Below are 115,343 nucleotides of genomic sequence, written 5' to 3'. Positions count from 1 at the left end.
AGTACAAGTGGTTCATCACTTATCACATCATGGAATATTTCGTTACTTACGAGAATTAACGTATCGACCTTACTCGCAAGCTCTTTTATTCCTTGGACAAGATTTGCATAAATTTGTTGTTGAAATTCGTAATCAGACCAGCGATTCTCATAAAAAAACTCATTATTAAGCAGAGTTGTTAGGCAATCTAGAAGAATAATATCGTTTGAAGAGAAGTGGGTAGCTAGTTGGTGAACCTTTCTTGGTTGTTCCCATGTCATCCACTTCTTACCACTCTCTTGCCTCTGCTTTTGATGATGCTGAATGCGCAACATCATTTCCTTATCGCTTGGTTGAGCTGTCGCGATGTAATGTAATTGCTTCCCATGGTAGTAAACCCTATCAATGGCCAATTTCTCAGCAAGCCGACTCTTACCACTTCTCACTCCACCGCTTATAAAGATGATTCGCGCCATCGCTTTAATGCCTCCATCAATCGACTGTTTTCATCCGGTGATTTCATTGCTAGTCTAAGCCAATTTCCTTCCAATCCGGGGAAGTTGTATGTATGCCTTGGAATCAGTCCCTTTTCTAATAAAAAAAGAAAAAGTCTCTCGCTTTCTTTGGAAAATGGATCTTTTAATAAGTAAAAATTGGTAGATGAATCTGAATGTAGGTAATCATTATGTGTTAAAAAAGAAAAGATTCTCTTCCGTTCTACCTTCATCAACTCACGTGTTTCCTTCTGAAAGTTATTATCCTCTATACACAGTAACCCTATTTCCTGCGCTACACTATTGACACTCCAATGCGGTTGTATTGCCCTTAAGTCAGTTATAAATTGTTCATTCGCGAGCACATATCCTAAGCGAATCCCAGGAATGGCAAACATTTTAGTCATAGAGCGAATAATAACTAACTGATCGTACTGCAGTAATAACGGTGAGATCGGTTCATATTCATCCACAAAATCATAAAAAGCTTCATCGACAATGAGGTAAACACCTAGACATTCTGCAGCTTCAATCAAACGTTTGATTGAATCTTTCGAGAAGTATTTACCAGTCGGATTATTCGGGTTCGTCAAAAAAACTACATCAATCTCCTTAAAAGTAGCTATCAAACCTTCAATATCTAAATGCCAGTTCTTATTTAAGAAAAAATAGTCAATTTCACACACATTCGCTCGGCAAGCTGTCTCATATTCGGAAAAAGCAGGTTGGACAATCATTACACGCTTTCTTGCAAATAACTGCCCAATCATTGAGATGATTTCGGCTCCACCGTTGGCAATGAGAACATTTTCTTTTGGAAGTAATGTGGTTTTACTGATACGCTCTGTTAATCGTGTGGCAAACGGATCGGGGTATTCGTATAATGATGAAAGTAAGCTTGACCATTGCCTTTTTACAGCTTGTGGAGGCCCTAATGGGTTAATATTCGCGCTAAAGTCAATTGTCTTTGCGGGCATATCTAACTTTAATACTTCGTATAAATATTGTGGATTCGCACCATGCTTAGGCCATTGCAATCAAAACACCCCCTAGCCATAAGATAAAGAGATACAGTGGAATGGTCTTAGTAATAATAGTATTCGCCTCTACAATATGATTCCTTGATAATGGCATATTAGCTTCCCCCATCGTGGCACGATAAGAAACATGCCCTTCATATGTATTTTTACCACCTAATTGAACTCCTAATAAATAAGCCACAGCTGCTTCTCCCCAGCCACTATTGGGGCTTGGATGTTTTTTCGCATCGCTCATCACTAATCGGAAGCTCTCTTTCTTTCGAATAAATCTCGGCTTATTCACGAGAAGCATACAAAATGCTGTCAGTCTACTCGGTACCCAGTTCACCACATCATCAAGCTTTGCAGACGCCCAGCCAAAATCAATGTATTTCTCATTTTGATAACCGACCATTGAGTCACAAGTGTTAATAGCGCGATAAACTAATGCAAATGGTGCACCACCAATTAATGCAAAGAACAACGGGGCAGTAATCCCATCACTTGTATTTTCTGCTACTGTTTCAACTGTTCCCCTAACAATCTCCGCTTCATCTAGCTCTTCTGTATCCCTACCAACAATATATGAAAGCTTTTGCCTTGCTTCACTTATTTGTTCCTTCTTTAAAGGCTCGTACACTTCTATTGCCGCTTCCTTTAAACTCTTTTGGGCGATGGTAGTTGCGATTAACACCGCCTCAAATAATATTCCAACGATAGGGTGGACAGCATAAGCAATCACCACAATACTTATCGATATAACTAATACAATCAATAAGACTGTTGTTATCATAGCTACACCTTTCCATTTTCTATGCGCCCCTATATTCCATTTATTCCTTAAAAATCCTATTAAAGAACCCATCCACTTTACAGGATGCGGCCATTGCGGTGGGTCACCTATGAATCGGTCAATGACCACTGCTATTGTTAATGCGATTAAATGTTCAATCATCATCTGTTTCCTTTTTTCTTTTACGACTCTTGTGAATCGCTTTTTGTGTACATTCGTAAATACCTTTTCCAATTATTTTTCCTAGGGGTGTAACTGTTCCAGCGAAATCTATTTTCTCTCCACTTTGTGTTGCAGCAACTAATATACTATCCGTAGATGTGCCCGTGGCAACTGTCCCCGTTTCTTTGTCTCTTACTTCTAAATCCATTAATACTTTTGCTTTCGCTTCAGTTGCCGTCATCATTGCTTGAATAAATGCCTCTTCAGAAAGATGACCATTGACAAATATCCAACTATTTATAGTGCCTGGGGTTACTACCTCTTTATGTTTGCTCGCCATCGAAGCATCGACAGCGTTTCCTACACCTGCTGTGACCACGATCAACACAGAGAACAGATCCATTTCGTAAAATTCGTAGATCACATCATACGTATATACCGCTGTCATCATACCAACCGTTTCCGAAGGCTCAAACCCTTTTTCTATAAGAAAATCTACCATCTCCTCATAAAAATCATCACAGTTATAACTTTTATCAACATGGCGATTAACAAATGTTTGATACCAGCCAATACCAGAACCAACAACACCTGATGACATTACCCTTAGAGGTTGGGCAGACTGAAGTGTAATATATTCTTCATTCACCATTAATATAGCAGGTGTAATAATCTCTTCATTATGCCATTTCTCCTCAGGTATTAGGACTACTTGAGGTGCTGGTACTTTCGGGTGGCCGTGCTTCTTCACTTCAGTCTCATAAACTTCTATAATACGTGCTTCTTGCAATACTTCATTAGGTTTATCATTGCAGACTATTTTTCCATCATTTAATAAAACGATTTGATCACAATATAAACCGGCTAAATTTAAATCATGAAAAATGGATATGACCGTTAAACCCTTTTTCTCAGTCCATTCTTTTAACATATCTAGCAATTCTTTTTGATAGGATAAGTCTAAATGATTGGTTGGCTCATCAAGTAATAATATTTCTGGTTCTTGTGCGAGACTTTGTGCCAAAAACACACGTTGTCTCTCTCCACCTGATAGCTCAGTAATATTTTTATGTGCAAAATGCTGTACGCCTGTTTGTTTCATCGATCGTTGAACCACTTCTTCATCATCTTCAGACCATGTTTGGAACCAGCCACTTTGATGAGCATAGCGGCCAAGTGATACAATTTCCTTTACTGTATAAGAAAAACTATGTTCGGCATGTTGAGGTAGGACAGCAACGATTTTCGCTATTTCCTTCGTGTTATAATTTTGTACTGGTTGATCTTTTAAATAAACTTCACCAGATGTGACCGGTATAAGACCACTTAGCATCTTTAAAACTGTCGACTTGCCGCTCCCATTCGGTCCAAGTATGCCGAATAACTGTCCTTTCTCTACTTCAAAGGAAACATCATGAATGACCTGCTTGCCTCCATAACCACCGTTAATTTTTCGTAAGCTATACATCATCACATTATCCTCTGCCTTCCGCTCTTCTTTTAATTAGAATGATAGCAAAAACTGGTGCACCAATTAACGCAGTAATGACACCAATAGGTAACTCAGTAGGTGAAATGACTGTTCTTGCAAATAAATCAGCAAGTATTAAAAACCCCGCACCTGTCATCATCGATAAAGGAAGCAAGTGTCTATGGTCTGGTCCCCATAGCAATCTGGTCAGATGCGGAATGACTAAGCCGACAAATCCGATTGTACCTGACACTGCTACAGCGGCACCAGTTAAAATCGATCCGGCAATTAAGACCATCATCTTACGTTTCTGTACATTCACCCCGATATGACGAGCTCTTTCTTCGCCGAATGACATCGCATTTAATTCCTTGCTATTGGCAATGAGCATCGCAGAACCAATGATAAAGAAAGGAAGGATGATTTGAACATAGTCCCAACCTCTCATCGATACGCTTCCTAACAACCACCCAATAATCTGTCTCAGTTCATCCCCGGTTAAAGCAATCATTAAGGAAATAAATGCACCTAGAAAAGAACTGAAGATAATACCGGTTAAAATGATTGTCTCTACTCTCATGCCACGATCAATTTGTCGCGCAAAGAAAAGGACAACAATTATCGTTAGAAAAGCTGTTGTAATACTAAATAACGGTAAAGTAAAGGTGCCAACAAACGGAATGGATAAACCGAGAAAGATCGTTAATACAGCACCAACAGAAGCTCCTGAAGACACCCCCAATGTATAAGGGTCTGCTAAAGGGTTCCTTAATAAACCTTGAAAGGCAGCACCTGCTATTGCAAGTGATGCCCCGACGAAGCCCGCCAATACTACTCTAGGCAAGCGAATATTCATAACAATATTACTATGCATTGGATTAACATCATTACTTATCGGTAAACGTAAGATTTCCGCTCCAATGATATTGAATATATCTAACGGTAGCACTGAAACAGTCCCTATAGAAATCCCCATCATCATTGCTACACATAAGAAAACGAACGCACAGAGATAAGCAACACCTCTATTATTTAAATACTTCTGGGTAAATCGCTTTTGCAAGCTCCTCTACTCCTTCTACAAGTCTAGGACCTGTACGAGTTACCTTATCAGAGTGCACATCATAGACTTGCTTCTCTTTAACGGCTGTTACATCTTGCCAACCTTCTCGACTTAAAAGGGTTTCTACCGCATTTTCCGTATAATACCCGTATGTAGTGATAATCACATCAGGATTTTTTTCGATGACAGCTTCCTCGTCAATTTGTGGCCACCCTTCTTCTTCAATTACATTTTCCGCTTGGATTAAATTGAGCATATCATCAATAAATGTTTTTTGACCGGCAGTATATAAAGAAGGAGCTGCAGAGATTTCTACAAAGACAGATTTTTTCTCTTCAACAGACTTTGCTTTTTCTTCAATTTCTGCCAAACGGGTTTTCATTTCCTCAACTGTTTGATTTGCTTCTTCTGTTGCTCCTGTTGCTTTACCAATCATTTCTATGGAATCATATACTTCTTCAAAATTCTGTGCATCATTGACAATAAGAACAGGAATACCAGCATCTCTTAATTGATCTAAGCCTTCAGTACTATTATGCGCTCCTGAATTATGTGCTAATACAACATCTGGATTTAAAGCAATAATTGCTTCTACATTAAATTCTTGTCCACCGATTTTTTCAATATCAGCTACTTCTTCTGGATAATTATCAAAATCAGATACACCGACTACCTTCTCACCTAACCCTAATTCGAAAGCGATTTCAGTATTACTCGGGATTAATGAAACAATCGCTTCTGGTTCCTCTTCAATCACCACTTCTTGATCCGCAGCATCCGTTAATGTTACAGGAAAAGCGCTAGTTTCAGTACTCTCTTCAACCTTCTCTTCTCCATCTTTTTTCGGTTCAGCTGTGTCATTCCCACATCCAGCAAGAATACCTGCTGATAGTAGAATCGAGACTAAAAATAAATACCATTTCTTCATGATTGACCCTCCTTAAAATATAAAACATCCCCATTAGTAGGAGATGTTTGGAAGGAATAATCACGACAAAGAAGCCTTACCAAACACCCCCTATCCTCGTAGGTTACAGTGTTTATGGAAGATAGGCAGGTTTCCTGGCTTATGGTTTATAATCAAAGGCTCCTCCTATACAACATATATAGGAGTTTTCTTTGTTTATTAACCAGTTACAGTGGCGGGACCGCATTGGTTTTACACCAATTTCCCCTATTAAGTCAAAAATTGACACCTATTTCCTTAAATCTACAATTTTCTGTCGATTTTATTATACCTTATCATATTTTGTGGTGCATTATTATTTTTATGAATCAGTTACTTGCCATTCTTTCAGTTTTTTATCAAAAACCAATCTCGCGTCTGGAGTGGCTTCCTTCCTCATTGCTTCGAACTCATCATACATATCATCCATATTAGCGAAATCTCCAACTGTCCAGAGCGGTATATTAATTTTTGTACGTGTCTGCTCACTCTGTTCAAAAGAAATTACCAGGCCTTCCTTCATTAAATTTCTTAATGCCATTAACGCGCCTTCTGGAACTTGCGGATATGTTTTTTTCTTTTTTAGGCCTAATAAAGATTTTTCTACTTTTAAATGCTCCATCTTCATAGCAGCAACGTCGCCAAGCATTTTGTAAAAGTCCTGCCAGTCTCGGTAATAGACCTTATTTAACCAACCGTCATCATGCGCTAAATAACAATAACGATTGCTTAAATGGTTATAGAAAGGTTTCTTTAAATGCTCCTTTACATGACTAAGATATAGGAGCTCAGCAATTGCTTGAGCAGGCAATTCATTTAACGATTCTTCCTCCTCGAAATCTATCCAGCAAAAATCACCATAACTATAAACATCTTCGTTTATTAGTGCTGGCAGGTCTTCATGAGCCACCCAATCAAACATGGTATGTACATTCAGTTCCCCATTATCATACTGATGCTTCACTAATAGAAGATGCCCTGTCCTGTTCTGTAATGATTGCATAAACTCAGAAAATTCAATTCCATAAGAAATAACGGACTGGTCCTTTTCGTTTAATAAGATATAGATGAGATCTCGAACACTATGATTTTTCTTTCGCAATTTAGAAACCTCCGAACTGAAAATAGAAAGACGAAGAGCAAATTCAATAGTACCACCTTAGTTATTACCCTCATACCACACACAATTTCGTTTTACTGCAATAATTTATACTAACTACATGTAAATCATAAACAACCGATACAATGCGTCATTTCATCCATTTCATTTTAGCAAAGATAAGGAAATACGATTATTAAAAAAACATTACAAAATAACTATTTCAATTCCTGAGTTTTGTTCATACCCTAAAAAAACCTTTTTATATCAAACCAATGATAACAATCCACTTCTAACACATACTATGAAAATAACTAATGGATTAGCATACAATCTTAACTTTTAAATCATACATTACTTTAAGAAATCATGATTTTCCCAGTAAAAGAATGGTAAGATAAGCATATAATCTCCGTTTACAATTTAAGGTATATCCTCGGTTGAAAGGACTTGAGCTTTATGATTCAGACGATGACAGAAAACCAAATCGCTTTATTGATCATCAAAGCATTAAAAGATAATAAACAAAAAGAATTTAACAGGATTTTAGATGAACTGCAACCGTATGATATTGCTCAAGCTTATGATCATCTGCCTGAAAAGCATAAGAAGCGCTTCTTATTATTTATGACTGCTGACCGCCTTGCCCAGTTGCTAGAGGAATTGAATAAAGACATGCAGCTTGAGGTTTTAAATAAATTAGAAAATGAGAAAACAGGAAAAGTCTTGGATCTAATGGACAATGACGACCTCGCCCTTTTACTTCATGATATGTCAGCTGAGAAAATAGAAGGTCTCCTTGCCGGTATGAAACAAAGTGAATCTCGCATCATTCAGAATATGATGACCTATCCACCAGAAACTGCCGGGCGCTTAATGACTAACCGTTTTGTATGGATTCGTGATTATTACACAGTCCGAGAAGCAGTAGAGAAGTTAAAATCCTTTGCAGAATATGCTGAAACGATTAATTATTTATACGTGATAGATCAAGACAGAAAATTAGTTGGGGTTGTCTCTCACCGTGACTTACTAATCGCAGAGCCCCTCGAGGTTATCCAAGACATTATGTATGAACGGGTCATCTCAGCTGCAGTGACGACAGACCAAGAAGAAGTTGCAAACATGGTCTTAAAATATGATTTTCTTGCTATTCCAATTGTGAATGAAGAAAATGTGCTAATGGGTATTGCCACTGTTGATGACTTGATGGATGTTGTTGTCCAAGAAGCGAATGAAGATATTGAAAAACTATCCGCTTCCGGTAAGGCAATTGACTTTGATACGAAAGCTTTCGTCGCCGCTTATCGAAGGTTACCGTGGCTCATCCTTTTATTATTCATCGGCATTATTTCAGGCAGTATCATAAGCGGGTATGAGGCTACTTTATCGCAAGTCGTAGCCCTCGCCTTTTTCATGCCCATGATTTCTGGTATGACAGGTAACACAGGTACGCAATCATTAGCTGTAGTTGTCCGAGGGCTTGTATCCAATGATTTAAATAAAAAAGTGGTTACGAAACTGATTCTTAGGGAATTAGGGGTAGGCGTGATTATTGGTGTCACTTGTGGTATTTTAATCGCACTGATTGCATTTTTTTGGCAAGGAAATATTTATTTAGGCTTAGTTGTCGGAGTTTCCCTACTTCTTACTTTAATTATCGGGACACTTTCGGGAGCAACTATTCCTTTACTATTATACAAATTCGGGATAGACCCAGCCATAGCTTCCGGGCCTCTTATTACAACATTAAATGACATTTTCTCACTTGTTACGTATTTTGGTATTGCCACAATGTTTATTTCCTACTTAACTTAACATTACTTTTTTATTTTATATTGTAAATAAGGAAACTCTTTCTCAATTCGGTACGTCTATATATACGTTTAAACATATTCCTTTGCAGAAGATCCCTAATGGTTTTTTTCTGTTCGTAGCATTACCTGAATGTATAAAATAAAGATAGGTGTTTATATATGGATCGTATACAAAAAAAGAATGATCGCTTTGATTGGACATTAGCCCTGATATTATTTTTGTTCTGCATCATTAGTTGCACTGCTATTTATAGCGGGCAAACAACAGCACAGTATCCAGATAACTTCGTGCTACAACAAATAATCTTTTATAGTGTAGGTATGATTGTGATTGCCGCCATTATGTACTTTGATTCTGATCAGATAAAGCGAATGACCTGGATCTTATTCGGTATCGGCACAATACTTCAAGCAGGACTTTTTATCGCACCAGAGTCCCTTGCATATGAAGTAAAAGGAGCTAAGCTCTGGTACAACGGTCTACCAGGACCTTCTTTGCAGCCATCCGAGTTCTTTAAAATATTTCTTATCCTCGCACTAAGTAAAGTAATTGTAGATCATTATGCAAAATACACCATGAAAACGGTAAAAAATGACCTTATACTGTTTATTAAGCTTGGGCTCGTTACTTGTGTTCCGCTAGGACTAATCATTTTAGAAGATTTGGGTACGGCGCTCGTTATTATCGCTATTTTCACGGGGATTCTACTTGTATCTGGTATTACTTGGAAAATTATCCTCCCTGTTTACGGAACAGTTGCAGCTGTAGGTGGAACCATCATCTATTACATTATTTGGGCTCCTGAAACATTATTAAAGTATCTATCAGTGGATAACTACCAATTGATGCGAATTTATGCTTGGTTAGATCCGTATACACATAAACAAGGAGCTGGCTTACAACTGTACAATTCTCTTCATGCTATCGGCTCGGGAGAATTGGGTGGTAAAGGTTTTTATGAGAGACAAGTTTATATCCCCGATGTTCACACAGACTTTATTTTCAGTGTCATTGGCGAAGAATACGGCTTTATTGGTGCAAGTGTCGTGATATGCTTATATTTTATACTTATTTTCCACTTAACGAAAATTGCCTTATCAGTCAATGACCCATTTAATACTTATGTCTGCGTTGGCGTTATTAGTTATATAACGTTCCATGTATTTCAAAATATCGGGATGACCATTCAAGTATTACCGATTACAGGTATTCCTCTTCCTTTCATTAGTTATGGGGGTAGCTCCTTAATCGGAAATATGATGGCTATGGGGCTTATTTTTAGCATTAGATTTCACCAGAAGAGTTATATGTTCCAAGACAGCTCTAAATATTATCGTGCATCTTAAGGTTGCTTTTTTAAAAATCTAGCGTATAATAATGGAAAATCAAACGGAAATTCAGTGACGAAGAGAGTAGATGTAGGTGAATTCTAAAGCGAAGCAGGGATGGTGAGAGCCTGCAAGAAAAGCCACATTGAAGCGCACTTCGATAGAAGCATGGCAGAATCCAAGTAGGTCATGTCGGTTGTTCGCCCCGTTACAGGCAAGTAGTAAAGGGGTTCGTCACGAACAATTAGAGTGGTACCGCGGGTTTAAGGCTCGTCTCTCAAATTATGAGAGACGGGCTTTTTTATGTTTTCCTATATTTTTTGGAGGTGAAAAAGGTGATAGATATGAAAAAGACAATCAGTTCATGTATTCAAGTTGCAATAGATAACGCCTTAAGTGAAGGTGAGATTCGTCGCTTGTTAGAAACGCCTAAAACATCCGAACATGGCGATCTCTCTTTCCCATGTTTTGCACTAGCAAAGATTTATAAAGAAAACCCAAATCTATTAGCAAAAGACTTAACAGGAAAGCTGACTCATGAATGGATAGATCATGTTGAAGCAGTTGGGCCATATGTAAATATATTTTTTAATAAAAAAGCAATCAGTCAACTCATTATTCAAGCCGTACTACATCAAGGAGAGAATTACGGACAATCAGGAAGCGGTAAAGGTAAGACAATCGTATTAGACTACTCTAGCCCCAATATCGCCAAACCATTCTCAATGGGGCATCTACGTTCGACAGTCATTGGTCATTCCCTTGCACTTATAGCAGAAAAGCATGGATATGATACAGTTAAGATTAATCATTTAGGCGACTGGGGCACACAATTTGGCAAACTCATTACCGCCTATAAGCATTGGGGAAGTGAAGCTTTAATTAAAAAGGAGCCAATTAAGGAATTACTCCAATTATACGTAAAATTTCACGAGAAAGCTGAGGAACATCCCCACTTGCATGAAGAAGCAAGAGCTTGGTTCAGAAAACTTGAACTTGATGATGCGGAGGCAAAGCAACTTTGGTCTTGGTTTAGAGACGAATCTTTAAAAGAATTCGAGAAAACCTATCAACTGCTCGGTGTCTCTTTTGACTCTAATTATGGGGAGGCCTTTTATAACAATCAAATGAACGCGGTTGTCGATACACTGCAACAATCTGACTTGCTATCTACCTCTGATGGAGCAGAAATCGTACCCTTATCAGATGAAAATCTACCTCCTTGCTTAATTAAGAAATCAGATGGAGCGACTCTTTATGCTACACGCGATATTACGGCAGCCATTTATCGTAAACAAACATACCAATTTGATGAGGCTCTCTATATCGTTGGTCCAGAGCAGTCCATCCACTTCCAACAAGTCAAAGCCGTATTATCTAAAATGGGGCATTCCTGGGCGACACATATCCATCACATCCCATTTGGGTTGTATTTACAAGAAGGTAAGAAGATGTCGACAAGAAAAGGTCGTGTCATATTATTAGAGGAAGTATTACAAGATGCCATACAATTAGCTTCAGAGAATATTGAACAAAAAAATCCTCATCTAAAGAACAAAGATGAGGTAGCTAAAGCTGTTGGTGTAGGAGCAATCATTTTCCATGATTTAAAGAACGAACGAATGAAACAAATAGAATTTTCTTTAGAAGACATGTTAACATTCGAAGGGGAAACCGGTCCGTATGTACAGTATACCCAAGCTAGAGCGCAATCTATTTTAAACAAAAGTCAGCAACAGACTTATAAAATAGAAGGTCTATCAAGTGAATACGCTTGGCAAGTAGCTAAACTTTTATCCCTTTATCCAGATAAGCTCGTCCTTGCCCATGAAAAATCAGCACCGTCCATCATTGCCAAATATTTAATTAGTCTAGCGCAAAGCTTTAACAAATACTATGCTAACGAAAAAATACTTCATAAAGATGAACATTTATCTTCGAGACTCGGTCTTGTCAAAGCAGTAACAATCATCTTAACTGACGGCCTGCATTTACTTGGTATGAAGGCACCTCAGGAGATGTAATTTCACCTTGTACATCAGCTCCCTCTTTAGCCAATTGGGAGCTATATGATTGAATGAAACAAAAGTCTACAGTTAGTTACCACTATATATCCGGCGGCTACAATATGTAGCCTTTTTAAAAAATGCAATCTACCAGGAAAGAGCTAGAAACAGGCTTACTTCGTCATATTTCTAATCCACACTAAACCCAAAGCCTACCCTGTATGTCCCTGTTTAAGAGTACCCTTTTTCTTCTCGCCAATGAGCAATATGTCTTTTCCCTAGAACAGTGAAAAAGTAGAGAAGATAAAGAACAACGATGATTAATCCAAAAACATTTTGTTCAAATGCCTTAAGTGCCACACTCAAAATCGTCGTTAAGTATAGAAATGATAGTAATGTAGTAATTTCTTTGTTTTCAAAAACATCGGTTGATCTAGCTCCGAATTGAGAACCTAGTAGCCCACCAGCAAGTAAGAATATCCCCATAAAATAATTAATTTCTACAGTGAATGCGTAGGATAAGAAACCTGCTGAAACAATAAATAGGACTGCAAATAAGCTCGTTCCTACCGCCTTCTTAGGTAACATACCTAGAAAGGCAATCGACATTGGTACAATAATAAACCCTCCACCTACACCTAAAGAAGTGGAAACAAACCCTGCAAACAAGCCGATTAAAACCATTTTTAATATGGAAGGTTGAACTAACCCGCTCACTCCTTGCTGCGCACTTTTCTTCTTAAACATTTGGACAGAAAAGAAAGAAAGCAACACAATATACATAACAGGAATCGCCCATTCATCTAACTGATGAGCATCTAAAAAGACAACAAAAGGATGGGCAATTTGGGTAGCAATAATCCCACTCACCCCTAAAATAATCCCTGCTTTCCAATTAATATTTTTTAATTTTATATGACCGATAATCCCAGAAGATGAACTCCCAATTGTAAATAACAAACTTGTCGCAATTGCCTCAATAGGGGCAAGTCCAATGAGCATTAATAATGGTGTTAATATAAACCCTCCACCGATGCCAAAAAAACCTGACAACACACTAATTAAGGCACCTAGTAGAAAAAACAATATCAATTCCACAATTCCATCACCTTTCTATCAAACAACCATCCCCATCATACCCCATAGTAATGAAAAGAAAAAGTGCACATATAATTTCTAAAGGACAAACCACGTAATCTTAAAAAGGGGTTTTCATATATGCAAGAAATTTTACATTTACTTAAAGAATGGTTATTGGAATATGGTGTGTTTGGACTTTTTTTCGTTTCGTTCGCTGACTCTTCTTTCTTCCCCATTCCTCCTGATTTACTTTTGATTCCAATGGGACTAGCAGACAGTGATCATGTGTATTGGTACGCTTTTCTCACTACTTTCGCTTCTGTTATCGGTGCAATCTTTGGCTGGTATATCGGATTACGAGTTGGCAGGCCTGTCCTACGAGCACTTTTTAAAGAGCAACAAATCATGAAAGTAGAACTGTACTTTCAAAAGCTTGGTCCATTGGCCATTCTGATATCTGCCTTTACACCCTTACCGTTTAAGATATTTACGATTTTATCTGGCATCTCAAAAATGAAAATACAGACCGTTGTATTATGGGCAACGATTGGAAGAGGCGCAAGGTTTTATTTTGAAGCTTTTCTCATCCATCAATTAGGCAATAAAGCTGTACCTTTCATAAAAGACCACTTTACGGCATTGACCATTTATATGGCTATATTCATTATTATTATCTTCATCACAACACACTATATCAAAAACAGATTAAATTAATTCCTTAATTATAATTATTATAATTAAGTATTGATTTTAATTTTAAATCAGTTATAATATAGTTAAGACAAAACATTCTTGAGGAGATGACTAAATAATGATTACATTAGATACGAAATTAAACGCTGCCCTAAATACACAAGTTGCTAACTGGAGCCTACTTTATACGAAGTTGCATCGCTATCACTGGTATGTAACAGGTCCACACTTTTTTACACTACATGAAAAATTTGAAGAGTTATATAATGAGGCAGCTGAGGTAGTCGATGAAATGGCTGAACGCATTCTTACAATCGGTGGCAAACCAGTTGCGTCAATGAAAGAATATCTTGAGGTAGCTACACTAAAAGAAAATCTTGATGAAAAATCAGCAGAAAAAATGGTTGAGAACTTAATCAGTGATTATCAACATTTACGTGCTGAATTAAAAGAGATTACAAAGCTAGCAGATGAAGAAGAGGAACCAGCAGTTGAAGATTATGCAGTTGGCTTAATTAATTCTTTAGATAAACATATTTGGATGCTTAATGCCTATCTAGGCTAAGTACAATAGAAATAAAAAAGAAGCGAGCGAAATAGACTAATAGTTTTTCAGTCTATTCACAATCGCTTCTTTTTTATTTAGCTGTTCCCCCTTATAATAAACATAAGACAATCAACGACTGTTTAAAGGAGGCAACAAATGTTCAACAATGTCATTCAATCAGAAGAAGAATTAGAAGCTCTATTCACTCCCCCAAGTAAAGGAGCTGCTAATAAGGTCATATCTATAATCGATGAACATTGCAAAGACTTTCTTGCTCGTTCACCGTTTCTTTTTTTAGCAACAACCAATAAAGACGGGCAATGTGATAACTCACCACGTGGAGATTATCCTGGGTTCGTACAAGTGTTAGATGAGAAGCATCTAGTTATACCTGATAGACCAGGTAACAGGAGATTAGACAGTATGCACAACATCTTAAGCAACCCACAAGTTGGTCTATTATTTATCATTCCTGGTCTAAATGAAACATTAAGAATTAACGGAAAAGCTTCGATTATTCAAGATGAAGACATCCTAGCTAAAATGGCCGATAAAGGAAAGGCACCTCTCTTAGGGATCGCTGTTGAAGTTGAAGAATGTTTCCTCCATTGCGCTAACTCATTTAACCGAGCGGGAATTTGGAAGCCTGAAACTTGGCTCGAAAAAGAGTCCCTTCCTTCACCCGCGAAAATGTTCGCTGCACATATTGCTACAAATGTCATAGAAAAAGTATAGATCCCTATGACTCACGATTGTTTTAATAGGCTTATAGGTTCCTTCTGAAAGATCTTTTAGGAGGAATCTCAAACCTTTTCAACTTCATCCCAAGTGTATATTTACAATTTCAACTTCATCCCCTCATGCGTTGCTTTAAACCCTATTTTCTCATAAAAATGTTTCGCCTGAGATCGTTGCTTATCTGTTGTTAACTGTACAAGTCGCACCCCTTTTGCTTTCGCTCTCACTATCGCTTCTTTTATTAGGGCTTCACCAAAACCTTCTCCCCTACATTCACTTGCTATCCGCACACCTTCAATGATTGCTCTCCAAGCACCACGATGAGTTAAATAAGGGATATAAGTCAGTTGACAAACACCTACAACATTCTCATCCCATTCTGCTACAATTAATTCATTATGGCTATCTCCACTAATAGCTTCAAACGCTTCTTCATAATCCTGATGTAGGGGGCTGGACACATCTTCTCGACTTGTTCCTAACACATCATCTGCTAATAATTGAACAATCCTTTCTAAATCCTCTCTTTTTGCCTCTCTAAAGATCATCATAACCATCACCTCCTCTCTTATCTTACTTTCCTCACCTTCGCTTTAAAATGACAAATAATCTAAGACTTACCATTCAATTTGATTATCAATTGACATAAAACCTTTTGGTGTTATATTATCAAAATTATAGAACCATAAGGTGTCATATAACTAAGGGGGATATGAAATGAATACAATAAAGGATATTCAACAATCTATCATTTTAAATGCACCAATAAATAAAGTATGGCAACATGTTGCAACTAGTGAGGGAATCGCAGAATGGTTTATGCCTAATAACTTTCAAGCAACAGAGGGATTCACATTTGAAATACAGTCTCCGTTTGGCCCTTCTCCTTGCCAAGTACTAGAAATCGATGAGCCAAATAAATTATCTTTCTCTTGGGATACTGACGGATGGGTTGTCACCTTTTTATTAGAAGAAGTAGACAATAGAACAAAATTCACACTCATTCATAGTGGTTGGAAAGAAGCGAATACAATTCTTACTAAACCAAATGAAAAAAGCGAAATTATTCGTGAACGTATGAATAATGGATGGGAAGCCATCGTGCAAAAACGTTTAATGATGGCAATAGAGCAATCATGACAGCAATTAAGCACGACGTTTTTCAGGCAATTGCTGACCCTACTAGAAGACATGTTCTCCAGCTACTTTCAAAAGAAGAACTATCTATCGCTGCAATCAGTGCTTATTTTCCAATCAGTCGCACGGCGGTAGTCAAACATCTGCATATTCTCTCTGATGCCAACTTAGTGAAGAGCCACAGGAAAGGCAGAGAAAACATCTATCATATTAATCCAGAACCTTTAACAGAAGTAAGCCAGTGGCTGCATTATTATGAACAATTCTGGAATAACAAACTCACTAAATTAAAGTTTATTGTCGAGAATGATAAAGAAGAGTAGTCGTGTTAACGAAGCGAAAATAGGTATAATCAACTAAATTTCATGATATAATGAACCAAACACATTGGAAAGGTTGGTTTTTAAAATGAACAACCAACAAATCGCTTCTATTCCGCGTCCTCTCGTTAAAACGAATCAATGGGTTATCGTCCTAAGTGTAATTGCGACACTGATAACTGGGCAATTCTTCATTTTACTTATTCCCTTACTTGCTGGATTGATTGGCTTACTAACAGGGAATAATCCAGTGATGGTGATAGCTAAAAAGTTTCTCAAAAAACCTTTATCCTCTTATATACCTGAAGATAAAGCGCAACAACAATTTAATCAGTTAATTGCTGTAGTATGTTTAAGTATTGCATTCATTAGCTCTATCATTGGGTGGACAATACTATCTTACTCTTTCGCCATTATTGTCGGATTAGCAGCAACCATTGCTCTTTGTGGCTTTTGTATTGGCTGTTTTATTCACTTTCAGTACAATCAGTATAAATATAGACGCTCTTTGCGTTCGTAAAATAAAAAGCGAGGTCAATATGAGACCCCGCTTTTTTTCTATATTGATTACATTGCAGTTAATCCACCATCAACGATGAATTCAGAACCTGTTGAATAGCTTGATTCATCTGATGCTAAATATAATACTAGGTTAGAAACCTCTTCAGGTTTTGCCATGCGTTTAAGTGGAATATGTTTAGAGAATTCTTCTACTTGTGCTTTCGTATCCTCTTGAATAATCATTGGTGTTTCAATTACTCCAGGATGTACAGAGTTTACACGAATGCCATAGTGAGAGCATTCCATTGCTGCGGCTTTTGTAATCCCACGAACAGCGAATTTCGTATCTGTATAACCGACTGCCCCGGCAACAATACCATTCATAGATGAAATGTTAACGATCGAGCCACCTTCTGCTTTTTGCATGGAAGGAATAACCGCTTTCATCCCTAAGAAAACAGATACTTGGTTAATATCTACAATACGACGATATTCTTCTTCCGTTGTTTCAAGTAATGATTTAGACATTGTAATACCCGCATTATTTACTAACACATTAACAGGACCGAATACTTCCTCAGCTTTAGCTACAACTGTTGCCCAGTCTTTTTCGGTTGTTACGTTTTGTTTAACGAATAAAGCATTTTCACCTAATTCCTTTGCAACAGCCTCACCTTTTTCTGTGTTTAAATCAGTAATCACTACTTTTGCCCCTTCTTCAATAAATAGACGCGCATGAGCCGCACCCATCCCTTGAGCCGCACCAGTAATAATTGCTACTTTTCCTTCTAATCTTGCCATGTATAATTCCTCCTCTAATCTATCAAAAGTTATTCATGAAACCAGGATAATTGTCACTATTTTTATACTACATATGTAAATTAACAGAATTCTAATCAGTTGTCAAAATAAATGTTTCGAGTATGAAAATAATATTTGCTTAACGCTCTATTTTTCATGTTATACTCTTTATTAAGACACAGTATGAAAGGTGGTAGTCATGGTGGTAAAAGAAGACCGTCGAGTCGTGCGAACACGTACGAATTTAAAAAGTGCCATGTTAAAGCTGTTATCCGAAAAAGACTTTAAAGAGATCTCAATAACAGAAATATCTAAAGTGGCCAATTGTAATCGTGTGACATTTTACTCGCATTATAAAGATAGCTCTCATTTATTAGAAGATATATTTCAAGACTACCTAGAACAACTCGCTCAATATTTCCGTGATAGCTTTAAAGGAAAAAAAAGCTTCTTATTATCTGACCCAACACGTAATGTCCCCATCTTCGAATACGTACAAAAAAATCAATTCGTCTTCTCCCTAATGTTGATTGGCGAAGTGATACCAGGTTCACAAAACCATTTTTGTGAAACCATTACTAGCATTAGTCGCAGTGAGTTACAATTAAAAGAAGAAGTATGGTTTGATATAGAAGCGATTAATTTCTATGAAACCTACGCCCTTTTAGGACTATTTATCTTTTGGATAAAAGAAGACTTTCAAACAACTCCCGAGGAAATGGCTCAAAGACTTTCTTTCCTTCACTCAACCAGCTTGGGAGAGGCCATTGTTAAATAAAATGAACACTTAAGCTATACATAGATTTGTCTATTAAATTGAAATCATTCTACATTGATATGTTCATACCAACTATATTTCTCGTTAATTAAGCTTTGGGTGATGCAACAATTGTTGCCCACCCTATCTTTCTTTAGTTGTGACTGTTTAACAAACTGTGAAAATAGGGATTTTTTAATACAAGACCTTTTAGAGTCTTTCTACTCTTAATGTACGAACAAAACCTTTTTGCTCTGCTATCCTTGGTATTTCCGCTATCGTTGTAACAGCAAATCCCATCAAAAAGGATATACTTAAAACAAAAAAGAAGCATCTTTTTAAGAATGCTTCTTTTTCTATAGGATAATCGCTTACTCTAACAGCAGATTATTTTAATTCAGCTAATACTTCTTCGATTTTAGCAAGCTCAGATTGTAAGCCGCCACCACTTAAGTACCAAAGAGCACCATCAAGGTAGATCACACGATCATTTTGGTACGCTTGTGTTTTCTTAATAATATCGTTTTCAAGATCTTTTTCGATATTAGAATTGCCATCTACAGCCGCTGTACGGTCGATAACAAATAATACTTCTGGATCAAATTCTAGAATCGCTTCAAAACCGAAGTTTGAACCGTGAGATGAAGATTCGATATCTTGTGTAACTGGTTTGAAGCCGTAAACATCATAGATATAACCAAAACGAGAGTTTTCAGCAAATCCAGAAAGTTTTCCTTCATTATACATAGTCACTAATGAAGTTTCATAGTTGCCAGCTAACTCGTTAATTTCTTCAAGTGCTGTATCGTATTTTGCAAGATATTCTTCTGCTTCTTTTTCTTTATCAAACATTTTTGCAGCTACGTCAACAGAATTTTGGAATGTATCCCAATAAGCATCTTCGCTAGTACCTACAAATACAACTGGTGCAATTTCTTTTAATTCTTCATAAAATGCTGATTGACGACCAGAAATAAAGATAACGTCTGGATCAAGTTCAGCAATATCTTCTAAAAGAGGACCTTTTAAAGAACCAACATTTGTATACTCATCAGATGCATATGCCTCTAAGTGAGATGGCAAAGTAGACTCTTGAGGTAAACCAACTACCCCTTCAACTCCAAGTGCATCTAGTGTATCTAAGAAACCGTAGTCAAAAACAACAATTTTTTCAGGCATGCTTTCAAATTCTACATCTTCAAAGTTAACTGTTGTTCCGGCATCACGACTTTCAGTTGAAGCAACAGTCGGAGACACAGTCATTGGATAAGCAGAACCTTCCGCTGCATTATTTTCTGTTTGTTTATCTTCTGAGTTGCCTGCATCTTCAGCAGTATCGTCATTGGAACCACATGCAGCAAGCATTAAAACAAGCGCTAGAAAAAGACTAGCTAACTTCCATTTCTTCATATGTATGACCTCTCCCTATTGTATAATCTCTTATTAGCAATGATAATCATTATCACTGATAACAATAATCATTATAGATTGATTTAGACAAATCGTCAATACCATTTGCATAATTATTTTGAATTTTTTTAGAAAAATATTCTATAATTGGAAATTAATTATTTTACTGACTGTTTATTTCACCTATCGAAACACTTGCCAAATTTAGATTTTTAACGTTTGCTAAAAAAGAAGCATAAATTAAGATGTTTTAATAAAAGAAGCATAAAAATGAATAAATATGCATTTAAAGTTATGATAATTCCTTATAAAAAGGCGTGATAGTAACCCTTCCTATAAGGAATCTCTTTAAGAAATTTGCGAATTAAAATATACACATATACGGCAACCATCTTGCTCTTGAATAGGAATATCCATATCATAAATTTCTCGCAATGCGACCGAATTAATAATCTCTTCAGTCGGTCCATTCTTTACTACTTTGCCGTCTTTTAATGCGACAATCCGATCGGAATAAACAGAAGCAAAATTAATATCATGCAATACAATGACGACGGTTTTTCCAAGATCGTCAACTAATTTACGGAGAATCTTCATAATTTGGACGGAGTGCTTCATATCCAAGTTATTTAACGGCTCATCAAGCAAGACATAATCAGTATCTTGTGCAATAACCATAGCAATAAAAGCTCGCTGCTTTTGTCCCCCTGATAACTCGTCTAAAAACTTATCTTCCATATCTGAAAGGTTCATATATTCAATTGCCTGATCAACAAATTTCTTATCAGCGTCATTTAATCTACCCTTAGAGTATGGATACCTTCCAAACTCTACAAGATCTCTCACTGTTAACCTGACATTAATGTGATTCGCTTGTTTTAAAATCGATACGCGTTTCGCAAATTCATTGGACTTCCATTTCGTCACATCATTTTGATCAAGCAATACCTCTCCTGTATCTGCTTCTAACAATCTACTAACCATCGATAGAAGTGTAGATTTCCCTGCACCATTTGGTCCGATAAAAGAAGTAATGGTCCCTGGCTCAATTGCGACTGTAACGTCTTCAACAACAGGCTTTTTATTAAAACGCTTCGTTAATCCTTTTATTTCAATCATCCGGCTGACCTACTTTCTTTTAATAATAGATAGATGAAGTAAATACCACCAATAAAGTTAATGATAACACTTAATGTTGTTTTTAATTCAAATACATGCTCAACTAGGAATTGTCCACCGACTAAAGCTATGATACTAATTAAACTAGCACCAAGAATGAGCGTAGAGTGCTTATATGACGAGAGAAATTGATAGGACAGGTTAGCAACAATCAGCCCAAAGAATGTAATTGGCCCAACTAACGCAGTAGAAGTGGCAATCAAGACTGATGATAGAATTAGTACATTCATAACCATACGATCATAGTTAATCCCCAGGTTAATCGCATTTTCACGCCCAAGCGACATAACATCCAATTTATCCATGATGAAATATCCGTATATAAAAGCAAGTAACAATATGCCAAAAGCAATCATTAGTAAATCAGCTTTTACATTTGTAAAACTTGCAAATAACTTGCTTTGTAAACTTAAATATTCAACGGGATCGATCATTACTTGTAAGAATGTCACCAAGCTACCAAGCAGCGTACCAATAATCATCCCAATTAATAAAAGTAAGTAAATCGGGTGTTTGTCTGCTCTGAATAAGAAGCGGTATAACAACAATGCAAAAATGACCATGGCACATATAGCTGCACCAAAATTTAAATATTTGTTTAATACCCATATCGACATCGAACCCGCGAAGAAGTAAATCATCGTCTGAACTACTTCATACATAGAATCGATCCCCATCACAGAAGGTGTTAAGATTCTATTGTTAGTGATTGTTTGGAATACAACTGTAGAATAAGCAATCGCAACTCCGGTAACAACCATAGCTGCCACACGAATCATACGCCTTGGGAAAGCATAATCAAACCCACCTTTTATATCGTAAAAACCATACAGTACTATACAAACGACAGATATGACCGCCAAAACGATTAATTTGGTACTATTTTTTCGCATATGCTCTCCCCCTAAATAACATAATTAAGAAGATGACACTACCGATTACCGCAACTGTTACGTTCACCGGTATCTCATAAGGGTGGATCACAATGCGCCCAATAATATCACAAATTAATAAGAACACAACGCCTAAAAGAGCCGTATGTGGAATCGTTTTTCGGAGATTATCTCCCATATACAGAGACACGATATTAGGTACAATTAAGCCTAAGAACGGAATGACACCGACAGTTAGTACAACAGTCGTAGCAATGATAGCAACAAGGATGAGACCAATATTTAAAACCCACTTATAGCTCAATCCTAAATTTTTCGCAAATTCTTCTCCCATACCTGCAACGGTAAATTTATTAGCATATAAATAAGCCAAAATGAAAACTGGGATACTTACATATAAAAGTTCATATCGGCCCGAGATTACTAAAGTAAAACTCCCCATTAACCATGAAGATATATTTTGCAGGATATCAGCTTCATACGCAAAGAAAGTGGTAATAGAAGACAAAATATTCCCGTACATTATTCCAATAAGAGGAACAAATATAACATCTTTAAATTTGATACGATCAAGTATTTGCATAAATACCATCGTACCGACAAGCGCAAAGGCAAAACTAAAAAGAACTTGCTGGGTATACGTTACGTTTGTAAAAAATAGCATGGAAATCATAATACCTAGTTTAGCAGCATCTAACGTTCCCGCGGTTGTCGGAGAAACAAATTTATTCCTGCTCAAACTTTGCATAATCAATCCAGCAATACTCATTCCTGCACCAGCTAAAATAATCGCTATTAATCTAGGTACACGACTAATCAGGAAAATTTGTGTTTCATCAGACTCCCAATCTAGCAAATCCATTGGTTTAATATCAATCGCACCGATAAATAGTGATATAAATGACAGGACTATAGCTGCACAGATTAACATCCATATTCTCATATGTAAACCTCATTATCTGTTTATTCTCATCATGACAACTGAAAATGATTATCAATCTAAGTCCATTTATCATTATATAGTATAAAAAAACCTAAAACAACAGCGAATTCCTCTAGTTAGAAAGAAAAGTTAGACAATTTCAATCTAAAAAGGAGAATATATTTTGTGCCATCAAAGTTACTTGTTGGCATCTTTAGTACCATTATGTTTTACAAAAGATGGATTGATTGCGGTAAAGGCTCCGGTCTTATGGGGCATGGGGAAGTGTGCACTTTGACTCAGGGGATTCTTATACTTTAGAGGTAGACTTTCGATTTTCTCTTCATGCTTGACCTGATTCCTCACTTTCATTTCGGAGCTAATTCAACCGCTTTTGCAAATCCGAATTGGCTATTTCTCAGCAAAGACGGTTTTACCGTATCCTTGTCATCGACTCACATTTCTTCACGTTTCTATATGCGAAGAATGCAGTAATTCCCTGCTCCCATCCTCAAATCGTACAGCAATACTGATATCGCCGACTTAAACAAAAAAAAGCTCTGAACACAATGGTTATTCAGAGCCTAATTTGCTATAACAACTATATTATATACCTCTTAATCGCCATTCCTATTTCACTAATAAGTTGTTTACCAATCATTTGATTAGGTAAATTAGCTGTTAAAACAGCGGCAAGAACATACTTATTTTCATGACAGAAGTAAGCACAATCATGTTGAACACCTTGTAGCGAGCCACTTTTACTTCCGTAACTAATATTTGGATGGCTCTCTTCCTCTAATTCTGCCGTTAATAATGTGAATTGTTGTTTCGCCATTATACTCTCCATGAGCATGTAGCTATCTTTTATCCATCGCCCTTTGTCTTTCATTACTCTTAGCAATTGCACCATATCGTAAGCACTTGTTAGATTATTCACTCCTCTTTCAATCGCTTGAAAGTCCATCATTTTTCTGTTTAAACATGTTTGTTCTAAATTTAAGCTTTTAATCAAACGATTGATTGTCTCCATCTCCAAGCGATCAATGATCCAATTTGTTGCACTATTATCAGAGACAATCATCATTAATGTAAGGATATCTTTCCATGTAAAGGAAGGATTGGGAGATAGAGCTGATAAAACCCCTGCCCCTCCAACAGAAAGACCACCCTTTACTTCTTCTTCTAAGTGTAAACGACCTTTTTCCACTTCACGTAATGCTGTTAATAAAATGGGCACTTTTATTAGGCTTGCTGACGAAAACACTTGATGGGAATTGACTGATAAAATACCTTCGTCGGTTTCTATATGTACAGCTGCATCTAGACAATGTTGCTGCAACAACTCATTAACAGCTTGTTTCATTACCTCCAATTTACTCATGATTCCCTCGATGCAGCTGCTTGCTTACCATTCTTACCGTCTTGCAGGTCTTCATTATATAAGTGGCAAGCAACAAAATGTTTATCATCAACCTCTTGCCAAACAGGAGCTTGTGTCGCGCACACTTCCATAGCATGTGGACACCTCGTCCGAAACACACAGCCACTTGGTGGATTGACTGGACTTGGCAACTCTCCTTTTAAAATAATTCGTTCCCGTCTATCTTCTACATCAGGATCAGGTATGGGGATTGCTGATAGTAGTGCTTGTGTATATGGGTGTAAGGGTTTCTGATAAAGGTTTTCACTTGAAGTTAACTCTACTAAATGTCCTAAATACATAACGCCTATTCGGTCACTAATATGCTTAACCATGGACAAATCATGGGCGATAAAAAGGTAGGTTAAGCCTTTTTTCTTTTGTAAATCTTTTAATAGATTCACAACTTGCGCTTGAACAGATACATCTAATGCAGAGATAGGTTCATCAGCAATAATAAATTCTGGATCCAACGAGAGTGCTCTAGCAATACCAATCCTTTGTCTTTGCCCCCCGCTAAATTCATGAGGGTAGCGGTTTGCATGATCCCGATTTAACCCGACATCCTCCAGTAATTGATATACCCGTTCTAGACGTTCTTTTTTATTTTGATAAAGTCCTTGGACTTCCATCGGTTCAGAAATAATCTCTTGTACAGTTGAGCGAGGATTTAATGAAGCATATGGATCTTGGAAAATCATTTGCATTTTGCGATGGAATTGAAATTTTTCTTTTTCATTCATTTCATGAATATTTTTACCATCATATAAAACATCTCCAGCCGTACGATCATATAAGCCAATGATTGTTCTGCCTGCAGTCGATTTACCGCAACCTGACTCGCCTACAATCCCAAAAGTTTCTCCTTTTTTAATGTCAAAAGAAACCCCATCAACAGCTTTTAAAACGCGGTCTTTCCCTAAATGAAAATGCTTCTTTAATTGTTGGACTGATAAAATCGTTTCAGCTTGCATGTGAATCTTCCCCTTTTTTCCAGAAACGCCTTGCTGCCATTAGTTCTTTCTCGTATACCGTCCCAGCGAGTGGGATTATCTCAACATTCTTTCCCGTCTTTGGTGAATGCAGTAATTTACCATCCCCATAATAAATACCGACATGATGCAGCGCTCCTTTACCTTCTTCATAAGCGAAGAATAAAAGATCCCCTCGTTGTAGGGAATCAAGTGAAACTTCTTCTCCTTCAACAGACTGATCATGTGCATCTCTTGGTATGATGACACCATTCGCTTTACACGCAGTATAACTTAATCCAGAGCAATCATAACCGTAGCTACTCATCCCACCCCAAAAATATGGTAAATCAAGAAATTGTTCAGCTGATTCAACCACTTTCTCACCATCTTTCACCGACCAATCGGATCTAGATGAAAAAATCTCAACGTCACTCCGCTGTAAAGCACCTTCTCCGTCAGGTGTTTGTACAGTAACCAACTCACCTTTTTCTGAAATTAATGGTAAGACCGTTAAGTAACTTAGAGTGAGGATTTCATTTGTTTTAGTTAAATTGGCTTTTTTCGCAGTGACCACAGCAATCGGTCCTTGCATGACATCCCAGCTTTCACAAGCCGTCATTTGACATTTCGGTACCCAACCAGGGTAACCAACACTATTTTTGGAAGAAGGTTGAGTAGGTACAACCACATGAAACCATTCATTTGTCTCTTCTATCACGACGACTTCTTCACCATATAAAAGTTGTGATTGTACGAGATTGGCATTACATAGTTCTAAAGCTGTCTCGTAATCTAGTGATGCAATCCAAGCATTAAGGTCAGGATTTTGCTTGATACCTTGCTCATCTATTGCTCTAGGAGATTGGGCAGACGTCCATAACGTAGCAACAGGGACATTCGTAATCCATTTATTTACCAAGAGAAACCCCTCCTTTAATATCTACATCTATTATGCCTAACCCCGATTCGTTCGGAAATGTGATCTTTTTGCTTCTATATTGAATACCACCATCAACGATATCTTTCGCCATCATTAAAGGAGCATCAAAGTCAAATCGCGTAATATTTCTTTTACTTGCAGCAAAATGAGCGGCAGCAGTAATACCTACTTTCGTTTCGATCATGCTACCAACCATACATTCTATCCCGCTTGCTTCTGCCAATTGATTGATCATCTGGGCCTGATAAATCCCACCAGCCTTCATCAGCTTAATATTAATGAGATCTGCGCTACGGTTTTTAACGACTTCCAACGCCTGCTTCGGTGTAAAAATACTTTCATCGGCCATGATTAATGTATCAACATGATCCGTTACTTGTTTTAAGCCGTCGATATCCCAAGCTTTCACTGGCTGCTCAACTAACTCAATGCCTAAATCTAAATCTTCCAATTTTCGTATCGCAAAAATGGCTTCCTTCTTGCCCCATCCTTGATTAGCATCTAGTCTTAACTTAATTTTATTACCAATTCTACGGCGTACCTCTTTAATACGCTCGATATCAGTTGCAATACTATCTTTCCCTACCTTGATTTTTAATACATCAAACCCTTGTTGCACATAGTTTACCGCATCTTCCCCCATTTCTTCGGGGCCATTTACACTTACTGTATAATCGGTTTCTATTTCATGCGTATATCCACCTAAAAATTGATAGAGTGGTAGCTTACATAATTGTGATAAGCAATCATAAATAGCCATATCGATTGCTGCCTTCGCACTTGCATTACCAACTATTGCCGTTTGAACTATTGAAAGCATTTGTTCATATTGGGAAAAATCCGTATGCATTAGATTCGGAGCCATCACTTCGTTAATAGCCGCTTCAATACTCCCCATCGTATCACCTGTAATGACAGCTGTAGGCGGCGCTTCTCCCCAACCAACAATTCCGTTATCACAAATTATTTTGATAATGACACTATCCGCTGTATTTACTGTGCGCAGCGCGGTTTTAAATGGCTTTATGAGTGGTATAGCTACGCGATGTGTCTCAATTCTTTTGATTTTCATATTTGACATCCACCTTTATAAGACTCCATGTTCAATCGTTAAATCTTGTGTCTCGGCATTAAGCTTTGCAGGTACACCAAGTGGTAAAGAAAAATGCGGTGTACAATGACCAATCATGAAGCCTTTCACAGCTGGCTTTCCGATAAGTTTAAAATAGTAATCTAACACTTCATCTAGTGATAATGATTGTTCTCTTTCAGGCTTACAATTCTTAAAATTCCCAATGACGAACCCTGCTGCTTGTTGGAGCTTCCCAGCCATATATAGTTGATTCAACATGCGGTCAATCGATCTCGGCTCCTCATGAACATCTTCGATTAAGATAATTTTATCCTTCGTATCAATCTCAAATGCAGTTCCTATTGTGCTAGTGAGCAAACACAGATTACCTCCGACAATGTCACCTTCTGCTACTCCTGAAACAATTGTCTCAAGATTCCCTAATGTTTTAGGATATACCCTACCTTCTGGTTCCATTATTTGCTTCATAAAAGTCTTCGATAACGTTTGATCCTCTTGCACTGAGCCGATATCTGAAGCTAGCATCGGTCCATGAAAAGTAACTAACCCCGTCTGTTGTCGAATAGCTGTATGTAGAAAAGTAATATCACTATAGCCCCAAAAAACCTTTGGATTTTCAGCAATCATTTTATAATCAATATCATCAGCAATTCTAGCTGTTCCATAGCCACCTCCTGCACAGATAATGGCTTTGACTTCCTTATCAGCAAACATCATATGTAAATCTTTTAATCTATTCTCATTCGGCCCAGCTAAATAACCGTATTGTTCAAAGAGAGACTGGCCGAGCTTTATTTTCAATCCTAATTCTTTCTCCAAAAAAGTAAATGAACGTTTTAAGTTTTCTTGATTTGGTGGGCTTGCAGGTGCGATTACCCCGACTGTATCCCCCATGCGTAATCTAGCCGGTTTGATGATCATTTCCCCACATCCTTTTCATTGTCATTACTTCAATATATGCGTATGTGTATTCTGTTATTTCATCACTACCTAACATCACAAGCAATCTTTTAAGCGCGATTAGGCAAATCTAGACATCAATCTATTTATTTCTCAGGAAATATTGTCGAAATATAAGAGCTGTTCAGCTATCATTTCTTACTATATGTGAAGAGTGAACCCCCGAAAGGGCTCACCTCACCATTCAAACCTCATATCTTAATAAAATTATTTTTTATCTGCCCACTTCAATTCGATATAGCCAACTGGATGGCGAACAATACCAGTTATATCTTCATTCTGTAAATACACTTGATTGTAGAAGTGAATCGGCATGATCGGCATTTCTTCAAAAAGGATTTTCTCGGCTTCATACATCATTTCAAAACGTTTTTCTTCGTTTGCTTCGTTCTTAGCATCTTTAATCAATTTGTCATATTCTTCATTAGACCAACCTGTACGGTTCATTGAATGTCCTGTTTGGAAATTTTCTAGGAAGTTAATTGGATCAGCATAGTCAGCTAAGAAAGAACTTCTAGAGAATTGGAACTTAAGAGCTGTTTGTTCTTCTGAAAAGACATTCCATTCCATATTCGCCAATTTCACACTAACATCTAAGTTTTCTTTAAGCATTTGTTGGATCGCTTCTGCCATTTTTTTGTGATTCTCACTTGTGCTATAAGTTAACGTGACTTCAGGAAGTGTATCATATCCTTCTTCTTCCATTCCTTTTGCTAAAAGAGCCTTCGCTTCCTCAAGATTAGTTTCTACCAGATTACCACTAGCTTCACGGAAATCCTTACCTGATGGATCTTTAAACCCTGGGGAAACAAATCCATATGCTGGCTCTTCACCATTTTTTGTAACGTAATCAACAATCTCTTGTTGATTGATTGCCATGACAAACGCCTTACGAATATTCACATTTTGGAATGGTTCCATCGTTACATTAAAACGGTAGAAATAATCTCCCGCTTGTTCGACCATTTGTGCAGAACCATCAGCAAATAATTCTTCGCTCAACTCCGCTGGAACAGCTGATGTATCAAGTTCACCAGTTTTATACATTTGATATTCTGTTGTTTCATCATCCACCATCGCCCAGTGAACCTTATCTAACTTCACATTAGTTGCATCCCAATAGTTCTCATTTTTCTCCATTACAAAGTGGCTATCATGCTGCCATTCTGTTAATTTGAAAGGTCCATTTGAAACATATGAATCAGCTTCTGCGAACCATTCTGGGTTTTCTTCAGCCACTTTTTCATTAATCGGGAAGAACGCCGGATTCGTGATAACGCTTAAGAAGTAAGCTTGTGGACTTGTTAATGTTACTTCAAATGTTTTTTCATCGACAGCCTTTACTTGAACATCATCTGCAGAACCATCGCCGTTATTAAAAGCTTCTCCACCTTCAATGAAATAACCTAAAAACGCGGCAGCCGAACCAGTATCTGGGTTTAGTAGCCTTTTCCACGCATAAACGAAATCGCCCGCTGTTACATCATCGCCATTAGACCATTTCGCATCGTCTCTTAAATGGAATGTATAAACTTTACCATCCTCAGAAACATCCCATTTCTCAGCAATTGCTGGAGCTGGTTGGTGATCTTCTCCTAATCTTGTTAAGCCTTCCATCAAGTTATTCAATGCCGACCAAGAGACACTATCAAAACCGATTGGCGGGTCAAAAGAGGTCGGTTCTTGGGCATTATTCATATACAATACTTTTTCTGCCGCCTCTTCTCCTCCTCCAGTTTCACCATCTGTTTCCTTCCCTGCCTCCTCATTCGCTGTACAAGCAGATAGAACAAGAGCGAAAACTAGTAATAATACAAGTGAGAATAGCTTCTTCATCATATTTCCCCCTTCATCTTTATAAAATTTTATATTTTCAGCTATTTCAGCTGATAAATATTAAGACTGCTTACTTGACCATCATTTTTAATTTTTGCGCCCTTTCATCTTGCAACCAACAATCCACTTTATGTGTATTGGAAAGTTTCTTTTCACGAGGAATGATCTTATCACATACTTCCATAGCAAAATCACATCTTGCTGTAAATGGACAACCAATTGGTGGTGAAAATAAATCAGGGGGTGAACCTAAAATAGGAACCAGTTCCCCGCCAATTAGATCGAGTCTCGGTACAGATTGCAACAACCCTTTCGTATAAGGATGCTGGGGCTGATAAAAAATTTCTCTCCTCGTGCCTTCCTCAACGATTTTACCAGCGTACATAACGGCAATGCGGTCAGCTACTTGGGCGACCACACCTAAATCATGTGTGATCAAAATAATGGATACATCAGTCTTCTTTTGTATTTCTTTAAATAAATCAAGTATTTGCGCTTGGATTGTTACATCCAAAGCTGTTGTTGGTTCATCAGCAATAAGAATTTCCGGCTCACACACCAGGGCGATGGCAATCATCAGCCTTTGTCTCATCCCCCCACTAAATTCATGAGGGTAGTTTTTCATACGCATATCTGCATCAGGAATACCGACAAGATTTAACATATCAAGTGCCCGTTTTCTTGCCTTTTCTTTTGTTGAACCATCATGTTGTATAATGCCTTCTATGAGCTGCTTTCCTACAGTCAATGTCGGGTTTAATGCCGTCATTGGATCTTGGAAAATCATTGAAATATCCTTCCCGCGTACAGTTCTCATTTCTTTTTCAGAAATATTCACGAGGTCTTTATTTTTAAATCGAATCGCACCAGACGCAATCTTTCCTGGTGGTGAGGGGATGAGCCTCATAATACTTTGTGAGGTCACACTTTTCCCACAACCCGACTCGCCAACAATGGCTAATGTTTCTCCCTTATTTAAGTCGAAGGTAACACCTCTTACTGCTTTTACTTCTCCGCCATACGTCTTAAACGTTACATGCAGATCTTCCACTTCAAGTATTTTCTCCATGATTGTTACCTCCTTAACTTAGGATCCAATGCGTCTTGTAAACCGTCACCTAACACATTAAATGAGAACATCGTTAAACTAATAAATAACGCTGGGAAGAATAGTCTCCACCAATCTCCAGTTAATATGGAAGTGAGTGCATCATTAGCCATCGATCCCCAACTAGCTAGTGGGGGTTGAATCCCTAACCCTAAGAAACTAAGAAAGGCTTCAGCGAAAATGGCTGATGGTACTGTTAAAGTCATCTGAACGATTATCGGTCCCATCGTATTCGGAAGTAAGTTTTTACGAATGATTCTCCCCGTTTTCGTACCAAAGGTTTTCGATGCCATTACAAATTCATAGTTTTTCACCTGAAGAACTTGCCCACGGACAATCCTGGCCATTCCTACCCAGCCTGTGATCGACAGGGCAAAAATAATGGTGAATAATCCTGGTCCCATGACCACACTTATTAAAATCACAACTAAAAGATAAGGAAGACCGTATAATACCTCTACAATCCGCATCATTACATTATCTGTGCGTCCACCCTTATAACCGGCAATGCCTCCATAAGCAACACCAATGGCAAAGTCAATAAGTGCTGCAGCAAGACCAACAAATAAGGAAACTTGGGCCCCTTCCCACACTCGAGTAAAGACATCTCTACCTAGTTCATCTGTGCCAAACCAAAATTCTGAAGATGGCGCTAAGTTTTGATTCGCCAGCATTTGTTCCGATCCATTATGAGGGGAAATCAACGGTCCTACAAAAGACATAATGGTTAAAAGAACAAGAAAAACGAGCCCTGACATAGCCAATTTATTCTTCAATAGCCTTTTCCATGCATCTTGCCAATAAGAAAGACTTGGTCTAACTACCGCTTCCGCTTTTCTTTCATCTTTTTCTTTCGGGGAAAACCAATCATCTGGAATATCTGTATATGTATCGTTCGTTTGCTTTTGTATCTCCATCAGTTCCCCTCCTTTTTATGAAGCTTAATTCTAGGGTCTAATATGCCGTAAGCAATGTCGACAAGGAATAACATGACGATTAATATCGAGCTGTAAAACACCGTAGTCCCCATAATGACTGGATAGTCACGCGTATTGATACTCTCAACGAAATACTTCCCCATGCCCGGGATAGCAAATATTTTCTCAATCACAAATGTACCTGTAAGAATACTGGCAGCTAATGTACCTAGCACGGTTACTACCGGTAAAAGCGCATTGCGCAGTGCATGTCTAAAAACGATTGTTACAGGCTTCAAACCTTTCGCTTTCGCTGTGCGAATATAGTCCTGAGTTAACACTTCTAGCATGCTGGATCTTGTAAGCCTAGCAATAATTGCCATCGGTCCAGTCGCAAGCGCTAGAGTCGGTAGCACCATATGCATTGGACTCGACCATGTTGCTACAGGAAAAATTGGAAGGTTAACTGCAAGTTGCTGAATTAGCATGGTTGCCATGACAAAATTCGGAATGGAAATACCTAAAACAGCTACAGTCATAGCTAAATAATCTATAAAGCCATTATGTCTAAGGGCGGCGATCACGCCGAGGGTAATCCCGGATATAACGGCCACTATGAGGGTTACCATCCCTAATTCAAAAGAAACAGGAAAGCCCCGACCGAGCATATCATTAACCGACTGCGCCGGCTTTTTAATCGAAGGTCCAAAATCAAAGGTAACGACAGATTGGATATAAGAAAAATACTGGACATATAGTGGTTCATCTAAATGATAGAATGCTTCTAAGTTCCTTTGAACAGCTTCACTTGTTGCACGTTCATTATTAAATGGCGAACCTGGTATAGCATGCATAAGAAAGAATGTAAGTGTGATGATTACCCATAAGGTGATGACCATCGCCCCGAGTCGTTTTCCAATGTACTTAAGCATAGACACACCTCCTTAGCAATATGATGTTCTCGAAGCTAATTCAGTCATGACAAGCATGGCACGATAAGCCTCTAAGATGTCTTTCGCTTGAAATTGCACCGTTGTTGTTCCCTCTTCCAAATGAGTTCCGGGCATTAATGCTGCCCACTCTGCTTGACCATAATTAGCAAACTCAATTTTAAGGAGCGGCTTATCTGGAGGCACAAGCGGCTTAACTCTTTCTTTATTCTCTATTGCTTGCACTGTCTTTTCTTTCAATAAAATCTCTGCTTTTGCTGGCGTAAGTGACTTCACTGCTGAACGGGTAATCGTTTCTTTCACTACCGCTGTCGTTATATGAGGAATTAAGCTTTCTGCTTCTTTCGCTGCTTGGTCATCACCAGCCACCATGATGACAGGGACACCATAGTATCCAGCTACATATGCATTGAACCCCAACTCACCAACAACAACATCGTTAATAAACATATTTCTCACATTAAAAAACATAGAATGCGACATTACGCCCTTCATGGAAGCGCGGGCATGATATCCGACAAAAATTGCTCCAGCATAAGATTCATCTAAGCCTTCTACCATTGAAAAGGGCTTTACATCCCCAGTAATCAAACTTGTATCTGGATGGAGATATTCAATCATTAAATTATTCATTTTCGAATGACTATCATTCACAAGCACCTCTTCACAACCTTGATTGAAGGCCTCTGTGATTACATAGTTCGCTTCATCAGTCATAATTCTCCGACCACGTTCATAGTTGTTTTTAGCTGAATCTACTTGAGTATAATCAGCAAGCCCTGTAATTCCTTCCATATCGACTGACACATATAATTTCATTTTGTCCCCTCCAGCTTATGATTCTCAGAAAATTGAAAATATTTTACAAATAAATATCATACCTTCATCATTAGAAATCAAAAAAATCCAACGACCAAGGCAGAGTGAAATAAACCTTTAGTCGCTGGATTTTATCTGCGATAAACAGAAAAAGCAGCTATTTCATTTTAATTTGGTTATATTTAATAAGTGCATTGCGATACGCTACCATTATGGCTTTCTGCGATGATCCAAAATATCTCGTTTCGATTTCATTTAATAAGAAATCCGACTCCAACAAACTTTGCCCAACGAAAATAGATTGGATGAAAGCTGATGTTAAACCTATGGTTGAAGAGCATTCAGCATCGATAATCTTCCCAGAATCTTTCTCAACCACAAAGGCAATGAAAAAACCATTGTATTGTTGCATGATCGCATTGTTAGAAGAGGTTTTACTCTCTCCAATAATATAGAGGGTATTTGGCGGAAACATTTTTCTTCCTCCTAGCCAGTATGGATATTACAAGAGGTGCTTATGTAAAAACATAAACATTCATTGTAATGCATAAGACCCTTACTTAGAATTGTAAACCATTCGTCCTAGCTTTGACAATCAATTTTCAATATTTTTCGTAATATTTTTTTAATTTTGTCTTATTTATGTTAGATTATATAACATATGAAAGCGCCTTGTCTAGCAGGACTTTTCCCTCTACACTGCGCTCTCCGCCACCTTGAGCGAAAGTTTGGTTGCCTCCACCCTTACCTTTTATCTCAAAGAGTAACTTGCTACAAATTTCCTTCATGCTAAAGTCTACTTGTGTTCCACTTGCACAAATACATTGAAGCTTGTCTTCCGTTTCATTAATAAACACAATAAGATTATTCTCTTTCTCTGCTGTCATCCATTTGGCCATCCATTGCAATTCACTGATTGAACGATTAAGAAAAACCTTACCGACAACCAAGCAGTTATCGTTTGTCTTTGCTGTAGTCATTAATTGACGTGCTTCAAATTGCAAAAGTTGTTCTCCATTTACCTCTAATTGCTTTTGCAAGCTTTTCATATCCACTAAAAGCTTTTTAATTGTTTGTGCTACATCTTCCTCAGGTGCACTTAATAACTTGGTTGCTTCATTCAAAACTTTATTTTTTTGATGCAATTGCTGCAATACCCTTGCACCACAAACAAAGTAAATTCGCGTTTTCTTTTTATGTCTCTCTGTTCCGAGAATTTTAATCACACTTACTTCCCCAGTTGAAGAAGGGTGTGTACCACCACATCCATTATAGTCAAATGATCGAATAATCACTAAACGAATATGATGAGAGACCGTTGTTTCTTTTCGAAGTGGATACTTGTAAAGATCCTCTTTCTCTACCCATACTGTCTCTATTTCTCTATTTTCAAGAATGATTTGATTCGCTACATTTTCCACCCTTTCGAGTTCTCCATCCGTTACGTCTTCAATGTCTAAATCTATTGAAACAATTTCTTTGCCTAAATGAAAGCTAATCGTTTGATATTGAAACGTTTCAGCAAAGGCAGCTGAAAGAATATGCTGACCAGCATGCTGCTGCATATGATCAAAGCGACGGTCCCAGTTAATTTTACCATCGACTTTCTCCCCTTCGTCTAACAACTGCGCCAAATAATGCCTAATCTCACCCTCCTTTTCTTCAACATTCATTACCTCTACACCATTTAGCCATCCCTTATCAGCAGGTTGTCCACCACCGGTCGGGTAAAACGCAGTTTCTTCTAATACGACGTAGCTGCCTTCTGTATCTTTACCTACCTTAGAGATATTTGTTGTAAATGTTTGTGTATAAGCATCATTATAAAATAGCTTTTTTGTGAAATTCATCTCTTTATTCCCCCGCCTTTTTTGCCAAATGTAAATATTGTTGCTGTATTTCATCAGGGACCATACTGCCACCTGTTCCCCATACGAGATGAGTTGCCTTACTCATATTAGTAATACCAACTTGCTCAGAATACATTGATTGAAGGATTTTTTTCGGACCTAAGAACCCTGCTAAAGCTGAAGGCTCCAAGAAAATACCCTCCTCGTTTTTCAAAAAATGCATCATTTCATACAACTCACGGTCCGAAACAGTATATACACCACTTATCGCTTTTTCTAGCATATGACCAACTAATTGAGAGGGGCGTCCAACAGCGAGTCCATCCGCCTCTGTCTTCAGCTCTATTCCAATATCCTGTACCGAAATCTTCTCATGCAGGCCTGTTCGCAAACCTAATAACATGGCCGGTGCGTGTGTCGGTTCAGCAAAGAAACAATGTACATGCTCACCAAAAACTTGTTTTAAACCAAAGGTAATGCCCCCTGGCCCCCCTCCTACCCCACAAGGTAAGTAGACAAATAATGGATACTCTTGAGAGATGCTAATTTGCTGTTCTTCTAGCTGTTTCTTTAGACGAAAGGCAGCAACTGCATATCCAAGAAAAAGGTGTTCAGAATGCTCATCATCTATAAAATACATAGTCGGATCGCTCTCTGCTTGTCTTCTACCTTCAGCTACCGCCGCGCTAAAATCTGAAGTATGCTCGATGACCTGTACACCTTTTTGCTTCAATAATTCCTTCTTCCACTTCTTTGCCTCACTCGACATATGTACATATACGCGAAATCCAAGTTTTGCACCCATTATACCGATACTTAAACCAAGATTACCTGTAGAACCAACAGCTATACTATACTGTGAAAAAAATGCCTGCTGATTAAATAATTTGCTATAATCATCAGTAAGGTTAAGAATCCCTTCAGATAAAGCAAGGTGTTCTGCATGCTTTAATACTTCATATATCCCACCTCTAGCTTTAATAGATCCCGATATAGGAAGTTCATTATCTGCCTTTAGCAGTAAGTCTCCTTTGACATTTACATGTTTTTCCTTCATATTGAACAATGTGAGTAGAGGAGATTCAATGATACCCTTCTGCTTGCTTGTTTCAGGAAAAGCTTTAGCAATATATGGAGCAAATCTTTCTAAACGTCTTATAGCGTCTTCAACATGTACACTAGATAAAGGACCACGAATCGTAGAATCATATTGTTGATTCAACCATAGTACTGGTTCATATTTAACTAGCTTTTTAATAAGTGAATCATCTGCTAATAACTGTTGTATTTGATTATTTATCATATCCTATACACCTTCTTATCATTACGCTTTATCCTTATTTTGGCCGAACTACATTGGTTTTGTCGAGTGTAATTGTAAAATTGAGAAAGGAAGAACCCCCATGACTACATTTAAAAAAATGAATCTGCTGAGCCTATTTTATGCACTCATCGCTTATTTCCCCGTACAACTTTCAAGCAATGTTAATAGAATCAGTCGCTGGACAGGCATAAATGTCAGTATGGTTATCATTATTAGTAATACACTTATTCTGATCATCCTTCTCTTAGGTACTGCCTATATTTTTCATTTAACTACAAAATGGCTACACCATAAAAGAATAAGATATTTTACTAGCATTACTTGGATTCCTTTCTTTTCCATCATGATGCTTATCACTGCAATATTCTTACCGTTTTCAATGACAATCGAATCACCTAACCCAGTCACCAGTATCATTATTCTTATTTGTGTCATTCTCTATCCTATTTACATATTAATTGTTAATGGGTTCATAGCCATGACTCAATCATCTGAACAACCTTTAGTAGATAAAATGAAGTAAAGCTAATTCACTACAATTTAAGTAAATTTATTCACAAAGAGTTGTACACATCTTGTGTTACAGCCTTTTGTGATTAATTTTACTCCACTTAAAACTAGCCTCTCCATGGGGAGCTGGCGGCTGTTCCAAACAGTGAATATCTTTTTCAATTACTCAAAACTCTCCCTCCACTTTTTCAACAAACATATCACTTCTTAGCCAATTTTAAAAAAATCGAGAGTCTATCGGAAATGAGTCATGATATTTTAACGATATGGAGCACTTCTATCAACCTTTTGGAAGTGTATACATCAAGCAATAATTGTATTTCGTATTTCATTTCATTAGATTCCTTCACTTTTACTATTTCCACGAGATGCTAAAAAACTGACTCTATATTGTCGTACGTATACGACAATCTGAGTCAGTTTTTTTATTGGTCGATATTTCTTAAATACACTTGCCAGTCTTTTATTCTTTCCCAATCACAAGCCTCTTGATTATATGATTGATCCTTTAAAAAACATGTGACCTTTGTCTCTTTTAGTGTGTGCAATATTTGTGGTTTATCATCAACATAATAATCTAGCTGAAGATCTTTAATGATATTCACTTTTTCGTGATCCTTCATTCCACAGAAAAAGTGACCTTCTTCAATTGGAAAACCGAATTGCATCATCCAAGCTTTCGTTTGCTGGCAATAGTCCGCATCTCTTGCGGTAATATAAAAGATCTCATGCCCCATTGCCGCCAGCTTCTGTAAAAGCTCAAGTGCGCCAGGAAAAGCTTTGCAGTTCGTAAAGAAGATTTCCTCTTGATGTTGATTCCACATTTTGAAACCTTCATCATCAGTCAAATCATATAAAGAATGGATTTCAAGTGTGTTTAATTGTTGAAGTGCAGATGCTTCAATCTCCTTCTTTAATTTCCGATTATAAATACTTAATGCATGTCCTCTTAAATCGATTAAAGTATCATCAATATCAAAACCAAACCTCATCATTTCAGTCCTTTATTTGTTAGTAGGATATCCAACAAACTTAAAGTCTTTGCCAATCGGAGTCACCGTTACATGCTCTAATTCTACCGCTTCACTCATAAGAGCAACCCCTGTACCTTCTAAAAAGGTTGGTGCTTCTTTTCCACCAACTAACTTAGGCGCTAAATAAATTACTACTTTATCAATATAACCGTCCTCTAAAAAGGACGCACTGACATTGCCGCCGCCTTCAATCAGAACAGAAGAAATTTGCTCTTCTTTTAACATAGTCATTACTTCAGCGATAGTTACTTTTTCTGTTGATGTATGAAAGAGACGAATGCCCTTCTCTTCTAGCTGGGCTTTCTTCTCTTGATCATAGTAGGAACCAGTAAAAACCCATGTTGGTGCTAATCCATCATTAACAAGCTGACTTTCCATAGGGATACGTAAAGTTGAATCTAACACAAGTCTAATGGGATTTCTACCATTTTGTATTCTAGACGTTAGAGCTGGGTCATCATGAAGCACTGTTCCAATTCCAACTAAAATCGCTTGATGGTTACTTCTTAACTGGTGTACATCTAATCTTGCTTCTTCTGAAGTAATCCACTTACTGCTAGCTGTATGTGTAGCAATTTTACCATCCAGTGAAATACCAGATTTCAGTGTAATGAAAGGACGATCAGCAGTTATATAATGATTAAATACCTCATTCATCTCTATTGCTTCTTGTTCACAAATACCAATAATTACTTCGATACCTGCTTTTTCTAATATCCTTACTCCATTCCCACTAACAATAGGATTGGGGTCTAATGAAGCGATAACGCATTTTTTTATCCCCGCTTGAACAAGGGCCTCCGCACAGGGACCCGTTCGTCCATGATGGGAACAAGGTTCCAAGGTAACATAAATCGTTGCCCCTTTCGCTTGATCCCCTGCCATATTGAGAGCATGAATTTCTGCATGTGGTTCACCTGCTTTCATATGCGCGCCGATACCCACAATCCGCTGGTTATTTACAATTACGGCACCTACAAGCGGATTGGGATCTGTTTGTCCCTTCATCGCTTTGGCATTTTGCAATGCTAACTCCATGTAAAATTGATCATTACTCATCTCTCGACACCCCTTCTGCCTGAAGATGTCCGGATTTTAACACCTTTGTTTGCAGATACTTTTCATTAAAATCAGAGATATCCCCCCATAGTGGTGTCCGACCTACTAATAAGGCTCCTGCATCTGTTAAAGCAACTAATTTCTTGGGATTATTCGTGATTAATGTAATAGGCTTTTTCCTCAATTGTTGTAATACAGTGATTGCTTCATCATATTTTCGAGAGTCATCCACAAAGCCAAGCTCTTCATTTGCCTCGACGGTATCATAACCATTTTCCTGCAGTACATAAGCCATCGCTTTACTAAATAACCCAATGCCTCTTCCCTCATGATTAGCTAAGTAAAACAATGCGCCCGAACCATTTGCCACCATCATTTTCATAGATTGCTTAAGTTGGTATCCGCAATCACAACGCTTGCTGCCAAAAATATCCCCGGTATGACAAATCGAGTGGAAACGCACCAATGCATCTTCACTATCCTCAAAATCACCGTAAACAAGGACACTTGATTGCTGTGAATCAGCAAGATTAGCAGAAGATAAATGAGCGACAATCTTGCTCGTATCTTCCATCACTTCAGCACTATCTAACCAGCAATACCATTTAAAATGCACAGTTTCTCCATCTAGGTTTACAGGTAAGCGAATCGGCCCTACTAAATAAACAGAACGATCACCTCGATCAATTCTCTGAATCTTTTTTTCTAATATTTCAATTGCTTTTGTTTCTATGTTTATTTGATTCATTTATTTCTCCCCCTAAGACTCAGGCAGAGACAAACTGCTCTCTGTATGAAGCCTCCATCTTTTGTTGCTCTAATTGTAAAGATTCAATATCTGTTCTTCTATATCTTTCAAACTCATTTAAGCATGCAGCACTTGTATCGTTTGCAGCTAAAGCTTTAACTATCGTTGGATATAAAGTTTCTGCATCAATCAAGGCACTATTTAAGCCAAATGCGCCTGTTGGACTCATCGTATGAGCTGCGTCTCCCATTAGTACTAAGCCATCCTTAACCCAAGTTTGGCAACGACAACTTTGTACATTTAGTAAAATAAAATCCTGCCACGATTGAATATACTTTAACACAGATTGTTGTAAATCTGGAAATGCCTGAATTAACTTTTCTATATATGTTTCCACTGGTTGTTTCCTAATCTCTGCAAAAGCACCTTTATCTATATTCCATCCCACTTGAATATAAGAATTCGTTTGTGTAAAAAGCGCTAGTTGATGATCGTTTACTAAGCCTTGTCGTATAACAGGTTGCCAATTTTGTGGTGCAGGGAATTTTGCCCAAAGTAAATCGTAATCGTGTTCAATTTTTTCAAATGGAATTTTAGCTAGCTTTCTAATCGTTGAATGCCTACCATCTGAACCAATAACAATGGAGGAGTGAATCATTATTTCTTCTCCATTTTTCCTTTTCGCTTTTACCCCTTTTACTTTCCCATCTGAGAGCATCAATTCAGTAGCCCTTGTACCTGTTAATAGGCGATAGGCGGAGAACTGTAAAGATTCTTTTAATAGAACTGATAATAAATGCTTTTGCGGTACATGGATGCCAACATGTCTTTCATCTGGAGCAGGTGAGACAGTTCTAAGAATTCTCCCGTTCTGCCAGTACTCTATTCCTTCCATCGGCAATACACCTAATTGTTTGACCTGATCAAACAAATGATATTTTTTAAGTACATTTTCACCTAAGTGATTTAAATGTTCTCCTCTGAATTCTTTATCCATATTTTCATTACGTTCTAGCACGATGACATTGATGCCATTTTTCGCTAATAAATATCCCAATAATGCGCCGCCAGGTCCGGCACCAACAATACATACATCGTAGTTAACATCCATAAGGCTCACCTTTCTATTCAACGACTAACTTAATATTGTTTCCAGCGGGGTCACTCACCATATAACTGTCCGCTTGCCTTTCGACCTCTATATTCATCGCTTGAAGTCTTTCAACAGCCTGTTCAAGCTTGTTTTTCGGGAAAACGAGCGTATAGAAAGCCATCCCAACACTATTAGCTGAAGGCGCTACAGCCATGGTTCCGTTCCAAATATTTAAGCCAATATGATGATGGTACTTCCCAGTAGAAATAAACAATGCTTGATTACCATAATGAGTAACTACTTCAAAGCCTAGACCCTCACAATAAAAAGTTTTTGCTTCTTCTATATTATTTACATGTAAATGAATATGTCCCATAATTGTTTCATTCGGCATACCATTCCACTCATTACCGTCCCATTCACTCATAATACTTTGAACATCTAAGGCATTGGTGCCCATGACAACTTCTTCACCCTTCCAATCCCAAGACGTTTTTGGGCGATCAGCATAAATTTCAATCCCATTTCCGTCTGGGTCTGCTAAATAAAGGGCTTCACTCACATCATGATCAGACGCTCCTTGTAAAGGATAATTCACTTTAATAAAGTGGCGAATGATCTTAGCTAAGTCATTTCTCGTTGGAAGCAGGATGGCAAAATGATATAGCCCTGTTCTTCTCAGCTCTTTTTTCTGCAAACCTTCTGGCGCATGTAATTGCACTAAAGTTTGATTCCCATCAGCTGATAATGACACTTCATGCTTGCTTTGATGCAATACTTGGAAACCTAATATATCTTGATAGAATCTTAGTGATGTTTGTAAATTTGTTACTTTAAGATCTATTTTCTGTGCGTAGATATTTGGCTCTGCATGAAACGTATTCATTTGCATTAACCCCTTTAATTGTCTTTTAGTTATGTTAGTTACTTTATGTAAGTAATTATATTTTTGTTAACTACTTGTGTCAAGTACAATAATCATGTATTGTTAAGATATAAGGAAATCATCGAATAGGGGTGACCATTTTGAATCAAGCACTGATATGTCCTCGATTCGAAAAAGCCATGAGTATCATGAGCCAACGTTGGACTGGTCTAGTAATCTATCAACTATTAGCAGGACCTAAACGCTTTTGTACATTAGAATCTTCAATGAGCATTAGCGGTAGAGTCTTGTCCGAAAGATTAAAGGACCTTGAACAACAAGGTATTGTTAAACGCGAGGTGTATCCGGAAACGCCCGTAAGAATAGAGTATTCGCTTACAGACAAAGGAATGGCCCTAGAGCCCGTTTTACGCGAAATAGAGAAGTGGTCTCAAGAATGGTTGCAAGCCGAATAAAGAACGACAATAAATCCCCATATACGTACTATGGGGACCTTTTTTATGAGTGAGGTCTTTTGCCCACACTTCTCGCTACTTCCATAGCCGCTTATATGCGCATTTTATTCTTATCAGAGGCACCTCCCTCTTTTCTCCCCTCCCCAAAAAAAATTTCCGGCACATTGGCCGGAAATTCATTCTTTTTTTCTCTTTAAAAATAACGGGATAGACATAACTGCTGCTCCGCCTATAAAAAAGAGCCAATTCTTATTAAACTTTCTGGTGCCCAAATTTTGTTTTACTATCTCTTCCTTTTCCTTACCCTCACTTGATCCAAGTCCTTTCACAAAAGCAAGTAGAATACTCATTCCTTCCCTTACCTCTGAATCCCTTAGCATAGATAGCATGGTCACTTCCTTTTTTTCCTTATCTGATTGTTGAACCTCTACCATGCGGGTAAGTGCAGTATTTATTTTATCAATCATCGGTTCCCATTCCTTTAAATCTATTTTTCCTAAGACTTCAAGGAGAAGGAACGAATTTTTAATTGATCCTGTAACTTCAGGATGCTCCATTGATAACAGGACACGATCAAGAATTTTGTCACTTTGTCCCAGCATACTTTCTACGATATGAAGGATGCCTTTTTCGTGGATTCTTTGTATTAAGTGTATAGAATCAATAATTGCTCGGCGGTTATTCACAATACTATCTTCCAGTTCCTTTAATTCCCTATTTCTCTGCTCTTCAGGCGACACTTCGATTTTTCGTATAACTGTTGTTGCTTTAGCCATGTCTCCTCCTCCTCCTCTCTCTTACAAGATCTCCAGGGAAAATATAGTCGCTCCTCTGCCATTTCCCTTCCACATTCACACCTACTTGCGGTTGAGGTGTACCGAAGCGATGATTCTTCCGTGGTAATGGAGACTCTCCATCTTCTTCTATTACCTCAAGCTTTGCTGAAATCTCTTTATATGCAGGCGTATCTGTATCCTTATCTGTATGCGAACTAGTTAAATAGTTAATAGCGCCCTCTCCAGATGTATTCATTGGTAAATAGACCTGCTTACCTTTTACTCGATCAGTGACGAGGCAGCTTACCCTTACACTGCCATAGGGAGATGTTAACTTAACTTTCGTACCATCTCTAATCCCTCTTTCCGCTGCCAATTCGCCTGAAACCTCCAGAAAGACATTAGGTGTTTTACCGGAAATCGCTTTAGATTTGTAAGTCATATTCCCTTCATGAAAATGCTCTAGCAGTCGACCATTGTTGACATGGATATCATATTCTTCATTGAAAGTAAGCGGTTGTGTCCATTTCACTGGATGGAGAATAGCTTTTCCACCCGGTAGTGAAAATCCATCTGTGAATAAGAGTGGAGTATCCTTGCCATCTGCTGCTACTGGCCATTGTAGACTTTTATAGCCTTCTAACCGATCATAATTGACTCCAGCCATTAACGGGGTAAGAGATGCGGCTTCATCCATAATCTCACTTGGATGTTGATAGTTCCAATCTCCACCTAGTTGATTAGCAATAGCCATAATAATTTCCCAATCAGGCTTAGAATCACCCAGCGGTCCCATTACTCTATATAAACGTTGAATTCTTCTTTCAGTATTGGTAAACGTTCCTTCTTTCTCCAAACTAGGGCTGGCTGGTAATACTACATCCGCATATTGGCATGTTTTCGAGAAAAAGATATCTTGCACAATAAACAGTTCTAGTTTTTCAAAAGCTGCTTGTACATGATTGATATTCGTATCAACAATCCCCATATCTTCGCCCTTTATATATAAAGCCTTTAATTTCCCTTCATGAATGGCTTCTACCATTTCTTGATTATTTAAACCAGGCTCACTAGGGAGGTCCACACCCCACTGCTCCTCAAAACGTTGTCTGACACTTTCATCGGTTACATATTGATAACCAGGGAAACGATCTGGCATACTGCCAAAATCACTTGTTCCTTGCACATTATTATGACCTCTAAGTGGATAAGCACCTGCACCTGGTTTCATATAGTTTCCTGTTACAAGAAGCAAATTAGAGATAGCTGTACTTGTGTCACTGCCTCCACCATGCTGTGTCACACCCATCGCCCAAAGGATAGATGTTGTTTTTGCTTCATGAATTCTTTCAGCGATTGAGATCAGCTCTTCTTCTGATAAGTGCGTCACTTCAGAAGCGTATGATAATGTATAGGGCGTTAAACTTTCGAAGAAAACTTCTACATCATTGACATGCGCAGCTAAGAACGCTTCATCATGCCAGCCTTGATCGACAATATATTTTGTCACTGCTGAAAGCCAAACAAGATCGCTGCCCGGTGCAGGTTGAACGAAAAGGTCTGCTCGTTCAGCTAATTCATGCTTCCGTAAATCTGCCACAATCACTTTTTGACCGTTTAGTTTCTGCGCTCGTTTTACTCTTGTCGCCAAAACAGGGTGGGATTCTGCTGTATTGGAGCCGATAGAAATGATTAACTCTGCTTGAGCAATATCACTAATGCTGCCAGAATCGCCTCCGTAACCTACTGTTCTCCATAGTCCCTTTGTTGCTGGAGATTGGCAATAACGGGAACAATTATCAACATTATTTGTCCCGATGACAGCTCTCGCTAATTTTTGCATTAAATAGGACTCCTCATTTGTACATTTAGAAGATGCAACAAAAGCTAATGAATCAGGTCCATGATTCGTTTTTATCTCAGTCATTTTTGAACTAATAAAAGTAAGCGCTTCCTCCCACTCCACTTCTTTGAAACCTTCTTCATCTCTTATCAATGGCTTGGTCAAGCGCTCTTCACTATTAACAAAATCCCAGCCGAATTTACCTTTCACACAAGTTGATACACCATTTGCTGGTGCTTCCTCCTGCGGTTCTACTTTTAATATTTGCCTTCCTTTTGTCCACACATCAAACGAACAGCCTACGCCACAATATGTACAAACTGTTTTCGTCTTATTAATTCTTTCTTCTCGCATAGTTGCTTCTATATCCGAAATGGTTAAAAGAGACTCATAACCTGTTTCAATATTCTTCGTTAGTTCAATCATCGGACGAAGAGATTGTTGTTTAACACCGGTTAAGAATCCGGCTTCTCCTTCCATCCCAACTTCCATCATGGCATTACAAGGGCAAACAGTTGAACAATGACCACAGTTTACACATGACGATTCTTCAATCGGAGAATCCTTGTCCCAAATTACTCGTGGTCGCTTTAAATCCCAATCAATTGTTAACGTTTCATTAACTTGTAAGTTCTGACATGCCTCGACACATCTACCACAAAGGATACATTGATCAGGATCATATCGATAAAACTCATTTCTTTGTACTTCTGCATCTTTTGATGTATGATCAGTCTCTTGATGGGAAATCTTCATTTTCTTGACGGTATTATGTATTTCGCAATTGCCGTTATTAAAGTCACAAACTGTACAATATAATTCATGATTACCTAATATGCGATCCATAGCGATCATCTGTGCTTCATGGATATCTTCACCTACTGTTTCAACCTTATCATTTGGCTGTAAGGTCGTTGAGCACGAACGGACATATTCCCCATTTACTTTCACAATACAAGTGTCACAAGTTTCAATAGCTCCTAAACTAGGATGATAACAAAGTGATGGTACCTCAATATTCATTGTATTTAATAGCTGCATAACCGACTTTTGATTACTCATACTTGTTGTTTCTCCATTAATTGTGACCTCAAACTTCTCTGTCACTATGAGCCCCCCCTTAATCCCTTTATTTACCTATCTACTATTTCCCCTTTACCCATTCATTCCCTGCATAAACAGCATTGTATTTTTATAATTTTCCGTTAATTTTAATGGTTATAATCAAATGTCCTTCTCTTAACCAATAATTAAATACGATATGAATCGCAATACTCTACATATGAAAATTTAATAATTCTCATTTAAGTAGGATTGTTATTCACTAAAAATCTATTTTTTTATTTCTAAAACGAAAAAACTCATCCCCCCAAACAGTCAAGTTTGGGAAAGGATGAGTAACAAACTGAATTAGTGAATATTCGTTTTCCTAAAGCTTCCACCTTTCACTTCTGCTACATCATAAACGGTGACAAATGCGCCGTCATCAATTTCAGAAATGATTTCTTTCATTTTGCTTTCTTCTAAACGGTTAATGACACAAGTGATTTCGATGAACTTTTCATGCGAATAACCGCCATAAGCTTCTTTATACGTAGCACTACGCCCAAGACGGTCGCGAATGGTTTCAACCATAGCCACTGGTTCAGTTGTAATGATTTTAAATGTTTTCGATCCACTTAACCCTTCCTCAACGATATGTATCACTTTACTTGCAATAAAATAAGCAATCGCAGATAAGAACGCCCCCTGGAGGCCGAACACAGTAGAAACAATTATAAAGACAAATAAATTTAAGAATAGAATTAAATCACTTGTTCCGAATGGGAGCTTTCGTGAAAGTAGCACAGCAAGCATGTCGATTCCATCAAGTGCCCCACCATTACGTAATGCTAACCCCATACCAAAACCAAGAATAATTCCACCTACAACTGTGACAAGGAGTGTATCACCTTGAATAATGACTGGTATGTGATGCATGAGGCTTGTACCTGCAGCTAATGAAGCAATACCAATAATTGAATAGATGGCAAATGTTTTACCAATTTGTTTATAACCTAACCAAACAAAAGGTATATTAAGAATTGCGATTAAAACACCTAATGGGACATCAAATAGTTGCGAACCTACAATGCTGATGCCCGTAACGCCTCCATCTGATACATTATTAGGAATCAAGACTGCCTCTAGTCCATAAGCAGCGATAAAACCACCTATAATAACAATCAGACATCTAATCACCATTCTTAGTATACTTTGTTTACTTTTCTTTTTACTTTTTGTTTCCATAATAATCTCCTCTTTACTTTTTCAAATTGATACATGGCTAGAATAAATTCCTTATCATCCCTTTCTAACGAAAATTTACCCCTAAAAAACAGTTACTTCTATTATAACTCAATTATTCTCATCCTTTGTAACAAGTTTCTGTCTGATTCTTAATAATATCCCATATTATGGGCAAACTTAGTTTGAAATAAAGGAGGAGACAAAATGTATAAAAAACAGGAGAAAAAGCTCATTCTCTTAGCCTTTTCAATCGCTTTTATTCTCGGCTTATCCATCCTCGGACGCTTGTTCCACTAATTATAAAAGATAATAACGAAAGAAGGGATTCTATTGGCTAGCGAACAAGGCGTTTTATATAGCCGTGCTTTGACAGAGTTAACATTAACTTTCCATATCATTTATGCAACCATTGGTGTAGGAATCCCACTAATGATTATGATTGCCCAATGGATCGGAATTAAAAAGCAAGATGACCATTACATATTACTTGCTCGTCGTTGGGCAAGAGGATTCGTCATTACCGTAGCTGTTGGAGTTGTGACAGGAACGGCAATCGGCTTGCAGCTTTCTCTTCTTTGGCCACATTTTATGGAACTAGTAGGACATATTATTGCTCTGCCATTATTTATGGAAGTATTTGCTTTCTTCTTTGAGGCAATTTTTCTTGGAATTTACTTATATACATGGGATCGATTTGAAAATCAAAAAAAACATTTACTATTGTTAATCCCTGTTGCTTTAGGTGCTTCATTTTCGGCTGTTTTTATTACTGTGGTCAATGCTTTCATGAATTCACCCCAAGGATTTGATATTGTCGATGGACAGATTGTTAATATTTCTCCATTGCTTGCTATGTTTAGTCCAGCTATGCCGACAAAGGTAGCACATGTTTTAAGCACGGCCTATATGACTTCAGCGTTTATACTTGCTAGTATTGCTGCTTATCGCATGCTTAGAGGTTCAACACATCTCTATCATAAAAAAGCGCTTTATTTAACTTTAAAACTTGCACTCGTCTTCTCCATCTCCACCGCCCTGTTAGGTGACTTCGCTGGAAAATATTTAGCCGAATATCAACCAGAGAAGCTTGCGGCTGCCGAGTGGCATTTTGAAACAGAAGAAAATGCGCCTCTTATTCTCTATGGTGTATTAGATGATGAAGAGATTAAATATGCCATTCGGATACCTTACGCTTTAAGTATACTTGCCCACAGCAATCCATTTGCCGAAGTCATCGGTTTGGACCAGTTTGATGAAGATGTTACGCCACCTTTATATATTCATTATTTATTCGATATTATGGTGACTTTAGGTATGCTCCTTATTTTAATTGCTTTACTTTATATTATTGGGCTTATTAGAAAGTGGTCATTTATTCATTCAAAATGGTTTTTATGGATTATGGTGCTTTCCGGTCCACTTTCAATGATCGCCATTGAGGTAGGGTGGTGGTTCACCGAAGTAGGTAGACAGCCTTGGATTCTACATGGGTTGATGCGGACAGCTGAAGCGGCAACTAGTAATGAATATGTAGGCTGGATGCTTGTTCTATTTGCCTGTTTATACCTCTTGCTCGGTGCAGGGAGTATTTACGTACTCACTAGTATGTTCAATAGAAACACGGTTGAACAAGAATTAGCTGATCGAAAAATAGAAAAAGGCGGTGACACTTTTGAGTCTTGAGATAATTGGTATTTTTGTACTTTGGCTGTTTTTGTTTGGTTACGTTATCGTTGCATCTATTGATTTTGGCGCAGGATTTTTTAATGCCTACAGCTTATATAGAGGCAATCAACATATTTTAAATAAAATCATTCAACGTTACTTATCCCCAGTCTGGGAAGTCACCAATGTATTTCTCGTCTTTTTCTTTGTCGGTATCGTTGGGTTTTTTCCACAATCCGCTTATTATTATGGGACCACTCTGTTAGTGCCGATTAGCTTAGCCATTATTTTATTAGCCATTCGTGGATCTTATTATGCTTTTTCAACATACGGAAATCGTATGCCCAAGAGGTATACATATGTTTATGGATTATCTGGCTTATTTATCCCAGCTTCCCTTTCAATTGTTTTTACAATCTCAGAAGGCGGATTTATTTCAATCGAACAAAATGGACCTGTGCTTGATATAGTCTCCCTTTTCACAAGCCCACTCACATGGAGTATTGTTGTACTGAGTATAACTGCAGTTCTTTATATCTCAGCTGTTTTCTTAACATGGTATGCCCATTATGCCAAGGACGAAGAGGCAACTATTTTATTAAGGAAATATGCACTAATATGGGCTATCCCTTCACTCATTACAGCAATTGGGATTATCGTTGAATTAAAGTTCCACAACCCAGAGCATTTTGAACGACTTGTTGATTTATGGTGGATGTTTGCATTGTCTGTACTATTTTTCATCGGGACGTTTATCCTTATATATAAGAGGATGAACTATGGGCTCGCATTCACTTTGTTATGCGGACAATATTACCTTGCCTTCTTTGCTTATGGCATTTCACATTATCCGTATTTACTGTATCCCCATTTATCAATATTTGATAGTTTCACAAATGAAGCAATGGCCATCGCTTTGATTATAGCCTTTATAGCCGGTTTAGGTTTGCTCCTACCATCGCTCTATCTTTTATTGCGGCTTTTCTTATTTAATAAGGAGTATGTACAAGGGCGAAATGATAGTCATGTATAAGAAGGGAGACATTTTAGATGAGTACATTTATTATTTTTTATGCGCCGTTTATTGTCATCTTACTATCCATTATCATCGGCTTTCGAGTTGCTTTATATGATCGATCAGCGGTTAACCGTAAAAAATAACGGGTTTATAAAGGTACAACGAAAGCAAATATTTTAGTCTAATTCTTTCACTCTGCCTGCACTATACATTGAATAAATAAAAGAGGAATAATGTTGTTTAGTATAATAGAGAAAAAATGGAGTAAGTACGAAATGAATATCACAATGTAAAAAGGGGGAAACGTTGATTACAGAGTTTTCCCAGCACAGAAAAAGGCAATCACTCCCTTTTATTAACTTTGGTGCGCATTTTTATTTGCGCACCCAAATTATTCATTTTTTCACTTCAGAATGGTGCTTCCTCCTCCTTGCAAAGGATATTATGAAGTCGCCTTCAAACCAATTACGCCGACAATGATAAACAACACGCTGATGATACGTTTTTTACTTTTTGGCTCTCCGAAAAGGAACATACTAAGTAAAACAGCCCCTGCTGTACCAATACCAATCCATACCGTATAAGCAATACTCACTTGTAAATATTGAAAGGAGGCATACAGGAGCGCAAAGGATATCCCAAAACCACCCATATAAATGACACCATTCTGAATGTTTTTTTGTTCACTATATTTTTTTAACCCAATAACACCAGTAATTTCACTTATTGCTGCTAAAATCACAAGAATCCAGCCCATCATGCTACTTGATCCTCCCTACTATGTTCTTCTATTTGATTATCAGCTAGCTTCAAACCGATAACACCGACTAAAATGAATATAATAAATACTACTTTCGCTAACCCCATTTCTCCATTGAAGAGAAAGACATCCATTAAAGACGTCCCTACAGTACCTACTCCGGCGAAGATAGCATAAACGGTGCCAGTTGGTAGATTCTCACATGCTTTGGATAAACAGTGAAAATCTAATAAAATCACTGCAACTACAAGTAGCCAATGCCACCAAAGATACGCTGTATTAAAGCCAAAAACCCAAACAAGTTCAAATAAACACGTTAATATAACATAAAACCAAGATCGATTCATCTTTTTCCCTCCAAATGACTGAATTTCAGTCATTTTTATCAAAAACCCACCACTGGTGAGATTTATTTAACCTACAAAAATCATAAGCTAAATAGCAGAAGATTGATAACCTAAACCGTATTTTAGAAAGGTTAGCACTTCTTCTTTTTGTTGCTTTGCTTTGTCTTCATCTGTGTGATCATACAAGTAAATTTGCTCCGCTGTCGATTCCACTAATCCAATCAAAATCTTTGCTGTACTTTCTATATTAAGGTTGGAACGTACGACTCCTTCTTCTTTAGCCGCCTGCAAAAAATGACTAATCCATTCGTAAAATGGTTGGTAAACAGTTTCCCATTGACGAATATGTTCGCTAGAAGCAAGACCAGCATATACTAAGGCAAGCACTTCTCGATACTCACTCGTATATAAAAAGATACTGTCGACCAGTTGCTTTAATCGATCAACAAATATCGCTTCACTATTTACTTCATGATGTACTCTGGCAATTAATTTTTCTACCATCACTTCTGCAATAGCCGGCATAACAGAAAGTTTCGATGGGAAATACAAATAATAAGTCCCTTGAGCAATACCTGCTAGTTTCACGATATCGGCAATTTTTGTTTTTTCAATGCCCTTTTCTTGAAAAACTTCAATTGCGGCATGCACAATACGCTCTTTTTTGTCCATTTATCAAACTCCTTAAACATGAATGAATATCATTCATTTTAAAATGGATTTAAGAAAATGTCAATGTCAACACAACTTCTACCCGAAGACAAAGGATATTTAACCACCTCCAATTGCCCTCGGAGTTTTTAATGTGCTTTATATAGCATTGTTACAACTGTTCCATATCTTTCTTTACTTTTCACAAACATTTTCCCTTTATTTTCGTTCATTAATTTAAAACAAATCGTTAAGCCAATGCCATTTCCTTTTTCTTTACTTGTGAAATACGGTTCGCCAATCCTAGCTAATCTTTCTTTAGAAATTCCCTCTCCATTATCCATGACGCGGATACGGATATACTCTTCATGCTCATCTAAAACAATTTTAACCTTCCCACCTTCATGAATGGCTTCCAAACTGTTTTTAATAATATTAATCATAACTTGCTTGAAATGGGACTTATCCATATTTATATAATGTTTTTGCTTTAATTTGTTAGTAAGTTGAATCTTCTTCCCTTGTTCTGTCGCCATAGCATTGAAGAGGAGGTTAATATTATTCACTTCATCAACTGCATCAAATGGCTCAACAGAAGGCAGTTCATCAGATTTAGCCTCAGGCTTCCCGAGAATTAATAATTCTTTTAATACTTGATTAATCCGATCAATTTCTTCAATAAGAATTCTCTCGTAAGCCGAGTCAGGGTTTCTTTCTCTTAACAATTGTATGAAACCACGAATCGTCGTTAATGGATTTCTTATTTCATGCGCTACACTCGCAGCCATTTCACCAATTACTTTCATTTTCTCTGATGAAAGAAGCAATTGCTCATTCTTTTTCTGCTCTGTTACATCATTACCAAAATAGATGGTGAACGATTGACCGGAATTTTGATATAGTTGCTTCATGCCCCACTGAATATAATAATTTTTTCCTTTATAATCTGTATAGCGGTAAGGTTGTTCAAACCCGTATGCAACCATTGGCAAAAAGTGAATAAGTGTAGATGTTTTTTTACCTAATAAAGTACGTTCTTTCTCATCAAATAATTGACAAAAGGAGCGATTCACCTTCACAATTCGCTGATCACTACCTGTAACAAGCAGATAATTAGGATTAATATCCATAATTTCTTCTAATAGTTCACTCTGTTTAATTAACTCAATATTGATATTGCGAATTCTTTGCGATTGCATTTGAAAAAAACCTAGAAATAAGATTAAGGCTGCAATGATAGAGTTAAAACTAGAAAAATAAAGCGGCGCAAAAGAAAAACCACTTATAACACCATTAATAAAAATAATCATTGCTGCTATTACTAATTGTAAGTAAAAGCTTCGATAATAAACACCTTTTAACTGTAAGGTGACGATAAACAAGAAAAACCAATTAATAAAAACAAGTAAAACATTAATGATAAACGTAAAATTCAATGGACCATAGATAGGAATCCAATGAGAAGGTGAAACGTTTACCGCTTCAACAAATCTGTAAGACTCGACTCCAAGTGAAGTAAAGTTTATCAAATACGTTATGATACTAATGATCGTAAATAACCACATTCCCGGTTTATTAAACAATATCCCAAAGCGATGTAAAAAAGGATTTTCTTTTACTAAATAGTATGAGAAATAATACATCGTTGGCATTATAAAAATCGGACCCATCCGTAAAATGCGGAACAACAAATCAATCGCTTGTAAAGAAAGCATCTGGTCAGCATAAAGAAAGGCAATATCCATTTGCCAAAATGACAACATTAAGAGGAAAATGGACAAAGCTTTTGTTAAGGAGGTTTTAGAATAGAATAATATGGATACAGAGATAAACAAGGGGATGAAAGAAACAGTTAATAATAAAACAAACTCCATCTTATGTCATCCTTTCCTTAGAGAAAAGGGCAGCATTATTGTTCCCACCATAGCCTTGTGAAGTAACAAGTACTTGTTCCACTGGGCTATGAATCACTTCGTCAACAACCAGAAGCTGCTCATACTTACCGACATCTACTCTGATGGTTGGCGGAATGAACTGTTCCTGTATACTAATTAAACCGGCCATTACTTGAAACATGCCCGATGCTCCCATCGCGTGACCAACATTCCCTTTAATAGAAGTAATGGGCACACCCTTATCTAGAAAAAACTCTCCATAAACCATTGCCTCAATATCATCGTTTGCTTCGGAACCTAAAGCCTGACTATTAATATAAGTCGGCATCCCTTTCTTAATTGTTCTTTCAACAGCCTTAACCATTGCCCGACCTCCTGGATCAGCAATGTAAGATGAATAAGCGGATTGGAACATGCTAGATTCCGCTAAATACCCTATTATCTCTTTTTTTCGTTTAACCGCTCCTTGCTCTGATTCCAATACTAATACGCCTGCACCTTCAGACATAGCAAAACCCTCACCTGTTGAAAAGGGACCCATGAATGTCTCTCCCGTTTGCAAGATTCTCAGTGGCAGAAATCCCGCCAATACCAAATCATTAATGGTAGAGTCTACCCCACCGACAATACACACATCTACCTCGTTTGCTTGCAGAAGAATTTTAGCCATATGAATGGCGTCTAAACTTGAAGTACAACTATTTGCTAAAGAAAAGGCTGGTCCTTCAATTTGCAATGAAGTACTTAAACAATTCGCCAAAGTATGCCCATTCATATTCCCTATGGCATAGGGACTCATCCTTTTTCCTTTGTTTAACTTAGTTGAATGGTTAAAAACCTCCGTTATTACACCACCAGAAGAGCCAACAATGATAGCAGTTGCATAATCTCTCGGTTGAATCTGTGCCATTTCTATTGCCCGATCTGTTGCATGAAGGAGCATTTGCGCTGACTTCGGTAATTTACTCGCCTTTAAATAAGAGTGGCTAATATCATTCTCATTTACTCTTCCAGTAAAAATGTGCTCACCGTTAAATTCTTCTCTATTTAATGTTGTCTTTTTATCTTTTAATATATTTGAAAAATCTTTGATTGATGTAATGTTAGGGCCAATCAATCCCATTCCAGTGACGACAACTCCCATAAATGCAACCCCTTTTGCATATATACACCTTTATCTTACTATTAATCTAGAAAATAAGATACGTTTCATTCATGACTAAACCCTTTCACACAACATGAATAGTACTATAGTAACATAAGAACACCACGCAGATTCAGGTCTTTTTCTCTAATAAAAAAAGAATTAAGCTATCTCCTCTTAATATTAGTGTGTGTTATTAAGATTCCCAAGTGAGGAAGCACCACGTATTTCAAATTCTTCTCCACATAAAAAGGTACCAACCTTTGTTAGGCAAGTACCTCTCCTTCTTTCATTACATCAAATACAATCAATTTTCCGTTGTAGCCGCAGTTTGTTCCCTAGCCTCGCCATTCCAATCTTTAGTTACATCCACCCATTGTTTTGCCCCTGCATATTGATATAATTCCTCACAAGTTAGTTCAATTGCTGAGTTTTTGCTACCACATGCTGGATATACCATTTCAAAACGCTGTAGGGAAGTATCAAGAAAAATATTCATTTCTTTTGATAAACCAAATGGACAGACACCACCAACCACATGCCCTGTATGATCAAGCACTTCTTCAGCAGAGAGCATTCTCGCTTTCATTCCAAATGTATGACGAAATTTTTTATTATCTATTCTGGCATCACCTGCAGCAACAACTAGTAGTGCTTTTTCTCCCTCACCTCGAAAAGAGAGTGTTTTGGCAATTTTAGCTGGAATAACACCAATTGCTTCGGCAGCTTGATCAACAGTTGCACTTGTCGTATCAAACTCCAATATATCTTTATCTCGACCATATTTCCCCAAGTGAGCTTTAACACTTTCAAGTGACATAATTCTTTCGCGGCCTCCTGTCAATATAATGTAAAAGGATATCATTCTTTAATAAGTAAAAGCAAATGTATTTGTTAAAAATTCAAAAAACATACAAATCTTTAAATCAAATTACTTTAAATAAAATTTGTAACCATCCTTCTCCTCTCCGCTTACCATAGATTTATCCCGATTCTTTCTATTTTTCATTCTCCTCTTTAAATATGATACAGTAAAGCTATACATAAAATGTTGGAGGAATACTTATGACATCAACTACTTACACAGGCTATGTTGGTACCTATACAAAAAAGGATAGCCAAGGAATTTACTCATTTCATTTAGAGGATGATCAAATTAAAAATATAGAACTTGCTGCTAAACTTGAAAACCCAACTTATTTAACGATCAGCTCGAATCAATCACATCTATACGCTGTGATGAAAGAAGGAGATTTAGGCGGTGTCGCCGCTTATGAGTTAGACAGCAGACATAGTGGGCTCACTTTATTAAACAAACACCTTTCTCCAGGTGCCTCGCCTTGTCATGTAAGTCTAGATCCAAAGAGTCAATACTTATTAAGTGCGAATTACCATAAAGGAACGGTTGACTATTATTCACTACTACAAAATGGCGAGATTAAAAACCTGCTAACTTCAAAAGAGATTCATGGTTCGGGACCACATGAGCGCCAAGAAAAACCACATACCCATTTCGCTGGACTCACACCGGATGAGAAGTATGTTGTTGCTGTCGATTTAGGGGCAGATGAAATCATTCTATTTCGTAGGGATGGGGATAAACTCACCAAACATTTTACTTTGGCAACACAGCCAGGCTCTGGACCAAGACATATCACCTTTCACCCCAATGGGAAATGGGCCTACTGCATGACTGAACTAAGCTCAGAAATTATTGCACTTCAATATGACACTGAGAAAGGAGAATTGAAGGAAATTTCTTATTATAAGACGATACCTGAGGATTTTTTAGAAAACAATCAAGGTAGCGCCATCCATCTTTCTCAAGACGGCAAATTTTTATACGCTGGCAATAGAGGTCATAATTCAATTGCGATATTTGCAGTCGCCGAAGATCGATTGCATATAACCTTTGTTGCTCATACATCGACATATGGAGATTGGCCACGTGACTTTGTATTAGATCCAACTGAAGAATACTTAATCGCAGCCAATGAACGGTCAAATAATTTAACTTTATTTAAACGAGAGGCTGAATCAGGGTTACTTCAACTATTGCAACAAAATGTTCCTGTACCTGAACCAGTTTGTGTGAAGTTTTTACCTCAACAACTATAAGTACAAAAATAAATTTAATTTCATAACTAATAATAAAAAAGGGGTGTTCTGCTAATGAATAGCCCTTTTTTGTATCCCCTCTATTGATAGGCGATGACTTTATTAACGTTCTATCACTAATAGGACATGCATAAACTAAAATAGGAGACTATTTAAGGAGGAGAAATGATGAATAAAGTTGTTTATCTAGTTGGAGTAGCCATCATTATTTGCTTTGTTTCATTAGCTGAATCCCCTAATTCAATCCTCCACCATGAGAACGAAAGAGAAAGTAAATATCCCTATTTTCCAGTAATTAATGAGAATAATGACAGCGAAGAAGTAAGTCAAACCGTTGATGAAACTGACCTTGAAGGTTTAGCTCCTACTTTAGAGCTTCAACTAGTGGACACAGTTTACAAAGATGATGTCATTGTTGAAAAATATCAACAATTCGAGGTTTATAGAAATGACGAGCAGGAAGTCATTAAAGCTATTCCATTGGATGAATATGAATACTTATCGTATCAACAATAGTTAGTCAATCAAAACATGGACAAGAAGTTCTATATTATCTGGCAAATTATAAGTAAGAATATACCCTTTTGTATACCCTGATATAAAACTATGACCATCCAATATTGTCGGGGAGGTAATATCTACTTCCATTCCCTTCCCTTCGATGGCTGATACTGAACCACCAGCAATCATATTCCCTAGTTCCCCACTAAAAGATGTTAACATTTCACCTTCTAAGTCCATCCCGAACATAGATTTCCCCAGCAATGAAAAAAGTGAACGATCACCACCAATGAACAATTTACCAGCTATGTCCCCTGAGAAACCGATGAATACCCCATATCGAACAAGGAATGAACCTTCTAGCTCAGTCCTACCCACTAATTCATGATTCATGGGAATTAGCTGTCCAATTGAAGTTTGGACACCTTTTAATAAAAGGTTCATTTTTTCTTTATCCTGTAAGACCTTTTCCATTGCCGGTCACCCCACATCAAAATAGTTGATAGTATCATAGTATATTATACCTGGTTCTTTTGCTATATTTTTCATTAAAAAAATACATGATAAAACTGAAAATAAATGAGCAAAAATAACTATTTTAAAATTCAGACACGAATGGTTTTATAGAGCGCTAACTTCTCTTATTCCCTTTTCAACAAACATTAAAACACATAACTTTGACAATTTCTATCCATTTAAGTATGATAATATTATTAAATGCGAAAGGGTGACTCTAAGTCAATGAAGTAAGAATCCTATTTATCGAAAACAAACAATTGAAGGTAATGAGTAAAGGAACGCTTTATTTTGCTATGCTTTCAAACAATGTTTTCAGAATAGGATTGCACTTCATAAGGTTACCCGTTGGAATTCTCCCAACTTTTTTAGTGTACCTTTATGCCTCCTATTCTGAAGAAATAGGAGGCATTTTTTTCGAGAATTTGTCTCCCAAAACGAGAGGAGATGATTAATATGCTATTATTAGAAGCCACTGATTTGAAAATTACTATAGGTGACCGACTATTAGCTACTGCAGAAAGAATAACTGTACAACAAAACGATCGTATTGGTTTAGTTGGCCGGAACGGGACAGGAAAGACGACAATTTTAGATACACTTGTAGGAAAAATAACTGCCGAAGAGGGACAAATCATCCGCAATGGCACAATGGAGTTATTACCACAATTAAAACATGATGATCAATACAAAAGTGGTGGAGAAACAACGCAACAATATATTAAAGAAGCACTAGCTAAAAACCCGGAAATATTACTTGCAGATGAACCAACGACCCATCTGGACACCTCCCATATTGAATGGTTAGAAAAGATTCTTAAGCATTGGCAAGGTGCCCTCATTCTTGTCTCGCATGACAGAACTTTTCTTGACCGTGTGTGTACAAAAATTTGGGAAATTGATGAGGAGAAAGTAAAGATATATTCTGGTAATTACTCGCAATATAAACAGCAGAAAGAATTAGCATTAGCAGAGAAGCAGCAAGCTTACGAACAGTATGAACAGAAAAAAGCACAATTAGAAAATGCCCTCACCTTGAAGGCTAAGAAGGCAGAGAGAGCAACTAAAAAGCCAAAAAATCTAAGTTCTTCTGAAGCACGGATCACAGGATCAAAGCCTTACTTTGCTAAAAAACAAAAAAAGCTGCAACAAACGGCTAAATCAATTGAAACAAGATTGGAAAAGCTTGAAAAGGTTGAAAAAATTAAGGACCTCCCGTCCTTACAAATGACCTTACCTAATGAAAAAAATACGAAGAACCGAATTATTATTAGAGCGGAAAACCTTAAAGGAAAAATAGCTGATCACCTGCTTTTTGAACCCGCCTCCTTTCAAATTCGCGGAGGAGAAAAATGGGCGATTATTGGTCCCAATGGCTCTGGAAAGACAACCTTGATTAAAAAAATTTTACAGAGGCAAGAATTGACTGTCTCTCCATCTTTAAAAATTGGCTATTTTAGTCAAAATTTAGATATTCTACACAAGGATAAAACGATTATTGAAAATGTTAAAGAAACCTCTATTCAGGAAGAAACGATTATTCGTACAATACTAGCCAGACTACGCTTTTTTCGAGAAGATGTATATAAAAAAGTCTCACTTCTTAGCGGCGGAGAACGAGTGAAAGTCGCATTAGCCAAAATACTTGTGAGTGAAGTGAATACATTAGTGCTAGATGAGCCGACAAATTTTCTCGATATTGAAGCTGTAGAAGCATTAGAAGAACTATTAATGCAATATAAGGGAACTATTCTCTTCGTCTCTCATGATCGCCGTCTTACTAATAAGGTAGCAAACAGGTTATTGATTATTAAAAATAAACAGATTGAAGTATTCAGAGGCAATCACGAAGCTTACGAATCCTATGAGCCCGAGGTGAAGAGGAATGATCATGAGGAAGAACGTTTACTCATCGAAACAAAAATAACAGAAGTCCTTTCACGATTGAGTATCGAGCCAACAGAGGAGCTGGAAAAGGAATTCCAGAAACTACTACAACAGAAAAAGAAATGGCAATAAGTTCTACAAAGGGACCCTACTTGTATGACATTCGGGTCCCTCTTTTTTCTTCATATAAAGCCTCAACATTTTAATTATTTCCACTTTTAATCAGCTTTAAAATCCTGTAAAATCCAATTAAGGTATATTTAACTACATAGAATTACGACATTCGTCCTCTTCCTCTTCAATCATTTATCCTTTGTTTAAACGAAAATCTTATAGTCAATGTAAACCATATTAATCTACCCTGAGGTGTCGACATGAAGCTATTGCAGATGAATCAACTTGAAAAAACAATCGGAAATACAATTATCTTCCCTAAATTCGATTTAACTTTATATAGAAATGAAATTGTTGCACTCCAATGCAATAACGAAGTTGGCAAACATCTCATCATGATGATGATTGGAAAGAACAGTATTTCAAATGGAAATGTATTATTTGAAGATACAGAGTTAAATAAGCATTTTAAAAGTCTATCTAATAGAATTGGGCTATCTCTACTAGACGACGCTCTCTACGACCGGTTAACTCCCAGAGAATTTTTAACTTTTTATAAGAACCTGCATGAAGTCAATATAGAAATAGAAGCTTTAATACAAAAAATAAATTTAATAGACAAAGTAAATACAAAGATTAGCAGACTTACGTTTTCTGAAAAGAAAAGGCTACACTTAGGAAGGGCAATCCTCCATCAACCAGATTTGCTTATATTAGAAGAACCCGACCAAAACATCGATATCGAAAGTAAAATTACACTACAGAAAGTATTAGAAGACCATAAACAACAAGGAAGAGTCGCCCTTATCATTACTAATAATTACGAAAGTGCACTATCAATGACGGATACAGTGTATCGTTTAAATGAGCACGGTCTAAAAAAAATCGAGATCATGGATGAAGAGAGTAGTCACCAGGATATCGAAGATGAAGAAGCACAGCCGCAACAAGATATGTTGCCTAGCGAAGAAATCGGTCCAGCTTCTTCAGAAAAGATTCAGAACATGAACAATCCATTGCGTCTTGAAAAAATCCCTGCAAAAGTGGAGGACAAAATCATCCTTTTTGATCCGACTGAAATTGTATATGTTGAGAGTAATGATGGCATTTCTCATTTACATGTAAATGGTGAAAGTTTCCCTTGTGCTCTTACGCTAAATACATTATTTGAGAGACTGCATCCATTTGGATTCTTTCGCTGTCATCGTTCATATATTGTTAATTTGCAGAAGGTGAGAGAAGTCATTACTTGGACAAGAAATAGTTATAGCCTTATTCTCGATGATGCGAAAAAGAGTTCAATCCCATTATCAAAAGGAAAATTAAATGAGTTGAAAGAGATTATGGGCATATAAGTTGTTTCATCTTGACTTTAACAACGAATGACACCCTATTTTCACCTACTTTCCTTGCTCCATTCACCGCTTAATTGCTTCCATTCATCTAAATATAGACGCTTTTCACCTTGATATTACTGTATTCATCCCATTTCACAGTTAATATTGAAGACAAGAAATGCAAAACGTGAAAAGGGGCCAATTAAATGGAAAATGTCATTGAAGTAAGAGACCTTGAAAAGTCTTTTCAAAACCAACTAGCTTTAAAGAAAGTAAGTTTTCAAGTAAGAAAAGGGGAAACAATTGGTTTCTTAGGACCGAGTGGTTCAGGTAAAACAACAACAATCAAAATCCTAACCGCTCAACTTCATGCAACTGCCGGAGAAGTGAAAGTGTTTGGTGAACCAATTGCGAAACTAAAAGATCCCATTTATATGAAGAGAATTGGTATATTAACTGATAATAGTGGCTTATACGAAAGGCTTAGTATATACGATAATCTCGCATTATATTGTGATTTATATGAAGTAGATAAAAAAAGAATCAATGAAGTGCTCACAACGGTAAATTTAATAGAAGAAAGTAAGAAAATCGTGCAAAAACTGTCCAAAGGAATGAAGCAACGAGTGACATTAGCTAGAGCCATGCTTCATAAACCGGATTTACTCTTTTTAGATGAGCCGACTTCTGCCTTGGATCCTGTAAACACGATGCATATCCACCAAGGGCTTAAAAAGCTAAACGAAGAAGGAACAACAATATTTTTAACTACTCATGATATGCAAGAAGCTGAGACAATTTGTGATCGAGTGGCATTCTTACATAATGGTGAAATCAGCTTAATTGATACACCAGAGAATATTAAAACACAACAAAGTTCTTCATCCATCTCCCTATTATTGCGAAACAATCGTAAAGTGGTTGTGCAAAAAGACGAAGCAGGTGCAAAAGAAATATATAACTATATAAAAGACGGAGAAATCGTAACCATTCATTCAGATGAGCCGACACTTGGAGATGTATTTGTAAAATTAACGGGGAGGAAATTATCATGATCTTTTCATTAAAACGTGTCAACGCTATATTTATTAAAGATTGGAAAGATTTGCAGAGAAATTCATATATTCTTTTTACTTTAGCCATCCCATTAGTTTTTGCAGCGATGTTAGGTCGCATGAATGCAGCAACAGACGTCCTTTCTACTTATCCAATTAATCTCGCACTAATTATTGCGGGTGCTTTTATCCAAGCTGCGATGGTTGCAGAAGAAAAAGAGAAAAATACTTTGAGGGGCTTGTTATTATCACCTGCCAGTACACTAGAAATATTGATTGGAAAAAGCGCATTGTCTGGACTGATGACCATCCTTGTTATTATCGGATCAATTATTTTCTCAGGATACACAGTCCCATCCCTTCCACTATTTTCTCTTAGCACTTTACTAGGCTTAGTCTTTTACCTTGCAACAGGAACGATTCTTGGACTGCTTTCACGGACAGTAATGGAGACAAGTATTATCGGTATGCCTGTATTAATTATATTCGGCATGAGCTCCATGTTTAAACCAATGGTTGAAAATGCAACCTTGATCAATATAATTGAGTTGTTGCCTAATGAACAATTAAATCAGATTTGGTTTGGTTTAAGTGACGGTAAGGGGGCAGCTGAAATCCTCATGAATTTGTTCATTTTATTCTTGTGGGTAGCCGTTTCATTCATACTCACCATCGTAATATATAAGAAACGTAGATTTGATTAAGGTATCGAGGTCGGATAGGTTCCCTCTCTCCGACCTCACCAATCATATACAACAAGATTGGGCCATTTCGCTTTCCATTTCCTTGCCTTATACTCATATATCTCCTTCGTGACGATTACTTTATTCGGTACTATCCTCATGTTAAACAGATCATCTAAATGATAAGGCGCATACATAGTCATCTTGTCATTTTTCTCCATTTTCACCCCTACCGCAGTAGCTGTTGTTGGCCAGCTCGCGATTGCCTCATTGATGCTTGTATAAGCAGGAATCGCAAAACCAAATTTTTCTTCATACCAGAAATGGACATTCGCTTGATTCTTTATATCTAATTGATATGGAAACGACTTGAGCATACTACTTAATATTTGCTGAAACTCCCTTTCGCTCAATTGGTTTCCCTTGTCATAGTAGACAAGGTCAATATCTGATATACCATAGTCGATTGCGTTGCCAGATAATTGATTCCACACGGTATTTGCCACACATCCCGCAGCTACATAATAATCAAAGGGTAAGTCCAAATCCGATAAACAACTTAATAAATGAATGATTTCCTCATTTTGTTCTAACATTTCCTTTAACTGTTTTTCATAATTAATCATCGTAGTATCTACCACCTTTATTGATTAAAAAGCAACTAACATCATATCTTATATAAGAGTACATTTACATTATTTGGTTTCACACTTGATTATAATTTTTAGGGAGAAGTCAAAATTCTCTTTTATTTTCCTTAGTTTAAGAACACTAGTATAATGACCTAAACAGTTTAAGCCTTCTTACTTATGATTGGAAGAAACAATAACAATGTCATAAATGAACCAACTACTTAATGGTACAATAAAGTTCAAAAAATCGAAATTGACGGAACCACTTTTGGAGGAGGACCTTTAATGGAAAAGATGAAGAAACGAATTGAAGTAGCTTCAGGTAAATCACCTGCAGACCTTGTCATCAAAAATGCGCAAATTGTTGATGTGTTTTCAAGTGAAATTATTTCTGGAGACGTAGCCATCACAGATGGATATATTGTTGGAATTGGTGACTATAAAGGAATAGAAACAGTTGACGCTCATAACCGTTTTTTAGCTCCTTCTTTTATTGATGGACATGTACATATTGAATCCTCCATGGTAACCCCTGTCGAGTTTTCAAAAATCCTCCTGCAGCATGGGATAACTGCTGTCATTTGTGATCCTCATGAGATTGCTAATGTCGTTGGTGAAAGAGGTATTGAGTTTATGCTTCACGCATCTGATGATATTCCATTTGATGCTTATTTCATGCTACCATCTTGTGTGCCAGCCACACCTTTTGAAAATGCCGGTGCTACATTAACAGCAAACGACTTATCTCCTTTTTATGAATATGAGATGGTGATTGGTTTAGCCGAAGTCATGAATTATCCCGGTGTGATGAAAGGCGATCACGACTTATTGAGTAAAATTCACGAAGCGCATGAAAGAGGAAAAAAAGTGGATGGCCATGCGGCGGGGCTAAAAGGAAAACAACTAGATGTGTATATGACAGCTGGTATCCGAACTGATCATGAAGCAACTACTGCAAAAGAAGCAAAAGAACGATTGCAAAAAGGGATGTACGTCATGATTCGCGAAGGTACAGCAGCAAAAGAATTATGTCGAATCCTACCAATTGTTAATGAGAAAAATGCACGTAGATTTCTATTTGTTACAGATGACCGCCATCTTGATGATATTATTAGCGAAGGTAGTATCGACTATATGATTCGGAAAGCGATTAAGAAGGGGATTGATCCGATTACAGCGATTCAAATGGGGTCTCTCAATACAGCTGAGTGCTTCGGGCTTAAGGAACAAGGTGCCATCGCTCCAGGATATAAAGCTGATTTCGTTTTATTAGACGATCTTGAGCAAATTGAGATTCAATCTGTTTATAAAAATGGACAATGTGTTTTTAGTGAAGGAGAATTAACTGATTTCCCTAAAGAATTAGAGCAAAAGGAATTTTCCCATCTCACTAATACCGTCCATCTTCCTGTCATTAATGAACAATCGTTTCACTTAGACATCGTCGGAGAAAAAGCCCATATTATTGAAGTGATACCGAACAGCATAGTAACCGACCATGTTATTGAAACCGTTCAGAAAGACGAACGCGATCGTTTCATCGCTTCTATCGAGAAAGATCATTTGAAAATTGCTGTCATGGAGCGTCATCATCATACTGGCAACATTGGACTCGGTGTCTTAAAAGGGCTCGGACTACAATCTGGCGCCATCGCAACAACGGTAGCCCATGATTCTCATAATTTAATTCTTGCGGGTACAACTGATAAAGATATGGCTGTCGCTGCCAATGCAATCCGCGACATGCAAGGTGGACTTGTAGTTGTCGATAAAGGAAAGGTGCTTGCTCAATTAAACTTGCCAATCGCGGGTCTCATGTCACATGAACCATATGAGAAAGTGAATAAGAGGCTAGTGGAAATCAATCAGGCATTGGATAAAATCGGAGCTAACCATACATTTAATCCATTCTTAACATTAAGCTTCCTTGCGCTACCTGTTATTCCATCACTAAAACTAACAGACCTTGGGCTCTTTGATGTCAATACCTTTAACCATATCTCTGTATCTGTAGAGAAATAACCTAATAAATGAGAATGACCCGAACTCGTTTCGGGTTACTTTTTATATTATGTTTCTCTCTTGAGAACTCCTTCTTGTGTTTTATCCAATTTTTCTATCTATGCCAAACTGACAATTTTTTTGTATATTACAGTAAACAGCTTACCCTCTCTTAGAGAGTCCTCCATTAGTTTTAAATAAAGCAACAGCAAGGTACTTCCCCACCTATGTCCCTAGCTGTTTCAACTTCACTCTCATATGAACTCGTAACTAATACATGTCCCTATTTAACCCAAAACATCAGCTTCTGGTTTAAGAATGCCATAACATACGAGGTCTATATATTTTCCATCTTTTCTTACATGTTTTTTCAACAGGCCTTCTTTCTTCATACCGGTCTTTTCAATTACCCTCATTGAAGCTGGGTTCGAATCGAATGAGCGTGCAAACACTTTATTGTAATTTTTTGCGCTAAAGGCAAATTCAATTAACGCTTTAGCAGCCTCTGTAGCATAGCCATTCCCCCAATATTTCTCACCAATCCAATAAGCAAGCTCTCCATGATTGAACGTTTGATGATGCGAGAGCGCAATTGCACCGTATAACTTGCCAGTGATTTTATCAGTTATTGCCAACTCAAACCGCTTATTATGATTGAAATCACTAAGATGATTTTCCATCCAAATAAGAGCATGTTCAGTTAAATAAGGATAGGGAAGATTTAAAGTACTTTTATAAAGATTATAATTGTTACATAGTTTAACAACTTCTGGTACATCGGCCTCATTAAACAAGCGAAGCATTAATTGGTTCGTTTCGATTTTATTTTCGTTATGATGATATATCACTAGGTACCCCTCTTTTAAAATAAATTTTGATACTACTCTCATTCAATTTTTTTCGCTATTCTCCTTCTCTTCACAAGAAAAACGCATGTAAGGATCTCTAAATTTAAGTTATTCGATACCAATATGAATAAAATAAAAAGACCTCATCCATCCTACAAGATTTGGTCCTTACAAAATTCAGTATTTACTTTTTTCATAATAGCTGCAAATACTTCCGATAAATCAGAAACATGCTCATCCCCTTTTGTTGTAAATGCAGGGCGAGGCTGTTTCCATATTGTATATATCCCCACTCCACCCGCACCGACTATATCATTTTTGAGATGGTCACCTACATATACTGTCTCATCTGGAGATACGCCAAGTCTTGAAAGAGTATGTTCAAAGATATAAGGATGGGGTTTCTTTACACCAACCTCTTCTGAAATAACAATTTCATCAAACAATGCTTCTATCTGCAATGACTTAATTACTTCTCGCTGAAATTTACTGTACCCGTTCGAGATGATCGCCGTCCTTAAGCCCTTCTTTTTCAACCTTTTAAGCAATGTGATTGCCTGAGGATACAGTTCGGCATGTAAAGGAAAATGAGATAAATAATCCTGCAGTAATTCTTGCCAAGAAAAGTTTATTAAAGAAAACTCTCCTACCATCTGTTGGTACACTTTATCTTTCCAAACATAGCCGCCTTGATCTAAATTAATGAACCTTTCTGCATATATTTTCTTATCTAAATGTGGAAAGAGTCTCTCTTGCTGATTCTCAATAAACGACAAAATAGCTGCCTTTCGATTATGAAGGGTTCCGTCTAAATCAAACATCACTGCTCTTACCATTACTTGATTACACCTCCAATTATTTCACTCGTAACTTTTGCCCAACTGTAATCACATTGATATCTTTCAAATGGTTCCATTCTTGTAACTTTTGCGCCGTTAGTTTAAATCTCTTTATGATAGTTGTGACTGTATCACCTTGGTGAACGGTGTAATAGTAATGTTTTTCCCCTGTCTTGATTATTTGTCCGACAGTAATCAAGTGAGGATTATGAATATGATTGATTTTTTGCAAGCTACTGACACTTGTATCGTGCACAGCTGCTATTTTTGAAAGCGTATCGCCAGATTTGACTGTATAGCTAAACTCTACCTCCTCTAATTGATTTAGGTTCACCCAAGATCCTGGCATACCTTCCACTTTTGATAGATTAAATATTTCTCCTACCTTTTTAAAAATATAATAACTCCCTGCCTTGTACAGGGACTTTTCTCGTATCTCTTTCTTTGCATCTTCAACCGTTACATAACCTTTTTTGTCCCTTGATAAATGATATTTAGGATTAGTATCATATTGTAGTAATTGATAAGTCTCAATGATACGAATGATTTTTTTGCTATAATCAGGATCTGTCGCATAACCTGATAACTGCACCTGCTCAGCAGCTTTTTTGTAATCTTTTTCTTCTAAAATAGCAAGGTATTTTTTTCGATCCCAAGATACACCATTCTTATAAAGCTTTGCTAAGTCCTCAATTGACTCCTCCCATGAAGGGTACTTTCTAAATGCCGCTACCGTTGTAACCATTTGCCCATCTATAAATTCTTTAGTCAACATCTTTACCGACTGTCCGTTATACTCACCCTTTATACCGAACAAATTATTACCTTCTATTGCCAATTTACTCTTCCCATGATTAGATTCATGCATAGCTTGTGCAATCACTAGTGAAGGCAGTATGTGATATTGTTTAGCTATTTTCTTTGCTAACGGAACGATCGCTTCAATAAAGTTCAAAATAAACACCTCTTTTTCACACTCTATTCCTAACAAGATGCTTTGCTAGGGCTTTATTTCTGTTTCTTGTATTTTAAAATATAATACAAAGAAAATAAGAAAATACTAGAAATAACAAACCCAGTCCCACCTAATAATCCAAGCAAGCGATTAGGCATCCATACAGTGGCAAGCCCAGCTAAAAACATAGAGATACCTATCATTGTATTAGAAATCGTTGTAAATAGACCAAATATAAGTCCACTCTTATCTTTAGGTGTCTCTCTCATTAGCATCGTATCAAAGCAGGTGTTACATAATCCAGAGAAAAACGCGGCCGTTATTAAAAAAACAATGGCCATCCAAACTTGTTGTGACTGGCTTAATAAGATAATACAAAATCCTTCGAACATCAGTGCAATTAAGGCGATTCTCATTAGATGATTTTGCAATTTCTCTGCTACAGGAAAGCTTAGCATTAAACCAATTCCTAATGAACCATAGAATATGCCGACACCAACATCTCCTAAATGAAATTCTTGAACTGCATACACACTTAATAACACATTATCAATGCCATTAAATAGAGGAATTAACAGTTCTGATAGAAAAATGATTAATAATAAACTCGAATGAAAAATAACATCTTTAACGATGAAGAATGAACCTTTCTTCTTATTTTTGGACATTGATTCCTCAGTTCTTTCTCTATCAAGAACGCGCAATTTAGCTAACAAAACAGCAGCAATTAAAAAGGAAGCACCATTTACGAAAAAGGTAAAATTAGCACCGAATAAAGAAGTGACCACTCCACCTGAAAACGACCCTCCAATAAGAACAACTCCTACCATTACTTGTTCAAGGCTATTAACTTTTATCATATTTTTTTCCTTCACCATCAACGGAATGGCAGATTTTCTTGTTGGTGCATAAATGGCTTCACCTGCTGCTAAGAAAAAACTCGACAAATAAACGATCCAGACAGATGAAACATCATTTACAAACACAAACGACAAAGCAAACAGGATACGTCCTAAATCTGTGCAGACTAATATTTTCCTCCGTGAAAAACGGTCTGCCATCAATCCTCCTAGTGGGCCAAATAACAGAAACGGAATGACTCTTATCGCTAAAGCAAGACCAACAGCAAGGCCAGATCCTGTTACTTGCAATAACAGTGCTAACAACGCAACTTGACTAAATCGATCACCTATTCCATTGAGAACACCCGCAAAGAATAAGCGCGCATAGTCTTTCTCTTCTTTTAATATGGAGATCATTCTCGTCCCCTCCTCATATAATTAGATAATCATCTAATTTGATGTTAATCTAATATATGAATAATCGCAATCTTTATTTCAAAAAAAAAAGGAAAGTGCTTCATTACGAAACAAACTTTCCAATCAATTTTTATTCTCTCAAATTATTTACACTCATTCTTGGGGGCTCCTCTAACCATCCATTATCGATCATAATTCTTATATTTTCTCTAATAAACAACATGATATCTTTTACAAATAAACCTAATTTGATGTTGATGTCATCTCTTAAGCTAAAGCCTGCACCAAATCCTTGACTACCGAGACCGAAATTACTTAACAAAAAGGTTAGATACATCATTAATTTATCAGAAAATGGTGGAATGTTAGACTTAGTAAGCGATAACCCATGAATTGTCGGCACCCTAATATCATCCTTAATTAGGATGTCATATGTTCCCTCCAAAATATCCTTGCTGAGCTCTTTCCCTTTAATAAAATAGTCCTTCACTTCTGTATGAACTGCCGTTTGAGCAAATCCTGTCATAAGCATCATGCCAACTGTATTCGTTTGAATAGACTGGTTTAAATAACTAAACTCAATCGTATTAATATCTCTTTTGTCACCAAACAGGCGATAACCTTTTGTATAATTTATATCTGAGACGAAGTCGACCGTTGTAGGGACATTAATCAAATTAGGTAATGGGTAATACCCCTCGTCAACCGCATAATTTAAGAACTTTTGATAATATTTCTGCGTTACATTTGTCATCTCACGATATAAATCAATAATATCATTTCGGTAGGACGTTGCTATATGAAGGGTGTATAGTCCCATGCTAATTTCCTTTAACACCATACACAAAAGAATATCAAATCCCTCTCCAAAAATTTTAGGAGCTTTCAAGTTCACATCGGCATTAGTGAAGCCTTGAGGTATAACAGCACCCTCATCATTAAATATCTGTTCAATACGGTGGACATTTGGCTCTAACTCAGACCATAAACCTTGCATAAGCTTTTTCGCTTTTTTATCCTCGGACACTTCTATAAAATGTTCTAAAACCCTTAATATCATTGTTTTCTTCTGATAAGTAATCCACAGTGCACCAATTTCTGTAGATGTCATTTTACTTCGATTGACCATTCTGTCACCTACTTTTATAAAATAACCATTCTTGTGACTAAGTTTTGCTATTCTCCTACTAAATATTCCCTTTATATCAAAAAAGCTAGAGGACAGGGATAGTCGTTCCCTTACCTCCAGCTTTCTAAATTATCCCCAAAGCATACGAAAACGCATAGCTGCATCAATTACTCTAGCTGTCGCTCCTTCATGCCTGGATGCATACTTCTTTCGATTGACACAATCAATTAACATTTGATCACATTGATAACAATGGCCATATCGATCAATGCAGGCATCATGTTTCTGACAACAAGAATCCACATAATTGATGGGCTTGCCTGGACCGCTACAACCCGGGCCACAATACCGATAACCTCCAGGCAAACAAAAACCTTTTTTATTAAACCTGTTCACTATTTTCACCTTCTTATCCTTTTATATATATTACAAACAGTAAGTCCATTTCGCCTGTGACCTTACCTAATAGGGGAATATTTTTTTATCAATTTATTTCAGTGCTTATTGGTCAAATAACATAAAAAAGCCAACCTATCCAAAAAGGATAAGTTGGCAACTATTGAATTCGACTAAACTTAATCAAAGTAAATATAATTGGAACTATCGTGGCAAGTAAAAACACTGGCAGAAACCAAATGCTTAAAGAGTCCGCCCATCCTAATGCTACTCTAATGGATTGTATAAGTATAAAGCCGAATAATGCGAGGCAAATATTCTTTATGACATTTAGCATTTTTCTACTCGTTAAGTAAAATGCGGCTGCATTTGATTCATTGATGCGTGCAGGGTAATTATGAATATGAGGAAACCGTTCAAATATCCCCATCATGAACCATAGAAACACGCCGATAATTGGTAAGATAAATAATTCATATTTAGAACCCCACCGATCAACTTCCCCTGAAGCATTGTAATGACCCGGTACTTGTTCAGGTATAGCTGACCAAGAAACAACTAAGAATACAATCGACCCAATGAATACAATAAGACCAAGTATGTCGCATCCCCATTCCCATTTAGTACGAGGCAATTTAAGTACTGGTCTATCCATACCCCATTCCTCCTCTTTCCGTTCGTCTTTTTAATACATACGAAGGAAAGATAAAAAGGTTTCATCCATTAGATAATCAAAGGCAACTAGTTCATACAGGGAATTACGCGATGGCTCTATCCCCCTTTTCATGAAAGGAAACAGGCGCGTCGTAATGGTAAGATATCAGTGTTGATGGCTCTGTTTGAGAAAAATATTGTCATTCATACTGTATGAGGTGAATCGCCTGAGACATGCGATCAACAAAGTATATGGTAAAGGAATAAAGAATGGTTCTTTGATAAGCAGTTTAACTTCACACTTTTCACCCTTTATAATGCAAATCGTAATAAACCTACGTACATTGTTTTAACGCTTGCGTGATATCAGCCATCACATCTACAGGATCCTCTAAGCCAACAGAAAGGCGGATCATTTCGGGACTCACACCCGCCTCCGCTTGTTGTCCAGGTGAAAGACGAGCATGTGTTGTACTCGCTGGATGAATAATGAGCGTTTTCGCGTCACCAACATTTGCTAAATGTGATACCAGCTTTAGTGAGTTGATAAACCTTTTAGCTGTACTGATTCCCCCTTTGATGCCAAATGTAAAGATTGCACCTGCCCCACTCGGAAAATACTTTTTCCCGAGATGATATTGTGGATGGCTTTCTAACCCAGGGTAGTTCACCCAAGAAATATGAGGTAACTCTCCTAACCGTTTAGCCAAAACTTGTGCATTAGCGACTTGCTTTTCTACTCTGACACTTAATGACTCCAGACCTTGAATAAATAACCAGCTATTGAAGGCAGACAGCGTTGCCCCTAAGTCATGGCCAAGTTCAAATCTTGCTTTAAGAATAAAAGCTTTTTCCCTAGAAATTTCAACATAGCTGCGATTACCAATAGCAGGCTTTTTCTCATTAAAGGAAGGAAATCTTTCGTTACTCCATTCGAATCTTCCTCCATCTACAATCACCCCACCGATTGCCGTACCATGTCCACCAATAAATTTAGTTGCTGAATGAACGACTATATCCGCGCCAAATGCAAGTGGTTTTAGTAAAAATGGCGTAGTAAATGTATTATCTACTACTAATGGTAGGCCGTGACGTTTCGCTATCTCACTTAACTTTTCTAAATGGGCTACCTCCATATTCGGGTTGCCAATTGTCTCTGTGAAAATCGCCTTTGTCCTTTTATTAATTTTTCCTTCTAAAGATGTAAAGTCCGTCCCATCAACAAAATGAACATTGATACCGAATTTACTAAACGTTTCTGCAAATAAATGGTAGGTACCACCATAAAGAGCCTGTGTAGAAACTATCTCATCGCCTGCTCTTGCAAGTGTTAAAAGGGCAATGGAAATCGCTGCTTGCCCAGATGAAACAGCAAATGAGGCTACGCCACCTTCTAACTGTGCCATTCTCTCCTCAAACACTGCATTGGTTGGATTTGCATTCCTTGAATAAATAAAGCCAGGCTCTTGCATCTGAAATAAGCTTGCTGCATGATCGGTATCTTCAAACACATAGGATGAAGTCATGTATATTGGTACGGCTCTCGACTTTGTAACAGGATCTGGCACTTGCCCCCCATGAAGCGCTATTGTATCAAACTGGTGATGATTCATTTTTCATTCTCCTCTCACATTTCACTTATAATAAACAAACTCGACTCGGAACCATCTATCAGTGATGAGCTTTTGAATATGCCAGCACAATGGTTGTTTTTTCATAAATTGAATTTGAAACATCAATTTTTTATGTCCAACACCTTTTTTCAAGAGCAGAAAAAAGACCACTTTCAATAAAAAGAGATTGTACTCTTCCATCGAAAGCCGCCTTTAGTCGTCTAATCGGCATAGATAAAGCCCCTCTTGCTAAAGAAGAGGGGCTCACGATATATCGCCATATCCTCAACTTATCTATCTTGGAATTAGCACCGTTACCTAGTTTTGGTCGGTTGCTGAGGCTTCAAAGGGCCAGTCCCTCCACCTCTCTTGATAAATTGAATTTTTTAAATTTTAAGAGTCATTAATTATTAATCAGAATAACCTTATCATCCGGCGCTGTCAACAGCTTTTTATAATAAATCTTTTATGCAGCACAAAGTCTTTCTTTTGCCTTTATTACTGACACCCAATATTCAACTGGAGATACAAAGGATTGCAAATAATTCAGCTCTTTATTATACATAAGAGCCTCCACTAAAAGATAAACAGACGTATCATTTAAATCGTTAACAATCATATCAAGCAAAGTTGCTTTCATATTCATAATATCTTCATAATCATCGATGATAGCTAACTTATCATCTAAATATGAAAGAAAAGCTTGTAAATGAACAACCTCTTCTTGTAATTCCTTCCACCCTTTATCCTCAGCTAATACGTTTACATAATTAACAAATTGATTGTACTCTTCATGACTATCTCTTTTAATTTTCTCTGCTAATATATCAAAAAATACATGATTGGACATATCCTTGCTGTTCACTATTAGAGCACCACCTTTACTATTTATATAAAATTATAGACCTTCTCTTTTAAATATTCAATAAAATCACATGAAACTATTTTCAATTAAGGAGTCGGGTGGTGTGTAGTTTTAGTCTAAATTAAACCAAGTAGCTGGGATATAAGGGGGATACAATAATTTCTAATTTTTCTTACGCATTTGAATGAAAGGTGAAATCACCCTTCCACTACTAGATGCATATCCAGCTATTTATGTAAGCTTTGTTTTGCCCTTTTACCCGGCTCATACTTCAATTTGATTCTTTGTTAGCCTTGTTCCTCTCTTTTACATGGCTCATACTTCAATTTGATTCTTTGTTAGCTTCGTTTCTCTCTTTTACATGGCTCATACTTCGATTTGCTTCTTTTTAGCTTCGTTTTGCTCTTTTACATGGACCATAACTAAATCTCTTTTAGCTATGGCAAATAACTTTCCCTTCGATGCAACCGCCTCATATAGAGTAGGATTCAATCATTCAGCCCCTCGCTCGATAGCCAAATTGTGCAGAGATTTCTTTTCCTACTTTTATAATAGATTGACTTTTATCTGCAGAGGGGTCTTTTGGAATCGACTCTGAGAAACCAACTACTGTTATCGCACTTAATAATTCTTGATTGTAATTAAAGATTGGTATAGACACAGAAGATACAGTAGGAATCAAAGGCTCCTTAGCAAAGGCAATCCGTTCCTGCCTTACGCGGTTGATTTCTTCTACCGCATTCCCTTTTCCTTCTTTCCCCATAACCTTAATCCAATCTTTAGTTGTTGCTGAATCAAGGAAGCTCTCGAATATTTTCCCAGTCGATGAAAGCGGTGGTAAAAGTGAACCGAGCTGTGCACCAATATTATAGGCATGTCCCGGGTTCCATATTTTCGAGATAATTGGACCATTATATGTCCACGTAGTTAATAGGCACGTATTGTCTAGTTGATGACTTAAATCCTTCAAATAGGGTAGAACACGTGAAATCACATCTTCCTGCCCTATAGCTGCCACCCCATATTCAATTAATTTACTTCCAAGTTGATATTGTCCATTATGTTTGTCCTTGTATAGAATGTCTAATTCCGTAAAAGTGTTCAAGTATTTATAAAGATTACTTTTTGTAATTCCTGTTTTTTCCTGTATATCAGATAACCTCAATGGTTCTCCGCTAGCAACTAATAGGTCAATAATTCTCATACCAACTTGGATCGATTGGATCGTAGCTTGTTTTTGATTTTTCATGTAAAAACCCCTATTTTATATTTTTTTTAGTATATCAGAAAAACACTATATTTTCTGATTTCAGCCATGTTTTGCATCCTTTTGAAAGGAGTTATTTTTCAAAAAGTTTAAAAAACCACAACAAATTCTCTTGAGTTTATCTGAAAATTAGGATACTATAAATTTATCATTAATAGATAACATCGTTCACTATTAATGGAATATTAAACAACCAATGAAGAAAGAGTCTAATAAACGCTCATTAATAAAGGTTTTATGCCTAACACTTCCACACAAAGCGTTTTACTCTTTGATCACGCAATTCCTAGACAAAAAAAACTTTTCATAAAGGAGTTTGAATATGAAATTAGTTACTTTCACTCACAATAACAACACACGTATCGGAGCAGTTACAGAAGGAAATGAAGTAGTAGACTTAAACTTTGCTTACCAAGCTTTCCTTGAAGCAGAAGGTAAACTACGTTCTGAATTAATTGCTGAAGCGTACATTCCAGCACAAATGGAAGGTTTCCTACAAGGGGGAAATGAAAGCCTTTCCATCGCAAAGGAAATGGTTGATTATGCATTAAATAATCGTGAATCGTTCAAACATCCACTTGTACATGCATTTGAAGATGTAAAAATCGAAGCACCTGTAACAAAACCCGGAAAAATTATTTGTGTAGGTCATAACTACCGTGAACATATTGCAGAAATGGGAAGAGAATTACCGCCTCACCCAGTAGTATTTGCTAAATTTGCCAACACAGTGATTGGACCACAAGATGATATTCCATTCTATCCAATTTCTGAACAATTAGATTACGAAGCTGAATTTGCTTTTGTTGTAGGTAAAAAAGCTAGAAACGTAGCAAAAGAAGACGCACTCAATTATGTAGCAGGATATACAATCGCTAATGACGTCACTTACCGCGATATCCAACGTCGCACACTTCAATGGTTGCAAGGTAAAACAGTTGAAGGTAGTGCACCAATGGGTCCTTGGTTAATCACTTCTGATGAATTACAAGATCCATCTGGTTTAGGTGTTCTTTTAACTGTTAATGGGGAAGAAAGACAAAAAACGAATACAGCCAACTTTGTCTTTGATGTTCCAACGCTTGTTGAATTCTTATCTAACTTAATGACTTTAGAACCTGGTGATATCGTATTAACAGGGACACCTGGAGGCGTAGGATTTGCTCGTGATCCTCAAGTATTCTTGAAAGATGGCGATGTCGTTCGCATTGAAGTAGATAAAGTCGGCGTTCTCGAAAATAAAGTTTCAAAGGTGGAAAAATAATTATGAGCGAAACGAAAACGATTCAGCAATCTATTGAGTCTATTCAAACATCATTAAATCAAATCATTGAAACCGTTTCAGGATTATCTGAAGAAACCATACGTTGGAACCCATCAAAAGAAGAATGGTCCATTATGCAGGTTATTACTCATTTAAACGAGGCCCTACCTTATTGGCTAGGTGAAATAGATACAGTTGTAAAAGCCCCGGGTTCCCAATGGGGACGAGGCTTACAGGACCCTGCTCGCCTTGCAGCAGTCGAAAATACTGAACACCAATCAGTTGAAGACGAATTGAAAAAATTATCGCAAATAAAACAAGATGTTCAAACCAAATTATCTGTTTTATCTGCTGACACATTGGCTCAGGAATCACCTCATCGTAACTTTGCAAAATTCGGTAATAAATCTGTATTCTTTATTGCCGATCACTTTATCGATGAACATGCCGCTGGTCATTACAACCAAATTCAACGTAACTTGTCTAAGCTAGCAAAATAATATTAAGGTGGCGAAATATTATGGCTGAAAAACATGCATATATGGAGGATCAAGACGTAAAGGACTTTACGAAAGAAATCCAAGAATATCATCTCGGTCCATTATGGGAAGCCATCCCAGCACTGATGAACCATACACCAAAACCACATGCTGTGCCATATTTATGGTCAGATGAGCTTTTAAAGAAAAAATTATCCGAAGCTGCTAAAATCTTCACACCTGACCGTGGTGGAGAAAGACGCGCGATTTACTTTCAAAACCCCGGGTTGACTTATAGACAACCATGGGGATGGGCTTCAACTACTCAAACATTGTATGCTGCTGTGCAGCTGCTACTTCCTGGTGAAGTAGCACCTTCACACCGTCACTCTCAAAGTGCTCTGCGTTTTATTACTGATGGAGAAGGAGCTTACACAATTGTTGAAGGTGAACGTATCTTCATGCAAGAAGGCGACTTCCTTATTACACCAAAGAACCTCTGGCATGGACATGGCCATGTAGGTGATAAACCAATGATTTGGATGGATGCACTTGATATTCCTACCATCTATTCAATCGGTGGTACATTCTTTGAACCATTCCCTAATAAGATTGAAACGCCGACTCGCCCAGATAACTTCTCTGAACAAAGATACAGTGGCGGAATGGTAAGACCAATTAATGACCGCTATTCAAGCGTGGCACCACTCGCAAATTACAAGTGGAAACGTACAGAAGATGCGATTAAAGGATTAACTAGATTTGAGCCAGATCCATATGATGGCTACGCTGTTGAATATATCAATCCATCGAACGGACAAACAGCTAATCCAACAATGGGAGCTTGGATGCAATTATTACCAAAAGGCTTCCGTACAAAGGCACATCGTCACACACATTCTACTATTTACCAAGTACATCAAGGTTCTGGTTATACAGTAATAAACGGTGAACGATTCGATTGGAAAAAAGGAGATTACTTCTGTATTCCAAACTGGGCATGGCACGAACATGTACCTGCTGAAGATAGCTACCTTTTCTCAGTAAATGACCTACCCATTATGGAGCGATTTGACTTAGAAAAATCTCAAAACCTTGAAGAAAACAACGGAGAACAAAAAATCATAGGCGAATTTAAAGCTTTCCGTTAATTGCACAAGAACAACCGGGCACAGTGCCTCGGTTGTTCTTAAAAGATTCGAAATATAAAAGTAAATGAAAACGCTTATAAAACAGAATATTTATTTTTGTAAAACAAAAGGAGGATAAACATAATGACAAACACAGCACAGAATCCATTTATTGTAATCGGTGGAGGAATCGGCGGTTTAGCTACTGCATTAGGTGTAGCAGAAAATAACCAATATGTAAAAGTGCTTGAACAAGCACCTGAATTCGGTGAAGTTGGAGCTGGTATCCAACTTGCAGCGAATGCGACAAATGTTTTGCAACGCTTAGGCGTAATGGATAAAATCAATGAAATCGCTGTATTCCCTAAACGTCTTGTACTTATGGATGCATTCTCTGGTAAAGAATTATCAGCACTTGATTTAGGAGAGGTTTACAGAGAGAGATACGGTGCTCCTTATATTGTATTACACCGCTCTGATCTACATCGTGTGCTTCTTGAAGCTTGTCAGGAAAACCCATATATTGAACTAGCAACAAACCAAAAAATTACGACAACAGAAGAAAACGATCAAGGTGTAACAGTTAAAGCAGAAAACGGTGATGTTCATAAGGGAATCGCAGTAATTGGTGCAGATGGTCTATGGTCTAATGTTCGTAAAATGTTCTCTGATGACCAACCTATTTGTTCCGGATATGTTGCTTACCGTGGGGCAATCCCGATTGAAGAAGTGAAGACCTCTATTGGGGATATGGATGACGTATATATGTGGATAGGACCAGACCTTCACTTAGTACAATATCCAGTTCGTCGTGGTGAACTTTATAACCAAGTCGTTGTATTCAAAAGTAAAAACTACCGTCCCGAAATTGAAAAGACTGAAGATTGGGGCACTCCGGAAGAAATGGACGCTGTGTTCGCTGGGTCATGTGAATTAGTGCAAAATGCGATTTCATTTATCTCACGTCAAAAACGTTGGCCAATGTTCGATCGCTTACCAATCGAAAACTGGACGCAAGGTCACATTACGCTCACTGGTGATGCTGCTCACCCAATGCTACAATATCTTGCTCAAGGTGCTTGTCAAGCACTTGAAGATGCTGCATACATGTCAGATATGCTCAGTGCACATGGTGAAGATATCCCTGCAGCATTTACAGCGTTCCAAAAAGAAAGACAACCGAGAACAGCCTATGTCCAAGGTTCTGCACGTACATGGGGTGAAATTATTCACAATACAACAAACGAAGGTATTTTACTTAGAAACATTATCCTAGGAAAAAGACAATCAAATGACTTTGAATTTGTCGATCAATTCCATGGCTATAATAAAAATGCAAAACTAGTTGAAGCTTAAACCGTTCTCCACAAAGTCGTCATTAATGGTTTCATCTGGAGAAGAAAGGCTTAATCCTTTCTTCTCTCTTTTCATATATGTGTAAGCGATTGCAATCTCTAATTGATGGGGGAAACAAATGAACAAAATAAACGCAGCGGAAGTGATTAATAATAGTAAGTTTAATCGGTTTCATTTCGGCTTACTTGCCTGGAGCTTCCTTATTATTCTCTTTGATGGCTATGATTTAGTTGTTTATGGTACCGCCGTACCAGTTTTAATTGAAGAATGGGGGTTAAGTTCGGTCCAAGCTGGAGCCATGAGTAGTTATGGATTATTAGGGATGATGTTTGGTGCCATCTTTTTTGGTATTCTTGCTGATAAAATGGGAAGAAAAAATGTGATTGCACTTTCACTGATTCTTTTTAGCTTATTTACGTTCCTTTGTGGATTTGCCTCTTCACCTACAACCTTCTCTATTTATCGATTTATTGCCGGTTTAGGTTTAGGTGGAATTATGCCTAACGTTATTGCCTTATTGACAGATTACGCGCCAACGAAAATGAAAAGTATGGCTGTTTCCATTGTATTATGTGGATACTCTTTTGGTGGGATGCTTGCACCGATTCTAGGAATCTTCGTTATGCCTACACTCGGTTGGGAATCAATTTTCTGGTTTGCAGGTCTACCATTATTACTGTTGCCTGTCATATATAAATTTTTACCTGAATCTTCAGCCCATTTAATTAAGAAAAATAAGAAACAAGAACTATTATCTGTGCTACGTAAAGTAAACCCTGCACAAAAGATGGATGAAAAAACAGAGTTCTTCCTACAAGTCCAAGAGGAAAACAAAGTTCCTGTTGTCGGACTATTCAAAAACAATCGCGGTCTAAGTACCGTCATGTTCTGGATTGCGTTTTTCATGTGCTTATTAATGGTTTACGGCCTAAATACTTGGTTACCGAACTTAATGATTGAAGCGGGTTATGCCTTAAATTCAAGCCTAGCCTTCCTTATTACGCTTCAAGGTGGAGCCATTGTTGGGACACTCATTATTGGCTGGCTCTGTGATAAATACGGTTCAAAGAAAATGCTCGTGCCCTTATATGCACTTGGTGCAGTGAGCCTAACATTACTTGGATTTGGTGGTAGTGAATTATTCATTTACTTACTAGTTGCTATAGCTGGTGCTAGTACAATCGGTGCCCAAAACCTTGTACAAGCCTATGTCTCTCAATATTATCCTCCTAATATTCGATCCACAGCATTAGGAATGGCTTCAGGAATAGGGAGATTTGGAGGCATGCTCGGGCCACTTCTCGGCGGATTCTTATTAACGGCCGCTCTCCCTATTCATATGAACTTTATCGCATTTGCAATTCCAGGGTTGATTGCTGCCATTGCCTTAGCTCTCGTCCCAATTAAACGGGCCTATAAGCCTGAAGCTACTGTGGTAAAAGAGAATGAAACGATAAAAGTTGCTAATTAACGAGGATGTAAAGAAAAGAGCCATATATTTTGGCTCTTTTCTTTTGCCTACTTATCTTTGGAAAAAGTTTTCTAATTCCCTTATCACTTCATCAACTTCTTCTATAACGAACGCATGGCCTGCATCTAATTCTCTAAAAATGACATTAACGCCAGCTCTCTTTAAATCCTCTAGTAATGTAGTCGTCATTTCCCTTGTAGTTAAGACATCCTTATTTCCCCACAAAAGAAAAGTCTCTGCTTGAATATTGTTTATTTCTCCTGTTCCCTCAGCTGCATCATTATCAATATCAGTTATATTAAACACATTAGCTGCGTGTGCAACATCCATCATATTCCTTTGTTGTATTGCTGCTTTTATATATCCTTCAAACCGTTCTCCTAATGCCTGCCTGCCTTTAACAAACATCAACTGTTCTATCGCTTCGGTAAAAAAAGCAAACTCTTTCATCTTCTGTGCTTCTACTAACCTATTTAACATTGGATCTTTTTCTATTGCTTCTCTTGTTTGATAGCGCTTATTGTTTTCATCATAGGCTGGATATCCACCGGCTGGCATGGAGGCGAGCAAAACCATTTTTTCAACAAGGTTTGGATACATTGCTGCAAATTGCAACGCAATACCACCTCCATTTGACCAACCAATGATTGTTATTTTATTTAAAGAAAAATGATCACAAAATAATTTCAAATCATAAGCGAATGTCTTAAAATCCTCTATTGGCTGATTGTAAGTAGATCGGCCATAACCTCTTAAATCCGGGGCATAGACCGTATACTTTGAAGGTATTTTCTCCAAAAATACGTCCCAATGATTCGCTGAGGCATAATTGCCATGAACGAGAAGTAGAACCTTCTCTCCCCCATCCTTTTTCAGATAATCATACACTTCACCGTTACTTAACCTGCATTCCATTTAAACACCTCTACTTTCTCCTTTAAACCTCTCATACTATTCGATTAAAGCTATCTTTATTCCTTTTTATGTTAAAATATTACATAAACATTCTAATAAAAGGAGAGATTGTATGAACGTTGAACTCACACGTTTTAAGGTTAAAAAAGGAAAAACAAAAGCTGTAGACGAATGGTTACAATTCCTTAATCATCATATGAAAGAAGTACTCCTCACACTTGAAGAAGAAAAAATGTATATTGAAACGATTTTTCGCGAAGTACAAAACGAAAATGAATATCTTTACTGGTATTCTGTACAAGGTAGGGATGGGATTGAAGTGACTGAATCCACCCACTGGGTAGATAAAAAACATCTCCAATATTGGCAAGATTGTATAGATGAAACCTACAAACCAGTTAATTTAATTACCGAAGTCGTTATGATCCCAGAGAAAATCAGAGCAAATATGACTTAGCTTAAATAGGCTAAGCACTTTTCACCTTCCGTCCATATAAGAAGAACGAAATGAGTCCTAATACGGTATATAATATAACAGCATTCACCATACTACCTACCTCAAACCAATACGAAACCGGAATTATTATCGCAGCGGACGAAAAGATAAAGCCTATGATCATCTGCTTTTTTAAGCGCGCGCAAATCATACCTTGGATAATAAAAGCTAGCGGAAAAAGGACATAAATCCCTAATAATAAGATTTTGCTAAACGGAAAAAATGAACATATCCACGTAAATATAAAAATACATATAGAGGGAAATAAAACTCGAAAAAACATCTTCATGTCAGTGTTCATCCCCTTCTTTTTATAGACAATATTATAGCCTTCCACCAAAACCACAATAAAACAAGATAACCGAAAACACTATACAACGCCCATAGTGCACCATCAAAAAGCTCATGAAGGAAAAACTCCCCTTCATTCATTTCTTCACCGCGACCAATAGCATTGAATATAGAAATAAAAGGGATTGTTAGAACAAAAAAGATGACGAATAATGCTGTTTTTCTAATTTGTTTCCTCCATAACATTCTTAACGCCATCATAAATGAAATAAACAAAAAGAGATAATACAATAGCCAAAACCATAACGGTAAACTCACCATAAACATTCCCTCACCCCTCTTGAGTGTAATATTACACCAAAAGAAATTTATTGTAAATAATTTCTTTTTATGTCCTAAATTCACCACTTTTAATTAGGCGCATACACTAAACGATATAACACCTGCCCCAAAATCATGCATAATAAAGTGAGGAAAAGTCATGAGATTCAGCTTTTTATCCCCGGTTTATAATAGTGAACAATGGGTTCGCTCGATGCTTGATAGCATTCCTAAAGAATATGCCGATGAAATCATTGTTTGTGATGACGGATCAACCGATCAAACATTAGTGATGTTAAAAGAATATCAACAACAGTACCCTCAACTAAAAATCTTAGAAAATGGGGAAAATCGTGGCGCTAGCTATTCGTATAATCGTTGTATCGAAGCCGCAACTGGAGATTATATTGCCATTATTGATAGCGATGATATTTATTTACCAACCATTCGTGAAGTACTCGCTAAAATAGATGGTGAGTACGACATTTATTATTACAGCATGGTGACAAAGGATGGCCAGCTCTTTCAAGCAACGGAAGAAAATTATCGTGAATGGTGTGGGCAATTTAGGATCATTAAGAGAAGCTGTGTGGGAGAAGCGAGATTTTCTGAAAGACCGGATATGGCGGGGGACTGTGATTTTCATCAAGCGCTCTTAGACCAAAACCCTTCAGTGCACATAACAGGAATTATCGCTTACTGGTATAACTATCCACGAATAAATTCCGAATATTATTTATACTATTTTGGATTAAAGTAAGCCCATTGTGGGAAATGACAGAAAGGTGCGTTCCATACTTATGTTTAAAAATAAAACGCTATTAATTACAGGTGGAACCGGCTCGTTTGGGCATGTGGTGTTAGAACGTTTTTTGCATAGTGAAATAAAAGAAATACGCATCTTTTCTCGTGATGAAAAAAAACAAGATGACATGCAAAAACAGTATGCAGATGGAAGAATCTCTTATATCCTCGGCGATGTTCGGGATATGAGTACTTTATTACCAGCTGTGGACGGGGTTGATTACATTTTTCATGCAGCAGCCTTAAAACAAGTACCCTCATGTGAGTCACATCCGCTAGAGGCGGTGAAAACGAATATTCTTGGCACCGATCATGTATTAAGTGCAGGAATACAAGCAGGGGTAAAGAAAATTGTCTGCCTATCAACGGACAAAGCAGCCTATCCAATTAATGCAATGGGAATGTCTAAAGCTTTAATGGAAAAGACATTTATCGCTAAATCGAGACAAGCTAACGCTCGTGGTACCATTATATGTGGCACAAGATACGGAAATGTCATGGCATCAAGGGGGTCCATCATTCCGCTACTCATAGAACAAGTAAAGGAAGGAAAGCCGCTAACTGTTACGCATCCTTTAATGACCCGTTTTATGATGAGTTTAGATGAGGCTGTCGAACTCGTATTGTACGCTTTTGAGAATGCTTGTAATGGGGATATTATGGTACAAAAATCGCCTGCTGCCTATATTACAGATTTAGCACAAGCGATTAAAGAACTTTTTCACGTTAACCTTCCTTTAGAATTAATTGGCACACGGCCGGGAGAAAAGCTCTATGAAGTTTTACTAACAAAAGAAGAAGCAGCGAAAGCTATTGATCTTGAAGGCTTCTATCGCATTCCTCGAGATACCAGAATAGAAACTGATACAAACTCTGTAGAAGAATATCACTCCAATAATACTTATCGTCTCTCTGTAGCTGAACTAAAAGAAAAACTACAATCATTATCCTATGTTCAAAAAGAGCTAAAAAAATGGAAAAGGTTAAATTAATATATTTGACCGCTCCCTATTTTTCGTGAGTTGAGCACCTTCATTGACCAAGTTAATAATCGCCAACTCACTTACTATTCTTATATATACTGAATTTATAGGGATATCCTACCAATCCTCTAAAGGAAGGTTGTTGTTTGATGTAGTTTCTGATAAATTAGGATTCAACATGACTAGCATATTGAGGAGTTACATACATGGAAATACAAAAAAGTAGTACGATGATACAATCCTTGCAAATAGGCATTTCTATCATCGAATTAATCTATCAAAAAGATACCCCAATGAAATTCTCAACCATTCAAGAAGAAACCGGTATTACGAAAAGTAATTTATATAAATATTTAAATACACTTACGCAATTGAACATGCTCTATCGTGAAAAAGGGACAAACCTGTATTATCTTGGAAGCAAATTGATTCAATATGGTACAGCCGCCTTTGGTAGTCGTGATATTGCCGATGCAATCACTCCGTATATGCAGGAACTTTCTTCGCTTACTTCCTGCACCGTTTCGTTTTCATTATGGACAAACAACGGACCTATTACGACAAAGATTTGTCATTCGAATGAACCACTTCATATTGGTACACAACTAGGCGGAAGCTTACCACCAACATCTGCCGCAGGGAAGATTTTCTTAAGTTTCTTAAACCCAGTACTGACAAAAGATTGGCTAGGAGACGGGGAAGCGATCGATAACGCAGAATGGCAAATGATTCAACAATCGAAAATCTCCTTCGCTACCGAACCTTTAATTCCATCGATTTCTTCGGCTTCCGTCCCTTTGCTAGACTACCAGAATCAATTACTCGGTGCAGTGACAGTTGTTGGATTTAACGATAAGATGCCTAAGGAAGCATCGGATCCGATGAGCAAGCAACTGCGGAAGTTTCACCTACAAGCATCTTCTATGTTTGGCTATCGATATAAACAAGGAAAAATTGAACAATACTGATTGAACGTTCAATCGACCGTTTTAACATCTAGTAGAATAAAATACTAGTGAGAAAATTAAGTTATTATTTTAAAAATATCCTTTTCTGCGAATAAATTGGAGTTTAGCTTCGACTTAGTCTCACATTTGCTGATATAAGCTCTTTACTGATTTATCAACCTACAAAATAAGTCCATTTATTGAAAAAGGCCGCCATAAACAAAGATGACGACCTTTTTTATCTTAGTTCATCGTCAATCCATGATCAACGACTAGATTTTGTCCCGTAATCGCTCTAGCGCCTGGAGAGGCTAAGAAAACAACGGCTTCCGCTACGTCTTCTGGTTTTGTCACACGGCGGATAGCAGAGTTATCAGCCACAATCGCAAATACCTCAGGGGTAGTAACAGCACTTGCATCCGTTGTTTCTAATAATCCACCGGAAACCATATTCACATTAATATCATACTGTCCGAGCTCCTTGGCCATATTGCGTGTAAAGCCAATTAATGCCGCTTTGGCTGTTGTATATTCATGGTAGGCAATGACTGGGTTCTGGTAAAGATTCGTGCCAATACCAATCACACGGGCTTGCTGTGAATCCTTTAGAGCCGGAAGAGCAGATTGAACAACATTTAAGCTTGCTTTTATCGCGCCTTCAAACTGGGTTTGATAGCTAGCCCAAGATAATTCCTCTACTTTCGCCTGTGCCACAGGATCAAATTTAAATTGAACTAATGCATTATTTACAACGATATCCAAGCGACCAAAATGAGCAATTGTGTCTGCTACCATTGCTTTTACTGCTTGATGATCTCTTACATCAGCTTGGATAGCAAATGCACGATCTTGTCCGATTTTTTCAACTACTGCATCTGCTTTTTCTTTATTATTAAAATAATTAACGACTACTTTGTAGCCCTCCTTACCAAACTTTTCAGCAATTGCAGCTCCTAATCCACGACTTGCTCCTGTTACTAACACGACTTCTTCTCTCACGCTATTCCCTCTTTTCAATAGATGTAATTAAAAATGTTCAGGGAAACAAAACAAAAGGCTCCCCGAAAATGGAGAGCCTACCATACATATGCATATAGTTGGAAGATGCTCCCTACGATCGTCTTAACGAACAGGTTCTAAGGGTCAGGTTTTAACCTTCTCAACTCATTTTCTGAGTCCCCCTGCAACAATTTTTAATTATTTTTAGTTTAGCATACAAATAGTTTCCTAGCTATGAATCGAAGTTCATTTCGAAACTGACCATTTGCTTTATGTTTCTCACCATTGTTTTAAACGGGGATTCTTATCTAGAATCGATTCATATTGTTTCTCATTACCATAGAGGCTATTCGGGTCAAGCAGCTTATATCTCTCATATTTTTCTAATCGATCTTTTTCTTTTGCCCAGCCTAAATGCTTGACTCGTATTGTGGATAAACTGTGGGTAAGTTGGAAGATGTTTTCTGGAAATCTCCCACAATGCTGTGGTGTTTCTTTCCAGACAGGCTGAAAGGTTGATCTAACTCTTGCTAGAAATGGACGGTATAAGAAATGTGCTTGCCAGTATTCATCTTCACGATAATGGTCTTCATCCCACATATCATACAGTCTAAAACAGTACAGGTCGATAGTATCCTGTTTAACAAAGTCATCAATATAATCAATAAAACTCTCCTCAAACCATTCATCTGCGTCAAGATTTAATACCCAACCTAAAAAACCATTCGTTGCTTCTAACCACTGTTGTTTTCTTAGTTCCACTTCATTGGCAAACTGGGAGCTTGCATTCTTGACCAATTTAATTGGCATACCTTTTAGTTCTTGCAAGAAAATCGATATAGTCTGATCAGTACTAGCATCATCTATAATCACAGCTTCATCGATAAATGGCTTTACTTTCTTTAACATCGTTTGTAAATAACGACCTTCTTCATTCTTCACAATCATCGATAAGCGAATTTGATGGCTTTCTGCTTTTTCTGGATAAATAGGTAGTTCGCTATAAGCATACTGACATTTTTCTTTAAATGCGGGTATGCCTGTAAGGTCAGAAGAACGATAAATATGATAAGCTGGCAGATGTGTGTCTACATGTAGATCCAGTCCTAATGCCACAGCTCTCACACAAAAATGTCGATCTTCTCCCCAAAAACTGAGATTTTTAATTTTACTAAAATGAATACCTGCTAACAAAGCTTTCCTGCTAATTAGCGTGCACGCACCTAATCCTCCTACTTCATAAACACCTGGAGTTTGTAACTGTTGAATAAAAGCCTCGGTTTGAACGGCCTTTTCTTCGTCTGTTATGGCACCTTCATCCGCCTGTCTCCAGTGGGTATATTCATCTGTTAACCACACCTGCGGATAAGGAATTGTCCCCTCTTGCCAAGCCGTCCAAAATACCTCTGAAACAATTTCTTTTTTCGTGGAAATAAGTGTATGAAGGGTATTCGGGTGTAAAAGCAAATCAGAGTCAATTAAAAACAAATAATCAAATTCTTCAAATTTCGCCTGCTCAATAAGCATATCTTTGAAGCGAGCAACCTTCCAGATGAGAGCATCATTCCAGAAATGGGTAAAGTCGGTACGAATATAGATACTATCTTCTTTTGCGGATAAAATCGCAACATCTTTCTTCCATTTGGCAAAATGACGTAGTAGTCTACTTGATTCTTCATTCTGATTATCATCTATGAAAAGATAATGAATCTCCATTGTATCCGTTTTTAAATTGGCTAAGGATAGCAGAAACTCTTTTAAAATATCGGGTTCTTGATTAATTGGACTGCCAATGAGAATTTTTGTATTAACCATAAGCAACATTAACGTTTATTGACAAAACCGTTCACCTCTCTACACTATATTCTCACCATGAATTGCTTGTGTAGTGAAATCAGAAAAATTCTACCCAAAACAAAAAGCAGAGAGTCGTCAGAATCTCCCTGCTCTAATGATGGTGTATATAAGAAATAAGAACATTAATATCGCAATGACGAAGCCGATTTCTACTGCTGGTATATTCCATAGGAGAGATGATTGCCTGCCAAGGGCGGAACCGATAATTAAACCCACCATTATAATGCAAAATGCTAGCAACACGATACTAAATGCTAGCCGGTTGCTGATACGATCAATTCTCGTTAGAAATTTTTCACTGTTTGGCAAATTCAGTTCGAGCGGGATTTTTCCCTTTTTGATAAGGGCAATCAAATCTTTCAAATTATACGGCGCTTCCTTTAGAATATCAAAATACTCCCCGATATGAGCTAGCGAATCTTTCGCCAAATGATCAGGTCGATATTTATTAATAATTAATCGTCTACCAAAAGGCTCAGCAATTTTTAATATGCTTATATTAGGGTCAAGTTTTTCAACAATACCTTCCATTGTTAACAATGTTTTTCCCACTAATGTTAAGTTTGTTGGGATATGTATATGATGTTGATTGGCAACGGAAAACAAATCATTAACTGCCTCGCCAATTGATATTTCACTAAACGGAATATCATAATATCTCTCTCTTAGTAAATCAACATCAATTTTTAAAAGTTCAACATCGACATCATCTTGGACAATACCCATTTTAGTGATGGCTTTAATGACTCCATCGGTACTTTGCCGCAACATGGCAATAATTAATGATGCTAAATTTTCTTTCATATCCTCAGTTAAACGTCCAACCATACCAAAATCCATGAAAACAATTACATTTCCTGGTAATACACAAATGTTACCTGGATGAGGATCTGCATGGAATACACCTTCCTCTAATATTTGCTGGAGGATGCCTTCAACGATTCTTTCGGCGATCAGTTGTTTATTAAACCCTTGTTCCGCCAAACTTTTATTTTCAAGGATGCCGCACCCTTCAATATATTCCATAGTTAACACTTTTTTCGTCGTATATTTCCAGTATGTTTTTGGGATTTTATAATGATTATTGTCTTCAAATTGATTGGCAATTTTATCTGCATTACGACCTTCAAGTAAATAATTCAACTCATTTAACAATGCTTTAGAAAATTCTTTCATCATTTCCACTAACTGATATTGCGATGCCCAATGTAGCCGTTTTTCTGCGATTTTAGCAATTTCTATCAAAATTTCTAAATCTGTTCTCATGGTCTTCTCAATATCAGGCCGTTGTACCTTAACAGCTACTTTTTCACCAGAATGGAGGACACCATAATGGACTTGACCGATAGATGCCGATCCTAATGGCTCCTCTTGAAATTCTGTAAAGAGGTCATGTAGTTCTTCCCCTAGTTCGGTTTCAACAATTTTTTTTACCTCTGCAAATGAAAATGACGGGGCATGTTCCTGCAATTTTTCCAATTCCCTAATAATTGATTCCGGAAAAATATCTGACCTTGTACTCGCAATCTGACCAACTTTAATAAACGTCGGTCCAAGCTCTTCTAAAAACAGACGAACACGTTCACCTGTCGTCTTTTCATGAATTTCCTCTTGCTTTCGCATGAACATACGTTTAGGTAGGGACAATACTTCATGCAAGCCTAATTCTTTTAAGAGATAACCAAAACCGTAATGAGAGAAGGCTACGGCAATTTCACGATAGCGATGAATATGACTCATCTTTGGTTTGAAAATGGCAAAAACCTCCCTTAATTCTCTTCTCGATTGTTTGCCTCAAGTGCTAGAATCCGTTCCTCTAATCTTAAGACATCATCCTTTGTAGCGATATTCAAATCATGCAATAAACTAGTCATTCGTTGATGGGCTTTGTCGTCTATCTGCGTTTGCTTCTCTTGGCCTTTCGCCCTTACCTCCTGCATAAAATCCTTCGCTTCCTGTTTTGTTAACTCTCCTCTTTTCACTAACTCATCCATCATTTCTTGTGCACGGTCTTTCCCTGCTGCTGCTAAACCTAACCCTAACATCATCCCTTGTTTTATTGGGTTTTTCATCTCATTTCCTCCTTTAATAAATGGCAGATTTTCACTAACATTATTTTACCCATTTTCAAGTAGATTAAGCATGAAAAAACATATATCACAAGTTGTTCTAACAGATGGTAAATTCAGAGATAGTTAGAAAATTAATCGAAGAAAATGCAATGCCTCACAGACCTTCATTTTTACGCTCATGTCCAACCCTAGAAAGTAGATGAAGAGTGGGCAAGTCGGATTAAAGCGGAAGTGCTCACGGAATTTGCGGATGAATGGCGATGTCCGATTTACATACAATTCTATTCGTGATTTTCAAATGAATTGTGTGCATATAATGAGATTTTACGCTTGTCTCATGTCAAGCAGCTTCCCCTTCTTCCATTTACAAATTCACAACCGATTTCTACTCTATTACGAACAAAACAAAAACCCCGTACAATCATATGTACGAGGAATGTTTATGATGCTTGATTGTCTTTTTTTATCATCAGGCAAAAGAAGATAATAAGCGTGAAAGCCGTTAATGCCAAGAAAGGAATGGTGATAAAACCGAGCCAATTGATATATTGGCCACTACATGGTACACCGCTTGAACATGGGGTGACCTCAGCGAGTCCAGGCACTTTTTGTACAAGATAATGATAGAGAGAAATACACCAGCCAATAAACGCCATTGGTAGCGCAAATCTTCGCACAGAAATATCTTGATAGAACGTACCGATCCCCAAGATTAAAACGAGTGGATACATGAATATTCTTTGATACCAACAGAGCTCACAAGGAATAAACTGCTTAATTTCACTAAAGTATAGACTACCTAATGTTGCTATGAGTGCAACCACCCAAGAAAAATACAACATGATTTGATTTTTCTTCATTCTTATCCCTCTAACTCTTCTTCAATCAAACGTTTGATTGAATCATAATTAAATGGATCTGTCACCATTTTATCGTTAATCATAATCGTCGGTGTGAGCTGGACTTCATATTCACCTACGAGTGAAGTGTCATGATTAACCGCCTCTATTGTTGCGCTTTTTTTCATTTCTGCCAATAGATCTTCTAGTGGAATTGACGTCGTTTCTGCAACGACTTCCTCTAGTACTTCCGTTGTTAACCAGACAGAATCATGTTGCCCACTCTCTGGCTGCTTATCAAACAAACCTTTATGGAATGCCCAGTATGCATCAGGTTCCAATAGATGAACAGCTTCGGCTGCAACTGAACCTAATTTAGACTCATCGCCATGGAAGAGCACATTGATATAAGAGAAATTCACTTGATTCGTGTCTACATAATCTTCCACTAATTGCGGATAAATAGTCTCACCCCATTGTTTACACGCTGGACATTTAAAGTCGCCAAATTCTACGATTTGTACAGGTGATTCCGCCTTGCCTAAAACAGGCTGTCCTTCAATAGGGGGTGCATTTTCAAAAGATGTATACTCATCCTTTTCATTTCCTTGATTGTTTATGAACACCATGATAACAACTGCGATAACGACAATAATCGTAATAAAAAATAATAACTTCATCGGTTGGAATTGATTTTTATTTGTGCCCATACTGCTCTCCTTTATGTAGATGTATCACTTTTAAGAATAATATATCCTTATGCAGAAAGTAAGGAATTTCCGTGAAGTCAATATGAAGTTCGATTGACTTGCTTACTCCAAGCATCAAAAGGGAGCTGTGATTGATTTAGTGTCAATTGTACAAAAGGAAGACCTCTATCTTTCGGGTCTATGCCAATCTCTTGGTAAATAAAATCATCATCAAAAAGCGCTTTTGCCGCATCTTTCCGATCGGCTGCGTAATACACATTTTCCAAACGCGCCCAGTAAATCGCACCTAAACACATGGGACAAGGCTCACAGCTTGTATAAAGAGTACAGCCTGTTAATGTGAAAGATTGTAACTTCGTACATGCTTCCCTAATAGCCATTACTTCCGCATGCGCCGTTGGGTCATGAAGATCTGTTACCCTATTCACACCTTTGGCAATCACCTTCCCGTCCTTTACAATGACTGCTCCGAAAGGTCCTCCTGCATTTCCTACGTTTTCTACTGCTAGATGTACTGCCTCTGTTAAAAATTGTTCATGATTACTCATCTCGTCCCTCCCATTTATTTAGGCTTTTTGTTTAATACCATGAGATTCTAACAGGATTTGCAACTGTTCATAAGCCTCTGTTGAAGTAACTAGTAAACTAACCTGACTCGAACGACCTGAATGAAGCTTCATCTCAAAACCATCATTTACTTTTTTATCAAAACCAAAATGACGGTTATTAATATCAATAGACTGAACTTCATAAGAATCAATTTTATGCCAAGGGATATACTTTAGCCCTTTAACAATCCCTTTTTGAAGAAAAACTAATTGGTTAAACAGAAACTCCATTTGAAAAAGAGGTACAAGTAACAGCAGATAATTCGTAACAACTAACTGATCGGAAAAAACAATAAACATGATCGCGATAAACACCATACATGTGATAAAAATATAAGTAAAGATACTGCCCTTCTGACTAGCTACCTTTGGCTCTGCTATCGGCCTTTGCGGCTCAATACGTATGTCTTCTAATACTTCATCTGGTAATGGGAATACCCTATTTTTCTTAATCTTAAAGAAAACATTAAATAAGCGATAATAATAAAAAAGTAATAACATAAGCAGTAAAATAGCAAATAACCATTTCATTCTATTCACCCCCTCTATTGTTTACGATTATTCGCTTCAAACGTTTCGTGAAAACTAAAAATTAAGATAATTAAGTAAAGGCAGTTAATAGAATCGCCAGTCCGTTAAAAACACTATGGATAACCATCGCAGGGTAGATGGAGCCTGTTTTCTCATAAGTCCAAGCGAAGATAAGTCCACTGAAAAAATTAACTGGTAATGTGTTATAAGTCGGTAAATGTACCACCGTAAAAATCATAGAACTAATGAGCATACTCAGTCCAATATTACATTTAGTCCTAAACCATTTGTAAATAAAGCCACGATACAAAATTTCTTCATAAATGGGTGACACAATGGCCGCAGATATAAATGCAATGAGAATCGTAAAACCATTCAGTTCTGCTGTTAATGAAGCGGTTTTCTTATTTTCTACGCCAACACCAAATAAATCCATAAGAATAACAAGCAATCCACTGCCCACAATTAGAAAAAAAGTCCATCCGATAATCGGTAGCCAATAGCTCTTAGCAAACGACTTCAAGCCAAGCGACTGCCAATTCAATCCATATGATTTAATCGTAATATAATAAAGAGCCACTGTAAAGGCAATTGCCATGATTAACCCTGTCAAAGTCCCCGCATATAAATCATTTTGAAATAACCGCTGCAATAGGTCTTGTGCCCAATTTTCAATGAATATCGGCACTATGATGAAGACAAACATCAGAATAAGTAAAAACGTTTGTATTGACCAGCGTGATTCTTTTGAAAATAAGGTATTCACTCCATTTACCCCCAATTTATTTGATATATTAAGAGTACCTGGTTACGTTACGTCATCTTCAAGTTCAAAGGAGAGAAAAGATGGATTATTTTTCGACGGGTAAAATTGCTAAAGATTGGTCCATTTCTGTTAGAACTTTACGATATTATGATGAAATTCAATTAGTCACCCCTACTTATAAAGATGATTATGGCAAACGTTTCTATACACAACTGGACTTACTTCGTCTGCAAAAAGTATTGCTATTAAAGAAAGCGAATATGTCGTTAGAAGATATACAAAAGCTCATTGACGAGACGACTGTATCATCAGTGCTAGATATCCACCTTCAAACATTGAAAGCGTCAATTGACGATATCGTACAAGCGCAAAAATATACACAAACTTTAAGGAACAGTGTAGATTTAGAAGGAGAGATTGGTTGGGAACAACTTCTTCCCTTAACGTTAAAAGAGAGTGAGGATCATACACCGCTAACAAAGGAATGGGAGACATCACTTCCCAAATTAGAGAATGATGATGGTCAAATTAAGAAATGGATGAATATTATTAAGCGCATAGAACTTTGTTTAAAAAACGGAGAAGCGCCTTCTTCTGACGTTGCCCAATTAATTGCGAGTGATGTGGAAATTTACTCAATGGAAATGTTCAACGGTAATCAAGCACTCTCTGAACAATTTTGGGAAGCACGAAGATCAAAAGAGCAATCAAAATCATTAAACTTATATCCTATTAAGCAAGAAGTTATCGAGTTTCTCGAGTCAGCCCTTACCTATATGAACAATAAAAGCTGACTCAATTATATTTAACCTGTCATGATATCTTCACTCGGATATCTTATCTTCTCTTGTCTTGGTTTGGCTAGAGAAAAGGCAAATGTTAAAGGCCCAATTTTTCCGAGAAACATAATAAATACTATAATAATCTTACCAATGTTAGATAGATCAGCCGTAATCCCCATAGAAAGCCCAACAGTCCCAAAAGCTGAGACCGTTTCAAATAATAATTTTAAAAACGGCTCTGGTTCTGTAATATTGAGAATAAACACAGCTAAGAAGATAAATAAGAAACTAATCATAGAAATGGCCAATGATCTAAATATGATGGTTTCTTTAATTGCTCTATTAGCAATGGTAATTTGCTGCTTTTGCTTTAAAAAACTGATAACTGATAATACGATGACTAAAAAAGTTGTTAACTTAATTCCACCACCAGTAGAGCCGCTACCCGCACCAACAAACATGAGAAGTAGCATGAAAGTAATGGTTGCTTCATGCATATTACCTATATCGATTGTATTGAACCCTGCCGTCCTCGGTGATGTCGCTTGAAAGTAAGCTGCCCAAAGTTTATCACTCATTTCAGACATAGCGCCTAATGTATGTGGATTATGGAACTCCATCACGAATATAACTAACATCGCAAAAGCATTGATAACTACAGTGCCGACAATCATCAGTTTTGAATGTAAGCTCAGTTTCTTAAATTTACGTTTATACCAAATATCCGCTAAAACAGTGAAACCAATACCGCCAAGAATGAACAAAGATGAAATAACAATATTAATAATAGGGTCCCCCACATATCCCATTAAATTATCAGGAAACAGCGATAAGCCAGCATTATTGAAAGCGGAAATGGAGTGAAAGAAGCTGAGGTACATACCCCTTCCCCAACCAAATTCAGGGACCCAAGTAATGGCTAAAAAACACATAGCAATTAATTCAATCGTGAAGGAATAAATGAATAAACTTTTTACTAATTTAATGATTCCACCAATAGATGTATGGTTTAATGACTGTTGAACTAATAACCGCTCCCTAAACCCTATCCTTTTACCAAGGAGCATAAAAATTAACACTGCAAATGACATGATCCCTAATCCACCAATTTGTATTAATGCAAGGATGACTAATTGCCCAAATAGTGTATAGACCGTACCAGTATCTACAACAGCTAACCCTGTTACCGTCATGGATGAAGTTGCTGTAAATAATGCATCTGTCCAAGTAACCTGTGTTGTCGTTGCAAATGGAAGTTTTAAAAAAATCGTCCCTAATATAATGAAAAACAAGAACACTAACAATAACAACTGAGATGGATTTAACCGAACGATTGCGTTGTTCATCTTTCTATGCTCCTTCTTTTTCAAAGCGTATAATGACTCTTTTTTTACCCACTACTATTAAAATATCATTCATCTGAATTGGTCCTTCTTCACTTGGAGAAACGGTAAAGTTCTGTTCTCGCCTGAATACCGACAATATGACAATTAAACCGCTTAGCAATTCGTAAATCTTTTAATTTACGCCCCCAAAATTTCTTTCCTACAAGCATTTCAGCGATGGTGTAATCATGAGCAAATTCAAAAAAATCAACCATTGAAAGTGTGACAATATTTCCTGCAACTCTTATAGTCATATCTCTCTTAATGAATGACTCGGTCAACACCTATCCTTTCTAACACTTTCTCATGAAAATTGTTATGCGCTTTGACCCCCATACCCTTCAGAAGAAAGGCTGTTAAAATCCTTCATTGCACATCTTCTCCAAACGAAATAAAAACATGATTCACCCCTTCTTACCTTAACGTGTGCTCATCTAGTGAATGTAAACAGCAACATTTGTAGAGAGGTCGCGATGTTTAATTACTTTCATTTCATCCTTATCTACTGCTAAAACTTCAACATTCATCTCTTTTAGTTCTTGTAGCATCGTTGCTCAAAATGCCCCAAACCAGACAAAGCAAAGGTTTTCTTTATAGGCTATCCCATCCTTACTATCGACTTGTGAGTACTTCAATGAGAAAAAAGGAACAGCAAAAAGACCACAGAGGGATCCCCCGTGGTCACGTTATTTGATCACAAGTTACCATCTTTTCTTAACGCTTACGAAGTTAGCTGTCGGATTAGGGTCAAGAATAACCCTTCCTTTTTACATTCTTTAAAGGATTCACCCCAAGTAGATTACCTCTACAAAAGTGGTTCCTCCGCTCCAATTAAGGATTCAGCGATTGAGATGATATTTAATTGATGAAGTTATATTACTCCCCTTTTTGTTATCTGTAAAGATAAAATAAAAAATGTTTACCAAACCATCCATTTACCTACATTAAATGAAGAGCCATGTTAACGAATAAAGATGTTTCAGTTTTACTTAACAATCCTTCTATAAGTCGAAAGTCATAGAAGGTAAGACTATGCCATAATGAAAATGTGAAAATAACTTTTTATAAAGAGGGGATTACAATGGGATTCAAACATATCACAGTTGCAGGTAGTGGGGTACTTGGCAGTCAGATTGCTTACCAAACAGCGTATAGTGGATTTCAAGTAAGTGTGTATGACATTTCTGAGGAAGCACTAGCAACAGCAAAAGGTAGAATATTGAAGCTGAAGGAAAGCTATAAAAATGATTTACAGGCAACCGATGAACAAGTCGATGCGGCATTCGAACGGATGTCTTTTTATACTGATTTATCTAAAGCTGTCGAGCAAGCTGATTTAGTGATTGAAGCTGTTCCAGAAGTGGTTAGCATTAAAGAAGACTTTTATACAAAATTAAGTGCAGTCGCACCGAAAGAAACAATCTTTGCAACGAATTCATCCACATTACTTCCTAGCCAATTTGTAGCTTTCACAGGGAGACCGTCACAATTTCTAGCATTGCATTTTGCAAATGAAATTTGGAAAAACAATACGGCTGAAGTAATGAAACACCCAGGTACAGACATGAATGTTTTTAACCAAATCGTTGAATTTGCAAGAGAAATAGGGATGGTCCCTCTACAATTGCATAAAGAACAACCAGGGTATATCTTAAATTCCTTACTCGTTCCATTATTAGAGGCAGGACAAATGTTATTAGTGAATGAAGTAGCTGACCCAGAAACCATTGATAAAACATGGATGATTGGCACTGGTGCTCCACTAGGCCCGTTCGCTATACTTGATGTCGTTGGAATCCGCACAGCTTACAATATCTCACAAGCAAAAGCCGATGCAACCGGCAATGAAGCCTTTAAAAAATTAGCTCACCTATTAAAAACGGAGTATATAGATAAAGGTAAACTCGGACGAGAAACAGGAGAAGGCTTCTATAACTATCCGAATCCAAGTTTTGCTGATCCTGAGTTTCTGAAAAGGTAACGAGGGCGCAATTGAAAAATTGATATCCTTAGAACCTTAGTATATTTTAGGGCGTCTAAAAAGTCGGCAATGAGACTTTCTGGATGCCCTTACTATTGTAAATGTTTTGCCCACTTGGTATATTTGGTGGAACTTGTGGTCTTATTTTCCGTTTTACCAACACTTTTCGGCGCTTTTCTTCCCACTTATGTTCGCATTTCCGCTTTGCCAACACTTCTCGGCGCTCTTCTTCCCACTTGTGGTCGCATTTCTCATTTGCCAACACTTCTCGGCACTTTTCATCCCACTTGGGTTCGCATTTCCAATTTACCAACACTTCTCGGCGCTCTTCTTCCCACTTATGTTCGCATTTCTCATTTACCAACACTTCTTCTCGCTTTTCATCCCGCTTGTATTCGTATTTCCTATTTGCAGGCACAACTCGTCACAATTAATCCCAGTTGAGTTGGTATTTCTGATTTGCGGAAAAACCTTCCTCTTCTTCTCCACCTTTACACTTGCCAACACATTTTTTGTTAGTTAAATTCTATTAATGCGTGTACTACTTGAGAGTTAACCACATCTTCAGAAAAACATTTCTGCAATGCGTTCATAAGATTGGCGTTGATCAGCAAAATGATAGGTGTTATTTAATAATAACCAGTGGTCACATTCATAAAGTTCGCTCCATTTGCTGAGCTCTTCTTTTACTTTTGCTGGCCCACCGATAATCATTCTTTTTCTATTCAATGCGATTCTTTTTTTATCTTCTGTTGTTAACCGCATTGCTTTTGCTTCCTCAAGTGTCGGAATCCGACTATCAATTCCTTTTTCCGTCCTTAATAACCATATATCTTGTGTAATGGCCATTTCCTCTGCGTCTTCATCTGTCGCACCACAAATGACAAATACAGCAGTAATCGCCTTCGGATTTACTAAAAAGCCCGGCTGAAAATACTCCCGATATTGTTTGTGGGCCTGCACGCCTCTTCCAGATTGAATAAAGTGACCAAAGACATAACCAATTCCAAGCTCTGCTGCTAGCTGGGCACTATTCTCCCCAAGACCCAGACTATAAAGCTGCGGCGATACCCTCGGCCTAGGTGTCGCTTGCACCGACTGATCCCCTGCGAAATAATGCAGCATTTGTTTTATTTTTTCAGGATAAATGCCCGTTTCATTCTTCACACCATTAGCTAAGGCTTTACGAATTCGTTCCGGTCCCCCTGGTGAACGTCCTACACCTGCCTCAATCCTACCTGGAAAAATTGATTGAAGTTGTAGCATTTGTGTAGCCACTTTATACGGACTATACTGAGACAATAAAATCCCGCCACTGCCTACATGAATGGTCTTTGTTTTTGCCGCTGCTGTTGCCATTAGGATTTCAGGTGCACTAGAAGTCATCCCTTTTGTCCCGTGGTGCTCAGCAAACCAATAACGCTCATATCCCCATTCTTCTGCCATCTGTACTTTATGGATTGTTTCTTCTACCGTTTCCTCAACTGACAAGTGACGTGGTCTCGGCATTTGATCAAGAATTCCTAAATGCATGCTTCATACCCTTTCTAAACGATCGTTTTAATAAAGAAAAGTATACCAGTCTGTTGACCAACTTCAAACGGAGTTGCTTGAATAATCGACTCCAAATAGGCATGCATCTATCTAATCTTTTCCAATCCATAAAAAAAACCAGCTGATAGCTGGTTTATTCGACTTCCACTATATCAGGACTGATTTCTAACCTCTCAGCAATTTCTTTCTTAATATCATCAGCTGAATTGAATTCAAAATCATAAAAGTGGTCCCATTCTTTCGCTGGCTCATAATCATTTAGAAGCTCCATATTTTTCCCGTAAAACAAAACGGTATCGACTCTTAATAAAGCGTCTGCTGCTTCCTTCTGATCATTATCGTCTGTAAAATATTCTTCCATCTCATCCTGTAATACGACTTTCACAGCTGTTAATTCTGCCATTTTATATCGCCTCCATCTCTTACGTATTAATTACCTCGTAACAGATTATTTTAAACGGAGGTTATGCTGAGAATTTTAGACATGCTTGGCAATCGCTTCCCCAAGTTCTGAAGAAGCTCGGTGAAAATATGACAATACCACTTCTTTTATATCTTGATCAATCCCTTTTAAATCTGCAGCAATATTATTGACTAAATGTTCTTTCTCTTGTGGACTTAAAGCGTGATAAAATTCTCCAGCCTGCGCATAATCATTTTGTTTTATTAAATCACTTCTTTGTAATTTCCCTTCAACAAATCGGCCATCTCCACTTGTCACCTGGTTGGCAGGTGTCCAATCTGCTTGGCCATTTACTGGCAACTTCCTAAACCCAGGTCCGATTCTTCTTCTTTGTGAATCGCTATAAATATTCGCTCTACCTTGAAGCATCTTATCATCGGATAACTCCGCTCCCTCTAACAGGTTAACAGGTGAAAAAGAGACCTTCTCTACTTCTTCCATATAATTTTGGGGGTTTCTATTTAAAACCATTCGACCAACTGGTACCAATGGATACTGCCTTTCATCCCACACTTTCGTATCATCAAGCGGATCATACGATAACTTTTCCTCATCCATGGGATCCATTAATTGAACGTATAATCCGTACTCTACTGTTTTGCCAGATGCAATGGTATCAAAAAGATCTTTCCCAGCATAATCTGGATTCTCACCGGCTAGTTTGCCCGCTTCCTGCCTCGTAATATATTCAATACCTGCAAACGGATACCAATGATATTTCACATATTTCCTTTCTCCCTTCGCATTACGCCAGACATATGTATTCACACTATGTCCTGGGATATGACGCAAACTTTTCACTGTTCCAGCATCTGAATATAGATGGACAACAAAATTTAACGACTCTGGTGCTCGTGCTACAAAGCTCCAGAAGCGATTGGGATCAATTAAATTATTGACTGGAGATGGTAAAAACGCTTTAATCGCCTCAGGGAAACGAATCGTATCACGCACAGAGAAAACAGGAATATGATTACAAATTAAATCAAATATCCCCTCTTCTGTATAAAACTTAGTTGCAAACCCTCTTACATTCCTTGATGTATCAGGCGTTCCTTTCGTACTCACTGCTAATGAAAACCGCACCATTACAGGTACTTGTTGACCAGGACGCTGTAGGAAACTAAGCTGTGTATGTTCTTTCATTGAATGCACCGTTTGAAAATAGCCAAAAGCACCGAATCCTTTGACATGAACAGGTCGTTCAATGATTTTCTCATGGATAAATTCTTGCAGTGTTTCATGTTCTACACTATCCTGTTTTAAAATAGGTCCTCTTTTGCCAACAGTTTGTGAATGAAGCTTTGCAGGTTCGTCCCCTTTCCATTTATTTATATCCCTCTCTTCCACTTTTTCTTGCGCTTGACTTCCTCGACTATTGAAATGAATCTTTGCTTGTCGCTCGTGTTTTTCGTTGTTTTCGTCCATAATTCCCTCCATATTCTTCTATGTCTTCCTGTTAATTTAATATGAAGGACAACTTCGTTTTATGTTACTTTCTATAACAACTTTCTTAGAATTCTATCGAAGCATACAAGCTGATCATTACAACGAACATTAAATAGATAGGAGTACTTTATTAAAAAGTGGAGGGAGTGCCTTCAATATGACTTATTAAAAGTTTGACCCTTAATATTATCCGTTTAATGGAAATACCAGACGTTCAATTACATTAAACAACCACCAGAACCAACTCTGGTGGGGTAATATAATCATCTACTTAGTTCATTTTCAATTCTCCTAAAGCAATTAAAGATTGCATAATCAAGAATAGTTGATGTGTTTCTTGAGGATTACGCAAATCCTTATCTAATGTATGTTCAATCTTTCGAATGCGATGGCGAAGACCGCTCATAGATAAATTCAGATCTGCTGTCGTTTGTTCCAATTTTCCTCCGTTTAGTAAAAACACATATAAGGTTTGCAATAAGTCCACCATCTTGCTATCCGATAAATCATATAGTGAGCCTAATTCCTGCTTGGCAATTGTTTTTACCCCAGCTGTATTTTTAGAATTAATCAGAACACCAACGATTCCTAATTGTTTAAAGGACATCATATTTTCCTTTGAAGATAGTCTTAAAGAAACAAGGGCTTCTTCATAGTGTTGATGGGCACTTGTAATCTCATTTCCTTGATTGCTAAGACCAATTGTAAATTCACCATTAGGAAAGTCCGCACGTAAGGTCTTCATTAATGGGCGGAAGAATGTTTCATGATGCTCATATGAAAGTGCCGCATCAGGGATCAGAATGATTAGATGATGATCACGCATATTGATTAATACACTTTTCTTTTTTTCACTAAAGTATTGAATCATCCATTCATATATATCTTCCTGCAACTGAAATTCTTCCTCAAAGGATTCTGTACCAATACTAAAATCGATCATGACTAAGAAATAGGACTGTGTTAAATCGATACCCGTATATTTACCCCTTTTAATAATCTCTGCTTTAGACGTTTCTCCTTCTAATATACGTTCAAGGAAACTACCCTTCATTCTTTCTAACGATTCAAATCGAGTTTTTTCATTTAATAATATAAGGGAAGCAGCATTAGCAAATCGTTCCAGTAATAAATAGTCAGATTCATGACTGTTATCTATCATTGGTTCATAAACAAATGAGCAGTACCCTTGAATTTTCTTTTGCACTAAAATTGGAGCCATCAGCCTTGTTTGCTTTTCAGTATGGACGATTCTCTTTTGAAAAAACAATGGATAGGTAGGGGGCTTTTCTTCCTTATCATTCATAGGAAATGAAAAATATTGCTTCATATCATCCGTCAGTTCACCGCATTCATCTGGAGATAAGCCTGCACTAGACATTTGATAAAAATCAATAGACTCTATCACAATTGGTATTTTCATATGATCGTAGACAAGTTCAGTAATTTCTTCTAAACTACTGCCCCCAGAAATCTCTTCAGTTAATTTACTTTGAAATTCAGCCAGTTTTGTTACAAAATTACGTTGATCTAATAATTGTTCATATGTATAAGCTAACTCTTTAACGATGGGGATTTCTTCATATGGAGAATGAGCATCTTCACCCTCCATCTCCCATTGTTCTTGCGATTGGATTGTCCATTTGCATTCAGCATCACCCTTCGCCACACAACACGTTTCTTTTACTAGCAACGACACACCTGTGATAGTAGTCATATAGCCGCTTGCATAACCTACTAATGTATGACATTGAGGTGTATCACTATAACCATGTAGTCGTATATGCTCTTCAGCCTCATAAGAACCATACCAAATACCCTCCGAATAGAGAGATTTCACATGCTGATTGTCTTCACACATTGTTAAATGGCATATATGCTTCACACCTGTAATTTGTCCATTTTCCTTATGATACAGGGGGCCGTGCTTGATTAAATAAGGAACCGAAGTATGCTCTTTCATTGCCTTTTTAGCATCCTTCACACCATTCTCCCATCCAAAAGAAAATAAGAAACTTTTTAGGCGTTCAAAACCTATATGCTTAACGAGTTGATGACGCAAAATACCTAGTGATGCCGATGGTGTCGAAACAACTCTTTCATGTCCTTTTGTAATAGGATTGATTGAAACTTCATCAACAACAATATGCATAGATAACCTCCTAAAGCGCAAGATTGAAAGCGCAAACATTTCTATTTTTATAAAAAAAGGGGAAATTTCGCCCCTTCCAGTCTATTTTATTAGAAAATTGAAACATTCGCGAGTTTTGAAACGAAGGTTCGCTGCTTTGAACTTTAGACGAATGTTTTTACTTTTGCTAATTCTGCCGCCACATCAACAATCATATCTTCTTGCCCGCCGACAACTTTTCGGTTACCTAGTTCAATTAAAATATCTCGTGCATCTAAATTGAACTTTTCTGCTGCACGCTGGGCATGTAAAGCAAAACTAGAATAAACGCCTGCATATCCAAGAACTAAACTATTTTTAGTAATTTCTTGAGGAACAGGTAAGATCGGTGCCACAACATCTTCTGCTAGATCCATCATTTTATAAAAGTCCACACCTGTTTCAATGCCCATCCGATCTAATACACCTACTAACACTTCTGTTTGCGTATTACCCGCACCTGCTCCGAGACATCGTACACTTCCATCGATTCTTGTTGCGCCTGCTTCAATGGCAGCTAACGTATTTGCCATTGCTAATGAAAGATTATTATGAGCATGGAAACCAATTTCCACACCAATGGTTTCTTTCATTGCTTTGATTCTTGTTGTTACTTGATTTGGTAATAAAGCTCCAGCTGAATCAACGACATAAACAATATCGGCACCGTAACTTTCCATTAGTTTTGCTTGTTCCACGATTTTCTCCGGTTCTGCCATATGAGACATCATTAAGAATCCAACCGTTTCCATTCCAAGCTCTTTGGCAGCGTAAATATGTTGGGCAGACACATCTGCTTCTGTCACATGTGTAGCGATACGCGCCATCTTCGCCCCTAGTTGCTGGGCTTGTTTCAATTCTTTAACTGTCCCTATACCAGGAATTAACAACACAGCAACCTTTGAAAAGTCAGTTACAGCAACAGCTGCTTCTATTAATTCAAACTCATTTGTTTTTGACCTGCCATATTGCAAAGAAGATCCCGCTAGGCCGTCTCCATGAGCTACTTCAATATAAGGCACCTTAGCCTCATTCAAGCCTTTGGCAATCTTCTCTACTTGCTGAACAGTATATTGATGTGAAAGCGCATGACTCCCATCTCGCAATGCCACTTCCGTTAATAATACCTTTTGACGTTCGGTCATATGAATCTCTCTCCTTTTACTGTGTAATTAAATTCTTTGCAAACTCTTCAGCTACCTTTACGCCAGCCGCTGTCATAATATCTAGATTTCCTGAATATTTAGGTAAATAATCGCCGGCTCCTTCCACTTCTATAAAGATAGTTACTTGATTACCGTCAATAATTGGCTCCGTCCGTAATCGGTAGCCTGGCACATAGCTCTGCACAGTTTTTTCCATATCAGCAATTGATGCCTTAATCTCTTCTTCCTTCATCGTCCCCTCTTCCACTAACGTGTAGACGGTGTCTCTCATGAGTATTGGCGGTTCTGCTGGGTTTAATATAATAATAGCTTTCCCTTTTTTCGCTCCACCCACTTCTTGAATCGCCCTTGAAGTTGTTTCAGTAAATTCGTCGATATTAGCCCTCGTACCAGGTCCGGCACTTTTACTTGAGATTGTCGCAACGATTTCAGCATAGGCAACTGGACTCACTCGGTTCACCGCATGTACCATTGGTATAGTTGCCTGACCGCCACATGTAATTAAATTGATATTCGCAGCATCTAAATGTTCCTTTGAATTAACCGGGGGAACAATCAACTTACCTACAGCTGCTGGTGTCATATCAATGACCTTCTTACCTGCTGCTTTTAAAGCTTTTGCATGACGAATATGCGCTTTTGCTGATGTCGCATCAAAAACAATATCTGCAAGTTCCGGCTGTTCTAAAAACCCATCAATCCCAGTATCAATGGCGACATACCCTAATTCCTTCGCACGTCTTAAGCCATCAGAATTTGCATCAATACCTATCACCGTTGTAAGTTCTAAAATGTCTGATCGACCTAATTTAATCATCAAATCTGTTCCAATATTACCTGATCCTAAAATCGCTACTTTTACTTTACTCAAACCTCAGTTCCCTCCTTAATTTCCTTCTAATATCCAAGTGTAGTTGAAATTTCATTGGCAGCAGTTTTAATTCCAGTAATAACCTCTTGTTGATGTCCCTCATTTAATCGTACTGTTGGTACCGCACAACTAATGGAACCAACTACCCTTCCTTGATAATTAAAGATCGGGCTTGCTGTACATATAAGACCGATTTCAATCTCCTCGTTATCAACAGCGAATCCCTGCTCTTTCACTACAGCTAATTCCTTTACTAATGCTTGCTTAGTAACAATGGTATTCTCAGTGAACGACTCTAAAGTAAGGGTTTCGATGATTTCTTCTTGTTCTTTTTTTGGTAAAAAAGCCAATATCGCTTTCCCTACTCCCGTACAGTGAAAGGGTGCCCTCCTACCAATCTGCGAATAGATTCGTAAAGAATGAGTACCTTCCTTCTTTTCAATGTAAATCGCTTCACCTTGCTCAAAAGATACTAAATGCACCGTTTCTTTTAGAGTAGTAACAAGCTTATTGATGATTGGCCTCGAAACTTCAGCGTAATCGAGTTGGTTCTCAACAATATGACCTAGTTGAAAAAGCTTCATACCTAAACGATACTTACCACTTTCCTCATTTTGATAAAGATAACCTTTCGAGGCCAAAGTTTTTATTAAACCATGTACCGTGCTTTTAGAGAGTTCCATGGCTTCCGCTATTTCTTTTACACTTAACTCTTTTTGACCATTAAGGAATAATTCTAAAATGTCTGTTGCACGCAAAACTGATTGTATCGTCATACATCCTCCAACGTTCGATAATATCGAATGGTATTCATTAATATCATATTAAAATTGTAGGATGTTTTCCTTTTGTTTGTCAATATAATTATTCTGATTTTTTATTTTTTTCAAAAACTAATTGTAACCGCATTCATTTTCTTTATGCTACGTTTGATTGAATATTCTCATCTTTATTTGGCCGGACAAATAACCAGACAAGTCCACCGCAAATAAGGAGGATTATACCGCATAATTGAAATGCCATATGAAAGCCCGCTGCTTGTGTTGCAGATCTTTCAATAAGAAGACCAGTAATATAAGGACCAACGATTCCTCCTAAAGAGGTAAACGCCATAAACCACCCTTGCACTTTACCTATATGCTCTTTTGAGACCATACTCGAAAGAATAGTCGGACCAAGCACAAGTGTGATACAACCGAAAGTAAGCCCTAAAGAAAGAAAGGCAATCACCAACATATTCGCATTTAGTAATGTTCCTATAAAGTAACTAACTGCTCCCGCTAGCATCACCGGACCCAGTACAAACACTCGACCCTTCACGATACTTTTCGTTTTCTTAAATAATCGATCTGAGACAGTAGAGAAGGTGATTTGAGAAATGGTAATCATTATCCATGGGAGTGCTGCTACTATAGATAAGGTTTCTGCACTCAATTGACGGACATTTTCCAAGTAATTAGGAAGCCAATTTAAACCAATGGTAAAAGACCAATACGTTGCAAAACCACAAATGGCAATAAGAATAAAGTTTTTTGACCTTAGCACTGGTCCAAATTTACTTACTGCTGTTTGTTGGCCTTGTTGGCGATTAGCCTTGTATTTTGCTATTGCTTCTTTGCGATCATTTTCTGCAATCATTAGCCAAAATACAACCCAAATCAAACCGACAATACAAGTTGCTAGAAATGCCGAACGCCAACCAAATTGAGTGATTAATGAAATAAGTATAGGTGCCGACATAGCTACCCCTAAAGGACCACCTACAGAAACAAGTGTTAAACCTATCCCAAGCTTCTCTTTTGGTAGATATTTTGTTGCAGCAGTCATAGCGAGTGAATAAGATGGTCCCTCCCCTGCGCCTAGTATAATGCGTGTTATCAATAAAAAGGTAAAGCTTGATACAAATAGGGTAGAAAACTGCACTGTCGCCCAAACAATTGCCATACCAGCAATAACAATTTTTGCACCGAATCTGTCAGCTAACGTTCCCCCGATAATAGCAAAAATAGAATATAAAAAGAAAAAGGCACTTCCAATGATCCCCCACTGTTCAGCATTCAACCCTAATTCTTCCATCAGAGGAACAGATGCAAATCCAATAATCGCTTTATCTGCATTACTAATCACTGTCAGTAAAAATAATAAAATAATAATTAGAATAGCCTGACGCGAGATTTTACCTTCTTTCGTACGAGGATTTTTCGCCATTTAGATGACCTCACTCTCAAGATTTTTAAGATAAAGTAAGCGAAGGACTACGCTCCGCTATGTTTTTAAAAACTCACTTCTACACTCACAAGTCCACTAAATTCTGCTTTAAATGAATCGCCTCTCTCCACAGGAATCGCTGCAGATAATGCACCTGATAAAATGACTTCTCCTGCCTTCAAGTGAACACCATAGTCAGACAGCTTATTAGCTAACCAAGCAACACAAGTTATCGGATTACCTAATACATCCGCACCATAGCCTTTATTAATCAATTTGTTATTTTTGTATAACTTCATTTCCATTTCTTTTAGCTTCACACTATCAACAGCATATCGTTCTTCACCTAAAACAAATTGGGCACTTGAGGCATTGTCAGCAATAGTATCTTCCAGTTTAATTCGCCAATTTTCGATTCGACTATCCACAATTTCTAAAGCAGGGATAATATAATCAGTGGCTGCTACAACATCGGCCTCTGTTATGTTGGGCCCCCGCAAATCATGCTTCAATACAAACGCAATTTCTCCCTCAATTTTCGGCTCAAATAATTTATCCATAGGAATGGCCGATTTTTGCATGGTGACATCCATGCTACTTAATAAATGGCCATAGTCTGGCTGATCAACACCTAAGGCCTTTTGCATAGCTAGAGAGGTTAAACCGATTTTCTTCCCAACTATCTTTTCTCCTTGAGCCAACTTCACATCAATATTTTCCATCTGAATCTGATACGCCTCATCAACTGATAGTTGCTCGATTTCATCTGTTAATGGCTGGAGGGATTTCTTTGTTTCCTCCGCTTCTAAAAGCGCTTGAGCAGCTTCTTTTAGTTGATCATTTAACTGTAGTGTCATCATTGAACCTCCTTCTATATGGAAAGACCCCGCCACTTTGTTAAGAGACGGGTGTATAAATATTTATTTAGATACCACTTGTTTTTTTAAAAAATCAATAGTCACCTGATTGAATTCTTCCGGTTTTTCCCATTGTGGCCAGTGGCCAGCCTCATTGATTACTGTCAGTTCACTCCCTGGAATCATCTCTTTGATCGGTTCTGCTTCTTCTACTGTTGAAGTTGGATCATGGTCAGTCCAAGCAAGTAATGTTGGTACATTGATTTTGCCACACCATGATGGGTCCCAACTAAATTGTTTTCTTGCTTCGATGTTTTGCAAATGGACAATATGATGGACAGCTTCCTGATAAGCAGGTTGAGTATAAATATTGTACCGAGATTCAATTAACTCATCTGTTACTTGTGATTTATCATACATTAACCATTCTAATCTCGTTTTCACATTTTCATAGTTTGCTTCAAGTACAGCTTTTAATGTTGACGCTTTTAGCCCTGCCATAACTTCAGGTTTGTTATTCACATTACCAGGAGTATTGAGCACCATGGATTCCACATAGGACGGATGGTGAGCAGCAAACCAGGCAGCCACCCATCCACCAAGAGACTCGCCAGATAAATATACTTTCTCTAAATCAAGCGCTTTGATTACAGCTAATAAATGGTCACTGTAACTATCAATGCCGTACGGATAGTCTGGCTTTTCTGTATATCCATGACCTAACATATCGATACATATCACGCGGAAATGCTCAGCCAATCCTTTGATATTTCTTGCGTAAGCCTCGATGTGCCCCCCTGTACCATGTAAAAATAAAAGAGGCTCTCCTGTTCCCGATTCTAGTACTCTCGTTTTCACCCCATCTGCATCGACAAAATGAAGTTTAAATTCGATATCTGCTAAATCGTTCCAAATAGACATATAATCCTCTCCTATTCTCTTTATTTTGTCACTTTCTCTTTCATCCACTCATCATTCACTGGTGTTGTTTCAAAGAAAGAATCCGGCACTGATGGTCCCCACCATAAACGACCCTTTGTATCATATTCTTCCTTGGTCCAGCCAATTGGTGGTAAATCAGTATCACGTTTATAATCACCAGAATAAATCTCAATACGATGACCGTCTGGGTCTCTTACATATAAGAAGAAGGCATTTGTTACCCCATGACGACCTGGTCCATAATCGATATTTGCGCGGTAGCCTGCGTCTGCAAGTAAGTCAGCCGTTTTCACAACGGAAGAAATACCGTCTACAATATAAGCAATATGATGCAGAGATGTTTCTTTATGTTGGACAAGGGCTACGTCATGTGTAGATGTTTTCGCTCTTGTCCATGCAGCAAATTTCCCCTCATCTCCTTGAACATATTCTGAAATGCTAAAGCCAATTGCTTGCCAGTATTCTAATGCTTTATCTACATTTGTTACACGCAGGTTCATATGATCGATTGCTACTGGCGGTATACCACGATGTAAATGGGAGTACCTCATTGGCAAGGCATCTACTCCGCCACTTTTGTTCCCTACATTAATCTCTTCCATTGCATGATAGAATTCAACCGGATGACCATTTGGCTCAGCTACTTTAAGTACCGGCCCTTTTCCTGGGTGGATACTATTCTCGACATATTGAGTGGCAACTCCCATTTCTTGATGTTGCTTCTCTAACTCTCTTAAATACTCAGGACTAGATACACGTAGACTAAAACTACCAAGAGCTGCTTTTGGCTTTTGCGTTAAAATTAAAGAATATCGATCAAATTCATCAATAGCACGCAAATATAGACTTGACTCTGTTCTTTCCACTTCAATAAACCCTAGTACATCTACATAAAAGTCTTTAGACTTATTTAAATCTGTTACAAACAGCTCGATTTGCCCTAAACGAAGAATCATTACTCTTCACTCTCCTATTTATCAATATATTGATTTAACTAATTTGTTCTTTTGCATCTGTTTTTTTCAACCAATGAATGCTTAATTCTTTTGGTAAGGTCTTGTTCGATTGCCATTCTACTTCTTCTTTGCTAAGGACTTTGACTGTATGCATATCCCCTTGGCAATTCACTTCATATTCACCAAGTGCAGGTAGAGTATAAAAAGGTTTAACCCAGTACGTGCTACCGTTCCTTTGCAACTTCACTTGATACGGCCTACCAAGAAGCGCATTTGCTAAATCTACTTCCCCCTGCTGTAAACAGCTGCGGATATAAGAGGAACTAATTTTCAACCCATTTCTGCTCAATTTTGAAACAGATGTTGTCGTTATTTGATAGCCTGAATCAGTTGCTAATCTGGCCATATGTCCGACTCCCTTGTTACCATAATGAAAGTCGAAACCAGCAACTGCATGTTTAACGCCGAGAGTGAGTAAATATTGCTCAACAAATGCTTCTGGGGAAAGGCTAGCAAATGCATGATTAAATGGAACGATATAGAAAAGATCGACACCAAGAGAACTCATTCTCTTTTTCTTTTCCTCTAATGGCATCAAATAAGGAAAGTCAGATCGCTTCATTAACACCGTTTTCGGATGAGGAAAGAAACTCATGATTGCTAGTGGCAGGTTGCGTTTATTTGCTTCCACCTTTGCTTGGCGAATGACTTCTTGATGACCAAGGTGAAGGCCATCGAAAAATCCGAGCGCCATCACACATGATTCTATGTTTTTACCTAATACGCCATGGAGCTCTTCCTCATTTAAGACGATGGTTTTCATCTGACTTCCCTCCTTTATTGTTAAGAAATTGGCTCTTCTACTGCTATCATTGAACGGTATTTGCCGTTAAAGAATAATAACGGATCTTTTTCTTCTAAATACACATCCTTCACGCGACCAATAAATAACGTATGGTCACCTTCTACATGTGTGGCCGATACTTCACATGCCATTTGTGCCACTGCCCCGTCAATGACCGGCATGTCATTTAATCTAGCGAATGACACTTCCTTTGTTTCCTTTAACTGTCCAGCAAAATTCATAGACAGCTCTTTTTGATCATCAGCCAAAATATTGACGGTGAATATCCCACTATCTTTAATTTTCGAAAGGATATTCGCTCTCTCCCCAATAGAGATAACGACTAATTTAGGATCAAGTGATACCGACATAAAGGCATTAGCCGTCATCCCATGAACATTCCCATTTGTTTCGGTTGCAATCACCGTTACACCGGTGGCAAATTTACTCATTGCATTTCTAAATAAACGATCATCCATCTTTACCTCTCCTTTCATTAACCTCTGACGCCACTCTCAAATCCAAATAAGTCTTGCCCGTAAGCAGCAACAGAATCTTCATAAAGTGATGTTTTATGTGTAGCCACGGATAAAATATCACGGATAAACATTTCTAAAGTTCCACCTTTATACAGTGCAGCACCACCAAGTGTTAACATGGCACGAACAGCGATATCTGTACAAAGCTTTATAATTTTAGTTCTAATGGCAAAAAACTCCCCGAGCGGTGTCATTTCGCCATCCTTTTCGTAATTTTCTAATAAAGAAATGTATTGAGCCATCAACCCTTTTGCTGCATGCAAATCAGTAGAAATTTCTGCTATTACACGTTGACTTCGAGGGGACTCACTTTCTCTCATCCCATCCATCAAACGAACACGCTTTTCCGTTAACACTTTAAACTCTTCAATCACTCTTTCCGCACCACCGATAGCAATCGCTGGGAATCCAATATAAAATGCCGGATAAAATGGCACATGATAAAACGGATAACTTTTATCATAATCTTCTTCTGGTGGCCTTCTTGTTGATTCCGCTTTTTCTAAATCGAGAATACGCTCTTTCGGTACGTACACATTATCTACAATGATTTGGTTACTTCCCGTCCCTCTTAATCCAAAAGTATCCCAATTTTTAACGATTTCAACCTCAGATGTTTTCAAAATGGGTAGGCAGACTACTGGTTTATCACGTCCTGGTAATTGAACTTTCACCCCTACGCCAACCCAATCACTATGAAGAATGCCACTGACAAAATTCCATTTCCCACTAATTCTTAATCCATCTCCATCAGGTTCTGCTGTACCTAATGCTGCAAAGATATCTGCAATCAATCCACCTTGATTGACTACTTCATCTCTTCCTGCTTTCGGTAAATAAGATGGTAATGAATTGTGTAAAGGGTAAAGGAAGGTTAACCAAGCAGCAGAAAGATTATAATTTGCCACCTTTTGAATCACTTTTGCAAAAGTAGATAAACTCGCTTGTGGCCCACCATATTCCCTCGGTAACATCATCCTTGAGATTTGTGTTTCTTTTATCAAATTCACAACATTTGCTGAAACCGTGGCATTCTTATCAGCCTCATGTGCTTCTTCTTCAGCGAGCATACCAATCTTTTCGGCTCCCTGTAATAGCGCTTCTTCCGTTATATTATCCACCGTATTAACATTCATTGTTACTCACCCCGTTTATGAAATATAAAAACAATTAATTTGATATCGCTTACATTGTTGATTCGAAATTTTCTTTTAATTAAGTTTCTACTGTTAGTGTAGTGAAAAATGAAAATTCAAACTAGAACAAAAACTGTTCATGATTTTTGATTTTTTCGTCTTTATTTGTTCATGCCGGAAAACTTTTTTACAAAATAACTGGCGTAAAATGAAAAAGAAGCGTTCAAATGAAGAACGCTTCTTTTTTGTGATTTTATGAAAATATCGTCTAATAATACAGAGAGGAGTTGCTGTGAAAATCAACTATTAATTTCCATTGGGCACCATAGTAGAGGATTCTTGTTTGTGATGCTCTCGACTCTGGAACCTTTCCTGGCAGCAGCGAAGAATGTACAAAAACAAATATCTGCTAATAAATTTTAACTCACAATTTCACTTGCTTTTCTTGTACCATTTTGCGCGTAAACACAACATGCACGCAGTTCTTTACCTTTTACCTCCATATCAGTCGCGGTTTTCCCTTTTATGCTACTTATCTTTGTGTTTTTGTTCAGATCAGTCGCTATCTCCTCTTTTTCACTACTTATCTTTGTGTTTTTGCTCAGATCAGTCGCGATCTCCTCTTTTTCACTACTTATCTTTGTGTTTTTGCTCAGATCAGTCGCGATTTCCTCTTTTATGCTACTTATCTTTTAGTTCTTGTTCAGATTAGTCGCGATTTCCCCTTTTTCACTACTTATCTTTGTGTTTTTGCTCTGATTAGTCGCGATTTCTCCTTTTTCACTACTTATCTTTGTGTTTTGTCTCTGATTAGTCGCGATTTCTCCTTTTTCGCTACTTATCTTTGTGTTTTTGCTCTGATTAGTCGCGATTTCTCCTTTTTCGCTACTTATCTTTGTGTTTTTGCTCTGATCAGTCGCGATTTCCTCTTTTATGCTACTTATCTTTTAGTTCTTGTTCAGATTAGTCGCGATTTCCCCTTTTTCACTACTTATCTTTGTGTTTTTGC

At 37.5% G+C, this 115,343-nt stretch carries 116 protein-coding genes, 4 riboswitches and 1 other annotated feature (1 of these 121 cut by a window edge); of the genes, 34 read left to right on the top strand and 82 right to left on the bottom strand.

Annotated elements, in window-relative coordinates; all coding sequences use genetic code 11:
- The 7 genes from U9M49_RS17900 to U9M49_RS17870 all read right to left on the bottom strand — a co-directional run.
- Positions 1-455, bottom strand: the 5' portion of a protein-coding gene (locus U9M49_RS17900; protein WP_322910315.1) for a bifunctional adenosylcobinamide kinase/adenosylcobinamide-phosphate guanylyltransferase. 145 nt of this gene lie to the left of the window's left edge; only the first 455 of its 600 coding nucleotides appear in the window; the start codon lies at positions 453-455; the stop codon falls past the left edge of the window.
- Positions 434-1,510, bottom strand: a complete 1,077-nt coding sequence (gene cobD, locus U9M49_RS17895) for a threonine-phosphate decarboxylase CobD (RefSeq protein WP_322910314.1) — start codon at positions 1,508-1,510, stop codon at positions 434-436. Before cobD ends, U9M49_RS17900 begins: the two co-directional genes overlap by 22 nt.
- Positions 1,497-2,450, bottom strand: coding sequence for an adenosylcobinamide-phosphate synthase CbiB (cbiB, locus tag U9M49_RS17890; RefSeq protein ID WP_322910313.1), 954 nt, complete (start codon positions 2,448-2,450; stop codon positions 1,497-1,499). The genes cobD and cbiB overlap by 14 nt, the downstream gene beginning before the upstream one ends.
- Positions 2,440-3,915: a heme ABC transporter ATP-binding protein gene (locus U9M49_RS17885; protein ID WP_322910312.1), complete on the bottom strand. Its 1,476-nt coding sequence runs from the start codon at positions 3,913-3,915 to the stop codon at positions 2,440-2,442. The genes cbiB and U9M49_RS17885 overlap by 11 nt, the downstream gene beginning before the upstream one ends.
- Positions 3,916-3,922: 7 nt before the next feature.
- Positions 3,923-4,981 (bottom strand): FecCD family ABC transporter permease, encoded by a 1,059-nt coding sequence (locus U9M49_RS17880; protein ID WP_095370847.1) that lies wholly within the window; start codon positions 4,979-4,981, stop codon positions 3,923-3,925.
- Positions 4,947-5,909 (bottom strand): ABC transporter substrate-binding protein, encoded by a 963-nt coding sequence (locus tag U9M49_RS17875; protein WP_307315465.1) that lies wholly within the window; start codon positions 5,907-5,909, stop codon positions 4,947-4,949. Before U9M49_RS17875 ends, U9M49_RS17880 begins: the two co-directional genes overlap by 35 nt.
- Positions 5,910-6,015: 106 nt before the next feature.
- Positions 6,016-6,196: riboswitch (cobalamin riboswitch) on the bottom strand.
- Between the two features lie 53 nt (positions 6,197-6,249).
- Positions 6,250-7,029, bottom strand: a complete 780-nt coding sequence (locus tag U9M49_RS17870; RefSeq protein WP_322910311.1) for a hypothetical protein — start codon at positions 7,027-7,029, stop codon at positions 6,250-6,252.
- A gap of 456 nt (positions 7,030-7,485) precedes the next feature.
- Here U9M49_RS17870 and mgtE point away from each other — a divergent pair, with 456 nt between their 5' ends.
- The 3 genes from mgtE to argS all read left to right on the top strand — a co-directional run bounded on the left by mgtE (position 7,486) and on the right by argS (position 12,196).
- Complete coding sequence (gene mgtE / locus U9M49_RS17865) at positions 7,486-8,844, top strand: magnesium transporter (RefSeq protein WP_095370850.1); 1,359 nt, start codon at positions 7,486-7,488, stop codon at positions 8,842-8,844.
- Positions 8,845-9,002: 158 nt separating this feature from the next.
- On the top strand, positions 9,003-10,190 hold the full coding sequence (locus U9M49_RS17860; protein WP_095370851.1) for an FtsW/RodA/SpoVE family cell cycle protein: 1,188 nt from the start codon (positions 9,003-9,005) through the stop codon (positions 10,188-10,190).
- A gap of 45 nt (positions 10,191-10,235) precedes the next feature.
- Positions 10,236-10,453, top strand: a binding site (T-box leader).
- A gap of 57 nt (positions 10,454-10,510) precedes the next feature.
- Complete coding sequence (gene argS / locus U9M49_RS17855; protein WP_416337108.1) at positions 10,511-12,196, top strand: arginine--tRNA ligase; 1,686 nt, start codon at positions 10,511-10,513, stop codon at positions 12,194-12,196.
- Positions 12,197-12,409: 213 nt separating this feature from the next.
- Here the strand turns inward: argS and U9M49_RS17850 are convergent, their stop codons facing one another.
- Positions 12,410-13,276 carry a sulfite exporter TauE/SafE family protein gene (locus tag U9M49_RS17850; protein ID WP_322910310.1) on the bottom strand — a complete coding sequence of 289 codons (867 nt, stop codon included), beginning with the start codon at positions 13,274-13,276 and terminating at the stop codon, positions 12,410-12,412.
- A gap of 120 nt (positions 13,277-13,396) precedes the next feature.
- Between U9M49_RS17850 and U9M49_RS17845 the strand changes: the two genes are divergently transcribed.
- The 3 genes from U9M49_RS17845 to U9M49_RS17835 all read left to right on the top strand — a co-directional run bounded on the left by U9M49_RS17845 (position 13,397) and on the right by U9M49_RS17835 (position 15,233).
- Positions 13,397-13,972 (top strand): YqaA family protein, encoded by a 576-nt coding sequence (locus U9M49_RS17845; protein ID WP_095370853.1) that lies wholly within the window; start codon positions 13,397-13,399, stop codon positions 13,970-13,972.
- A 97-nt stretch (positions 13,973-14,069) separates the two neighbouring features.
- Positions 14,070-14,516: a DNA starvation/stationary phase protection protein gene (locus U9M49_RS17840; RefSeq protein ID WP_322910309.1), complete on the top strand. Its 447-nt coding sequence runs from the start codon at positions 14,070-14,072 to the stop codon at positions 14,514-14,516.
- A 138-nt stretch (positions 14,517-14,654) separates the two neighbouring features.
- A complete protein-coding gene (locus tag U9M49_RS17835) occupies positions 14,655-15,233 on the top strand; it encodes a pyridoxamine 5'-phosphate oxidase family protein (RefSeq protein WP_095370855.1) in 579 nt (192 codons plus the stop codon).
- Between the two features lie 101 nt (positions 15,234-15,334).
- Here the strand turns inward: U9M49_RS17835 and U9M49_RS17830 are convergent, their stop codons facing one another.
- A complete protein-coding gene (locus U9M49_RS17830) occupies positions 15,335-15,787 on the bottom strand; it encodes a GNAT family N-acetyltransferase (RefSeq protein ID WP_095370856.1) in 453 nt (150 codons plus the stop codon).
- Between the two features lie 166 nt (positions 15,788-15,953).
- On the opposite strand from U9M49_RS17830, the gene U9M49_RS17825 reads away from it, so the two are divergent.
- The 3 genes from U9M49_RS17825 to U9M49_RS17815 all read left to right on the top strand — a co-directional run bounded on the left by U9M49_RS17825 (position 15,954) and on the right by U9M49_RS17815 (position 17,213).
- A complete protein-coding gene (locus U9M49_RS17825; protein WP_095370857.1) occupies positions 15,954-16,376 on the top strand; it encodes an SRPBCC family protein in 423 nt (140 codons plus the stop codon).
- On the top strand, positions 16,373-16,696 hold the full coding sequence (locus U9M49_RS17820; protein ID WP_095370858.1) for an ArsR/SmtB family transcription factor: 324 nt from the start codon (positions 16,373-16,375) through the stop codon (positions 16,694-16,696). The genes U9M49_RS17825 and U9M49_RS17820 overlap by 4 nt, the downstream gene beginning before the upstream one ends.
- Before the next feature lie 85 nt (positions 16,697-16,781).
- Positions 16,782-17,213 (top strand): DUF4395 domain-containing protein, encoded by a 432-nt coding sequence (locus U9M49_RS17815; RefSeq protein ID WP_095370859.1) that lies wholly within the window; start codon positions 16,782-16,784, stop codon positions 17,211-17,213.
- Positions 17,214-17,260: 47 nt separating this feature from the next.
- On the opposite strand, the gene U9M49_RS17810 is transcribed toward U9M49_RS17815, so the two are convergent.
- The gene (locus tag U9M49_RS17810; RefSeq protein WP_095370860.1) at positions 17,261-17,995 is read right to left on the bottom strand and encodes a glucose 1-dehydrogenase; all 735 of its coding nucleotides are present in this window, start codon (positions 17,993-17,995) and stop codon (positions 17,261-17,263) included.
- A 199-nt stretch (positions 17,996-18,194) separates the two neighbouring features.
- On the opposite strand from U9M49_RS17810, the gene U9M49_RS17805 reads away from it, so the two are divergent.
- Complete coding sequence (locus U9M49_RS17805) at positions 18,195-18,773, top strand: TetR/AcrR family transcriptional regulator (protein WP_095370861.1); 579 nt, start codon at positions 18,195-18,197, stop codon at positions 18,771-18,773.
- Positions 18,774-19,139: 366 nt separating this feature from the next.
- Here U9M49_RS17805 and U9M49_RS17800 read toward each other — a convergent pair whose 3' ends face one another.
- The 17 genes from U9M49_RS17800 to U9M49_RS17720 all read right to left on the bottom strand — a co-directional run bounded on the left by U9M49_RS17800 (position 19,140) and on the right by U9M49_RS17720 (position 37,329).
- Complete coding sequence (locus tag U9M49_RS17800; protein ID WP_095370862.1) at positions 19,140-20,162, bottom strand: siderophore ABC transporter substrate-binding protein; 1,023 nt, start codon at positions 20,160-20,162, stop codon at positions 19,140-19,142.
- Positions 20,163-20,510: 348 nt separating this feature from the next.
- Positions 20,511-21,281: an ABC transporter ATP-binding protein gene (locus U9M49_RS17795; protein ID WP_095370863.1), complete on the bottom strand. Its 771-nt coding sequence runs from the start codon at positions 21,279-21,281 to the stop codon at positions 20,511-20,513.
- Positions 21,278-22,234 carry an iron chelate uptake ABC transporter family permease subunit gene (locus tag U9M49_RS17790; RefSeq protein WP_095370864.1) on the bottom strand — a complete coding sequence of 319 codons (957 nt, stop codon included), beginning with the start codon at positions 22,232-22,234 and terminating at the stop codon, positions 21,278-21,280. Before U9M49_RS17790 ends, U9M49_RS17795 begins: the two co-directional genes overlap by 4 nt.
- Entirely contained in the window at positions 22,221-23,177 is a 957-nt protein-coding gene (locus tag U9M49_RS17785) for an ABC transporter permease (RefSeq protein ID WP_095370865.1), read from the bottom strand. Before U9M49_RS17785 ends, U9M49_RS17790 begins: the two co-directional genes overlap by 14 nt.
- A 580-nt stretch (positions 23,178-23,757) precedes the next feature.
- The gene (locus U9M49_RS17780) at positions 23,758-24,540 is read right to left on the bottom strand and encodes a serine hydrolase (RefSeq protein ID WP_095370866.1); all 783 of its coding nucleotides are present in this window, start codon (positions 24,538-24,540) and stop codon (positions 23,758-23,760) included.
- A complete protein-coding gene (locus U9M49_RS17775; protein WP_251162953.1) occupies positions 24,537-25,553 on the bottom strand; it encodes an ABC transporter ATP-binding protein in 1,017 nt (338 codons plus the stop codon). The genes U9M49_RS17780 and U9M49_RS17775 overlap by 4 nt, the downstream gene beginning before the upstream one ends.
- Positions 25,543-26,472 (bottom strand): C40 family peptidase, encoded by a 930-nt coding sequence (locus U9M49_RS17770; protein WP_095370868.1) that lies wholly within the window; start codon positions 26,470-26,472, stop codon positions 25,543-25,545. The genes U9M49_RS17775 and U9M49_RS17770 overlap by 11 nt, the downstream gene beginning before the upstream one ends.
- Entirely contained in the window at positions 26,462-27,565 is a 1,104-nt protein-coding gene (locus U9M49_RS17765; RefSeq protein ID WP_095370869.1) for a dipeptide epimerase, read from the bottom strand. The genes U9M49_RS17770 and U9M49_RS17765 overlap by 11 nt, the downstream gene beginning before the upstream one ends.
- Before the next feature lie 15 nt (positions 27,566-27,580).
- Positions 27,581-28,507 (bottom strand): S66 peptidase family protein, encoded by a 927-nt coding sequence (locus U9M49_RS17760; RefSeq protein WP_095370870.1) that lies wholly within the window; start codon positions 28,505-28,507, stop codon positions 27,581-27,583.
- Between the two features lie 246 nt (positions 28,508-28,753).
- Positions 28,754-30,382: a peptide ABC transporter substrate-binding protein gene (locus U9M49_RS17755; RefSeq protein WP_307315508.1), complete on the bottom strand. Its 1,629-nt coding sequence runs from the start codon at positions 30,380-30,382 to the stop codon at positions 28,754-28,756.
- A gap of 70 nt (positions 30,383-30,452) precedes the next feature.
- On the bottom strand, positions 30,453-31,451 hold the full coding sequence (locus tag U9M49_RS17750) for an ABC transporter ATP-binding protein (protein ID WP_095370872.1): 999 nt from the start codon (positions 31,449-31,451) through the stop codon (positions 30,453-30,455).
- Between the two features lie 5 nt (positions 31,452-31,456).
- Positions 31,457-32,407 carry an ABC transporter permease gene (locus U9M49_RS17745; protein WP_095370873.1) on the bottom strand — a complete coding sequence of 317 codons (951 nt, stop codon included), beginning with the start codon at positions 32,405-32,407 and terminating at the stop codon, positions 31,457-31,459.
- Entirely contained in the window at positions 32,407-33,339 is a 933-nt protein-coding gene (locus tag U9M49_RS17740) for an ABC transporter permease (protein WP_095370874.1), read from the bottom strand. Before U9M49_RS17740 ends, U9M49_RS17745 begins: the two co-directional genes overlap by 1 nt.
- A 12-nt stretch (positions 33,340-33,351) precedes the next feature.
- Entirely contained in the window at positions 33,352-34,176 is an 825-nt protein-coding gene (locus tag U9M49_RS17735) for a M55 family metallopeptidase (RefSeq protein ID WP_095370875.1), read from the bottom strand.
- Positions 34,177-34,333: 157 nt separating this feature from the next.
- Positions 34,334-34,651 carry a DUF3870 domain-containing protein gene (locus U9M49_RS17730; RefSeq protein WP_095370876.1) on the bottom strand — a complete coding sequence of 106 codons (318 nt, stop codon included), beginning with the start codon at positions 34,649-34,651 and terminating at the stop codon, positions 34,334-34,336.
- Positions 34,652-34,826: 175 nt separating this feature from the next.
- Positions 34,827-36,026 carry an alanyl-tRNA editing protein gene (locus tag U9M49_RS17725; RefSeq protein ID WP_322910308.1) on the bottom strand — a complete coding sequence of 400 codons (1,200 nt, stop codon included), beginning with the start codon at positions 36,024-36,026 and terminating at the stop codon, positions 34,827-34,829.
- 4 nt (positions 36,027-36,030) lie between these two features.
- The gene (locus U9M49_RS17720; protein ID WP_322910307.1) at positions 36,031-37,329 is read right to left on the bottom strand and encodes a D-serine ammonia-lyase; all 1,299 of its coding nucleotides are present in this window, start codon (positions 37,327-37,329) and stop codon (positions 36,031-36,033) included.
- 100 nt (positions 37,330-37,429) lie between these two features.
- On the opposite strand from U9M49_RS17720, the gene U9M49_RS17715 reads away from it, so the two are divergent.
- Positions 37,430-37,873 carry a hypothetical protein gene (locus U9M49_RS17715; RefSeq protein WP_095370879.1) on the top strand — a complete coding sequence of 148 codons (444 nt, stop codon included), beginning with the start codon at positions 37,430-37,432 and terminating at the stop codon, positions 37,871-37,873.
- A 412-nt stretch (positions 37,874-38,285) separates the two neighbouring features.
- Here U9M49_RS17715 and U9M49_RS17710 read toward each other — a convergent pair whose 3' ends face one another.
- From U9M49_RS17710 to U9M49_RS17690, 5 genes are read right to left on the bottom strand one after another with little or no spacing between them, the layout of a single operon-like run.
- Positions 38,286-38,852: a 5' nucleotidase, NT5C type gene (locus U9M49_RS17710; RefSeq protein ID WP_307315523.1), complete on the bottom strand. Its 567-nt coding sequence runs from the start codon at positions 38,850-38,852 to the stop codon at positions 38,286-38,288.
- 12 nt (positions 38,853-38,864) lie between these two features.
- A complete protein-coding gene (gene ribD, locus U9M49_RS17705; RefSeq protein WP_307315525.1) occupies positions 38,865-39,953 on the bottom strand; it encodes a bifunctional diaminohydroxyphosphoribosylaminopyrimidine deaminase/5-amino-6-(5-phosphoribosylamino)uracil reductase RibD in 1,089 nt (362 codons plus the stop codon).
- The gene (locus U9M49_RS17700) at positions 39,946-40,701 is read right to left on the bottom strand and encodes a GTP cyclohydrolase II (RefSeq protein WP_322910306.1); all 756 of its coding nucleotides are present in this window, start codon (positions 40,699-40,701) and stop codon (positions 39,946-39,948) included. The genes ribD and U9M49_RS17700 overlap by 8 nt, the downstream gene beginning before the upstream one ends.
- A 19-nt stretch (positions 40,702-40,720) precedes the next feature.
- Entirely contained in the window at positions 40,721-41,812 is a 1,092-nt protein-coding gene (locus U9M49_RS17695) for an FAD-dependent monooxygenase (protein ID WP_322910305.1), read from the bottom strand.
- Positions 41,813-41,825: 13 nt separating this feature from the next.
- Positions 41,826-42,680, bottom strand: a complete 855-nt coding sequence (locus tag U9M49_RS17690) for a VOC family protein (RefSeq protein WP_095370883.1) — start codon at positions 42,678-42,680, stop codon at positions 41,826-41,828.
- A 140-nt stretch (positions 42,681-42,820) separates the two neighbouring features.
- Between U9M49_RS17690 and U9M49_RS17685 the strand changes: the two genes are divergently transcribed.
- Positions 42,821-43,135 carry a winged helix-turn-helix transcriptional regulator gene (locus U9M49_RS17685; RefSeq protein ID WP_095370884.1) on the top strand — a complete coding sequence of 105 codons (315 nt, stop codon included), beginning with the start codon at positions 42,821-42,823 and terminating at the stop codon, positions 43,133-43,135.
- A 176-nt stretch (positions 43,136-43,311) separates the two neighbouring features.
- Here U9M49_RS17685 and U9M49_RS17680 read toward each other — a convergent pair whose 3' ends face one another.
- From U9M49_RS17680 to U9M49_RS17670, 3 genes are all read right to left on the bottom strand, one after another.
- Positions 43,312-43,911: a DUF1641 domain-containing protein gene (locus tag U9M49_RS17680; RefSeq protein ID WP_095370885.1), complete on the bottom strand. Its 600-nt coding sequence runs from the start codon at positions 43,909-43,911 to the stop codon at positions 43,312-43,314.
- Positions 43,904-46,861 carry a formate dehydrogenase subunit alpha gene (gene fdhF / locus U9M49_RS17675; RefSeq protein WP_322910304.1) on the bottom strand — a complete coding sequence of 986 codons (2,958 nt, stop codon included), beginning with the start codon at positions 46,859-46,861 and terminating at the stop codon, positions 43,904-43,906. The genes U9M49_RS17680 and fdhF overlap by 8 nt, the downstream gene beginning before the upstream one ends.
- Before the next feature lie 303 nt (positions 46,862-47,164).
- Entirely contained in the window at positions 47,165-48,043 is an 879-nt protein-coding gene (locus tag U9M49_RS17670) for a YitT family protein (protein ID WP_095370887.1), read from the bottom strand.
- Between the two features lie 330 nt (positions 48,044-48,373).
- Between U9M49_RS17670 and U9M49_RS17665 the strand changes: the two genes are divergently transcribed.
- The 3 genes from U9M49_RS17665 to cydS are packed head-to-tail and all read left to right on the top strand — an operon-like array spanning position 48,374 to position 50,869.
- A complete protein-coding gene (locus U9M49_RS17665) occupies positions 48,374-49,726 on the top strand; it encodes a cytochrome ubiquinol oxidase subunit I (protein WP_095370888.1) in 1,353 nt (450 codons plus the stop codon).
- A complete protein-coding gene (locus U9M49_RS17660; RefSeq protein ID WP_095370889.1) occupies positions 49,716-50,741 on the top strand; it encodes a cytochrome d ubiquinol oxidase subunit II in 1,026 nt (341 codons plus the stop codon). Before U9M49_RS17665 ends, U9M49_RS17660 begins: the two co-directional genes overlap by 11 nt.
- 17 nt (positions 50,742-50,758) lie before the next feature.
- Positions 50,759-50,869, top strand: a complete 111-nt coding sequence (gene cydS, locus U9M49_RS22720; protein WP_370873333.1) for a cytochrome bd oxidase small subunit CydS — start codon at positions 50,759-50,761, stop codon at positions 50,867-50,869.
- 299 nt (positions 50,870-51,168) lie between these two features.
- On the opposite strand, the gene U9M49_RS17655 is transcribed toward cydS, so the two are convergent.
- The 6 genes from U9M49_RS17655 to U9M49_RS17630 all read right to left on the bottom strand — a co-directional run bounded on the left by U9M49_RS17655 (position 51,169) and on the right by U9M49_RS17630 (position 56,343).
- Positions 51,169-51,483: a DMT family transporter gene (locus U9M49_RS17655; protein WP_095373550.1), complete on the bottom strand. Its 315-nt coding sequence runs from the start codon at positions 51,481-51,483 to the stop codon at positions 51,169-51,171.
- On the bottom strand, positions 51,483-51,833 hold the full coding sequence (locus tag U9M49_RS17650; protein ID WP_095370890.1) for a DMT family transporter: 351 nt from the start codon (positions 51,831-51,833) through the stop codon (positions 51,483-51,485). The genes U9M49_RS17655 and U9M49_RS17650 overlap by 1 nt, the downstream gene beginning before the upstream one ends.
- Positions 51,834-51,920: 87 nt before the next feature.
- Positions 51,921-52,505: a TetR family transcriptional regulator gene (locus tag U9M49_RS17645; protein ID WP_307315544.1), complete on the bottom strand. Its 585-nt coding sequence runs from the start codon at positions 52,503-52,505 to the stop codon at positions 51,921-51,923.
- 128 nt (positions 52,506-52,633) lie between these two features.
- Positions 52,634-54,358, bottom strand: coding sequence for an ATP-binding protein (locus U9M49_RS17640; RefSeq protein WP_095370892.1), 1,725 nt, complete (start codon positions 54,356-54,358; stop codon positions 52,634-52,636).
- Between the two features lies 1 nt (position 54,359).
- Positions 54,360-55,523: a beta-ketoacyl-[acyl-carrier-protein] synthase family protein gene (locus U9M49_RS17635; RefSeq protein ID WP_095370893.1), complete on the bottom strand. Its 1,164-nt coding sequence runs from the start codon at positions 55,521-55,523 to the stop codon at positions 54,360-54,362.
- A gap of 307 nt (positions 55,524-55,830) precedes the next feature.
- Complete coding sequence (locus U9M49_RS17630; RefSeq protein WP_095370894.1) at positions 55,831-56,343, bottom strand: YbaK/EbsC family protein; 513 nt, start codon at positions 56,341-56,343, stop codon at positions 55,831-55,833.
- Positions 56,344-56,588: 245 nt separating this feature from the next.
- Between U9M49_RS17630 and U9M49_RS17625 the strand changes: the two genes are divergently transcribed.
- Together U9M49_RS17625 and U9M49_RS17620 are read left to right on the top strand one after the other, a co-directional pair.
- A complete protein-coding gene (locus U9M49_RS17625; RefSeq protein ID WP_095370895.1) occupies positions 56,589-57,641 on the top strand; it encodes a lactonase family protein in 1,053 nt (350 codons plus the stop codon).
- Positions 57,642-57,809: 168 nt separating this feature from the next.
- Positions 57,810-58,157 (top strand): hypothetical protein, encoded by a 348-nt coding sequence (locus U9M49_RS17620; protein ID WP_095370896.1) that lies wholly within the window; start codon positions 57,810-57,812, stop codon positions 58,155-58,157.
- On the opposite strand, the gene U9M49_RS17615 is transcribed toward U9M49_RS17620, so the two are convergent.
- Positions 58,158-58,616, bottom strand: a complete 459-nt coding sequence (locus tag U9M49_RS17615) for a chemotaxis protein CheX (RefSeq protein WP_095370897.1) — start codon at positions 58,614-58,616, stop codon at positions 58,158-58,160. It abuts the gene before it with no gap.
- 498 nt (positions 58,617-59,114) lie between these two features.
- Between U9M49_RS17615 and U9M49_RS17610 the strand changes: the two genes are divergently transcribed.
- The 4 genes from U9M49_RS17610 (at position 59,115) to U9M49_RS17595 (ending at position 63,755) form a co-directional block, all read left to right on the top strand.
- Entirely contained in the window at positions 59,115-60,677 is a 1,563-nt protein-coding gene (locus U9M49_RS17610) for a Vga family ABC-F type ribosomal protection protein (RefSeq protein WP_322910303.1), read from the top strand.
- 242 nt (positions 60,678-60,919) lie between these two features.
- Positions 60,920-62,014 (top strand): LytTR family transcriptional regulator DNA-binding domain-containing protein, encoded by a 1,095-nt coding sequence (locus tag U9M49_RS17605; protein WP_095370899.1) that lies wholly within the window; start codon positions 60,920-60,922, stop codon positions 62,012-62,014.
- A 188-nt stretch (positions 62,015-62,202) separates the two neighbouring features.
- On the top strand, positions 62,203-63,051 hold the full coding sequence (locus tag U9M49_RS17600) for an ABC transporter ATP-binding protein (protein ID WP_095370900.1): 849 nt from the start codon (positions 62,203-62,205) through the stop codon (positions 63,049-63,051).
- Complete coding sequence (locus U9M49_RS17595) at positions 63,048-63,755, top strand: ABC transporter permease (RefSeq protein WP_307315563.1); 708 nt, start codon at positions 63,048-63,050, stop codon at positions 63,753-63,755. The genes U9M49_RS17600 and U9M49_RS17595 overlap by 4 nt, the downstream gene beginning before the upstream one ends.
- Positions 63,756-63,790: 35 nt before the next feature.
- Here U9M49_RS17595 and U9M49_RS17590 read toward each other — a convergent pair whose 3' ends face one another.
- Positions 63,791-64,360, bottom strand: coding sequence for a nucleotidyltransferase family protein (locus U9M49_RS17590; RefSeq protein WP_322910302.1), 570 nt, complete (start codon positions 64,358-64,360; stop codon positions 63,791-63,793).
- A gap of 258 nt (positions 64,361-64,618) precedes the next feature.
- On the opposite strand from U9M49_RS17590, the gene ade reads away from it, so the two are divergent.
- Positions 64,619-66,388 (top strand): adenine deaminase, encoded by a 1,770-nt coding sequence (gene ade, locus U9M49_RS17585; protein WP_322910335.1) that lies wholly within the window; start codon positions 64,619-64,621, stop codon positions 66,386-66,388.
- A 266-nt stretch (positions 66,389-66,654) separates the two neighbouring features.
- Here the strand turns inward: ade and U9M49_RS17580 are convergent, their stop codons facing one another.
- The 11 genes from U9M49_RS17580 to U9M49_RS17530 form a co-directional block, all read right to left on the bottom strand.
- Complete coding sequence (locus U9M49_RS17580; RefSeq protein WP_416337106.1) at positions 66,655-67,215, bottom strand: GNAT family N-acetyltransferase; 561 nt, start codon at positions 67,213-67,215, stop codon at positions 66,655-66,657.
- 152 nt (positions 67,216-67,367) lie between these two features.
- Entirely contained in the window at positions 67,368-68,051 is a 684-nt protein-coding gene (locus U9M49_RS17575) for an HAD family hydrolase (RefSeq protein ID WP_307315569.1), read from the bottom strand.
- Positions 68,052-68,070: 19 nt separating this feature from the next.
- Entirely contained in the window at positions 68,071-69,009 is a 939-nt protein-coding gene (locus U9M49_RS17570; protein WP_322910301.1) for a glucosaminidase domain-containing protein, read from the bottom strand.
- 53 nt (positions 69,010-69,062) lie between these two features.
- Positions 69,063-70,268 carry an MFS transporter gene (locus U9M49_RS17565; RefSeq protein WP_322910300.1) on the bottom strand — a complete coding sequence of 402 codons (1,206 nt, stop codon included), beginning with the start codon at positions 70,266-70,268 and terminating at the stop codon, positions 69,063-69,065.
- Between the two features lie 130 nt (positions 70,269-70,398).
- On the bottom strand, positions 70,399-71,397 hold the full coding sequence (locus U9M49_RS17560; protein ID WP_095370908.1) for a DUF3231 family protein: 999 nt from the start codon (positions 71,395-71,397) through the stop codon (positions 70,399-70,401).
- 129 nt (positions 71,398-71,526) lie between these two features.
- Complete coding sequence (locus tag U9M49_RS17555; protein ID WP_095370909.1) at positions 71,527-71,793, bottom strand: Parvovirus coat protein VP1-like protein; 267 nt, start codon at positions 71,791-71,793, stop codon at positions 71,527-71,529.
- A 160-nt stretch (positions 71,794-71,953) separates the two neighbouring features.
- A complete protein-coding gene (locus tag U9M49_RS17550) occupies positions 71,954-72,448 on the bottom strand; it encodes a DUF1648 domain-containing protein (protein ID WP_322910299.1) in 495 nt (164 codons plus the stop codon).
- A 334-nt stretch (positions 72,449-72,782) separates the two neighbouring features.
- Positions 72,783-74,060 (bottom strand): O-acetylhomoserine aminocarboxypropyltransferase/cysteine synthase family protein, encoded by a 1,278-nt coding sequence (locus tag U9M49_RS17545; protein ID WP_095370911.1) that lies wholly within the window; start codon positions 74,058-74,060, stop codon positions 72,783-72,785.
- 287 nt (positions 74,061-74,347) lie between these two features.
- Positions 74,348-74,439: riboswitch (SAM riboswitch) on the bottom strand.
- An 87-nt stretch (positions 74,440-74,526) separates the two neighbouring features.
- Entirely contained in the window at positions 74,527-74,925 is a 399-nt protein-coding gene (locus U9M49_RS17540) for a hypothetical protein (RefSeq protein WP_095370913.1), read from the bottom strand.
- A 366-nt stretch (positions 74,926-75,291) separates the two neighbouring features.
- Positions 75,292-75,417 (bottom strand): hypothetical protein, encoded by a 126-nt coding sequence (locus U9M49_RS17535; RefSeq protein WP_267892260.1) that lies wholly within the window; start codon positions 75,415-75,417, stop codon positions 75,292-75,294.
- A gap of 4 nt (positions 75,418-75,421) precedes the next feature.
- Positions 75,422-76,174: an IclR family transcriptional regulator gene (locus U9M49_RS17530; protein ID WP_095370914.1), complete on the bottom strand. Its 753-nt coding sequence runs from the start codon at positions 76,172-76,174 to the stop codon at positions 75,422-75,424.
- Between the two features lie 340 nt (positions 76,175-76,514).
- Here U9M49_RS17530 and U9M49_RS17525 point away from each other — a divergent pair, with 340 nt between their 5' ends.
- The 5 genes from U9M49_RS17525 (at position 76,515) to U9M49_RS17505 (ending at position 81,892) form a co-directional block, all read left to right on the top strand.
- A complete protein-coding gene (locus tag U9M49_RS17525) occupies positions 76,515-77,456 on the top strand; it encodes a fumarylacetoacetate hydrolase family protein (protein WP_095370915.1) in 942 nt (313 codons plus the stop codon).
- Between the two features lie 2 nt (positions 77,457-77,458).
- Positions 77,459-77,956 carry a DinB family protein gene (locus tag U9M49_RS17520; protein ID WP_095370916.1) on the top strand — a complete coding sequence of 166 codons (498 nt, stop codon included), beginning with the start codon at positions 77,459-77,461 and terminating at the stop codon, positions 77,954-77,956.
- 20 nt (positions 77,957-77,976) lie between these two features.
- Positions 77,977-79,086, top strand: a complete 1,110-nt coding sequence (locus U9M49_RS17515) for a cupin domain-containing protein (RefSeq protein WP_322910298.1) — start codon at positions 77,977-77,979, stop codon at positions 79,084-79,086.
- A 123-nt stretch (positions 79,087-79,209) separates the two neighbouring features.
- The gene (locus U9M49_RS17510; protein ID WP_095370918.1) at positions 79,210-80,421 is read left to right on the top strand and encodes an FAD-dependent monooxygenase; all 1,212 of its coding nucleotides are present in this window, start codon (positions 79,210-79,212) and stop codon (positions 80,419-80,421) included.
- A gap of 118 nt (positions 80,422-80,539) precedes the next feature.
- Positions 80,540-81,892, top strand: coding sequence for an MFS transporter (locus tag U9M49_RS17505; RefSeq protein WP_095370919.1), 1,353 nt, complete (start codon positions 80,540-80,542; stop codon positions 81,890-81,892).
- A 51-nt stretch (positions 81,893-81,943) separates the two neighbouring features.
- Here the strand turns inward: U9M49_RS17505 and U9M49_RS17500 are convergent, their stop codons facing one another.
- On the bottom strand, positions 81,944-82,807 hold the full coding sequence (locus tag U9M49_RS17500) for an alpha/beta hydrolase (protein ID WP_322910297.1): 864 nt from the start codon (positions 82,805-82,807) through the stop codon (positions 81,944-81,946).
- A 112-nt stretch (positions 82,808-82,919) separates the two neighbouring features.
- On the opposite strand from U9M49_RS17500, the gene U9M49_RS17495 reads away from it, so the two are divergent.
- A complete protein-coding gene (locus tag U9M49_RS17495) occupies positions 82,920-83,264 on the top strand; it encodes a DUF6176 family protein (RefSeq protein WP_322910296.1) in 345 nt (114 codons plus the stop codon).
- A gap of 336 nt (positions 83,265-83,600) precedes the next feature.
- Here the strand turns inward: U9M49_RS17495 and U9M49_RS17490 are convergent, their stop codons facing one another.
- Positions 83,601-83,921, bottom strand: a complete 321-nt coding sequence (locus tag U9M49_RS17490; protein WP_095370923.1) for a hypothetical protein — start codon at positions 83,919-83,921, stop codon at positions 83,601-83,603.
- A 154-nt stretch (positions 83,922-84,075) separates the two neighbouring features.
- On the opposite strand from U9M49_RS17490, the gene U9M49_RS17485 reads away from it, so the two are divergent.
- From U9M49_RS17485 to U9M49_RS17475, 3 genes are all read left to right on the top strand, one after another.
- A complete protein-coding gene (locus tag U9M49_RS17485; protein WP_322910295.1) occupies positions 84,076-84,675 on the top strand; it encodes a glycosyltransferase family 2 protein in 600 nt (199 codons plus the stop codon).
- 40 nt (positions 84,676-84,715) lie between these two features.
- Positions 84,716-85,711, top strand: a complete 996-nt coding sequence (locus U9M49_RS17480; protein WP_322910294.1) for a polysaccharide biosynthesis protein — start codon at positions 84,716-84,718, stop codon at positions 85,709-85,711.
- Between the two features lie 197 nt (positions 85,712-85,908).
- The gene (locus U9M49_RS17475) at positions 85,909-86,670 is read left to right on the top strand and encodes an IclR family transcriptional regulator (RefSeq protein WP_322910293.1); all 762 of its coding nucleotides are present in this window, start codon (positions 85,909-85,911) and stop codon (positions 86,668-86,670) included.
- A 222-nt stretch (positions 86,671-86,892) separates the two neighbouring features.
- Here the strand turns inward: U9M49_RS17475 and U9M49_RS17470 are convergent, their stop codons facing one another.
- From U9M49_RS17470 to U9M49_RS17430, 9 genes are all read right to left on the bottom strand, one after another.
- Positions 86,893-87,648, bottom strand: a complete 756-nt coding sequence (locus U9M49_RS17470; RefSeq protein WP_322910292.1) for a 3-oxoacyl-ACP reductase — start codon at positions 87,646-87,648, stop codon at positions 86,893-86,895.
- Between the two features lie 92 nt (positions 87,649-87,740).
- Positions 87,741-87,842: riboswitch (TPP riboswitch) on the bottom strand.
- Between the two features lie 85 nt (positions 87,843-87,927).
- Positions 87,928-89,463 (bottom strand): glycosyltransferase, encoded by a 1,536-nt coding sequence (locus tag U9M49_RS17465; RefSeq protein WP_322910291.1) that lies wholly within the window; start codon positions 89,461-89,463, stop codon positions 87,928-87,930.
- 117 nt (positions 89,464-89,580) lie between these two features.
- The gene (locus U9M49_RS17460) at positions 89,581-91,245 is read right to left on the bottom strand and encodes an ABC1 kinase family protein (protein WP_307315593.1); all 1,665 of its coding nucleotides are present in this window, start codon (positions 91,243-91,245) and stop codon (positions 89,581-89,583) included.
- A 29-nt stretch (positions 91,246-91,274) separates the two neighbouring features.
- Entirely contained in the window at positions 91,275-91,577 is a 303-nt protein-coding gene (locus U9M49_RS17455; protein ID WP_095370929.1) for a phasin family protein, read from the bottom strand.
- Between the two features lie 440 nt (positions 91,578-92,017).
- Complete coding sequence (locus U9M49_RS17450; RefSeq protein ID WP_095370930.1) at positions 92,018-92,437, bottom strand: disulfide oxidoreductase; 420 nt, start codon at positions 92,435-92,437, stop codon at positions 92,018-92,020.
- Positions 92,438-92,439: 2 nt separating this feature from the next.
- Positions 92,440-93,126, bottom strand: coding sequence for a DsbA family protein (locus U9M49_RS17445; RefSeq protein WP_307315597.1), 687 nt, complete (start codon positions 93,124-93,126; stop codon positions 92,440-92,442).
- Positions 93,127-93,203: 77 nt separating this feature from the next.
- Entirely contained in the window at positions 93,204-93,674 is a 471-nt protein-coding gene (locus U9M49_RS17440) for a nucleoside deaminase (RefSeq protein ID WP_251162997.1), read from the bottom strand.
- 18 nt (positions 93,675-93,692) lie between these two features.
- Complete coding sequence (locus tag U9M49_RS17435; RefSeq protein ID WP_322910290.1) at positions 93,693-94,265, bottom strand: hypothetical protein; 573 nt, start codon at positions 94,263-94,265, stop codon at positions 93,693-93,695.
- A 70-nt stretch (positions 94,266-94,335) separates the two neighbouring features.
- A complete protein-coding gene (locus tag U9M49_RS17430) occupies positions 94,336-95,031 on the bottom strand; it encodes a type II CAAX endopeptidase family protein (protein WP_322910289.1) in 696 nt (231 codons plus the stop codon).
- An 80-nt stretch (positions 95,032-95,111) separates the two neighbouring features.
- Here U9M49_RS17430 and U9M49_RS17425 point away from each other — a divergent pair, with 80 nt between their 5' ends.
- Positions 95,112-95,825 carry a MerR family transcriptional regulator gene (locus U9M49_RS17425; RefSeq protein ID WP_322910288.1) on the top strand — a complete coding sequence of 238 codons (714 nt, stop codon included), beginning with the start codon at positions 95,112-95,114 and terminating at the stop codon, positions 95,823-95,825.
- 11 nt (positions 95,826-95,836) lie between these two features.
- Here U9M49_RS17425 and U9M49_RS17420 read toward each other — a convergent pair whose 3' ends face one another.
- Genes U9M49_RS17420 through U9M49_RS17415 form a run of 3 tightly spaced genes read right to left on the bottom strand, consistent with a single transcriptional unit; the run spans position 95,837 to position 97,479 of the window.
- On the bottom strand, positions 95,837-97,183 hold the full coding sequence (locus U9M49_RS17420) for a TrkH family potassium uptake protein (RefSeq protein ID WP_416337105.1): 1,347 nt from the start codon (positions 97,181-97,183) through the stop codon (positions 95,837-95,839).
- A complete protein-coding gene (locus U9M49_RS22715; RefSeq protein ID WP_416337107.1) occupies positions 97,164-97,295 on the bottom strand; it encodes a hypothetical protein in 132 nt (43 codons plus the stop codon). The genes U9M49_RS17420 and U9M49_RS22715 overlap by 20 nt, the downstream gene beginning before the upstream one ends.
- A complete protein-coding gene (locus tag U9M49_RS17415; RefSeq protein WP_322910286.1) occupies positions 97,249-97,479 on the bottom strand; it encodes a hypothetical protein in 231 nt (76 codons plus the stop codon). The genes U9M49_RS22715 and U9M49_RS17415 overlap by 47 nt, the downstream gene beginning before the upstream one ends.
- A gap of 422 nt (positions 97,480-97,901) precedes the next feature.
- Positions 97,902-98,053, bottom strand: a riboswitch (cyclic di-AMP (ydaO/yuaA leader).
- A 226-nt stretch (positions 98,054-98,279) separates the two neighbouring features.
- Between U9M49_RS17415 and U9M49_RS17410 the strand changes: the two genes are divergently transcribed.
- Both U9M49_RS17410 and U9M49_RS17405 read left to right on the top strand, forming a co-directional pair.
- The gene (locus U9M49_RS17410) at positions 98,280-99,179 is read left to right on the top strand and encodes a 3-hydroxyacyl-CoA dehydrogenase (protein WP_095370937.1); all 900 of its coding nucleotides are present in this window, start codon (positions 98,280-98,282) and stop codon (positions 99,177-99,179) included.
- Between the two features lie 135 nt (positions 99,180-99,314).
- Positions 99,315-99,623: a hypothetical protein gene (locus tag U9M49_RS17405; RefSeq protein ID WP_322910285.1), complete on the top strand. Its 309-nt coding sequence runs from the start codon at positions 99,315-99,317 to the stop codon at positions 99,621-99,623.
- A gap of 120 nt (positions 99,624-99,743) precedes the next feature.
- Here U9M49_RS17405 and U9M49_RS17400 read toward each other — a convergent pair whose 3' ends face one another.
- The 14 genes from U9M49_RS17400 to U9M49_RS17335 form a co-directional block, all read right to left on the bottom strand.
- Positions 99,744-100,712, bottom strand: coding sequence for an LLM class flavin-dependent oxidoreductase (locus U9M49_RS17400; protein ID WP_322910284.1), 969 nt, complete (start codon positions 100,710-100,712; stop codon positions 99,744-99,746).
- A 154-nt stretch (positions 100,713-100,866) separates the two neighbouring features.
- A complete protein-coding gene (locus tag U9M49_RS17395) occupies positions 100,867-101,136 on the bottom strand; it encodes a hypothetical protein (protein WP_095370940.1) in 270 nt (89 codons plus the stop codon).
- A gap of 75 nt (positions 101,137-101,211) precedes the next feature.
- Positions 101,212-102,624: a catalase gene (locus U9M49_RS17390; protein WP_322910283.1), complete on the bottom strand. Its 1,413-nt coding sequence runs from the start codon at positions 102,622-102,624 to the stop codon at positions 101,212-101,214.
- A gap of 292 nt (positions 102,625-102,916) precedes the next feature.
- Complete coding sequence (locus U9M49_RS17385) at positions 102,917-104,797, bottom strand: helix-turn-helix domain-containing protein (RefSeq protein WP_322910282.1); 1,881 nt, start codon at positions 104,795-104,797, stop codon at positions 102,917-102,919.
- A 143-nt stretch (positions 104,798-104,940) separates the two neighbouring features.
- Positions 104,941-105,960: a 4-hydroxy-2-oxovalerate aldolase gene (dmpG, locus tag U9M49_RS17380; protein WP_307315616.1), complete on the bottom strand. Its 1,020-nt coding sequence runs from the start codon at positions 105,958-105,960 to the stop codon at positions 104,941-104,943.
- Positions 105,961-105,976: 16 nt separating this feature from the next.
- A complete protein-coding gene (locus tag U9M49_RS17375) occupies positions 105,977-106,852 on the bottom strand; it encodes an acetaldehyde dehydrogenase (acetylating) (protein ID WP_322910281.1) in 876 nt (291 codons plus the stop codon).
- Positions 106,853-106,878: 26 nt separating this feature from the next.
- Positions 106,879-107,628, bottom strand: a complete 750-nt coding sequence (locus U9M49_RS17370) for an IclR family transcriptional regulator (protein WP_322910280.1) — start codon at positions 107,626-107,628, stop codon at positions 106,879-106,881.
- 142 nt (positions 107,629-107,770) lie between these two features.
- On the bottom strand, positions 107,771-109,060 hold the full coding sequence (locus tag U9M49_RS17365; protein WP_095370946.1) for an MFS transporter: 1,290 nt from the start codon (positions 109,058-109,060) through the stop codon (positions 107,771-107,773).
- A gap of 65 nt (positions 109,061-109,125) precedes the next feature.
- The gene (locus tag U9M49_RS17360; RefSeq protein WP_095370947.1) at positions 109,126-109,920 is read right to left on the bottom strand and encodes a 2-keto-4-pentenoate hydratase; all 795 of its coding nucleotides are present in this window, start codon (positions 109,918-109,920) and stop codon (positions 109,126-109,128) included.
- Between the two features lie 60 nt (positions 109,921-109,980).
- The gene (locus tag U9M49_RS17355; protein WP_322910279.1) at positions 109,981-110,838 is read right to left on the bottom strand and encodes an alpha/beta hydrolase; all 858 of its coding nucleotides are present in this window, start codon (positions 110,836-110,838) and stop codon (positions 109,981-109,983) included.
- A gap of 20 nt (positions 110,839-110,858) precedes the next feature.
- Positions 110,859-111,815, bottom strand: a complete 957-nt coding sequence (hpaD, locus tag U9M49_RS17350) for a 3,4-dihydroxyphenylacetate 2,3-dioxygenase (protein WP_322910278.1) — start codon at positions 111,813-111,815, stop codon at positions 110,859-110,861.
- Positions 111,816-111,849: 34 nt separating this feature from the next.
- On the bottom strand, positions 111,850-112,638 hold the full coding sequence (locus U9M49_RS17345; protein WP_322910277.1) for an FAD synthetase family protein: 789 nt from the start codon (positions 112,636-112,638) through the stop codon (positions 111,850-111,852).
- Positions 112,639-112,658: 20 nt separating this feature from the next.
- Positions 112,659-113,138, bottom strand: a complete 480-nt coding sequence (locus tag U9M49_RS17340; protein WP_095370951.1) for a flavin reductase family protein — start codon at positions 113,136-113,138, stop codon at positions 112,659-112,661.
- A gap of 17 nt (positions 113,139-113,155) precedes the next feature.
- Positions 113,156-114,334, bottom strand: coding sequence for an acyl-CoA dehydrogenase family protein (locus U9M49_RS17335; RefSeq protein ID WP_322910276.1), 1,179 nt, complete (start codon positions 114,332-114,334; stop codon positions 113,156-113,158).
- Positions 114,335-115,343: the final 1,009 nt, after the last annotated feature.

Source organism: Cytobacillus sp. OWB-43 (assembly GCF_034651445.1).
GTDB lineage: Bacteria > Bacillota > Bacilli > Bacillales > Cytobacillaceae > Cytobacillus > Cytobacillus kochii.
The sequence above is the reverse complement of the archived record's forward strand: the minus strand, read 5'-3'. Positions and strand labels throughout refer to the sequence as shown.

What these genes read in the sequence shown, in the direction of transcription:
- cbiB (WP_322910313.1), bottom strand. Translation starts at nt 2,450, where the DNA reads ATGATGATTGAACATTTAATCGCATTAACAATAGCAGTGGTCATTGAC.
- U9M49_RS17885 (WP_322910312.1), bottom strand. Translation starts at nt 3,915, where the DNA reads ATGTATAGCTTACGAAAAATTAACGGTGGTTATGGAGGCAAGCAGGTC.
- U9M49_RS17875 (WP_307315465.1), bottom strand. Translation starts at nt 5,909, where the DNA reads ATGAAGAAATGGTATTTATTTTTAGTCTCGATTCTACTATCAGCAGGT.
- mgtE (WP_095370850.1), top strand. Translation starts at nt 7,486, where the DNA reads ATGATTCAGACGATGACAGAAAACCAAATCGCTTTATTGATCATCAAA.
- U9M49_RS17860 (WP_095370851.1), top strand. Translation starts at nt 9,003, where the DNA reads ATGGATCGTATACAAAAAAAGAATGATCGCTTTGATTGGACATTAGCC.
- U9M49_RS17845 (WP_095370853.1), top strand. Translation starts at nt 13,397, where the DNA reads ATGCAAGAAATTTTACATTTACTTAAAGAATGGTTATTGGAATATGGT.
- U9M49_RS17840 (WP_322910309.1), top strand. Translation starts at nt 14,070, where the DNA reads ATGATTACATTAGATACGAAATTAAACGCTGCCCTAAATACACAAGTT.
- U9M49_RS17835 (WP_095370855.1), top strand. Translation starts at nt 14,655, where the DNA reads ATGTTCAACAATGTCATTCAATCAGAAGAAGAATTAGAAGCTCTATTC.
- U9M49_RS17830 (WP_095370856.1), bottom strand. Translation starts at nt 15,787, where the DNA reads ATGATGATCTTTAGAGAGGCAAAAAGAGAGGATTTAGAAAGGATTGTT.
- U9M49_RS17825 (WP_095370857.1), top strand. Translation starts at nt 15,954, where the DNA reads ATGAATACAATAAAGGATATTCAACAATCTATCATTTTAAATGCACCA.
- U9M49_RS17820 (WP_095370858.1), top strand. Translation starts at nt 16,373, where the DNA reads ATGACAGCAATTAAGCACGACGTTTTTCAGGCAATTGCTGACCCTACT.
- U9M49_RS17815 (WP_095370859.1), top strand. Translation starts at nt 16,782, where the DNA reads ATGAACAACCAACAAATCGCTTCTATTCCGCGTCCTCTCGTTAAAACG.
- U9M49_RS17810 (WP_095370860.1), bottom strand. Translation starts at nt 17,995, where the DNA reads ATGGCAAGATTAGAAGGAAAAGTAGCAATTATTACTGGTGCGGCTCAA.
- U9M49_RS17805 (WP_095370861.1), top strand. Translation starts at nt 18,195, where the DNA reads ATGGTGGTAAAAGAAGACCGTCGAGTCGTGCGAACACGTACGAATTTA.
- U9M49_RS17800 (WP_095370862.1), bottom strand. Translation starts at nt 20,162, where the DNA reads ATGAAGAAATGGAAGTTAGCTAGTCTTTTTCTAGCGCTTGTTTTAATG.
- U9M49_RS17795 (WP_095370863.1), bottom strand. Translation starts at nt 21,281, where the DNA reads ATGATTGAAATAAAAGGATTAACGAAGCGTTTTAATAAAAAGCCTGTT.
- U9M49_RS17790 (WP_095370864.1), bottom strand. Translation starts at nt 22,234, where the DNA reads ATGCGAAAAAATAGTACCAAATTAATCGTTTTGGCGGTCATATCTGTC.
- U9M49_RS17785 (WP_095370865.1), bottom strand. Translation starts at nt 23,177, where the DNA reads ATGAGAATATGGATGTTAATCTGTGCAGCTATAGTCCTGTCATTTATA.
- U9M49_RS17780 (WP_095370866.1), bottom strand. Translation starts at nt 24,540, where the DNA reads ATGAGTAAATTGGAGGTAATGAAACAAGCTGTTAATGAGTTGTTGCAG.
- U9M49_RS17775 (WP_251162953.1), bottom strand. Translation starts at nt 25,553, where the DNA reads ATGCAAGCTGAAACGATTTTATCAGTCCAACAATTAAAGAAGCATTTT.
- U9M49_RS17765 (WP_095370869.1), bottom strand. Translation starts at nt 27,565, where the DNA reads ATGAAAATCAAAAGAATTGAGACACATCGCGTAGCTATACCACTCATA.
- U9M49_RS17760 (WP_095370870.1), bottom strand. Translation starts at nt 28,507, where the DNA reads ATGATCATCAAACCGGCTAGATTACGCATGGGGGATACAGTCGGGGTA.
- U9M49_RS17755 (WP_307315508.1), bottom strand. Translation starts at nt 30,382, where the DNA reads ATGAAGAAGCTATTCTCACTTGTATTATTACTAGTTTTCGCTCTTGTT.
- U9M49_RS17750 (WP_095370872.1), bottom strand. Translation starts at nt 31,451, where the DNA reads ATGGAGAAAATACTTGAAGTGGAAGATCTGCATGTAACGTTTAAGACG.
- U9M49_RS17745 (WP_095370873.1), bottom strand. Translation starts at nt 32,407, where the DNA reads ATGGAGATACAAAAGCAAACGAACGATACATATACAGATATTCCAGAT.
- U9M49_RS17740 (WP_095370874.1), bottom strand. Translation starts at nt 33,339, where the DNA reads ATGCTTAAGTACATTGGAAAACGACTCGGGGCGATGGTCATCACCTTA.
- U9M49_RS17735 (WP_095370875.1), bottom strand. Translation starts at nt 34,176, where the DNA reads ATGAAATTATATGTGTCAGTCGATATGGAAGGAATTACAGGGCTTGCT.
- U9M49_RS17730 (WP_095370876.1), bottom strand. Translation starts at nt 34,651, where the DNA reads ATGTTTCCGCCAAATACCCTCTATATTATTGGAGAGAGTAAAACCTCT.
- U9M49_RS17725 (WP_322910308.1), bottom strand. Translation starts at nt 36,026, where the DNA reads ATGAATTTCACAAAAAAGCTATTTTATAATGATGCTTATACACAAACA.
- U9M49_RS17720 (WP_322910307.1), bottom strand. Translation starts at nt 37,329, where the DNA reads ATGATAAATAATCAAATACAACAGTTATTAGCAGATGATTCACTTATT.
- U9M49_RS17715 (WP_095370879.1), top strand. Translation starts at nt 37,430, where the DNA reads ATGACTACATTTAAAAAAATGAATCTGCTGAGCCTATTTTATGCACTC.
- U9M49_RS17710 (WP_307315523.1), bottom strand. Translation starts at nt 38,852, where the DNA reads ATGAGGTTTGGTTTTGATATTGATGATACTTTAATCGATTTAAGAGGA.
- ribD (WP_307315525.1), bottom strand. Translation starts at nt 39,953, where the DNA reads ATGAGTAATGATCAATTTTACATGGAGTTAGCATTGCAAAATGCCAAA.
- U9M49_RS17700 (WP_322910306.1), bottom strand. Translation starts at nt 40,701, where the DNA reads ATGAATCAAATAAACATAGAAACAAAAGCAATTGAAATATTAGAAAAA.
- U9M49_RS17695 (WP_322910305.1), bottom strand. Translation starts at nt 41,812, where the DNA reads ATGGATGTTAACTACGATGTATGTATTGTTGGTGCCGGACCTGGCGGC.
- U9M49_RS17690 (WP_095370883.1), bottom strand. Translation starts at nt 42,680, where the DNA reads ATGAATACGTTTCATGCAGAGCCAAATATCTACGCACAGAAAATAGAT.
- U9M49_RS17680 (WP_095370885.1), bottom strand. Translation starts at nt 43,911, where the DNA reads ATGGCTAAAGCAACAACAGTTATACGAAAAATCGAAGTGTCGCCTGAA.
- U9M49_RS17670 (WP_095370887.1), bottom strand. Translation starts at nt 48,043, where the DNA reads ATGGAAACAAAAAGTAAAAAGAAAAGTAAACAAAGTATACTAAGAATG.
- cydS (WP_370873333.1), top strand. Translation starts at nt 50,759, where the DNA reads ATGAGTACATTTATTATTTTTTATGCGCCGTTTATTGTCATCTTACTA.
- U9M49_RS17655 (WP_095373550.1), bottom strand. Translation starts at nt 51,483, where the DNA reads ATGGGCTGGATTCTTGTGATTTTAGCAGCAATAAGTGAAATTACTGGT.
- U9M49_RS17650 (WP_095370890.1), bottom strand. Translation starts at nt 51,833, where the DNA reads ATGAATCGATCTTGGTTTTATGTTATATTAACGTGTTTATTTGAACTT.
- U9M49_RS17645 (WP_307315544.1), bottom strand. Translation starts at nt 52,505, where the DNA reads ATGGACAAAAAAGAGCGTATTGTGCATGCCGCAATTGAAGTTTTTCAA.
- U9M49_RS17640 (WP_095370892.1), bottom strand. Translation starts at nt 54,358, where the DNA reads ATGGAGTTTGTTTTATTATTAACTGTTTCTTTCATCCCCTTGTTTATC.
- U9M49_RS17635 (WP_095370893.1), bottom strand. Translation starts at nt 55,523, where the DNA reads ATGGGAGTTGTCGTCACTGGAATGGGATTGATTGGCCCTAACATTACA.
- U9M49_RS17630 (WP_095370894.1), bottom strand. Translation starts at nt 56,343, where the DNA reads ATGTCACTTGAAAGTGTTAAAGCTCACTTGGGGAAATATGGTCGAGAT.
- U9M49_RS17625 (WP_095370895.1), top strand. Translation starts at nt 56,589, where the DNA reads ATGACATCAACTACTTACACAGGCTATGTTGGTACCTATACAAAAAAG.
- U9M49_RS17620 (WP_095370896.1), top strand. Translation starts at nt 57,810, where the DNA reads ATGAATAAAGTTGTTTATCTAGTTGGAGTAGCCATCATTATTTGCTTT.
- U9M49_RS17615 (WP_095370897.1), bottom strand. Translation starts at nt 58,616, where the DNA reads ATGGAAAAGGTCTTACAGGATAAAGAAAAAATGAACCTTTTATTAAAA.
- U9M49_RS17610 (WP_322910303.1), top strand. Translation starts at nt 59,115, where the DNA reads ATGCTATTATTAGAAGCCACTGATTTGAAAATTACTATAGGTGACCGA.
- U9M49_RS17605 (WP_095370899.1), top strand. Translation starts at nt 60,920, where the DNA reads ATGAAGCTATTGCAGATGAATCAACTTGAAAAAACAATCGGAAATACA.
- U9M49_RS17600 (WP_095370900.1), top strand. Translation starts at nt 62,203, where the DNA reads ATGGAAAATGTCATTGAAGTAAGAGACCTTGAAAAGTCTTTTCAAAAC.
- U9M49_RS17595 (WP_307315563.1), top strand. Translation starts at nt 63,048, where the DNA reads ATGATCTTTTCATTAAAACGTGTCAACGCTATATTTATTAAAGATTGG.
- U9M49_RS17590 (WP_322910302.1), bottom strand. Translation starts at nt 64,360, where the DNA reads ATGATTAATTATGAAAAACAGTTAAAGGAAATGTTAGAACAAAATGAG.
- U9M49_RS17575 (WP_307315569.1), bottom strand. Translation starts at nt 68,051, where the DNA reads ATGGTAAGAGCAGTGATGTTTGATTTAGACGGAACCCTTCATAATCGA.
- U9M49_RS17565 (WP_322910300.1), bottom strand. Translation starts at nt 70,268, where the DNA reads ATGATCTCCATATTAAAAGAAGAGAAAGACTATGCGCGCTTATTCTTT.
- U9M49_RS17560 (WP_095370908.1), bottom strand. Translation starts at nt 71,397, where the DNA reads ATGGTCAATCGAAGTAAAATGACATCTACAGAAATTGGTGCACTGTGG.
- U9M49_RS17550 (WP_322910299.1), bottom strand. Translation starts at nt 72,448, where the DNA reads ATGGATAGACCAGTACTTAAATTGCCTCGTACTAAATGGGAATGGGGA.
- U9M49_RS17545 (WP_095370911.1), bottom strand. Translation starts at nt 74,060, where the DNA reads ATGAATCATCACCAGTTTGATACAATAGCGCTTCATGGGGGGCAAGTG.
- U9M49_RS17530 (WP_095370914.1), bottom strand. Translation starts at nt 76,174, where the DNA reads ATGAAAAATCAAAAACAAGCTACGATCCAATCGATCCAAGTTGGTATG.
- U9M49_RS17525 (WP_095370915.1), top strand. Translation starts at nt 76,515, where the DNA reads ATGAAATTAGTTACTTTCACTCACAATAACAACACACGTATCGGAGCA.
- U9M49_RS17520 (WP_095370916.1), top strand. Translation starts at nt 77,459, where the DNA reads ATGAGCGAAACGAAAACGATTCAGCAATCTATTGAGTCTATTCAAACA.
- U9M49_RS17515 (WP_322910298.1), top strand. Translation starts at nt 77,977, where the DNA reads ATGGCTGAAAAACATGCATATATGGAGGATCAAGACGTAAAGGACTTT.
- U9M49_RS17510 (WP_095370918.1), top strand. Translation starts at nt 79,210, where the DNA reads ATGACAAACACAGCACAGAATCCATTTATTGTAATCGGTGGAGGAATC.
- U9M49_RS17505 (WP_095370919.1), top strand. Translation starts at nt 80,540, where the DNA reads ATGAACAAAATAAACGCAGCGGAAGTGATTAATAATAGTAAGTTTAAT.
- U9M49_RS17500 (WP_322910297.1), bottom strand. Translation starts at nt 82,807, where the DNA reads ATGGAATGCAGGTTAAGTAACGGTGAAGTGTATGATTATCTGAAAAAG.
- U9M49_RS17495 (WP_322910296.1), top strand. Translation starts at nt 82,920, where the DNA reads ATGAACGTTGAACTCACACGTTTTAAGGTTAAAAAAGGAAAAACAAAA.
- U9M49_RS17490 (WP_095370923.1), bottom strand. Translation starts at nt 83,921, where the DNA reads ATGTTTATGGTGAGTTTACCGTTATGGTTTTGGCTATTGTATTATCTC.
- U9M49_RS17485 (WP_322910295.1), top strand. Translation starts at nt 84,076, where the DNA reads ATGAGATTCAGCTTTTTATCCCCGGTTTATAATAGTGAACAATGGGTT.
- U9M49_RS17480 (WP_322910294.1), top strand. Translation starts at nt 84,716, where the DNA reads ATGTTTAAAAATAAAACGCTATTAATTACAGGTGGAACCGGCTCGTTT.
- U9M49_RS17475 (WP_322910293.1), top strand. Translation starts at nt 85,909, where the DNA reads ATGGAAATACAAAAAAGTAGTACGATGATACAATCCTTGCAAATAGGC.
- U9M49_RS17465 (WP_322910291.1), bottom strand. Translation starts at nt 89,463, where the DNA reads ATGGTTAATACAAAAATTCTCATTGGCAGTCCAATTAATCAAGAACCC.
- U9M49_RS17460 (WP_307315593.1), bottom strand. Translation starts at nt 91,245, where the DNA reads ATGAGTCATATTCATCGCTATCGTGAAATTGCCGTAGCCTTCTCTCAT.
- U9M49_RS17455 (WP_095370929.1), bottom strand. Translation starts at nt 91,577, where the DNA reads ATGAAAAACCCAATAAAACAAGGGATGATGTTAGGGTTAGGTTTAGCA.
- U9M49_RS17450 (WP_095370930.1), bottom strand. Translation starts at nt 92,437, where the DNA reads ATGAAGAAAAATCAAATCATGTTGTATTTTTCTTGGGTGGTTGCACTC.
- U9M49_RS17445 (WP_307315597.1), bottom strand. Translation starts at nt 93,126, where the DNA reads ATGGGCACAAATAAAAATCAATTCCAACCGATGAAGTTATTATTTTTT.
- U9M49_RS17440 (WP_251162997.1), bottom strand. Translation starts at nt 93,674, where the DNA reads ATGAGTAATCATGAACAATTTTTAACAGAGGCAGTACATCTAGCAGTA.
- U9M49_RS17435 (WP_322910290.1), bottom strand. Translation starts at nt 94,265, where the DNA reads ATGAAATGGTTATTTGCTATTTTACTGCTTATGTTATTACTTTTTTAT.
- U9M49_RS17425 (WP_322910288.1), top strand. Translation starts at nt 95,112, where the DNA reads ATGGATTATTTTTCGACGGGTAAAATTGCTAAAGATTGGTCCATTTCT.
- U9M49_RS17410 (WP_095370937.1), top strand. Translation starts at nt 98,280, where the DNA reads ATGGGATTCAAACATATCACAGTTGCAGGTAGTGGGGTACTTGGCAGT.
- U9M49_RS17400 (WP_322910284.1), bottom strand. Translation starts at nt 100,712, where the DNA reads ATGCATTTAGGAATTCTTGATCAAATGCCGAGACCACGTCACTTGTCA.
- U9M49_RS17395 (WP_095370940.1), bottom strand. Translation starts at nt 101,136, where the DNA reads ATGGCAGAATTAACAGCTGTGAAAGTCGTATTACAGGATGAGATGGAA.
- U9M49_RS17390 (WP_322910283.1), bottom strand. Translation starts at nt 102,624, where the DNA reads ATGGACGAAAACAACGAAAAACACGAGCGACAAGCAAAGATTCATTTC.
- U9M49_RS17385 (WP_322910282.1), bottom strand. Translation starts at nt 104,797, where the DNA reads ATGCATATTGTTGTTGATGAAGTTTCAATCAATCCTATTACAAAAGGA.
- dmpG (WP_307315616.1), bottom strand. Translation starts at nt 105,960, where the DNA reads ATGACCGAACGTCAAAAGGTATTATTAACGGAAGTGGCATTGCGAGAT.
- U9M49_RS17370 (WP_322910280.1), bottom strand. Translation starts at nt 107,628, where the DNA reads ATGACGATACAATCAGTTTTGCGTGCAACAGACATTTTAGAATTATTC.
- U9M49_RS17365 (WP_095370946.1), bottom strand. Translation starts at nt 109,060, where the DNA reads ATGGCGAAAAATCCTCGTACGAAAGAAGGTAAAATCTCGCGTCAGGCT.
- U9M49_RS17360 (WP_095370947.1), bottom strand. Translation starts at nt 109,920, where the DNA reads ATGATGACACTACAGTTAAATGATCAACTAAAAGAAGCTGCTCAAGCG.
- U9M49_RS17355 (WP_322910279.1), bottom strand. Translation starts at nt 110,838, where the DNA reads ATGTCTATTTGGAACGATTTAGCAGATATCGAATTTAAACTTCATTTT.
- hpaD (WP_322910278.1), bottom strand. Translation starts at nt 111,815, where the DNA reads ATGATTCTTCGTTTAGGGCAAATCGAGCTGTTTGTAACAGATTTAAAT.
- U9M49_RS17345 (WP_322910277.1), bottom strand. Translation starts at nt 112,638, where the DNA reads ATGAAAACCATCGTCTTAAATGAGGAAGAGCTCCATGGCGTATTAGGT.
- U9M49_RS17340 (WP_095370951.1), bottom strand. Translation starts at nt 113,138, where the DNA reads ATGGATGATCGTTTATTTAGAAATGCAATGAGTAAATTTGCCACCGGT.
- U9M49_RS17335 (WP_322910276.1), bottom strand. Translation starts at nt 114,334, where the DNA reads ATGAATGTTAATACGGTGGATAATATAACGGAAGAAGCGCTATTACAG.